General features: G+C 68.1%; 101 protein-coding genes, 2 tRNA genes and 1 pseudogene (1 of these 104 only partly in view). 62 read left to right on the top strand and 42 right to left on the bottom strand.

Annotation, left to right across the window (positions count from 1 at the left end; genetic code table 11):
- The 6 genes from H5J31_RS01685 to H5J31_RS01660 form a co-directional block, all read left to right on the top strand.
- On the top strand, positions 1-228 hold the 3' end of the coding sequence (locus H5J31_RS01685; RefSeq protein WP_181770606.1) for an HSP18 transcriptional regulator. Its footprint begins 411 nt before the window's first position; only the last 228 of its 639 coding nucleotides appear in the window; its start codon lies off the left edge, out of view; it ends in the stop codon at positions 226-228.
- 9 nt (positions 229-237) lie between these two features.
- Positions 238-1161: a 1-phosphofructokinase family hexose kinase gene (locus H5J31_RS01680; protein ID WP_207897272.1), complete on the top strand. Its 924-nt coding sequence runs from the start codon at positions 238-240 to the stop codon at positions 1159-1161.
- The gene (gene surE, locus H5J31_RS01675; protein ID WP_181770605.1) at positions 1161-1901 is read left to right on the top strand and encodes a 5'/3'-nucleotidase SurE; all 741 of its coding nucleotides are present in this window, start codon (positions 1161-1163) and stop codon (positions 1899-1901) included. The genes H5J31_RS01680 and surE overlap by 1 nt, the downstream gene beginning before the upstream one ends.
- Positions 1902-1995: 94 nt before the next feature.
- Complete coding sequence (locus H5J31_RS01670; RefSeq protein ID WP_181770604.1) at positions 1996-2322, top strand: PadR family transcriptional regulator; 327 nt, start codon at positions 1996-1998, stop codon at positions 2320-2322.
- Positions 2319-2675, top strand: a complete 357-nt coding sequence (locus H5J31_RS01665; protein WP_181770603.1) for a DUF1048 domain-containing protein — start codon at positions 2319-2321, stop codon at positions 2673-2675. Before H5J31_RS01670 ends, H5J31_RS01665 begins: the two co-directional genes overlap by 4 nt.
- A 1-nt stretch (position 2676) precedes the next feature.
- On the top strand, positions 2677-3003 hold the full coding sequence (locus H5J31_RS01660) for a DUF1048 domain-containing protein (protein WP_181770602.1): 327 nt from the start codon (positions 2677-2679) through the stop codon (positions 3001-3003).
- A 23-nt stretch (positions 3004-3026) separates the two neighbouring features.
- Here H5J31_RS01660 and rho read toward each other — a convergent pair whose 3' ends face one another.
- The 5 genes from rho to H5J31_RS01635 all read right to left on the bottom strand — a co-directional run bounded on the left by rho (position 3027) and on the right by H5J31_RS01635 (position 11290).
- Positions 3027-4094, bottom strand: a complete 1068-nt coding sequence (gene rho / locus H5J31_RS01655) for a transcription termination factor Rho (RefSeq protein WP_328701342.1) — start codon at positions 4092-4094, stop codon at positions 3027-3029.
- 178 nt (positions 4095-4272) lie between these two features.
- Positions 4273-8193, bottom strand: a complete 3921-nt coding sequence (locus tag H5J31_RS01650) for an NACHT domain-containing protein (protein ID WP_181770600.1) — start codon at positions 8191-8193, stop codon at positions 4273-4275.
- Positions 8194-8340: 147 nt separating this feature from the next.
- Complete coding sequence (locus H5J31_RS01645; RefSeq protein WP_236004497.1) at positions 8341-9279, bottom strand: hypothetical protein; 939 nt, start codon at positions 9277-9279, stop codon at positions 8341-8343.
- 135 nt (positions 9280-9414) lie between these two features.
- Positions 9415-10812, bottom strand: coding sequence for an amino acid permease (locus H5J31_RS01640; RefSeq protein WP_181770599.1), 1398 nt, complete (start codon positions 10810-10812; stop codon positions 9415-9417).
- Positions 10813-10993: 181 nt separating this feature from the next.
- Positions 10994-11290 carry a putative quinol monooxygenase gene (locus tag H5J31_RS01635; RefSeq protein WP_181770598.1) on the bottom strand — a complete coding sequence of 99 codons (297 nt, stop codon included), beginning with the start codon at positions 11288-11290 and terminating at the stop codon, positions 10994-10996.
- Positions 11291-11422: 132 nt separating this feature from the next.
- Here H5J31_RS01635 and H5J31_RS40375 point away from each other — a divergent pair, with 132 nt between their 5' ends.
- The 4 genes from H5J31_RS40375 (at position 11423) to H5J31_RS01615 (ending at position 14664) form a co-directional block, all read left to right on the top strand.
- A complete protein-coding gene (locus H5J31_RS40375) occupies positions 11423-12667 on the top strand; it encodes a helix-turn-helix domain-containing protein (RefSeq protein WP_181770597.1) in 1245 nt (414 codons plus the stop codon).
- Positions 12668-12842: 175 nt separating this feature from the next.
- Positions 12843-13628 (top strand): endonuclease I family protein, encoded by a 786-nt coding sequence (locus H5J31_RS01625; RefSeq protein ID WP_181770596.1) that lies wholly within the window; start codon positions 12843-12845, stop codon positions 13626-13628.
- Positions 13629-13718: 90 nt separating this feature from the next.
- Positions 13719-14354, top strand: coding sequence for a gamma subclass chorismate mutase AroQ (gene aroQ, locus H5J31_RS39705; protein WP_181770595.1), 636 nt, complete (start codon positions 13719-13721; stop codon positions 14352-14354).
- Positions 14355-14373: 19 nt separating this feature from the next.
- On the top strand, positions 14374-14664 hold the full coding sequence (locus H5J31_RS01615) for a fumarylacetoacetate hydrolase family protein (protein ID WP_236004495.1): 291 nt from the start codon (positions 14374-14376) through the stop codon (positions 14662-14664).
- A 5-nt stretch (positions 14665-14669) separates the two neighbouring features.
- On the opposite strand, the gene H5J31_RS01610 is transcribed toward H5J31_RS01615, so the two are convergent.
- Both H5J31_RS01610 and H5J31_RS01605 read right to left on the bottom strand, forming a co-directional pair.
- Positions 14670-15122, bottom strand: coding sequence for a hypothetical protein (locus H5J31_RS01610; protein WP_207897270.1), 453 nt, complete (start codon positions 15120-15122; stop codon positions 14670-14672).
- A 61-nt stretch (positions 15123-15183) separates the two neighbouring features.
- Positions 15184-15525 (bottom strand): hypothetical protein, encoded by a 342-nt coding sequence (locus tag H5J31_RS01605; RefSeq protein WP_181770594.1) that lies wholly within the window; start codon positions 15523-15525, stop codon positions 15184-15186.
- Positions 15526-16362: 837 nt separating this feature from the next.
- Here H5J31_RS01605 and H5J31_RS01600 point away from each other — a divergent pair.
- On the top strand, positions 16363-18342 hold the full coding sequence (locus H5J31_RS01600; protein WP_181770593.1) for an APC family permease: 1980 nt from the start codon (positions 16363-16365) through the stop codon (positions 18340-18342).
- 97 nt (positions 18343-18439) lie between these two features.
- On the opposite strand, the gene H5J31_RS01595 is transcribed toward H5J31_RS01600, so the two are convergent.
- Positions 18440-20689, bottom strand: a complete 2250-nt coding sequence (locus H5J31_RS01595) for a PQQ-dependent sugar dehydrogenase (protein WP_181770710.1) — start codon at positions 20687-20689, stop codon at positions 18440-18442.
- Positions 20690-21008: 319 nt separating this feature from the next.
- Here H5J31_RS01595 and H5J31_RS01590 point away from each other — a divergent pair, with 319 nt between their 5' ends.
- Complete coding sequence (locus H5J31_RS01590) at positions 21009-21443, top strand: VOC family protein (protein ID WP_181770592.1); 435 nt, start codon at positions 21009-21011, stop codon at positions 21441-21443.
- 27 nt (positions 21444-21470) lie between these two features.
- On the opposite strand, the gene H5J31_RS01585 is transcribed toward H5J31_RS01590, so the two are convergent.
- The gene (locus tag H5J31_RS01585; protein ID WP_236004490.1) at positions 21471-21863 is read right to left on the bottom strand and encodes a hypothetical protein; all 393 of its coding nucleotides are present in this window, start codon (positions 21861-21863) and stop codon (positions 21471-21473) included.
- Positions 21864-21937: 74 nt separating this feature from the next.
- Complete coding sequence (locus H5J31_RS01580; protein ID WP_181770591.1) at positions 21938-22903, bottom strand: aldo/keto reductase; 966 nt, start codon at positions 22901-22903, stop codon at positions 21938-21940.
- 395 nt (positions 22904-23298) lie between these two features.
- Between H5J31_RS01580 and H5J31_RS01575 the strand changes: the two genes are divergently transcribed.
- The 3 genes from H5J31_RS01575 to H5J31_RS01565 are packed head-to-tail and all read left to right on the top strand — an operon-like array spanning position 23299 to position 29992.
- Positions 23299-24567: an aspartate kinase gene (locus H5J31_RS01575; protein WP_181770590.1), complete on the top strand. Its 1269-nt coding sequence runs from the start codon at positions 23299-23301 to the stop codon at positions 24565-24567.
- Positions 24564-28628 (top strand): Pls/PosA family non-ribosomal peptide synthetase, encoded by a 4065-nt coding sequence (locus tag H5J31_RS01570; RefSeq protein WP_181770589.1) that lies wholly within the window; start codon positions 24564-24566, stop codon positions 28626-28628. Before H5J31_RS01575 ends, H5J31_RS01570 begins: the two co-directional genes overlap by 4 nt.
- Complete coding sequence (locus tag H5J31_RS01565; protein WP_181770588.1) at positions 28625-29992, top strand: diaminobutyrate--2-oxoglutarate transaminase family protein; 1368 nt, start codon at positions 28625-28627, stop codon at positions 29990-29992. The genes H5J31_RS01570 and H5J31_RS01565 overlap by 4 nt, the downstream gene beginning before the upstream one ends.
- A gap of 38 nt (positions 29993-30030) precedes the next feature.
- Here the strand turns inward: H5J31_RS01565 and H5J31_RS01560 are convergent, their stop codons facing one another.
- A complete protein-coding gene (locus H5J31_RS01560; protein ID WP_181770587.1) occupies positions 30031-31359 on the bottom strand; it encodes a class II 3-deoxy-7-phosphoheptulonate synthase in 1329 nt (442 codons plus the stop codon).
- A gap of 141 nt (positions 31360-31500) precedes the next feature.
- Here H5J31_RS01560 and H5J31_RS40370 point away from each other — a divergent pair, with 141 nt between their 5' ends.
- Both H5J31_RS40370 and H5J31_RS01550 read left to right on the top strand, forming a co-directional pair.
- Positions 31501-32949 carry an anthranilate synthase component I family protein gene (locus H5J31_RS40370; protein ID WP_207897268.1) on the top strand — a complete coding sequence of 483 codons (1449 nt, stop codon included), beginning with the start codon at positions 31501-31503 and terminating at the stop codon, positions 32947-32949.
- Positions 32946-33560, top strand: coding sequence for an anthranilate synthase component II (locus H5J31_RS01550; RefSeq protein ID WP_181770586.1), 615 nt, complete (start codon positions 32946-32948; stop codon positions 33558-33560). The genes H5J31_RS40370 and H5J31_RS01550 overlap by 4 nt, the downstream gene beginning before the upstream one ends.
- Here the strand turns inward: H5J31_RS01550 and H5J31_RS01545 are convergent.
- A complete protein-coding gene (locus tag H5J31_RS01545; RefSeq protein ID WP_181770585.1) occupies positions 33508-34893 on the bottom strand; it encodes an aminotransferase-like domain-containing protein in 1386 nt (461 codons plus the stop codon). The two genes, H5J31_RS01550 and H5J31_RS01545, sit on opposite strands and share 53 nt — an antisense overlap.
- Before the next feature lie 107 nt (positions 34894-35000).
- Here H5J31_RS01545 and trpD point away from each other — a divergent pair, with 107 nt between their 5' ends.
- Positions 35001-36068, top strand: coding sequence for an anthranilate phosphoribosyltransferase (gene trpD, locus H5J31_RS01540; RefSeq protein WP_181770584.1), 1068 nt, complete (start codon positions 35001-35003; stop codon positions 36066-36068).
- Between the two features lie 7 nt (positions 36069-36075).
- On the opposite strand, the gene trpC is transcribed toward trpD, so the two are convergent.
- From trpC to H5J31_RS01515, 5 genes are all read right to left on the bottom strand, one after another.
- Complete coding sequence (gene trpC / locus H5J31_RS01535) at positions 36076-36885, bottom strand: indole-3-glycerol phosphate synthase TrpC (protein WP_181770583.1); 810 nt, start codon at positions 36883-36885, stop codon at positions 36076-36078.
- Positions 36886-36909: 24 nt separating this feature from the next.
- Positions 36910-38088 (bottom strand): cytochrome P450, encoded by a 1179-nt coding sequence (locus H5J31_RS40365; RefSeq protein WP_181770582.1) that lies wholly within the window; start codon positions 38086-38088, stop codon positions 36910-36912.
- A gap of 48 nt (positions 38089-38136) precedes the next feature.
- Positions 38137-39096 carry a cucumopine synthase-related protein gene (locus H5J31_RS01525; protein WP_181770581.1) on the bottom strand — a complete coding sequence of 320 codons (960 nt, stop codon included), beginning with the start codon at positions 39094-39096 and terminating at the stop codon, positions 38137-38139.
- 52 nt (positions 39097-39148) lie between these two features.
- On the bottom strand, positions 39149-40261 hold the full coding sequence (locus tag H5J31_RS01520; protein ID WP_181770580.1) for an NAD(P)/FAD-dependent oxidoreductase: 1113 nt from the start codon (positions 40259-40261) through the stop codon (positions 39149-39151).
- Positions 40262-40752: 491 nt separating this feature from the next.
- Complete coding sequence (locus tag H5J31_RS01515) at positions 40753-41589, bottom strand: helix-turn-helix domain-containing protein (protein WP_181770579.1); 837 nt, start codon at positions 41587-41589, stop codon at positions 40753-40755.
- A gap of 146 nt (positions 41590-41735) precedes the next feature.
- Here H5J31_RS01515 and H5J31_RS01510 point away from each other — a divergent pair, with 146 nt between their 5' ends.
- The 4 genes from H5J31_RS01510 to H5J31_RS01495 all read left to right on the top strand — a co-directional run bounded on the left by H5J31_RS01510 (position 41736) and on the right by H5J31_RS01495 (position 49504).
- Entirely contained in the window at positions 41736-42971 is a 1236-nt protein-coding gene (locus tag H5J31_RS01510) for an MFS transporter (RefSeq protein ID WP_181770578.1), read from the top strand.
- 366 nt (positions 42972-43337) lie between these two features.
- Complete coding sequence (locus H5J31_RS01505; RefSeq protein WP_181770577.1) at positions 43338-46925, top strand: CARDB domain-containing protein; 3588 nt, start codon at positions 43338-43340, stop codon at positions 46923-46925.
- A 100-nt stretch (positions 46926-47025) separates the two neighbouring features.
- On the top strand, positions 47026-48447 hold the full coding sequence (locus H5J31_RS01500) for an AMP-binding protein (protein ID WP_181770576.1): 1422 nt from the start codon (positions 47026-47028) through the stop codon (positions 48445-48447).
- Positions 48448-48457: 10 nt separating this feature from the next.
- Positions 48458-49504: a DUF2891 domain-containing protein gene (locus tag H5J31_RS01495; protein WP_236004486.1), complete on the top strand. Its 1047-nt coding sequence runs from the start codon at positions 48458-48460 to the stop codon at positions 49502-49504.
- Here H5J31_RS01495 and H5J31_RS01490 read toward each other — a convergent pair.
- A complete protein-coding gene (locus H5J31_RS01490; RefSeq protein WP_181770575.1) occupies positions 49497-49916 on the bottom strand; it encodes a pyridoxamine 5'-phosphate oxidase family protein in 420 nt (139 codons plus the stop codon). The two genes, H5J31_RS01495 and H5J31_RS01490, sit on opposite strands and share 8 nt — an antisense overlap.
- A 62-nt stretch (positions 49917-49978) precedes the next feature.
- Here H5J31_RS01490 and H5J31_RS01485 point away from each other — a divergent pair, with 62 nt between their 5' ends.
- Complete coding sequence (locus H5J31_RS01485) at positions 49979-50716, top strand: M50 family metallopeptidase (RefSeq protein WP_328701341.1); 738 nt, start codon at positions 49979-49981, stop codon at positions 50714-50716.
- Positions 50717-50727: 11 nt separating this feature from the next.
- On the opposite strand, the gene H5J31_RS01480 is transcribed toward H5J31_RS01485, so the two are convergent.
- Entirely contained in the window at positions 50728-51588 is an 861-nt protein-coding gene (locus H5J31_RS01480; protein ID WP_181770574.1) for a LysR family transcriptional regulator, read from the bottom strand.
- Between the two features lie 94 nt (positions 51589-51682).
- On the opposite strand from H5J31_RS01480, the gene H5J31_RS01475 reads away from it, so the two are divergent.
- Positions 51683-52225: a cysteine dioxygenase family protein gene (locus H5J31_RS01475; RefSeq protein WP_181770573.1), complete on the top strand. Its 543-nt coding sequence runs from the start codon at positions 51683-51685 to the stop codon at positions 52223-52225.
- Positions 52226-52251: 26 nt separating this feature from the next.
- Here H5J31_RS01475 and H5J31_RS40360 read toward each other — a convergent pair whose 3' ends face one another.
- Both H5J31_RS40360 and H5J31_RS01465 read right to left on the bottom strand, forming a co-directional pair.
- Positions 52252-54399 (bottom strand): RICIN domain-containing protein, encoded by a 2148-nt coding sequence (locus H5J31_RS40360; RefSeq protein WP_328701340.1) that lies wholly within the window; start codon positions 54397-54399, stop codon positions 52252-52254.
- Between the two features lie 742 nt (positions 54400-55141).
- Positions 55142-55810 carry a DNA alkylation repair protein gene (locus H5J31_RS01465; protein ID WP_328701339.1) on the bottom strand — a complete coding sequence of 223 codons (669 nt, stop codon included), beginning with the start codon at positions 55808-55810 and terminating at the stop codon, positions 55142-55144.
- Between the two features lie 125 nt (positions 55811-55935).
- On the opposite strand from H5J31_RS01465, the gene H5J31_RS01460 reads away from it, so the two are divergent.
- The 4 genes from H5J31_RS01460 to H5J31_RS01445 all read left to right on the top strand — a co-directional run bounded on the left by H5J31_RS01460 (position 55936) and on the right by H5J31_RS01445 (position 59570).
- Positions 55936-56772 carry a DUF4097 family beta strand repeat-containing protein gene (locus H5J31_RS01460; RefSeq protein ID WP_181770572.1) on the top strand — a complete coding sequence of 279 codons (837 nt, stop codon included), beginning with the start codon at positions 55936-55938 and terminating at the stop codon, positions 56770-56772.
- A gap of 380 nt (positions 56773-57152) precedes the next feature.
- Positions 57153-57226, top strand: a tRNA-Leu gene (locus H5J31_RS01455).
- A 28-nt stretch (positions 57227-57254) separates the two neighbouring features.
- A tRNA-Leu gene (locus H5J31_RS01450) sits at positions 57255-57327 on the top strand.
- Positions 57328-57392: 65 nt separating this feature from the next.
- Entirely contained in the window at positions 57393-59570 is a 2178-nt protein-coding gene (locus H5J31_RS01445) for a TerD family protein (protein ID WP_181770571.1), read from the top strand.
- Positions 59571-59689: 119 nt separating this feature from the next.
- Here H5J31_RS01445 and H5J31_RS01440 read toward each other — a convergent pair whose 3' ends face one another.
- On the bottom strand, positions 59690-60355 hold the full coding sequence (locus H5J31_RS01440) for a GntR family transcriptional regulator (RefSeq protein ID WP_181770570.1): 666 nt from the start codon (positions 60353-60355) through the stop codon (positions 59690-59692).
- A 97-nt stretch (positions 60356-60452) separates the two neighbouring features.
- On the opposite strand from H5J31_RS01440, the gene H5J31_RS01435 reads away from it, so the two are divergent.
- From H5J31_RS01435 to H5J31_RS01410, 6 genes are all read left to right on the top strand, one after another.
- Positions 60453-61217 carry a sulfite exporter TauE/SafE family protein gene (locus H5J31_RS01435; RefSeq protein WP_181770569.1) on the top strand — a complete coding sequence of 255 codons (765 nt, stop codon included), beginning with the start codon at positions 60453-60455 and terminating at the stop codon, positions 61215-61217.
- Positions 61207-62544, top strand: coding sequence for an amidohydrolase family protein (locus H5J31_RS01430; RefSeq protein WP_181770568.1), 1338 nt, complete (start codon positions 61207-61209; stop codon positions 62542-62544). Before H5J31_RS01435 ends, H5J31_RS01430 begins: the two co-directional genes overlap by 11 nt.
- A gap of 39 nt (positions 62545-62583) precedes the next feature.
- Positions 62584-63825 carry an MFS transporter gene (locus tag H5J31_RS01425; RefSeq protein ID WP_181770567.1) on the top strand — a complete coding sequence of 414 codons (1242 nt, stop codon included), beginning with the start codon at positions 62584-62586 and terminating at the stop codon, positions 63823-63825.
- Entirely contained in the window at positions 63822-64520 is a 699-nt protein-coding gene (locus H5J31_RS01420) for a fumarylacetoacetate hydrolase family protein (protein ID WP_181770566.1), read from the top strand. The genes H5J31_RS01425 and H5J31_RS01420 overlap by 4 nt, the downstream gene beginning before the upstream one ends.
- The gene (locus H5J31_RS01415; protein ID WP_181770565.1) at positions 64507-65388 is read left to right on the top strand and encodes a polysaccharide deacetylase family protein; all 882 of its coding nucleotides are present in this window, start codon (positions 64507-64509) and stop codon (positions 65386-65388) included. Before H5J31_RS01420 ends, H5J31_RS01415 begins: the two co-directional genes overlap by 14 nt.
- Positions 65389-65510: 122 nt before the next feature.
- On the top strand, positions 65511-66185 hold the full coding sequence (locus H5J31_RS01410) for an SAM-dependent methyltransferase (RefSeq protein WP_328701338.1): 675 nt from the start codon (positions 65511-65513) through the stop codon (positions 66183-66185).
- On the opposite strand, the gene H5J31_RS01405 is transcribed toward H5J31_RS01410, so the two are convergent.
- Complete coding sequence (locus tag H5J31_RS01405) at positions 66182-66736, bottom strand: YbhB/YbcL family Raf kinase inhibitor-like protein (RefSeq protein WP_181770703.1); 555 nt, start codon at positions 66734-66736, stop codon at positions 66182-66184. The genes H5J31_RS01410 and H5J31_RS01405 overlap by 4 nt on opposite strands.
- Positions 66737-66846: 110 nt before the next feature.
- Positions 66847-67617, bottom strand: coding sequence for an NBR1-Ig-like domain-containing protein (locus tag H5J31_RS01400; RefSeq protein WP_181770563.1), 771 nt, complete (start codon positions 67615-67617; stop codon positions 66847-66849).
- Positions 67618-67870: 253 nt separating this feature from the next.
- On the opposite strand from H5J31_RS01400, the gene H5J31_RS01395 reads away from it, so the two are divergent.
- Positions 67871-68692 (top strand): peptidoglycan-binding domain-containing protein, encoded by an 822-nt coding sequence (locus tag H5J31_RS01395; RefSeq protein ID WP_181770562.1) that lies wholly within the window; start codon positions 67871-67873, stop codon positions 68690-68692.
- A gap of 71 nt (positions 68693-68763) precedes the next feature.
- Here H5J31_RS01395 and H5J31_RS01390 read toward each other — a convergent pair whose 3' ends face one another.
- Positions 68764-69459 (bottom strand): GntR family transcriptional regulator, encoded by a 696-nt coding sequence (locus H5J31_RS01390; RefSeq protein WP_181770561.1) that lies wholly within the window; start codon positions 69457-69459, stop codon positions 68764-68766.
- 96 nt (positions 69460-69555) lie between these two features.
- Between H5J31_RS01390 and H5J31_RS01385 the strand changes: the two genes are divergently transcribed.
- A complete protein-coding gene (locus tag H5J31_RS01385; RefSeq protein ID WP_181770560.1) occupies positions 69556-70335 on the top strand; it encodes an alpha/beta fold hydrolase in 780 nt (259 codons plus the stop codon).
- A gap of 80 nt (positions 70336-70415) precedes the next feature.
- Complete coding sequence (locus H5J31_RS01380; protein ID WP_181770559.1) at positions 70416-71084, top strand: S1 family peptidase; 669 nt, start codon at positions 70416-70418, stop codon at positions 71082-71084.
- On the opposite strand, the gene H5J31_RS01375 is transcribed toward H5J31_RS01380, so the two are convergent.
- Positions 71029-71610 (bottom strand): PadR family transcriptional regulator, encoded by a 582-nt coding sequence (locus H5J31_RS01375; protein WP_181770558.1) that lies wholly within the window; start codon positions 71608-71610, stop codon positions 71029-71031. The two genes, H5J31_RS01380 and H5J31_RS01375, sit on opposite strands and share 56 nt — an antisense overlap.
- Positions 71611-71734: 124 nt before the next feature.
- On the opposite strand from H5J31_RS01375, the gene H5J31_RS01370 reads away from it, so the two are divergent.
- Positions 71735-72118 (top strand): nuclear transport factor 2 family protein, encoded by a 384-nt coding sequence (locus tag H5J31_RS01370; RefSeq protein WP_181770557.1) that lies wholly within the window; start codon positions 71735-71737, stop codon positions 72116-72118.
- 6 nt (positions 72119-72124) lie between these two features.
- Here the strand turns inward: H5J31_RS01370 and H5J31_RS01365 are convergent, their stop codons facing one another.
- Positions 72125-73009, bottom strand: coding sequence for a LysR substrate-binding domain-containing protein (locus H5J31_RS01365; protein ID WP_181770556.1), 885 nt, complete (start codon positions 73007-73009; stop codon positions 72125-72127).
- Between the two features lie 75 nt (positions 73010-73084).
- Between H5J31_RS01365 and H5J31_RS01360 the strand changes: the two genes are divergently transcribed.
- From H5J31_RS01360 to H5J31_RS01340, 5 genes are all read left to right on the top strand, one after another.
- Complete coding sequence (locus H5J31_RS01360) at positions 73085-74263, top strand: acyl-CoA dehydrogenase family protein (RefSeq protein WP_181770555.1); 1179 nt, start codon at positions 73085-73087, stop codon at positions 74261-74263.
- Positions 74260-75435, top strand: coding sequence for a CaiB/BaiF CoA transferase family protein (locus H5J31_RS01355; protein ID WP_181770554.1), 1176 nt, complete (start codon positions 74260-74262; stop codon positions 75433-75435). The genes H5J31_RS01360 and H5J31_RS01355 overlap by 4 nt, the downstream gene beginning before the upstream one ends.
- A gap of 137 nt (positions 75436-75572) precedes the next feature.
- Positions 75573-76787 (top strand): glycosyltransferase, encoded by a 1215-nt coding sequence (locus tag H5J31_RS01350; RefSeq protein WP_328701336.1) that lies wholly within the window; start codon positions 75573-75575, stop codon positions 76785-76787.
- A gap of 263 nt (positions 76788-77050) precedes the next feature.
- On the top strand, positions 77051-77419 hold the full coding sequence (locus tag H5J31_RS01345; RefSeq protein ID WP_181770552.1) for a hypothetical protein: 369 nt from the start codon (positions 77051-77053) through the stop codon (positions 77417-77419).
- Entirely contained in the window at positions 77416-77994 is a 579-nt protein-coding gene (locus tag H5J31_RS01340; protein WP_181770551.1) for a hypothetical protein, read from the top strand. The genes H5J31_RS01345 and H5J31_RS01340 overlap by 4 nt, the downstream gene beginning before the upstream one ends.
- Here the strand turns inward: H5J31_RS01340 and H5J31_RS01335 are convergent.
- Positions 77918-78862, bottom strand: coding sequence for a LysR family transcriptional regulator (locus H5J31_RS01335; RefSeq protein WP_181770550.1), 945 nt, complete (start codon positions 78860-78862; stop codon positions 77918-77920). The two genes, H5J31_RS01340 and H5J31_RS01335, sit on opposite strands and share 77 nt — an antisense overlap.
- Before the next feature lie 100 nt (positions 78863-78962).
- Between H5J31_RS01335 and H5J31_RS01330 the strand changes: the two genes are divergently transcribed.
- The gene (locus H5J31_RS01330) at positions 78963-79841 is read left to right on the top strand and encodes an NAD(P)H-binding protein (RefSeq protein ID WP_181770549.1); all 879 of its coding nucleotides are present in this window, start codon (positions 78963-78965) and stop codon (positions 79839-79841) included.
- On the opposite strand, the gene H5J31_RS01325 is transcribed toward H5J31_RS01330, so the two are convergent.
- On the bottom strand, positions 79834-80175 hold the full coding sequence (locus H5J31_RS01325; protein ID WP_181770548.1) for a hypothetical protein: 342 nt from the start codon (positions 80173-80175) through the stop codon (positions 79834-79836). The genes H5J31_RS01330 and H5J31_RS01325 overlap by 8 nt on opposite strands.
- A gap of 182 nt (positions 80176-80357) precedes the next feature.
- Here H5J31_RS01325 and H5J31_RS01320 point away from each other — a divergent pair, with 182 nt between their 5' ends.
- From H5J31_RS01320 to H5J31_RS01310, 3 genes are all read left to right on the top strand, one after another.
- Positions 80358-81197: an LLM class F420-dependent oxidoreductase gene (locus H5J31_RS01320; RefSeq protein ID WP_181770547.1), complete on the top strand. Its 840-nt coding sequence runs from the start codon at positions 80358-80360 to the stop codon at positions 81195-81197.
- Between the two features lie 156 nt (positions 81198-81353).
- The gene (locus H5J31_RS01315; protein ID WP_181770546.1) at positions 81354-82982 is read left to right on the top strand and encodes a GMC family oxidoreductase; all 1629 of its coding nucleotides are present in this window, start codon (positions 81354-81356) and stop codon (positions 82980-82982) included.
- A gap of 13 nt (positions 82983-82995) precedes the next feature.
- On the top strand, positions 82996-84570 hold the full coding sequence (locus tag H5J31_RS01310; RefSeq protein ID WP_181770545.1) for a succinic semialdehyde dehydrogenase: 1575 nt from the start codon (positions 82996-82998) through the stop codon (positions 84568-84570).
- A 13-nt stretch (positions 84571-84583) separates the two neighbouring features.
- Here H5J31_RS01310 and H5J31_RS01305 read toward each other — a convergent pair whose 3' ends face one another.
- The 3 genes from H5J31_RS01305 to H5J31_RS01295 are packed head-to-tail and all read right to left on the bottom strand — an operon-like array spanning position 84584 to position 88096.
- Complete coding sequence (locus tag H5J31_RS01305) at positions 84584-86122, bottom strand: AMP-binding protein (protein WP_181770544.1); 1539 nt, start codon at positions 86120-86122, stop codon at positions 84584-84586.
- A 16-nt stretch (positions 86123-86138) separates the two neighbouring features.
- Positions 86139-87266, bottom strand: a complete 1128-nt coding sequence (locus tag H5J31_RS01300) for a DUF5938 domain-containing protein (protein ID WP_181770543.1) — start codon at positions 87264-87266, stop codon at positions 86139-86141.
- 26 nt (positions 87267-87292) lie between these two features.
- Complete coding sequence (locus H5J31_RS01295) at positions 87293-88096, bottom strand: SDR family NAD(P)-dependent oxidoreductase (protein ID WP_181770542.1); 804 nt, start codon at positions 88094-88096, stop codon at positions 87293-87295.
- 165 nt (positions 88097-88261) lie between these two features.
- On the opposite strand from H5J31_RS01295, the gene H5J31_RS01290 reads away from it, so the two are divergent.
- Positions 88262-88876 carry a TetR/AcrR family transcriptional regulator gene (locus H5J31_RS01290; RefSeq protein WP_181770541.1) on the top strand — a complete coding sequence of 205 codons (615 nt, stop codon included), beginning with the start codon at positions 88262-88264 and terminating at the stop codon, positions 88874-88876.
- Here H5J31_RS01290 and H5J31_RS01285 read toward each other — a convergent pair.
- Positions 88873-89472, bottom strand: a complete 600-nt coding sequence (locus tag H5J31_RS01285) for a hypothetical protein (protein ID WP_181770540.1) — start codon at positions 89470-89472, stop codon at positions 88873-88875. The two genes, H5J31_RS01290 and H5J31_RS01285, sit on opposite strands and share 4 nt — an antisense overlap.
- A 520-nt stretch (positions 89473-89992) precedes the next feature.
- Between H5J31_RS01285 and H5J31_RS39575 the strand changes: the two are divergent.
- Positions 89993-90190, top strand: a pseudogene (locus H5J31_RS39575) (HNH endonuclease signature motif containing protein); the annotation flags it as partial.
- 260 nt (positions 90191-90450) lie between these two features.
- Here the strand turns inward: H5J31_RS39575 and H5J31_RS01275 are convergent.
- Positions 90451-91413, bottom strand: a complete 963-nt coding sequence (locus H5J31_RS01275) for a YncE family protein (RefSeq protein WP_181770538.1) — start codon at positions 91411-91413, stop codon at positions 90451-90453.
- 207 nt (positions 91414-91620) lie between these two features.
- On the opposite strand from H5J31_RS01275, the gene H5J31_RS01270 reads away from it, so the two are divergent.
- Together H5J31_RS01270 and H5J31_RS01265 are read left to right on the top strand one after the other, a co-directional pair.
- Positions 91621-92922, top strand: a complete 1302-nt coding sequence (locus H5J31_RS01270) for a choice-of-anchor B family protein (RefSeq protein WP_181770537.1) — start codon at positions 91621-91623, stop codon at positions 92920-92922.
- 24 nt (positions 92923-92946) lie between these two features.
- Positions 92947-93825 (top strand): hypothetical protein, encoded by an 879-nt coding sequence (locus H5J31_RS01265; protein ID WP_181770536.1) that lies wholly within the window; start codon positions 92947-92949, stop codon positions 93823-93825.
- A gap of 3 nt (positions 93826-93828) precedes the next feature.
- Here the strand turns inward: H5J31_RS01265 and H5J31_RS01260 are convergent, their stop codons facing one another.
- The gene (locus H5J31_RS01260; RefSeq protein ID WP_328701334.1) at positions 93829-96513 is read right to left on the bottom strand and encodes a beta-N-acetylglucosaminidase domain-containing protein; all 2685 of its coding nucleotides are present in this window, start codon (positions 96511-96513) and stop codon (positions 93829-93831) included.
- A 159-nt stretch (positions 96514-96672) separates the two neighbouring features.
- Between H5J31_RS01260 and H5J31_RS01255 the strand changes: the two genes are divergently transcribed.
- The 4 genes from H5J31_RS01255 to H5J31_RS01240 all read left to right on the top strand — a co-directional run bounded on the left by H5J31_RS01255 (position 96673) and on the right by H5J31_RS01240 (position 99811).
- The gene (locus H5J31_RS01255) at positions 96673-97284 is read left to right on the top strand and encodes a SecDF P1 head subdomain-containing protein (protein ID WP_181770534.1); all 612 of its coding nucleotides are present in this window, start codon (positions 96673-96675) and stop codon (positions 97282-97284) included.
- A 47-nt stretch (positions 97285-97331) separates the two neighbouring features.
- Entirely contained in the window at positions 97332-98390 is a 1059-nt protein-coding gene (locus tag H5J31_RS01250) for an LLM class flavin-dependent oxidoreductase (protein ID WP_181770533.1), read from the top strand.
- A gap of 10 nt (positions 98391-98400) precedes the next feature.
- A complete protein-coding gene (locus tag H5J31_RS01245; protein ID WP_181770532.1) occupies positions 98401-99291 on the top strand; it encodes an AraC family transcriptional regulator in 891 nt (296 codons plus the stop codon).
- Between the two features lie 73 nt (positions 99292-99364).
- Positions 99365-99811, top strand: coding sequence for an SRPBCC family protein (locus H5J31_RS01240; RefSeq protein WP_181770702.1), 447 nt, complete (start codon positions 99365-99367; stop codon positions 99809-99811).
- On the opposite strand, the gene H5J31_RS01235 is transcribed toward H5J31_RS01240, so the two are convergent.
- Complete coding sequence (locus H5J31_RS01235) at positions 99808-100758, bottom strand: M64 family metallopeptidase (protein WP_181770531.1); 951 nt, start codon at positions 100756-100758, stop codon at positions 99808-99810. The genes H5J31_RS01240 and H5J31_RS01235 overlap by 4 nt on opposite strands.
- A 93-nt stretch (positions 100759-100851) precedes the next feature.
- On the opposite strand from H5J31_RS01235, the gene H5J31_RS01230 reads away from it, so the two are divergent.
- The 3 genes from H5J31_RS01230 (at position 100852) to H5J31_RS01220 (ending at position 102903) form a co-directional block, all read left to right on the top strand.
- Positions 100852-101826 (top strand): LysR family transcriptional regulator, encoded by a 975-nt coding sequence (locus H5J31_RS01230; RefSeq protein WP_181770530.1) that lies wholly within the window; start codon positions 100852-100854, stop codon positions 101824-101826.
- Between the two features lie 74 nt (positions 101827-101900).
- Positions 101901-102653, top strand: coding sequence for a S1 family peptidase (locus H5J31_RS01225; RefSeq protein WP_181770529.1), 753 nt, complete (start codon positions 101901-101903; stop codon positions 102651-102653).
- Positions 102654-102708: 55 nt separating this feature from the next.
- Complete coding sequence (locus H5J31_RS01220) at positions 102709-102903, top strand: hypothetical protein (RefSeq protein ID WP_181770528.1); 195 nt, start codon at positions 102709-102711, stop codon at positions 102901-102903.
- Positions 102904-102914: 11 nt separating this feature from the next.
- Here the strand turns inward: H5J31_RS01220 and H5J31_RS40145 are convergent, their stop codons facing one another.
- The 5 genes from H5J31_RS40145 to H5J31_RS01200 all read right to left on the bottom strand — a co-directional run bounded on the left by H5J31_RS40145 (position 102915) and on the right by H5J31_RS01200 (position 106807).
- On the bottom strand, positions 102915-103046 hold the full coding sequence (locus tag H5J31_RS40145) for a hypothetical protein (RefSeq protein WP_268879142.1): 132 nt from the start codon (positions 103044-103046) through the stop codon (positions 102915-102917).
- 142 nt (positions 103047-103188) lie between these two features.
- Positions 103189-103833 carry an FG-GAP repeat domain-containing protein gene (locus tag H5J31_RS01215; protein WP_181770527.1) on the bottom strand — a complete coding sequence of 215 codons (645 nt, stop codon included), beginning with the start codon at positions 103831-103833 and terminating at the stop codon, positions 103189-103191.
- 129 nt (positions 103834-103962) lie between these two features.
- Positions 103963-104952, bottom strand: coding sequence for a helix-turn-helix transcriptional regulator (locus H5J31_RS01210; RefSeq protein ID WP_181770526.1), 990 nt, complete (start codon positions 104950-104952; stop codon positions 103963-103965).
- Positions 104953-104957: 5 nt separating this feature from the next.
- Positions 104958-105611: a S1 family peptidase gene (locus H5J31_RS01205; protein WP_181770525.1), complete on the bottom strand. Its 654-nt coding sequence runs from the start codon at positions 105609-105611 to the stop codon at positions 104958-104960.
- A gap of 242 nt (positions 105612-105853) precedes the next feature.
- Positions 105854-106807: an AraC family transcriptional regulator gene (locus H5J31_RS01200; RefSeq protein WP_181770524.1), complete on the bottom strand. Its 954-nt coding sequence runs from the start codon at positions 106805-106807 to the stop codon at positions 105854-105856.
- Positions 106808-106894: 87 nt separating this feature from the next.
- Here H5J31_RS01200 and H5J31_RS01195 point away from each other — a divergent pair, with 87 nt between their 5' ends.
- The 4 genes from H5J31_RS01195 to H5J31_RS01180 all read left to right on the top strand — a co-directional run bounded on the left by H5J31_RS01195 (position 106895) and on the right by H5J31_RS01180 (position 113276).
- Positions 106895-107317, top strand: a complete 423-nt coding sequence (locus tag H5J31_RS01195; protein ID WP_181770523.1) for a nitroreductase family deazaflavin-dependent oxidoreductase — start codon at positions 106895-106897, stop codon at positions 107315-107317.
- Positions 107318-107510: 193 nt separating this feature from the next.
- A complete protein-coding gene (locus H5J31_RS01190; protein WP_236004481.1) occupies positions 107511-111209 on the top strand; it encodes a CARDB domain-containing protein in 3699 nt (1232 codons plus the stop codon).
- Between the two features lie 88 nt (positions 111210-111297).
- On the top strand, positions 111298-112239 hold the full coding sequence (locus H5J31_RS01185) for an alpha/beta hydrolase family protein (protein ID WP_181770522.1): 942 nt from the start codon (positions 111298-111300) through the stop codon (positions 112237-112239).
- An 83-nt stretch (positions 112240-112322) separates the two neighbouring features.
- The gene (locus H5J31_RS01180; protein ID WP_181770521.1) at positions 112323-113276 is read left to right on the top strand and encodes an ArsR/SmtB family transcription factor; all 954 of its coding nucleotides are present in this window, start codon (positions 112323-112325) and stop codon (positions 113274-113276) included.
- A gap of 493 nt (positions 113277-113769) precedes the next feature.
- Here H5J31_RS01180 and H5J31_RS01175 read toward each other — a convergent pair.
- Positions 113770-115023: HNH endonuclease signature motif containing protein (locus H5J31_RS01175; protein WP_181770520.1), on the bottom strand; the 1254-nt coding region annotated here is incomplete at its 5' end.

The following is a 115023-nucleotide window of genomic DNA, read 5'->3' as shown; positions in this document are numbered from 1 at the left end:
GAGGCGCGAGAGAGTGCCGACAGGCTCAGCGCGGCACTCGGTGAGAACGACGTGACCGGCCTCTTGGCGCCGCTCGCCGACCTGCGGGACCGTCTCCCGAGCGAGCACAACGGTTTCGTCGAACGACTCGACGAGATCGGCGAGATCGGCGACCAGGTGCGGCGGGACGCCGTCGACAACCGCCGCGAGCGCAACGCGGGTCCGGGTGAAAACGGACAAAGTGGGTAACCGTCCGGCATGACTGATGGTCGAGTGGCGGTGTTCGCGCCGTCTCCGCAGTTGACGGTGACGGTGGAAGAGATCGATGGAGTGCCCGACGTCCACGTGCACGCGGGCGGGCAGGGGGTGTGGCAGTCGCGGATGATCGACGCCCTCGGCGGGCGGGCGCTGGTGTGCTGCGCGCTGGGCGGGGAGACCGGACGGGTGCTGCGGCATTTGATCGGTGTCGACGTCGAAGTCAGGGAAGTCGCCGCGCGCAACGGCGCCTACGTGCACGACCGACGGGACGGGCGCCGCGACGAGGTCGTGCGGATGCCCGCGGACGCGTTGTCGCGGCACGAACTGGACGATCTCTACGAGCTGACCTTGGTCCAGGGGCTGCGCGCGGACGTCGCGATCCTCAGCGGCCCGGACGAGGACGACGTCCCGGTTCCCCATTCGGTGTACGAGCGGCTCGCCCGTGACCTCGGCGCCCACGGCACCGAGGTGGTGGTGGATCTGTCGGGGGAACGGCTGGCCCGAGCGCTCGAAGGCGGTCCGGCGGTGATCAAGGTCAGCCACGAGGAGATGGTCGCCGACGGCCTCGCCGAGTCGGATTCGTTGCCCGACCTCGCGGCGGGATGCCGCGAGCTGGCGTCGGGCGGCGCCCGCGCGGTCGTCGTGTCCCGGGCGGCCGAGGCGACGCTCGCCCTCATCGAGGGAAAGCTGGTCCTGGTGGAGTCTCCCGACCTGACACCGGTGGACACCCGCGGTGGTGGCGACTCCATGACAGCGGGTCTCGCGGTCGGTCTGGCGCAAGGCAGGTCGCTGGAAGAGTCGCTGAAGCTGGGGGCCGCCGCGGGAGCGGTCAACGTGACCCGGCACGGCCTCGGCTCGGGAAGTGACGGCGCGGTGCGGGAACTCGCCGGGCGAGTGCGTCTGCGCCCGTGGGAGGCCGCCTGATGCGTGCGCTGATCACCAATGACGACGGCATCGGCTCGCCGGGTCTGGCCGCGCTCGCGGTCGGCGCCGTGGAACACGGCTGGACCGTGGTGATCGCCGCGCCGGCCGAGGAAGCCAGTGGTACGAGCGCGGGACTGTCCGGCGCCGGCGAGGAGGGCAAGGTCGCGGTCGAGCGGCGGGAGCTGTCCGATGTCCCCGATGTACCGGCCTACGCCGTCGCCGCGCATCCCGGTCTGATCGCGTTGGCGGCCGCGCAGGGCGCGTTCGGCGAACCGCCGGATGTCGTGCTGTCCGGGGTGAACCGCGGGGCGAACGTCGGGCGCGCGGTCCTGCACTCGGGCACCGTCGGCGCGGCGCTGACCGCGTCGATCAACGGCGCGCGGGCTCTCGCGGTCTCGCTCGACGTGGGGCTGGAACCCGGTCCGGAGCCGCATTGGGGCACCGCCGTCAGCGTTGCCGCGACGCTGTTCGACCGGCTCGTGGAACTGCCGGAGGGGACTGTCCTGAACCTCAATGTTCCCGACCGTGCGGAGGCGGGGCCGCCGAAGCGCGCGGCGCTGGCCGAGTTCGGTGCGGTGCGCAGCCACATCCGGAACGACGAGAGCACCGCGTTCGTCCTCACCACCGTGACCGTGGAAGGCGAACTGCCGCCAGGCAGTGACGCCCGTCTGCTGGCCGACGGGCACCCGACGGTGACAGCGCTGCGTTCGATCACCGAAGATCCCGATCCGGCCCTCTGACCGGAACCCGCCACCGGTCCGGCGCTGGACCGCGACCACTACCTAGTGATACGTTGTACTAGTACTCGGTACTACCGAGTACTGGGAGGTCGCGGTGGATGATCTGACGGAGATGCTGAAGGGCACGCTCGAAGGCTGCGTGCTGGAAATCATCGGTGGCGAAGAGGCCTATGGGTATGCCATCACTCGGCGCCTGAACGAACTCGGTTTCGGTGACGTCGTCGAGGGAACGGTTTACACCATCTTGCTGCGGCTGGAGAAGAACGGGGTCGTCCAGGTGACGAAACGGCCGTCCGGGCAAGGACCGCCGCGCAAGTTCTATTCACTCAACGACGCGGGGCGCGACGAACTCGCGAAATTCTGGGTGAAATGGGAGTACGTCACTTCGCGGATCGAAAAGCTCAAGGAGGGCGGGAAATGAACTTCTGGGAGACCGTCACGGGTAGTGACCTCACCAGGGAATCGAAGGCCTTCGAAACCCGGGCCGAGGCCTTGCCCGCGGACTACCGGGCGGCGTGGGAAGAGATCAAGGGACATCTCTCCCCCCACTCGGACTTCACCGGTCGAAACCTGATGCCGATCCTCGACGGTGCGCTGGGGTTGCTCGAAGAAACGGCGTTCGACGGGCAAAGCGTGCACGAGGTGCTGGGTGACGACATCGAGGGATTCTGCGCGGCACTGGCAGGCGGGGAGCGGGGCCGGGGCCATCGCGACCGCTGGCGCCGCCAAGTGAACCGGAACGTCGCCAGGAAACTGAACAAGCTGGGAGGCTGACGTGGGCGTCCAAGACATCATCGAAGGCAAGAAGCAGTGGCGGGCGCATGTGGCGCGGGTCAAGGCGCTCCCGCCGGATTACCGGATCGTCTACAAGGAGATCCAGAAGTACCTCTTCAAGGTGGGGCCGGTCGACCTCGTCGACGGGCCGCTGCTCCCGGGGATCGTCGACTTCTTCGAAGAGGGTGTCCTTGCGGGCAAAGGGGTTCTGGAACTCATCGGCGACGACGTCGCCGGCTTCTGCGACGACCTGATCGGGGACTCTCGCACCTACGCGGACCTCTATCAGGAGTCCATCGCCAAGAAGGCCGGCAAGGCCGGGAAGTGATCTCGGCGGGGTCGCCCGGCGGCTCAGGGCTGCTGGGGACGGGTGAGCTGGGTCAGGAAGTCGTGATTGGTCTCGGTTTTCCGGAGGCCGTCGAGCAGGGTTTCGGTGGCGTTGTCCCGGCCGTCCAGGGCTCGGCGCAGGGCACTGGTGGCGGCGATCTCGGCGGCGGGGATCAGCAGGTCCTCTCGGCGGGTGCCGGACTGCTTGAGGTCGACGGCCGGCCAGACCCGTTTGGTCGCCAGGCGGCGGTCCAGTCGTAGTTCGGCGTTGCCGGTTCCCTTGTATTCCTCGAAGATCACCGTGTCGCCGGTGGAGCCGGTGTCGATGAGCGCGGTGGCGAAGATGGTCAGCGAGCCGCCGTTCTCGATATTGCGGGCGGCGCCGAGGAACCGTTTCGGCGGAGTGAGTGCGGTGGAATCGACGCCACCGGACAGAATGCGGCCGGACGCCGGCGCGGCCAGGTTGTAGGCCCGGCCGAGCCGGGTCAGGGAATCCAGCAATACCACCACGTCCCGGCCCTGCTCGACCAGACGCTTGGCCCGTTCGATGGCGAGTTCGGCGAGCGAGGTGTGTTCGGTGGGAGGGTGGTCGAAGGTGGCGGCGATCACCTCGCCGGGCACCGAACGGGACAGGTCGGTGACCTCCTCGGGGCGTTCGCCGACCAGCACCAGCATCAGATGGCATTCCGGGTGGTTCTTGCTGATGCCGTGCGCGATCGCTTGCAGCACAGAGGTTTTACCGGCCTTGGGGGGCGCCACGATGAGCGCGCGCTGTCCCTTGCCGACCGGCATCACCAGGTCGACCACCCGGGTGGTGAGTGCGTGCGACTCGGTTTCCAGCCGCAGTCTTTCGTTGGGGTAGAGCGGAACCAGGTCGGCGAAGTCGGGACGGCGCCGCAGGGGGAGAGGGTCGCGGCCGTTGGCGGCGGTCACCTCGCCGTTGTCGTCGAGGCAGAGCAGGTCTCCGCGCCGGAGACCGAGGTCGCGGACCGTTTTCTGGGTGATGGGTACGTCGTCGGGGCCCGGCAGGTAGCCGTCCGCCCGGACGTGGGCGCGGTTGCGCACGATGTCGAGTATTCCGTTGATGGTCATGGGAAAGTTCTTTCTGGGTTGGGAGAACGGCGAAGACACGCCGGAAGAGACCTTCGTGATGAGAAGGGATTCGAGAGACGCTCTCGCGGGAGGCGTTGCCTGCATCCGCTAGAGGAACACCTTGACGGTAGCCCAGCCGGGCGTCATCGCGCAACTCTGTCGCTTCGGACCTGGTCGCCTACTCGCTCAGCGCCTGGGTCTCGAAGGCACGCCAGTCGTCGACGTACGCCGCGGCGGCCACCGGGTCGGCGGCCAGCCAGACCCGGGCGTGGGCCAGGTAGTGGAGTTCGACGCCGTCGGTGTCCCGGAGCGCCGCGATCACCGCGTCGGCGTTGTCGTCGAACGCGCGCAGGATCGCCGCGGCGTAGGCGAGGTAGCAGCGAAACTGCGCGTACACGAGGTTGAGGTCGTCCGGAACGTCGGAGGCCCAGCGCAACAGCGGGTAGGAGAGGAGATCCGAACTGGTCAAGGTGAGCCGTCGTGCGTTGAGAATGTGCTGCCGCAGCCGGATCGCCGGGCCGTCGAACCGTTCGGCCAGCCGCACCGACAGTCCGTCGGTCACCGCGTCGAGATCGGCTTTCACCAGGCCACGTGACAGGGCGTCGAGAGTGACTTCCCCGCTCGCGGCGTTGATGTCGTACAACTCCCGGACGGTGCGGTTCAGATCACGGGGCAGCCCGCCGGACATGGCGTGACACAACCAGACGAAGGGCTCGGGAGGCGAGGAGACCCGTTGCACGAGCAGGCGCCGGGTCTCGCTCAAAGCGAACCGGCCCACCGTGACGACGGAGTCGAACGCGGAATCGAACGCGGTACGGACCGCGAGCGACCTGCGGGAGAAGCTCGCCAGGGCGTCGTCGGACACGGCCACCAAGAAGAAACAGCCTTCGACACCGAAGATCGCCTTGATGTCGTTGAGGAAGCGCTCCGCCTCCGCGGCCGAGGCGATCTTGTCCAGCTCGTCCACGCAGACGACGACCCGTCCTCGGGCGGTCAGCTGGGACAGGAACCCGCGGAACTCCTCGACCAGTTCGGGGAACGTCTTGATCTGGGCGGCCTGGGCCAGGGCGTGAGAGCCACCGAATTCGGCCACCGCTGGCGGTTTGACCGTGGCGCTCCGGGTGACCGTGGTGGTCGCCACGAACCGCAGACCTGCCAGCCGTTTCCGGGCTTCGAAGACGAGGGCGTCCTCGGGATGTCCGTGCGCGAGCGAGGTCGTGACCCAGACGACGACGAGCGGGATCAGCGTGACCATCAGACCCGCCGTCATCGCGACCATCCGCCAGTTCGGCGGCACCCACTGCGCGGCGGTCACCAGCCGTGCCCATTGCCAGGTGACCGCGGTGCCGATCGCGCCCACCGCGGAAAGGAGGAACCAAGGCCATCGCCGGTGAGGCCGCCGGGGTTCCGGCACGTCGCCGATGACTTGGGAGCACACCATCGTGTAGAGGTGGACGAGGAAGTCGCGCGATCCGTAGTTCGTCGGCGCGGGGACCACCAGCGTGAGGTCACCGGGTTCCGAACCGAAGCCGAGTTCGCCGAACATCTTGAGGACGGTGCTCTTGCCCGCGCCGCGGGGACCGCTGATCCCGACCGCGCCACGGGTCATGAACGTCATCATCCGGGTGAGGCGCCCGCTGGTGGCGGTGGGGACGTATTCGGCGACGTCGGAAACGTCACCCAGCCGTCGGACGTCCGCCCACGGGAGCGACCTGTCATACGAACGCTTTCGCACTTCGTCGAGGCGTACGGCGACCAAGGGGCGTACGCCGCGATCCAGGAGCGCATCGAGCCAAGCGCGGCACGAGGTTTCGGCCTTCGCGCGAGCCTCGGCCGTGCGCGAGGTGGGGTTCTTCGACGGCCAGTCGGCCGGTGTGTCCGACCGTAGCCGCGTGGTGAGCGAACGCATCGACGCGGTCAGGCCCCAAGCCAGCCAGCAGATCACGGAGGCCGTCGCGGCGAGCCAGACTTTGAACTCTCCCAGCGATTGTTCGGGGTCGAGGACGGCGACGAACGCGACGGCGAGCGCCAGGACGCTCCCGGCCACGGCCCCACCGCTGATCGCGCGGAGCGCGTAGTCGGACGATCGACGTAAAGCCTGTTTCAGGAGAGCGAAGAGCACGACCGCGACCAGGACCACTCCGGCGGCACTTTGCCAGGTCAGCCCGAGATGATCGAGGGCGAAGGCGGTGGGCGCGAAGATCAGGGTGAGGGAACCGAAGAAGGGGAGCACTTCGGCCGTGGATTGGATCCAGACCGCGGTCTCGACCGGGACCTTGAGCAGGGACTCGGCATAGCGGGCCTTCGCCGTCGCGTACTGCTGCCGGGCCGCGGCGGTCGACGCGACGATCGCGGTCACGTTCCGCTCGATGTCCCCGGCCACTTCGTCGACGAAATCGCGGACCTTTTCGAGGTTGACCGCGCCGGCGACATCGGCCGTTTCACACGCTTCTTCGGCGAGCTGATGGCGTGCCGCGAGGACGAATTCGCGCGCGTCCAAGGCGGAAGTGAGGTAGACGCGTTCGAGCCGGATGTCCGTGAGGTGCTTTCGGACGCCTCCGTTGCGAAAGACGAACAGGCCGCCTTCCCTGCCGATGAGATCGGGGACCTCGGACAGCGGGCCGACCGCGTCGACCGTGCCACTCGGGCCGCGGTCGAACACCAGCAACGCGAGCTTGTACCGGACATACGCGGAGTTCGTCGTCATCACCGCGGCGGCGAGCACGAGCAATGGCGGGAAGTCGGTCTTGTTCCACTCGGAGTCGTTGATCAGCGCCAGCCACGCGAACAGCCCGGCGACCGAGCCCGCCACCACCGGGAACAGGACCGCTACCCGGTCCTGCGCCAGCACCCGCGTCGGGGTGCCGAGGCGGGTTTCGTCGTCGCGGGTGACGAGCAAGGTCTTCTGCGCGCCGATGGCACCCGCGAGAAGCCCTACGATCCCGGCGCTGAGTAGCGTCGGCCAGCTCCGGCCGGTGAGGAACGCCGCCACCCCGGCGACCAGCCCGGCGCCGGTGCCACCCACGAGCCAGGCCGTCGTCGCGCCGCGCCACCGGGAAAACGACACCGCGACCGGCAGCAGGGGGCGGGTGAGCGAGGCCAGGGCGATCGCGACGGCGACGGTGACCGCCGCGGCCATCCCGGACACCGCCCACAACGGGAGCGTGACGTCCCACCGCTTGTCGATCGCCATCGCGGTGGCGACGGCGGTGATGAGCCCGAGGACACCCGCCAACGCGGTCGTCACGAGCAGGAACCGCGGACGGGAGACCTTGTCCGCCAGCCGCCACCACGCCAGAGGACCCGCGTCCGCGGTCTTCGCGAAGTGCGCTACGCGACGGAGCCTGATCAGCTCTTCAGACGGAAGCTCGGCGATGAGGTGCCGTTCGATGGCCCACGGATGCGGGAAGGCCGCCCGGTCCATCAGCACGGTCGGGTCGGCACCCTCCTTGGCGTAGACGGCGTCGAACAGGTGAAGGCCCAGCGGGGTGGCCAATACCGTGGCCAGGGGCCCGCTCGGATCGGTGCGGACGACGTCCGCCAGCGCTGGCCACTCGGCGAGGCGATCAGCGAGTGACGGCGGGCGCAGTTCGACGATCTCGATTCCGTGCACGAAGTCCGCGGTACGGCTGGTCAGCAGCACCGGGAAGGGGAGCGCCCGAACGCCTTCGAGGAAATCCTCACGGAGACCTGAAGCGAGCTCGTCCACGCCTTCGACGAGTGGGTGGATCAGACCGGCCTCCAGCAGCCGTGCCGCCTGCGTGACGGTGTGTTCGCTTTCGAGATGGCGCGAGATCCACGCTTCGAGCGGCTGCCCGTCCTCCCAGGTTTCGATCGGGATCCACACCGGAACGGGATCGCCGGGCTCACGGGCCTTCAGCGCCGCCTGCTGGAACTCGGTGACCAGCCGGGACTTGCCGGCTCCCCACGGTGCGACGACGACGATGCTTTCTTTGCCGCGAGCGAGAAAATGATCGAGCGGTGGGCTGAACCCGGACGCGGTGTGGGACCGCTTGACGACGGCCTTGGCGGCCAGGTCGTCCACGATCGTGGCCAGCTCGGTGGCGTCGTCAGGGGGTGCTACCGCCCCACTCGTCATGCGAACGAACTCCCGTGTCCGGCCGGTTGTGCTGGTCCGACGAAGGAGTCGCCGTCACGGCCGAAACGTGTCACCCGGGCTGGCTCTGCGACCTTTTCGTGATCTGACGGCCGGCCGCCCGGGAAGCCCCGGGCGGCCGGACCGGCGTCAGAGGGTGCAGTTCCTGGCCGAGCCGGTGTTCACCTTGGCCCCGGTGAACTCCTCGATTATCGCGATGTTTTCCGGGGCGTAGTTCTTGGCCACGATCGCGGCCACGTCGGCGCTGCCGAGTTTGGCGGCATAGGGCGCGGACTGATCCAGCCAATACGCGGTGCGGAGAAACTCGACGAGTACCAGCTCGCGCAGTTCTGGCTGGTTCTTGATCTTGGTCCAGTAGTCGGGATAACGGGCCTTGGCCACCCGCAGGTAGAGCTGCAGATAGCGGAGGTTGGTGGCGGCGATGTCCCGGGAATTACTGGCGCCCACGCCCTGGATGTACTCGGCGACGACCGTGGCCGCCGGCAAACCCATGAGTCCGGCGTTGAGTTCGGCGACGACTCCCTGGAGTCGATAGGCCCCTTGCTGCGAGTCCCGCAGGTAGATGTCGTCCATGCTGGAAGTAAGGTCGTCGGTGATCAGCGGCAGTATTTCGCGGCGGGGGAATCCGCCGTGCAAGGGTACCTTCATCGCCTTGCGGGAGGCGTTGATCCAGGCGGAGTAGTAGACGTCCCAAGAGGTTCTCGAAGGATCGAGATCCCACATGTGCGTCTCTTCGTGGATCGCCACCATCAGGGACTCGGCGAGCGCGTTGAAGCTGGTCTTGGTCACGAACTGGCTGAAGTACTTGTCCTTCGCCTGTGCGATCGCGAGACCTTCGCCGCTGGGCCACCGTCGCTTGTAGACGGCCTGGATGGTCTGCAGCCACTTCGAAGACTGGAAAGTGGCTTTGATGTCACTTACATCGGCTTTCGGCTGTACGGGTTCTTCGTAGCAGAAGGGGGCGCGTACGCCCGCGTCGGAAGTGGTTTGGGCGGTAGCGACGGGAAATGGGGTGAGGGACAGTACGAGGCATGCGGTCAGCACGGAAATGCGATATTCACGGCGCATACGAACCTCGGTTCACGGTAGGGACCTCCGTGGGTAATGACGGCAGTGTCTCCTACTTCTCGCCGTTAATTCAATGATCTCGCTCCGACTGCGGCTGGATAGGCTAGGAATTATGGCGGCGAATGGGGTAGGCCCCTAAGTGCACGCCAGCCGGGACCTGCGCATGCCGTAGCCGAAGTAGATCAGGAGACCCAGCGCCATCCAGCCGCCGAAGACCACCCAGGTGGTGCCATCGAGGCTGAGCATCATGTAGCCGCAGCACAGCACCCCGAGGATCGGCGTGACAGGGGAGAAGGGCACCCGGAACGTGCGCGGCGCGTCCGGCTCCCGGCGTCGCAGCAGCAGGACGGCGACGTTCACCAGACCGAACGCGAAGAGCGTGCCGATGCTGGTGGCGTCGGCCAGTTTGCCGAGGGGGATGAACGCGGCCAGTGTCGCGACGAAACCGGAGACCACCAGGGTGTTGATCCGCGGCGTGCCGCTCTTCGGGTCCACTTTGGACAGCGCGGCCGGGACCAGGCCGTCGCGGGACATCGAGTACAGGATGCGCGTCTGTCCGTAGAGGACGGTCAGGACGACACTGGAGATCGCCACGATCGCGCCGACGGCGAGCAGTGCGGCCCACAGCGGATTGCTCGACACGGCACTGAGGACGTGCGAGAGCGCGGCTTCCTGGCCGTCGAACCGCTGCCACGGCAGGGCGCCGACCGCGGCCACGGCGACCAGGCAGTACAGCACGGTGACGATGGCGAGCGAGAGCAGGATCGCCCGCGGCAGGTCACGCTGCGGGTTCTTCGCCTCCTCGCCCGCCGTCGACGCCGCGTCGAACCCGATGTAGGAGAAGAACAGTTTCGCGCCGCCGGCGCTCAGCCCGGCCAGGCCGAGTGGCAGGAACGGGGTGAAGTTCGCCGCGCGCACTGCGGTGAACGCGATCGCGCAGAACAGCACCAGGGTGCCGATCTTGATCACGACCATGATCGCGTTGGCCCGCGCGCTCTCCTTCGCCCCGGACAGCAGCAGGACCATGGCGAGCAGGACGACGACGATGGCCGGGACGTTGACGATCCCGCCCGAGCCCGGTGGCTGGCTCAGCGCGTCCGGGATGGCGACCCCGAAGGTCAGCCGCAGCAGCTCGTTGACGTACTGACCCCACCCGACGGCCACCGAGGCCACCGAGACGCCGTACTCGAGTACCAGGCACCAGCCGCAGACCCAGGCGACCAGCTCGCCGAGTGTCGCGTACGTATAGGAATAGGATGAACCGGACAGCGGGATCATGCCGGCGAGTTCGGCGTAAGACAGCGCGGAGAACAGCGCGGTGATACCGGCGAGCACGAAGGACAGCACGACCGCGGGGCCCGCCACGGGCACCGCTTCACCGAGGACGACGAAGATCCCGCTGCCCAGCGTCGCGCCGATGCTGAGCATGGTCAGCTGCCCGAGTCCGAGTGAACGCTTCAACGTGCCATGATCACTTTCGGCGATCAGGTCGGCGACCGGTTTCCGCCGCACCGTCGCGGCTCGCAGAGTCATGCCGACGACCGTATCTGCCGCCTTGAACGCACTGAACAGGAGATCGTTGCGTCGTTAGCTGAGTTACAGTCGATTCGTTCCGTGACCTGGTCGATTCATGAAGAATCGTTCACTCTCACCACGCCGTCGGCTGGCCACGAAAGTGCCGGGGCACCGACGTCGACACCCCGGCACGGTGGGGTCACAGCTCGACGAGCAGCTCGTGGTCGATCTCGACGAACTCGACGATCGTTTCAGCGAACCGGCCGGCGATCAGCTCCTGGTAGACGGCCGAACCGGTGTGCGCGTCATAGGCGTCCTGGTCGGCGAAGTGCTCGACGAACAGCAGGTAGTCCGGTTTGGCCGGATCGCGGTAGACGCGGAAGGACAGCGTGCCGTCCTCGACTCCTGGGCCCCGCGGGGCGAACTCGGCCACGAGGGCCTCGGCCTCGGCCTGCTTGCCGTCCTTCAGGTGGATGGGGAAAACCTTGGTGAGCAACGGAAACTCCTTGTGTCGTCGGAACGAGGAGAAGCCTCTCGCTCACGGGCCGCCGGGTCCGGCCGGATCCGGACATCCGCCGATGTCCGGATCCGGCCGGTGGCCTCGCCGGCGGACGCGTATACCTGAGCCGTGACCACGTATTCGGCCGTTCTCACGACCGGCATCTACTGCCGGCCGGGATGTGGAGCGAAGCCGTTGCCGCGCAACAACGTCACCTTCGAGCACGCGGCGGCGGCCGAGGCGGCCGGGTTCCGCGCGTGCCTGCGCTGCCGTCCGTACCGGGTGGCCGGACCGGTCGGCTCGGACGCGCCCGAGCTGGTCTGCCGGGCGGTCCAGCTGATCATCGGCGGAGCACTGGACCACGACGGCACCGAAGAGGCACTCGCCGCCCGCGTCGGCTTGTCCGCCCGGCACCTCCGACGACTGTTCCTGAAACATCTGGGTGCCAGTCCGGACCAGCTCGCGCGGTCGCGGCGCGCGCATTTCGCCCGCCGTCTGCTCGACGACACCGACCTGACCGTGCTGGACGTCGCGTTCGCTTCGGGTTTCGGGAGCCTGCGGCAGTTCAACCGGGCCATTCGGGAGGTGTTCCGTGCCTCGCCGACCGACCTGCGTGACCGTCGGCGCCGCGCCGACCGGCTGGTCGCCGACGGGGGTCTCGCGTTGCGGCTGCCTTTCCTGCCGGGTTACGACTGGCCCGCGACGCTGGGACTCTTGAGTTCTTGGGCGGTGCCGGGGGTCGAGTCCGTCGAGGGGGAGACCTATCGGCGGACGATCACCGTCAAGGACGCGCCCGGGCTCCTGGAGATCTCGCCGGGTGGGGCGGACCATCTGTTGCTGCGTGCGCATCTGCCCTACTGGGAAGACCTCATCCACGTGGTGGACCGCGCTTCGCGGATCGTGGGCCTCGACACCGATCACTCGGCCGGGGTCGAGGTGCTGAGCGATGATCCCGTCCTCGGGCCCCTGGTCCGGTCCCGGCCTGGGCTGGCCGTGCCGGGCGCCTGGAGCGGGTACGAGGTCGCCACACAGGTGGTGCTGGGTTCCGGGCTGGCGGACTTCGTGGCTTCCCGCGGTTCGGCGGTACCCGGTCTGCCGGGTGGGTTGACGCATACCTTTCCCTTGCCGTCAGGGGAGTTCGCCGTACTCGAACCGGGAATCGGCGTGGCCGCGGTGGCGGCGCTGCCTGGGCTGGACGTCGAACAGGCGCACCGTGTCGCCTTCCGGCTCGGTTGCCGTGAGGCCTTTCCGACCGGCGAGCCCGCCCTGGCCGGGGCCCTGGCCGAGCTGGGCGTCTCGCCCGCGACCCGGTGGCATCCGTGGTCGGCGCTGGCCGCGGCACAGCTCATGGCCGCGTCGGGACGCACTCGGTAGCCGTCCACTTACTGTCCATAGTGGACTGCGGCTCGCCGCCGGTTCGCGGCGGAGGTGAGGGGTGACGCCGTCGAGCAAGTGGCCTATTGACAAGCATGACAGTATTTTTCCAACTGCACGGCTAGTGCGTTGGCTGCGGGATGAGGGTCGACGTCTCTGGGGAGAGGAACCGACCATGCTCGCAGCTCGCCGGACATCGTTGGTGGTTGCGCTCGGCGCGGCCGCCGGTCTCGCCTGCACCGTACCTGTCGCGGCCGCGGCGCCGGTCGCCTCGGCCGACGACTACTACCAGGACGCGCTGGGCAAGACCGGTGCGGAGCTCAAGACCGCGCTGCACGGGATCATCAGCACCAACACCAAGTTGTCGTACGAGCAGGTTTGGGACGGGATCAAGGCCACCGATGAGGATCCCGCGAACTCGGCGAACGTGATCCTGCTCTACAGCGGTCGTTCGCAGTCGAAGAGCACGAACGGCGGCGAGCCCGACAACTGGAACCGTGAGCATGTCTGGGCCAAGTCGCACGGCGACTTCGGCACCGCGATCGGGCCGGGCACCGACCTGCATCATCTGCGGGCCGAAGACGTATCGGTGAACAGCACGCGGGGGAACAAGGACTTCGACGCCGGCGGCTCCCCGGTCGACGAGGCGCCCGGAAGCCTGACCGACGACGATTCGTTCGAGCCGCGGGACGCGGTCAAGGGCGACGTGGCCCGCATGATCCTCTACATGTCCGTCCGGTACGACGGCAGCGAGGGCTACCCGGACCTCGAACCGAACGACGCCGTCGACAACGGTTCGAAGCCCAACATCGGGCGTCTCTCGGTCTTGTTGTCCTGGAACACCCAGGACCCGCCCGATGCCGCCGAGCAGCGTCGTAACCAGGTCATCTACGACCAGTTCCAGCACAACCGCAATCCGTTCATCGACCACCCTGAATGGGCTGCCTCCATTTACGGTTAGCCCGTCCCGATCAGTGGGCATGCCGAAGTTTACGTAGTCGCGGAATTGTTCGGATAACACCGGGAAGGTGCAGGGCATAGGGTTCAGGCCATGACCTCGAAGTCGATCGATCCTCTCGGTGCCTGCCGAGCCGGGATCGTGTGCCTCTCGGTCGTCCTGGCCACGATCGGATCCGCTCCGGTCGCGCAGGCGACAGCCCCGGCTGCGGCTCCTGAAGCGGCCGTTCAGCCGGGCAACGTACTGCGGTTCGACGCCCTGACCGATTCGCTGATCGCGCGTCTGCTCCTGGGCGATCTGGTCGCCGCGTCGAAGTTCGGCACCGGGCGGCCCATCGACGACCCGCAACGGGAACGGGAACTCCTGGCCACCGTCCGGAGTGAGGCCACGGTGCTCGGCATCGACGCCGACGCGGCGGTCGCGGTGTTCACCGATCAGATCTCCGCCAGCAAGATCGTGCAGCGCGGCCTGTTCGCGCGCTGGACGGAGCATCCCGACGAGGCTCCCACCGCTCGCCCGGACCTCGGTCAGATCCGGGCCGAGCTCGACAAGCTCACCCACGCCATTCTCGCCGAACTGAAAACGACCGAGACCCTGCGCCATGGCGATTCGCGTTGCCGTCCTGAACTCTTCCTCGCCAAAGCCGTGGGTGCCATCGAACACCGTCTCGACGCGCTTCACCGGCAGGCCTTGCGCACCGCTGTCGCCACGGTCTGCCTGCCCGAATAGGGGTCAGGACTCTCTGAAGATGACCGCGTCCGTCAACGATGTCCTCTACAGTGAAGGGAATTGGGCCGATCAGTTCTGGTCGTTCGCCAACCTCGTCGCCTACGCCTCGCGCGGGACGACGGTGCGGACCGGCGACGTCATCGGGTCCGGCACGGTGGGGACCGGCTGCGTCCTGGAACTGTCGCAAGTCCACGGAGAACAGGAATTCCCGTGGCTGCGGGCCGGTGACCGGGTCTCCCTGGAGATCGAGGGCCTCGGCGAGATCCGCACTTCGATCGTGGAAGGCGACCCGGTGCACCCACTCGCGTGAGTGCGCTAGCGCGGCGAGGTCGACAACGTGGGCGTCGGAGGTATCGAGCCGCGGTCGAGGGAGAAGACGGTGAGGAAGTAGTTCGCCTGAACACAGTTGACGTTCTCCCCGCCGGTGAGCCTCGCGGTCAGCGTGCCGCCCTCGACGGACAGGGCGGCGCCGTCCTCGGCGCAGCCGGGCACGGCGAAGGCGAAGCCCCGTCGATCGGCGGGCGGGGTGAACGACAGCGCTCCACGAACCTCGTCCAGGTTGGTGAGCTTGGCACGTTCCAGGGCGCTTCGGAACGCTTGGGCTTCGGCTGTCCCCAGTTCCACGGGTCGCAGCTCCGCCAACCGGTTGGTCAGGCCGCCGAGCCCCACGAACGCCTCCAGCTTCACCGGCCCCTTGCCGGCGCCCGGGCCCCCTCCGGCTCCACACCCCGCCACCACCAGCACAAAGAACGCCGCTATCCATCTCATGCGCCGAGGACGTAACCGGCCACGACTCCGGTTGCGCGACTTCAGTCTCGAAGCGATATCGCTATGAGCCTTTACCGGCCTGCATCCGGACATAAGCGAGGTAGAGGCCGGTGACGATCACAGCGCCGAGGCTGAGGAGAATGCCGAGGCACAGCAGCCAGATCGTCCAGCCGTGGCCGGAAAGCTGCTCGGCGGCCATCGTCTGGTAGTTCCTCGCCGGGATGTCGATTCCGTCGCCGATGGTCCAGCACACGTCGCCTGCTCGCATCTCCTTGTCGCCGCAGACGACCGGTCCCTCGCGGGCCGCCTCCGGGGCGGCCTCGGACACCAGCATCAGTCCGATCACGAACACGATCCCGCCGAGCGCGATCGCGAGGTAGCCGATCAGGCCTTTGTCCGTCATGTGCGCGACTTCCTCGGTACTCGACGATTCCTGAGGTCGGTCAGTGGGTCGAATGCACGTTGTCGAGCCTTCTCGGGTTTCTGGTTCTTCGACCGCGGCATGCTCGGTTCTAGCTTGCCGACGCGGGGACCGGTCCCGGATGCCCGACCCCCGGACGAGATCGGCGACCACTGTCCGGTGATACCCACATGACCATGCGTGATCAGGATGTGTGGCTGAGGTTCAGCCGCTCAGGCGAGGAAACCCCTGCAGTCCTGGCAATGTCACCCATTGCGGTGATCCTCGCTAATTCACCATTCGTGGCGACCGCCTCACCGGTTCGGGTAATGGCCGCCGCCCACTTGTCGTAGCGGCCTCCGGTTTCCCATGAAGATCGTCTTCGTTGCTGCTACCCACAGTGGCAGCGCTCGAAAAACGAGGCCCCGCCGCAAAACACGAAAGACTTGCATGTTTATCGTGGGAAGATTCATGACTTCCCGACCGGCCGGGAAAGCGCTTTTTGACAGCGCGCCAACGTGGTGAAAATCTTCGATCGCTCCTCGCGAGAGCACAACTGAACACGAAAATCCGAACAAGGAGCCCCTCAATGCAGATGTTCACCCAGCACGTGCACCACGGTCACGACCTGATCTCCGGTCTGCTCGCGCACCTGGCGCACGTGCTCGGATGGCTGGTCTGACGCTCTAGGCAGGGTTTGACGGGGGCCGGTCTGTTGGCGCGGGTCGGCCCCTTCGTGTTTCCGCTTACGCGGTCCCCGTCGGGGGCATACCGGATCAGTCTCCCCGGATGAGGTCGGGCATGCTGTGCGCGCACAGGATTCTCGGGGAGGCGCGCGGTATGACCGAAGCAGGGGAGTTCGCTGTTCCGGAACGGGTGGACAGCCCGGACCGGCAACCGGGGCCGTCGAGCAGGGCGGGCCGGTGGCTGATGGAGCACCGGGTGCAGCCGGTCGGGCCGGAAAGCCACGAGGAGCACACCACTCCGCAGTCGTGGTGGAAGGTCATGTGCCTCACCGGAGTCGACTATTTCTCCACATTGTCCTATTTGCCCGGCATCGCGGCGCTGGCCGCGGGTGCGCTCTCGCCGCTGGCGACCTTGCTGATCGTCGCGCTCACCTTGCTCGGCATGTTGCCGATGTACCGGCGGGTGGCGAAGGAAAGCCCGCACGGCCAGGGTTCGGTCGCGATGCTGGAGAATCTGCTGCCGTTCTGGCGAGGCAAACTCTTCGTCCTGGTGCTTCTCGGTTTCGTCGCGACGTCGTGGATCATCACCATCACCCTGTCCTCGGCCGACGCCACGGTGCACGCGCTGGAGAATCCGCACGTGCCGTCGTTCCTGCACGGGCACGAGGTGCTGATCACGGTGATCCTGCTGCTGATCCTGGGCGGGGTGTTCCTGCTCGGATTCAGTGAGGCGGTCGGGGTCGCGATCCCGCTGGTGGCGATCTTCCTGATCCTGAACGCCGTGGTCGTGGTCGCCGGGATCGGCGAGGTCTTCACCGAGCCGGCCGCGCTCGACCGCTGGCTCGACGCGCTGACCTCGGGTGGGGGCGGCTTCGGCGGCGTCGTCGGCCCGGCGATCCTGGCGTTCCCGTTGCTGGTGCTCGGTTTGTCCGGATTCGAGACCGGTGTGAGCATGATGCCGCTCGTCGCGGCCAAGGGAAAGAACGACGAGCAGCGGCTGGCCGACCGGATCCGCAACACCCGCAAACTGCTCACCGTCGCCGCGCTCATCATGTCGGTCTATCTGATCGCGACCAGTTTCGTCACCACGGTCCTGATCCCGGCCGAACAGTTCAAGCCGGGCGGCGAGGCGAACGGCCGCGCACTGGCGTACCTCGCGCACGAACTTATGGGCGAATGGGTCGGGACCGCCTACGACATCAGCAGCATCCTGATCCTGTGGTTCGCCGGCGCCTCGGCGATGGCCGGACTGATCAACATCGTCCCGCGCTACCTGCCCGCCTACGGGATGGCCCCGGACTGGGCCCGCGCCGTGCGCCCGGTCGTGCTCGTCTACACCGCGATCTGCGTCCTCGTCACCATCATCTTCAACGCCGACGTCAACGCCCAAGCCGGCGCGTACGCCACCGGAATCCTCGCGATGATGGTGTCCGCGTCGGTCGCGGTGGCCATCTCCGCCGCCCGCCGTCGTCAGCGCAAGGCCGCCATCGCCTTTGCCGTCTTGACGCTGATCCTGATCTACGCGCTGGTCGAGAACGTCATCGAGAAACCCGACGGCCTCACCATTTCCGCGTTCTTCATCCTCGGGATCATCGCCGTGTCGCTGGTTTCACGGGTCACACGCACCACGGAACTGCGGGTGGAGCACATCGAATTCGACGAGCCCGCGCGCCGGTTCGTCACCGACTCGATCACCTACGACGGCGCACTGACCATCATCGCGAACCGCCGTCAAGCCGGGGACGCCGAGGAATACCGGGCGAAGGAGGCCGAACAGCGCGGGCTCAACCCGGTTCCGGGCGCCGCTGACGTCCTGTTCCTCGAGGTCGACGTCATCGACCCTTCGGGATTCAGCGACGTACTGAAGGTTCGCGGCGTCGAGATCGACGGTTTCCGTGTCCTGCGAGTGGAAAGCCCGGCCGCGCCGAACGCGATCGCCGCGATCCTGCTGGCGTTGCGCGACGCCACCGGTGTACGGCCGCAGTGCCATTTCGAATGGAGCGAGGGTAACCCGCTCGGCCACCTCTTCCGCTATCTGATCCTCGGCCGCGGCGATACCGCCCCGGTGGTTCGCGAGATCATCCGCACCAGCGAACGCGATCCCGCGCTGCGGCCCGGGATCCACGTCGGCTGACGCCGGACCTCGGCATCGTCGAGTCCAGGATCGATGAGCACGGTAACGACCGCGTCCCGGCCGCGAGACGCGACCGGGACGCGACCGGGACGCTGGGTCAGCAGGGCTGAAGCAGCCAGCAGAGCCGGTATTTCGCCTGGTACGTCGTGGAAGTACCCGGTGCGACGATGTTCTGCGTCCGCGCGCCGCCGTGCGCCCAGCCGGTGTAGGCGTACTTCAGGTTGAGTGGTGGCAGGTTCTGCGGGCTGTCCGCGCTGATCGAGTTGGTGGATCCGGCGATCACCGTCCGGGAGAACGGCGTGCGCTGCTGGGTCCCGCCGACGGTGAGCATCGCCTGACTGGGGCTGGAGGTGAAGTTCAGCGCCACCGTCTTCGGCTGGAGATCGACGGTCTTGCTGCCCGTGCGGCCGCCCGAGTCGGTCGCGGTCAGGGTCAGTTGCAGGTACGACGGGTATTCGTGGTCCGGCGCGACGAACGAGCCGGACGCGACGCCGGGGAAGTCCTGGACGTTGTGCGTATGGCAGGTCCCGTTGGCCGCGCAGTGCCGGATCGCGAGCCGCCAGGTCAGCGCCGACGGCGGGAGCTGGCCGTCCTGGGCGTCGACCGCGCGGCCGGAGAACGGCACCGTCTGGCCGACCGACCAGGTCAGGGTGCCGGTCGGACTGTCGATGACCGGTACCGGATCGAGGCCCTGCGGGGTACCGACGGTCACCCGCACCGCCGTCGTCGCACTCGCGCCGTGGGAGTCCGTCACCCGCAGGCCGGCGTCCACGGCGGCGGCCGTCGTGTAGGTCCAGGTCGGCCGGGAGGCCGACGAGTCGTCGTACGCGCCGTCGGCGTCGAGGTCCCAGGCGTAGGAGAGGGTGTCACCGGCGTCCGGGTCGGTGGAACCGGTGCCGTCGAACTGGACGGCCAGTGGCGCCGGGCCACTCGTCGGGCTCGCCGTGGCGACCGCGACCGGCGGCCGGTTGGTGCCGCCGGGACGGCTCACGCGGTGGAGTTCACCGCTGCCCAGCGCGACGTAGAACAGGTCGCCACCCGGGCCGGTGAGTACCTGCACCGGGATGTTGACGCCGGTCACGAAGGGCACCAGGCGGCTCGGGCTCGGCTGACCGGCGACGGTCTGCATGGCCCAGATGCACCCTCGGGAGGAGTCGGCGAAGAACAGCGCGCCGGCGTACTCGGCGGGGTAGTTGCTCCCGGATTCGAAGGCGATGCCGCTGATCGAGGAGCCACCGGTGGGACACGGGTCGCCCGCGACCACCTTGGCGTTGTGGTTGTAGGCGTAGTACGGCGCGGCCTGCCCGCCGGAGGTGTACAGGGACTCGCACCGGTCGAGGTTCGCGCCGTCGTAACCGGCCTGCCTGGCGTTGCCCTCGTAACAGGGCCAGCCGAAGTTCTCCGCCACTGAGTCGCCGACATCGGCGACGCGGTTGATCTCCTCCCAGGTGTCCCAGCCGACGTCGCCGGCCCACAGCTCGCCGGTACCCGGCCGGAAGCCGAACCGGAACTGGTTCCGCCCGCCGTAGGCGATCACGCGCTTGGCGTTGGCGTCGGTGCTGTTCGCGAAGGGGTTACCGGGTGCGCCTTCGCCGGTGTCGGGGTCGAGGCGCAGCAACGCACCGTTGAGCAGCACCGGCTGCCCGGCGGGACGTCGCGGTGACTGCGAACGCAGCGCGCCGCCTTCGGCCGTCGGCGGCGCGAGGTTCGTCCCGGCGGGCGAGGGCGGGTCGGCGCAGGGGTTCTCGACCTGGCCGTAGTCGGCGAAGTTGAAGCTGGCGCCGTCGCCGCCGCCCGCGTACAGGGCACCGTCCGGCCCGAAGGCGAGCGAACCGACCGAGTGGCTGGGGAACTGCTGGCACCAGCCCGTGACGAGCGGTTTCTCGCTGACGGCCGTGCCGGCCGGGCCCATGGTCAGCTGGGAGATCCGGCCGGTGACGACACAGCCCTTGGCGGTGGCGCCCGGCGGGGTCGGGCAGGCGTCACCCCACCGCGGCGCGGTGCCGCCGGGCAGCGCGTCGAAGGTATAGGAGACGTAGACGTACGGCCTGGTGGGGAAGGCGGGGTCGACGGCCAGCCCGAGCAGGCCGCGATCCCAGAAGTCCTGTGTCTGTGTGCGGAGGTCGGCGAAGACCGTCGCCGTCGTGTCGGCGAGCGAGTCGAAGACCTTGACCAGGCCGCTCTTCTCCGCGATGAACACCCGGCCGTCCGGCGCGAACGCGGTGGCGGTCGGCGAGCTGAGCCCGCCGATCGCCACCGTGTCGGTGAAACCGGTGGGAACCGCGGCTTCGGCGGGCGCCGTGGCGACGACCGCGACCGCGAGGGCGCCGACGAGCGGCCCGACCACGCCCACCGCCAGCGCTCGTCGTGATCTTCGCGGGAACAGTGATTTTCTCGAGAACAGCGGACGGCGAGAACCCATCACAACGAACTCCTCCTGCGCCGGGGGACCGGAACGAACGCGACTCCAGTCGGTATGGCGTGAGAAGACCGAAAGTTGTTACGGCTCTACGAGAAATGCGCACAAACCGCTAAAGACACGCCGCGGCACGGTCTCGCGGTGGGGACGCGATGATCGTCCCGGGACAGGTGAGCGCCTCGCGCGCCGTCCGGCCCGGACCGACCACGCCGCCGTCGCCCGAAGTCTCAAGGGATAGGGTCGAACCATGGCGTCGATCAAGAAGTTCCAGGTCACCTTCGATTGCGCGGATCCTGAGCGCGTCGCCCGTTTCTGGTGCGAGATCCTGGGATACGTCGTTCCGCAGCCTCCCGAGGGGTTCGCCACCTGGGACGATTACGAGAATTCGCTGCCGCCCGAGCGCCGGGGCGCCGGGTTCGCGTGCGGTGACCCCACAGGGGAGGGGCCGCGGCTGTACTTCCAGCGCGTTCCCGAGGGCAAGGTCGTCAAGAACCGGGTGCACCTCGACGTGCGTGTCGGCACCGGACTCGTGGGTGAAGAGCGCCTCGCGGTCCTCGAGGCCGAATGCGAGCGGCTGGTCGCGCTCGGCGCGATCCGCGATCAGGTTCTGCTCGCCGACGAAGAGAACGAGTCCTGCATCAACATGCGGGACATCGAGGGAAACGAGTTCTGCCTCGACTGACGACGTGCGGTGAGACCGCCGCGTGAGTCAGTCGATGGGGATGCTGGTGCAGGTCGCTTTGCCCTGCTCCTGGAATACGCCCGGCTTGATGCGCTCGAAGTACCGAAGACAGATCAGCCCGGAGTTGAAGGTCTTGTTGATATAGAACAAGTGGTTTCGCGCGGTGTTCGTGGGGCCGGTGCGCTTGGTGCCGTCCGGCAGGAACACTTCGAAGAAGCCCGTCGTGCCGAGGATGAGTTCGCCGCGGAGCGCGTCCACCCGGTTGATCTTGCCGTCCTTCCCGCTCGTCGAGTTGCAGTAGTACGCGTTGCAGACGACCTCGACGTCGGCCGACGCGGTGCCCGTCAAGACCCCTGCCGAGAGGGCCGTGGCTATCGACAGCACGGTGGTGACCCTTTTCGCGTTCGCTGAGATCGACATGCGTTTCCCTGCCTTCGCGCTCGGTGATCGATCCGCGAACGGTAGGCGGGACCGCTAACTTTCCGCTAAGGCGATCACAGGATCAGACCCGCGGCGCGAAGATCGGTCCAGACCCCCGCCGGCACCTCCATCGCGAACGACTCGACGTTGCGCCGTGCCTCCTCGGCGGACCGCATCCCGACCGCGATCCCGGCGACGGCCGGGTGCCGCAGTGGGAAGGCCATGGCCGCCTGGGGAAGTGTCACACCGTGCGCTTCGCAGACGTCGGCGATCTTGTTCGCCCGGGCCAGGATGTCCGGTGTCACGGCCTCGTAGTCGAAGTACGCGGTTTCGTCCGGCCGCGGTACGGCGAGCAGCCCGGAGTTGAAGATCGACGCCGCGATCACCGAGACGCCGCGTTCTTCGCAGGCGGGCAGGAACGTGTCGAGCGCGCTGTGGTCGAGCAGCGTGTAACGGCCGGATTGCATGACCACGTCGACGTCCGCTTCCTTCACCAAGGTGGTGAGCATGGCCGTGTCGTACATACCGGCACCGATCGCGCCGACGATCCCTTCCGATCGCAGTTCCGCCAGCGCCGGGTAGCCGTCGCGCAGCGCGTCGTCGAAGAATTCCTCGGCGTCGTGCAGGTACAGGACGTCGATCCGGTCCAAGCCCATCCGCTCCAGCGAATCCTCGACACCGCGCCGGATTCCGTCGCGCGTGAAGTCTCGTACCCGGCGATGTGTCGCGGGCACGTGGAAACCGGCCGGGTCCAGGTTCCCGTCGGCGTCCTGCGGCACCAGCAGCCGGCCGACCTTCGTCGACAGGGTGAACGAATCACGCGGTCGGCCACGGAGGAACTCGCCGATCCTGCGCTCGGAATGCCCGATGCCGTAATGCGGTGACGTGTCGTAGTAACGGATCCCGCCGTCCCAGGCCGCTGCCAGCGTCGCCGCGGCCGTCTCGTCGTCCAGTGGCGCGAACAGTCCGCCGAGCGGTCCGCCGCCGAATCCCAATCGCGTCACCTCGACGTCGGTGTGTCCGAGCCGGTTCGACTTCACTATCAACCCCCATGACCGCTTTGACGGATTTCTCCCCGCCGAGGCAGGATATCGTACCTTTCCGTGCGCTGACTAATTAATTTCCGGACCCCGGCTCGGATATCCGGCCGAATTTCGAAGTCGATGCGAATACTTCATTCATTTGCCCTAATTCCATCGAAGTGGGCTGTTCATCCGCATGTCCTTGCTCGATGTCATCGTGTTATGGCCTGAAGGTGTGGGCGGTCTGCGCTTTCGTACGGATGGAGGTACCCGCGCAAAGTTTCTCGCACTACTTTCCATTTCTGTCGCACCGGCCGCCCGGCGGCCACGCCCTGGACCTGAAGAAGTGTTGTCCTGCAAGCACTTCCGTGGCGAGTGCAACTCTGACTCATGATAGCGATCTATTAAGGAAAATGGTGAATTCTTCCCAGGATCTCGATGTCGGGTTGGCTCCATCCTTACGGTCGGTACGAAGCGGGGGACTGGTCATACGAAAATACGGTGGGTCGTCGCTGGCCACACCGGGAATGGTGAGCGACGTGGCCACCGAAGTGGCCGCGCTCACCGAAGCGGGCGATCGGGTGGTCGTGGTCGTGTCCGCCATGGGGGACACCACGGACAAGCTGATCGCTTTGGCCGCGGAATTCGCCGAGCCGCCGCTTCCCCGGGAGCTCGATCAGCTGATGGCGACCGGCGAACAGGCCGCCGCCGCGGTACTCGCCCTGGCGCTGGCCGAGCGCGGGGTCGGAGCGGTCTCGCTCTCGGGTGACCAGGCGGGAATCGAGGTGAGCGGCGAACCGGGAGCGGGGACGATCGTGCGGGTCGATCCCGACCGGATCCTGGCGAGATTGCGTGACGTCCAGGTCGTCGTGGTCGCCGGATTCCAGGGACGCGACGCGAACGGCGAACTGGTGACACTGGGCCGTGGCGGGTCCGACACCACCGCCGTGGCGCTCGCGGCCGCGCTCGGCGGTTCCGAATGCGAGATCCTCACCGACGTCCACGGTGTCCGCACTGCCGATCCCCGGATCGTGCCGGACACCCGTCCGGTCCGCACGATCTCCTACGACGCCATGGTCGAGCTCGCCGGCCTCGGTGCCCGCGTCCTGCATCCCCGGTCCGTCGAGCTGGCCCGCCGTCATGGGATCGCCGTCCACGTGAAGCACTCCTCGATCGCGGGGCCTTCCACCGTGGTCACGGCGAAGGAACCGCCGATGGAGGGCGCTCCCCGGGTCATCGGCATCGCCCACGAACGCGACGTGCGGCTGGTGCGGGTCCAGGTTTCCGCCTCCGGCCCGGACCACTACGCCCGAGTACTCACGAGCCTCGCCGCCCACGGGGTGAAACCGGACAACCTGAGCTGGCCCGATCCCGGCGAACTGCGGTTCACCGTGCGGGGTTCGGAGCCGCTCGGCGTACCGATCGCCGCGCTCGCGATGGATCTGGGAGCCCGCTCCACGGTCCTCGACGAACTCGGCTCGGTTTCCGTGATCGGCACGGCGCTGCTCGATCCACCCGGCTGTCTGCCCGAACTGCTGCGGATCATCGCCGATCAGCGCGTCACCGTGCCGGCGATGACGACCTCGCAGTCGAGGCTCACCGCCGTCATTCCCGCCGACGCCGTCGACACGACCGTCCGCGCGCTGCACGACTCCTTCGGCCTGTCGGAGGACCGGACATGAGCCCGTACGGACAGCCCGCCGGTTCGTTCACCACCGACGGGCTGGTCTTGACGTGCGAGGGCCACGAACAGCGGATCCGATGGCGTGCCGGCGAGCGGCTGGAGCAGTTGTACGAGGGACTTTGCGACCGGTTGAGCGCAGACGGCCTCGGTGATCGCCTCGCGGTGGACGCGGCGGGCACGAAACTCACCTTCGCCGGTCTGGACGAGCGGGCCAATCGCCTGGCCCGCCGTCTGCGGGCGCACGGCGTGCTGCCCGGCGACAGGGTCGGGCTGCTGTTCGACGAGCCGGTGCATCCCTACGTCGCGATGCTCGCGGCGCTCAAGATCAACGCCGCGTATGTGCCGCTGGACACGGGTTTCCCGGACGATCGGCTGGGCTACATCGTCCAGGACGCCGGAGTCCGGCTGGTGGTGTCGACCTCCGGCCTGCGTGACCGGTTCGAGCCCGGCAGCGTCGATCTGCTCTGCCTCGACGAGGACGAAGACCGGATCGCCGCCCTGCCGGGCGCACGCCTCAGCGAGGCCGAGAAGGGCGTTCCGGCCGACGAACTCTGCTACATCGTCTACACGTCCGGCTCGACCGGGCGCCCCAAAGGCGTGACGATCGACCATGCCGCGATCTGCAACTTCGTCCGCGTCGCCGCCGACGTCTACGGCATCCTGGACACCGATCGGGTCTACCAGGGCATGACGATCGCGTTCGACTTCTCGGTCGAGGAGATCTGGGTGCCGCTGCTGTCCGGCGCGACGCTCGTGCCGAAACCCGGCGGTACCAGCCTGGTGGGTCACGAACTCCTCGAATTCCTGCGGGACAACGAGGTCACCGCGTTGTGCTGCGTCCCGACCCTGCTGGCCAGCCTCGACGAGGACCTGCCGCGGCTGCGGTTCCTCCTGGTCTCCGGCGAGGCCTGCCCCGAAGACCTCGTCCGCCGGTGGTTCCGTCCGGAACGGCGGTTCCTCAACGTCTACGGCCCGACCGAGGCCACGGTCACCGCGACGTGGGCGGTGCTGAAACCGGACCGGCCGGTGACCATCGGCGTGCCCTTGCCCACCTACTCGGTCGTCATCCTCGATCCGGACGAGCCGCGGGCCCTGGCGGCGGGCGAACCGGGGGAGATCGGTATCGCCGGGGTCGGGCTCGCCGGTGGGTACCTGAACCGGCCGGACCTGACCGAACGCGCGTTCATCCCGGACTTCCTCGACATCGGATACAACCCGTCCCGCCGTATCTACCGCACCGGCGACCTGGGCCGGATCACACCGGAAGGAGAGATCGAATACCACGGCCGCGCCGACACGCAGGTGAAGATCCGCGGCTACCGCGTCGAGCTCACGGAGATCGAATCGGTCCTGCTGCGGATCCCCGGAATCGCCCAGGCGGTGGTCGACATCCACCATCCGGAGCCGGGCAGGACCGAACTGGTCGCCTACTACAGCCTGCGGCGCGACAGCGCGGACATCGACGCCGGAGAACTGCGTCGACGCCTGGGGGAGCTGCTGCCGGGGTACATGGTGCCCGCCTATCTCGAACGGCTCGGCCACATCCCCCTGACACCGGCGGGCAAGGCCGACCGCAAGAACCTCCCGGTACCGAGCAATCCGCGGGCGGCGAGCCACACCGACTACGTGGCACCGGCCACCGAGACCGAACATCGGCTGGCGGAAGCGCTGGGGCGTGTGCTCGGAGTCGAGCGGATCTCGGCGACGGGCAACTTCTTCGACGACTACGGCGCCGACTCGTTGCTGCTGGCCAAGTTCTGCGCCGCTGTCCGGGAGCGCGGAGACCTGGCGCCGCTGTCGGCGAAGGACGTGTACCTCAATCCCACGGTCCGCGGTCTCGCCGAGTCGCTTCCGCCCATGACCCCGGGCACGGTCGCGCGGGCCGAGGAGCCCTACCGTGCCGGCACCGGCTCCTATGTCCTCTGTGGCCTGTTCCAGTTCCTGGCCTTCCTCGCCTATGCCGCCGGTTCGGGCTGGATCCTGGACACGGGGTTCGCCTGGATCGCCGAGGCCACCGGGTTCGTCGACGGCTATCTGCGCGCGGCAGGGCTCGGCCTCGTCGTCTTCGTCGTCCTTTCCGTGCTGCCGATCTTGGTGAAATGGCTGCTCGTCGGACGGTGGAAACCGGGGGAGATCCCGTTGTGGAGCCTCGGCTACCTACGCTTCTGGACAACGAAGACGCTGATCAGGTTCAGCCCGCTGATGCTGTTCACCGGAACACCGCTGTACTCCTTCTACCTGCGGTCGCTCGGCGCGGATATCGGCAAGGGCGCGGTGATCCTGTCCCGGAATCCGCCGGTCTGCACCGATCTGCTCAGCGTCGGGGCCGGGGCGGTCATCCGTAAGGACGCGTTCTTCCCGTGCTATCGGGCCAGGGCGGGCAGGATCCAGACCGGACGGGTCACCCTCGGCGACAACGCGTTCGTCGGTGAGATGACCGTGCTCGACATCGGCACCACCCTCGGCGAGGACGCGCAACTCGGCCACTCGTCCTGCCTGAACTCCGGGCAGTCCGTGCCCGGCGGCGAATCCTGGCACGGATCGCCGGCCCGTGCCTCCACAGTGGACTACCGCGCGCTGGGAACGGTCACACGGAGCAGGCTCAGGCCGTTCGCCTTCTGCGTGTCCAGCCTTCTGCTCCTGCTGCTGGTGACACTTCCCGCGACCCTCGGAGGCGCGGACGTGCTCACCGAACGCTGGTTCACGGCATCGGCGGACTTCACGAACTGGGCCTTCTATCGCGACCAGATCGTCAATTCGGCGCTGCTGTACTTCGGGGCTTTGCTTCTCGGGCTCGCAGTCGTCCTCACGATCCCCCGCCTGCTCAACCGGTTCCTCCGGCCGGACCGGGTCTATCCGCTCTACGGCAGGCATTTCGCGATCCAGCGGACGATCGCGCGCCTGACCAACCTGCGCGCGTACACCTACCTGTTCGGCGACAGCAGCTACATCGTGCACTACCTGCGCGGACTGGGGTACGACCTGTCGAAGGTCCAGCAGACCGGATCCAACTTCGGCGTCGAGGTCAAGCACGAGACGCCGTTCCTCAGCACGGTGGGCACCGGGACGATGGTCTCGGACGGGCTTTCGCTGCTCAACGCGGACTTCTCCGCGTCGTCCTTCCGGTTGCGCCGGGCCTCCGTCGCGCCGCAGGCGTTCTTGGGCAACGAGATCGCCTTCCCGCCGGGCGCCCGGATCGGCCGGAACTGCCTGCTGGCCACCAAGGTCCTGGTACCGCTCGACGGGCCGATCCGGGAGAACGTCGGCCTGCTCGGCTCTCCCGCGTTCGAGATCCCCCGGACCGTCCGCCGGGACACCGGGTTCGAGCATCTCGGCACGGGAGACGCGCTGCGCCGGGGGCTGAGGGCGAAGAACCGGCACAACACCCTGACCATCCTCGTCTACCTGCTGGTGCACTGGCTGCACCTGTTCGGCATCGGGCTGGTCGGGACGGCCGCCGGCGCCTTGCACGAACGGCTCGGCGCACTCGCCGTCGGCGGCGGCATCATCGCCACGCTCCTGTTCTCCGTCGCGTTCTTCGTTTCGACCGAACTCGCGGTGCAGGGTTTCCGGGCGATGCGACCGCGGTTCTGCTCGATCTACGATCCGGTCTTCTGGCGGCACGAGCGGTTCTGGAAGATGAGTCCCGCCCGCTACCTCGCGCTGTTCGACGGGACCCCGTTCAAGACCTTCCTCTGGCGTCGGCTCGGCGTCCGGATCGGGCGCCGCGTCTTCGACGACGGATGCGCCATCCCGGAGCGGTCCTTGGTGAGCATCGGCGACGACTGTGTGCTCAACCTGCACACCGTCCTGCAAGGACATTCGCTGGAAGACGGCACGTTCAAATCCGATCACATCGTCATCGGCGACGCTTGCACGATCGGCACCGGGGCGTTCGTCCACTATGGAGTGACGATGGGCGAAGGGGCGATCGTCGAAGCGGACGCGTTCCTGATGAAGGGCACCGCCGCCCCGGCACGCACCCGCTGGCAGGCCAACCCGGCGGTCGAACTCGACACGGCACCGGAGATCACCACCGCGGCAAGGAGACTGCCATGACCCACACCCCCACGGCGAAACCGGCCCTGTCGCCGCGGGTCGACGGCGACCTGCCCGGCCCCCGCTCGGCGGAGTTCCTCGAACACCAGCGACGCTGGGAATCCAACGCCCGGGTCTACCCCCGCAACCTGCCGATCGCGATCGCCGGTGGTGACGGCAGCTACCTGTGGGACGTGGACGGGAACGTCTTCATCGACTTCCTGGCCGGAGCGGGCGTGCTTTCCCTGGGCCACAACCATCCCGAAGTGGTGGACGCGGCCACCGGACAACTGCACGTGCTCACGCACGGCCTGGACTTCCCGACGCCGGCCAAACGCGAGTTCGTCGACGCCCAGCTGTCGATGCTGCCCCCGGGCCTGCGTTCGCGAATGCGGATGCACTTCTGCGGTCCGGGCGGGGCGAACGCCGTGGACGCCGCGATCAAGCTCTGCAAGACCGCGACCGGTCGCGGCGACCTGGTGTCCTTCCAGGGCGGATTCCACGGGTCGAGTCACGCCGCGATGGCGTTGACCGGGCTCGTCGCCCAGAAACGGCCGATAGCCAACGGCGTACCCGGCGTCCATTTCTTCCCGTACTCCTACTGCGCCCAGTGCCCTTTGGGACTTTCCCGGGACACCTGCGAAACCAACTGCGTGGGTCTGCTGGAGCGGTCGCTGCGCGACCCCAACGGCGGAATTCCCCTTCCCGCCGCGGTACTCCTGGAGATCGTGCAGGGTGAAGGCGGGGTGATCCCCGCGGACCACGACTTCGTCCGGCGTGTCCGCGCGCTGACCAGGGAGCTGGACATCCCGCTCGTGGTCGACGAGGTGCAGACCGGTTGTGGCCGTACCGGGACCTGGTTCGCGTTCGAGCAGTACGACATCGAGCCCGACGTGATCATCGCTTCGAAGGCGTTGAGCGGAATGGGCCTGCCGGTGGCGGTCATCTTCTACGACGAGCGACTGGACGGCTGGGCACCCGGCGCGCATACGGGCACGTTCCGCGGCAACCAGGCGGCGTTCGCGGCGGGCACCGCGGCCGTCCACGTCGTCCGGCGCGACGACGTGCTGGGCAACGTCCGGCACCGCGGGCACCAGCTCGAACGACGTCTCGGCGTCCTGCGCGATCGGCCCTGGGTCCGCGAAGTCCGCGGTCTCGGCTTGATGTGGGGGATCGAACTGGCCTGCCGCGACGGCCGTCCGGCCGGCCAGTACGCCCGCGCCGTCCAGGCGTACGCGTTGCGGCGAGGGCTGATCGTCGAACTCGGCGGTCGCGACGACAGCGTGATCCGGCTGATGCCCCCGCTCACCGTGACCGCCGAGGTGATCGACCTCGCCGGCACCATCCTGCTCGACGCGATCGAGCATTGTGGACGGACCTGGTAGGAGATCGACTTCGATCGACGCGGGAAACGACCGACCGCTCAAAGTAGCTCGGCGATGTCGAACGCGAGGTCGAGCGACTGACTGCGGTTGAGCCTGGGATCGCACGTGGACTCGTAGCGGTGATGCAGGTGGTCGACCAGGACTTCGTCGCTGCCACCGACGCACTCGGTCACGTCCTCGCCGGTGAACTCCACATGGACGCCACCGGGATGCGTGCCGAGTGCGCGGTGGACTTCGAAGAATCCGCGCACCTCGTCGACGACGTCGTCGAACAGCCGTGTCTTATGGCCGCTCGCGGCCGTGAAGGTGTTGCCATGCATCGGATCGCAGATCCAGACAGGCACTCCGTCGACGGCTTGGACGGCCTGGATCAGGGCGGGCAGCCGGTCACGGATCTGCCGCGCGCCCATCCGGGTGATGAAGGTCAGCCTGCCCGGTTCGCGGTCCGGGTCGAGGATGTCCACATAGGATTGCACTTCGGCGGGTGTCGTCGCCGGGCCGAGCTTGACTCCGACGGGATTCGCGATGCTTCTGAAATAGGCGACGTGGGCACCGTCCAACGCGCGGGTGCGTTCGCCGATCCACAACATGTGACCGCTGGTGGCATAGTCCCGTCCCGTGCCGTGATCGGAGCGGGTGAGCGTGTCCTCGTAGTCCAGCAGCAGGCCCTCGTGGCTGGCGAAGATCTCGGCTGAGCGCAGTTCTTCGGGCTGGGCACCGCAGGCGCGCATGAACCGTAACGCGCGATCGATTTCGTAGGCCACCTCCTCGTACCGGGCACCCGACGGCGAGTTCGCCACGAAGTCCCGGTTCCATCGATGCAGCTGATCGAGGCCCGCGTATCCGTTACGCGCGTACCCGTCCACGATGCCCAAGGTGGATCTCGATGCCTCGTACATCCGCCACAGCCGTGCCGGATCCGGTCGCCGCGCCGCGGCATCGAAGGGGTAGCCGTTCACCGCGTCGCCCCGGTACACCGGCAGGGTGACACCGTCGCGAGTCTCGGTGGAACTCGATCGCGGCTTCGCGTATTGCCCGGCCATCCGGCCGATCTTGACGATCGGCATCGCGGCTGCGTAGGTCAGCACGACGGCCATCTGCAGCAAAGTCTTGGTCTTGTCCTGGATCGCCCTCGGTGTCGCACCGTCGAAGGTCTCCGCGCAGTCGCCGCCCTGCAGCGCGAAGGCCCGGCCGGAGGCCACCTCCGCGAGCCGGTGCCGCAGTTCGTCGCACGCGCGCGGGGTGACCAGACCGGGCGCGGCCGACAGCCTGGTGAGCACTTCGCGCAGGGCGGCGCGATCCGGCCATTCCGGCTGGTGCGCCGCGGTCGCGTCCCGCCAAGGGGCGAGTACTTCGGAATTCGTCACGAAAGGCAGATCACCATGATTTCGCGCTTGTGCGCAATGAATTCGCCGAGTGGTCCGGTCGAGCGGAGCCGAAGTGGTCTGGGCGCCGGCGCTCCCGGCTTGGTTTTCTTTTCCAGCGGCTGAATAGGGAGGTGCGATAGCGTGAGGACGCAATTCGTGGACGTCGCCGTCGACGCGATCACCGTGCGAACCACCGCGTCCGCACTGGCGGTGCGGAACGCACTGTGCCGTCGGTTCGGCGCCGAGGACGTCTACCTACTGGAAGACCTGCATCGGGACAATCTCGACTCCCGCAGGAGTACGGGAACCGTGGTGGGGTTCGGCAGGCTGGCCGAGATCTCCGTGATCGGCGACGAGGTGACCGTGCGGGGTGACGGCCGGGTGGCGGATCTGCTCCGGGCCCTCTGCGGCCGGACCACGACGAACGTCTGGGACACGCTGCGCGAGGTCACCGGCTCGTTCCGGGTGCGGACCGAGGTGCGCGGATTCGCCTTCGGGTTTCTCACCACCGTCGGTTATGACGCCGCCGCAGTGATGGAGGAACTGCCGCCACGCCGCGGCGAACCCGACGTGCCGGACCTGACGCTCACCCTGTTCCAGCACACCATGTGGTTCGACCGCGAGGGCGCACCACCGGTCGTGCACGTGGCCACCGGGCCCGACCTCCCGGAGCCGCCGCCTGAGCACGTCCTGCGGAACATTCCCGGTGTCGATGGGCCGATGCCGGAAGCGACCGAACCGCGGGCAGTGCGCGACTCCGTCGAGAAGCGCACCTTCCTCGGCTGGGTCGAGCGCTGTCTCGAGCACATCCGCGTCGGGGACATCTACCAGATCCAGGTAGGGCACCGGATCGACGTGCACAGCGACCTGACGCCGGAAGAGGTCTACCGCCGCTTGCGGCACCGAAATCCCTCGCCCTACATGTATCTGGTCACCCAATCGGGCAAGACACTCGTCGGGGCGAGCCCGGAGGTTCTCTTCCGGGTCGACGACGACGCCAGGATCACCATGCGACCGATCGCGGGCACCACACGCCGTGACCCGGCCGGTGCGGACAACGAGCGCCGGATCAAGGAGCTGGTGGCCAGCACCAAGGAACAGGCCGAGCACGTCATGCTGGTCGACCTCTGCCGCAACGACATCGGCCGGGTCTGCCGCCCGGGCACCCTCTCGGTGGACGACCTGATGGCGGTCGAGGCCTTCTCGCACGTGTTCCATCTGGTGTCCACGGTGACCGGAACGATGGCAGGCGGACGTGACGTCTGGGACGTCCTGTGCGCCACCTTCCCCGCCGGGACGATGACCGGGGCGCCGAAGCTGCGCGCGATGGAGATCATCGACGAGATCGAGGTCGAGCGCCGCGGCGTCTACGCGGGCGCCGTCGGTCTCGTCGACCTGCGGGGCTGGGCCGAGCTGGCGTTGTGCATCCGGACGATCACGCACCACGAGCCGTCGCCGGGTGACCACCGGTACTCCACGCAGAGTTGCGCGGGTGTGGTGGCGCTGTCCGAACCGGAGCGGGAATGGGACGAGACCTTGGCCAAGATGGGGGCCACCTATTGGGCCCTCACCGGGGAGGAGCCGGCGTGAAGGTGCTCGTGGTGGACGCCTTCGACAGCTTCGTCCACATCATCGACCAATATCTGCGACAGCTCGGTGCGGACACCGTGGTCGTACGCTCCGGCACCCGCACACCGGAGGAGCTGGCGGCGACGCGACCGGACGCGGTCGTGCTGGGACCGGGCCCCGGTCATCCCGCCGATTCCGGCCACGTGGCCCTGGCCCGCCGGTTCGCGGGCGAAGTGCCGTTGCTCGGGGTGTGCCTGGGACACCAGGCCATCGCCTTGGCCTTCGGTGGTGCGGTCCGGCTCGCGGACAACCTCATGCACGGACGCACGAGTGTGATCGAGCACGACGGCCGAGGTGTGTACGCGGGTTTGCCCGAGCGGCACGAGGTCACCCGGTATCACTCGATAGTCGTCGCCGAGCCGTTGCCCGCCGATCTCGTCCGCACGGCACGGTCTCTCGACGACGGCTATGTGATGGGAATGCGGCACCGTGCACTGCCCATCGAAGGCGTGCAGTTCCATCCGGAGAGCGTCGCCACCGTCGACGGCACGAGAATGATGGCGAACTTCCTGGCCGGTGTCAGGACGCGAGCAGACCGCCGACCTCGCCCAGCACGCTCGCGAGCAACTTGACGGAGTCCGCGAGCCGCCCGCGCCGCACAGCGCCGTAACCGAGCACCACCCCGGACGAGACCGGGCGGCGGTCGAGCTGGAAGTACCGGACCGGCTGGACGAGAGCCGATCGCCGCCTGGCTTCGACGGCCAGCCGCCCGTCGTCGATTCCGGCCGGCAGCGCGACGTACGCGTGCGTGCCCGCCGGTACACCGGTCATCCGGGCACCCGGCAGGTGTTCCTCGACGGCGTCTCCCAAAGCCGAGCGTCTCGCCCGGCAGGTGCCTCGGATCTGCCGGATGTGCTGATCGAGCAGACCCGAGGAGACGAAGTGGCCGAACGCCAGCTGGGTCAGCGCGTCCGGCGCCCCCAGCCGTGCTCGGCCGAGCCGTTCGGCGACCACGCCGGGTACCACCGACCAGCCGAGCCGCAGGCCGGGACCGAGCAGGCCACGCGTCGACCCGGCGTAGACCACCCGGTGCGTCCGATGCCGTTGCAGGGCGAGCGGACCGCTGCCGGCGCCGAACCACAGGTCGCCGTCCCGGTCGTGTTCGACCACCCAGCCGTCCACCTGGTCGGCCCAGCGCAGGAGCTCCTTCCGGCGGCTCGCCGAGAGCATGACACCGGTCGGTACCTGTGAGACCGGAGTGACCAGCACCGCCCGGGCTTCGGATCGAGCGAGCGCTTCGACGTCGATGCCCTCGCGGTCCACCGGGACTCCGGTCACTCGCAGGCCCGCGCGTTCCGCGATCCCGGCCAGCCACGGCGTACCGGGGTTCTCCACGGCGATGTGGTCGACCCCGAGGTCGTGCAGGGCGTGGCACAGGCCCTCGAAGGTATGCGCGAAGTCCGCGGCGACGACGACCTCGGAAGCGCCGGTCAGTACCCCTCGCGAACGGCCGAGGTACGCGGCGAGTTCGGTACGCAGTTCCGCGACACCGAGCGGGTGCCGCCGGGGACCGGTGCCCCCGATCGAGCGAGCCATCTGCTGGTAGGCGTGCAGCCATTCACGTTCGGGGAAGAACGCCGTACTGGTCGCGTCGACCCGAAGGTCGAACCGGACGTCCGCGAGCTCGGCGGGCCGCCTTGCCCCGGCCGCGCCGAGACGAGGCAGATGTGTCGCCACTTGGGTGCCCGATCCTTGCGTGGCTCTGAGGTATCCCTCGGCGATCAGCTGTTCGTAGGCCTGGACCACGACGCCGCGCGAGACCCCGAGGTCCGCGGCGAGCGTCCGGCTCGACGGTAGCCGCACCCCTTGGTGCAACGTGCTGTCCGTGACCCGTTCACGAATCGCCGATTCGACCTGCGCGGTCAAGGACAACGGCGAATCACGGTCGATGGTGATCGGCAACATTCTTCCCCCACGACGGAAATGGTCCGCTTCAAGCGGTGTCGAATGGTCTTGGCCGGTACCTCCGCCGCCTGGAACGCTGAATACGGCACCTGAGCGGAGGAGGAACGATGGCGGGCGGGGAGACCACGATCGAGACGGATCGGAAGCGGTGGGCGGAAATTCTTTCGACGCTCACCCAGGGGCGTGACCTCGCCGCGGACGACACGGAGTGGGCACTGGGAGAGGTCATGCGCGGCGCGGCCGGCGAGGCCAGGCTGAGCGGCCTGCTGATCGGCCTGCGGTCCAAAGGGGAGACCGTGCCGGAACTCGACGGCCTGGTGCGGGCGATGGAAGCGCATGCGGTCGAGGTCGCCGTGGACGGGCCCTTGCTGGACATCGTCGGCACCGGTGGTGACCAGGCGGGCACGGTGAACATCTCCACCATGTCGGCGATCGTCGCCGCGGCGGCGGGAGCGCGGATCGTCAAGCACGGCAACAGGTCGGCGTCTTCGGAGTGTGGTTCCGCCGATCTGCTCGAAGCACTCGGCGTCGTCATCGACCTTCCGGCGGCGACGGTGCCCCGAGTGCTTTCCGAGGTGGGTATCGCGTTCTGCTTCGCCCCGGTGTTCCATCCCGCGATGCGCCATGCTTCCCCGGTACGCAGGCAACTCGGCGTACCGACGGTCTTCAATGTGCTGGGCCCGTTGACGAATCCCGCCGCGCCGGCCGCGTCCGCCATCGGTGTGGCCGAAGCCCGGATGGCGCCGATCGTCGCCGGGGTCCTGGCCCGTCGAGGACGCTCGGCCCTGGTCTTCCGCGGCGACGACGGACTCGACGAGCTGACGGTCACCACGACCTCCCAGGTGTGGACCGTGTACGACGGCACCGTTCGGCAGGAGACCTTCGACCCACGCGACCTCGGTATCCCACTGGTGTCACCGGACCGGTTGCGTGGGGGAGGGCCGGCGCGCAACGCCGAGATCACCCTGGATTTCCTCGACGGCACACCAGGGCCGGTCCGTGACGCGGTCCTCCTTTCCGCCGCCGCGGGCCTCGCCTCGGCCACACCCGGCGCCGCGCCGATCACGGAGCGGCTGGGTGTGTGTTTCGAGAAGGCCGCTCGCGCCGTCGACAGTGGTGACGCCGGGGCCTTGCTCGGCCAGTGGGTCAGGGTGACGGGCAAGCTGGCCGAATAGCCTGCGGTCATTCCACGGCCTCCCCCCGGCCCGCGGCCAGCATCGCCGCGACCGCGTCGGCGGGACGGTCGTCGGTGACGAGAGCCGAGCCGACGAGAACCGCGTCGGCACCGGCTCCGGCGTACGAGCCGACATCGGCCGGCCCCCGTACACCGGACTCCGCGACCGTGACGACGTCGGCGGGTATCCGGGCGGCCAGCCGGGGAAAAGTGTCACGATCGACCCGCAACGTCGTCAGATCCCTGGCGTTCACACCGATGATCCGGGCGCCGGCGGCCACCGCGGTCGCGACTTCCCGCTCGGTGTGCGTCTCCACCAGCACGGCCAGTCCGTACTCGGCCGCCTCCTTCAGCAGTCCGTCGAGTTGCCGCCCGCTCAACGCCGCGACGATCAGCAGCACCAGGTCGGCACCGGCGGCGGCGGCTTCGGCCAGCTGATACGGATCAATGATGAAATCCTTGCGCAGCAAAGGAACGCTGACCGAATCACGGACGGCACGCAGGTCGTCCAACGAGCCGCGGAAATGTCTCTGTTCGGTCAGCACGCTGATCGCGGCCGCCCCGCCCGCCACGTACTCGGCGGCGAGCGCCTCCGGCCGCTCGATCGCCGCCAGCCGCCCCATGGCCGGGCTGAAGCGTTTGACCTCGGCGATGAGCCGGACGCCGCGGGTGCCGCGCAATGCGGCACCCACGGCGTCGGGCGTCATCCGGGGGCCACGGGCCTCGGCGCGGCGGCGCATGGCGGCCGGGCTCACCTCGGCCATCCGGGCAGGCAGGTCCGTGCGTACTCCGGCCACGATTTCCGCCAACACGTTCACCTGGACGCCCCCTGTCCGCGCTTTCTAGGAAACGGACGCGTTCGCCGGCGACACGAGCGTGTCGAGCGAGACGACGTAGTCGATCATCTGCTCTTGAGTCCGCATCGGACGTTCAGGATCGAAGCGGATCTCTTCGAAGGTCTCGACCACTCGCTCCACTACGACACGACCGAGCGTGCGTACCAGCGGCAGCCCCAGGCAGATGTACATTCCCTGCCCGAAGGTCAGATGCGGGTTCGGCGAGCGCGTGATGTCGAACCGGTGCGCCTCCGGGAACTGTGCCTCGTCGAAGTTGGCCGCCGAGTCCCAGACCACGATGTAGCTTCCCGCTTTGATCTCGCGTCCGCCCAGTTCGGTGTCGTGCCGGGCGGTACGCCAGAGGTTGAACCACGAGAAGTCGAAGCGCAAGACCTCCTCGATCGCGCCGGGGATCAGCGAAGGATCGCTCCGCAGGGACTGGTAGAACTCCGGATTCCTGCAGAACCTGGCGAACATGTAGGACAGCAACAGTGATGTCGGCGCGTTGCCCGCCGTCACCAGGTCCAGGCACATGTGGATGATCTTCTCTTCGGGCAGCCGGTCGTCCTTCGCCCGTGCGTGCAGCAACGCGCTCATCAGATCGTCGGTCGGCTTCTGCTTACGCTGGTCGAGCTGATCGGTGAGCATGCCGACGACCTCGGCGTGATCCGGCTGGAAGATCCCGACCAGCTGACCGAACATCTGGTCCGACCATTGCCGGAAGCGGTCGGGCCCGGGGATCCGCAGCCCGAACATATGCCCGATCACGTGTTCCATGAGGGGATAGCCCAGATCGCCGAGTACCTCCAGGCGACCGGAAGCCAGTGCGGGCTTCAGCAACGCGTCGACCATCGGGGCGAAGTCGGACGCCTGGCCTTCGATGTTGCTCGGCACGAAGGAACGGGCCACGAAACTGCGCAGGAAGCGGTGCTCCTGGATGTCCGCCCGGCCGAACGAGAACGGCAGACCCATGTGGGTCTTGTTGGTCACCGAGAAGGTGTCCGGATCCTTCAGCACCCGTTGGACGTCCTCGTACCGGAACACCTCCCACAGGTTGTATTCCGCACGGTGCCGCAGTGGCTCGACCCGGTGCTGGTGCTGGAACCAGGCGATACGTTCCTCGATCGAGTCGCTCAGATCGGGGAACAACAGATCCCTGGTCGGTTTGCTGGATGTACTGGTCACTTCCTGCCTCTCCCTACAACTTCGGTGCGTGTCCGCCGGAGCCGGCGGTCAGAGGCGTTCCGCGGTGATCCAGATGAGGTCCTTCGTGCGGAAGGTGCTTTCCCAGACCGCCTGGCCGACCTTGGGCAGCCGGTCGATGTGCTCGTCGACCACCTTGCCGAGAACGGGTCCGCGCAGGGTCTCCGTCGTCGGTCCGTATTGGACGATGAGCTTGTTGCCGGTCGCCTGGCTGAAACGGAGCCTGCCGGGTGGCGCGTCGCAGATGCGCTCGGTCACCGGCGTCGGCGCGACGCTGACCAACGGCGCCCACGCGTACATGGACTCGCCGCTGACCACGGCGTGGTCCTGCAGCACGGTGAACGGCAGGCAGGCGAGGAAGTCCTCGCACAGCCGCTCGTTGAGGTCGCAGGCGAGCTCGGCGTCGACGCTCAGACCGAGCGGCTCCCAGGTGAGCCGGATGGGAATGCGCCGTGACGGCTCCTCCGCGACGCTGACCGGCGTGGGGGTGTACTCCTGCCGGAGCGCGAGCTCGCTCGAGTTGTAGCGATAGTGCTCGCCCACGTGCCAGGGGAAATAGTGGTGCGACCAAGCGGTCAGCCGGTTGACGTATTCGGTGAAGGTGGCCAGCCTGTCCACGAGCTCGCTGCGGTCCGCCACGGGGGCGTGGATCCGCTCGGCGTATTCGGCCAGCGTCGGGAAACCGCTGTAGCCGAGGTACTTGCTGTAGATCGGGTCCCACGTCCGGAAGACCGTCAACACGTTCTCGACGGGCAGGCTCTCGTCGTGGGCCATCCGGACCAGCTGATAGAGATTCATCGAATAGTCACGAACGATGCCGTTCGCGAAATCCCACGTGGTGAAGTACTGGTCATAGGATCCAGGCGCTTCATTGAGCGTTCCGGTGCGCATCTGTCGAATCTCCGACGGTTCCTCGGCCGCCAGTTTCCGGGTGAATTCCTTGAGATCGGGAAATGCGGATTCCTTGAGATCTGGGTATGCGGCGGACATGCTTCCCCCTAAGGACATATGGCAGTGATCTACTCGATGGTTTGACTGACGTTCACGCGGCTACCCGAAGGCGATCGGGTGAACAGTCGCGCAAGAGTGAAGGGACTTCGCCGGTGGTGATCTGGGTCGCCAAGGCCCGCCCGATGAGCGGAGCGAGAATGACACCGCTGTTGGCGAACGCCTCGTAATAGCCGGATACGGTGGACAACGGCCCGACGCTGGGCAGTCCATCCGCCGGGAACACCGCGGTACCGATGCGTTTCCGTTCGATCGTGAAGGCTTTCAGTGCCGGAATCGTGCGGTAGGCGCGGTCCAGCAGGTTCTCGACATTGTCGCGGCCGAGGTCGGACTCGGTCTTTCCGGTCAGAACGGCATCGACCTGTTCGGACCGCACTCGCACCCGGCCAGGTCCGGCAGGACGGGCGTGGAGTTCCGCCCCGCGCAGCACGTGCCGCAACGGATCACCGTCGCCTGCCAGGTCGAGCACGAGACTGCTGCGGTCGGCGATACCGCGGACCATGGGCGATCCGAGCGTCGCCGCCACGGCGGGGGCCTGCGGCCCGGCCGCGTTGACGACGGCGTCGACCTCGAGACGTTCCCCGTTGTCCAGCCGGAGTGCCGTCACCTGTCCGCCGCGGAGCTCGATCTCCTGGACGTCGGCGTTCGACAAGGTCAGCTCGCCGATGGATTTCGCCGCGTCCAGCACCGACGAGACCATGCGCGGCCCGTCGATCCAGCCTTCCTCGGGCAGTTGCGCGACCGGGGTCTGGGCGGGGGAGAAGGGGATGGCCGGCTCCAGCTCCCGGCCCACCTTCGCCGCGTCATGCCAGATGACGCGGTAACCCCAGGATCGGAGTCGTTCGGCTTCTTCCACGAAGGAACGCGTGCTGACGCCGCATCTGCCGTCGGCGGCGGCCCAGGCCAGGCTGCCGGTCGGATGCCACCAGGGCGCCGAATCGAACAGTCCGGCGAAATGGGCGTGTTCGATGATTCCGGCATGACTCAACTCGAAACGCCGGTACGTCGGCTGCTGATAGGCGCTCAGTCTCGCGAAGCTGACATCGGTGGTGAGCCCTCCTGGTCTGCCGCGATCCACGCAATGTACGCGCACGCCGCGTTGTGCCAGAAATAGAGAAACGCAGGACCCGATTACCCCGGAACCCACTACTCCTACAGTAATCAAATTCCCTCCTCGTTGATGGCGCACGCCATCGACCCCAGCGCAAAAGCCACCTAGGCAAAAAGACTTCCCCAGTTGAATTCCCCAGCCCCAGTTGTCCCCATGCTAACCACAGCCGTCGACATGCCGAACTAGTCCGATCGAGTGGTTATCACTATGTGGTCGACCGGTGTTCGATATTCACCATGCGACGCCGAATGGACCCGTGACGAAACGGCGATGGGCGCCGCCAGGGTCGCGAAAAGCCCCAGTGTGCACGCATGTCGAACGACCTGCGGGCTCGATGCCGGTAAAGTGGATATGCTCTTAATTCACGCGACAAGGCGACGGAAACGAATACTCGTCCCGTCGAATCAAGGATTTTTGTCAGTTCGAATAGTGGACGCGGTGGTTATTCGGCACGGCGCAATGTGATCCCCCTGAGTGATTTCATCTTCTTGTCGAAGTGGCACGCCGTTGTGCCGGACCGTCTGCTTTCACGAGATGGAACGCAGTCGCCCTCTGGACTGCCGGTGCAACTGGTCGACGGCCTGCGCCGTCTGGTCGTCCGCGGGCAGGAAGACGACGATCTGCTGATCGTCTGCGGGAAGTTCCAGGGTTTCGCGGGTCAGCCGCAGTTCGTGGCCTGACGGATGCTTGAGTCGCAGAACGCCTCGTCGCGGTACCTCGTGGCGGTTCAGCCTGCGGGTGAAGTCGGTACCCGCGAGCGGGATGAGCTCGGCGGTGAGCCATTCGAGATTCTCGACGGAGGGCGCTAGCCACAGGTCGAACGCCTGCTCGTCGGCGATGGCGTCCCAATCGGTGAAGAAGGTGTGCGCGCGTGGATCGGTGAAGACGTAGCGCGTGATGTTCGGTGTTTCGGTGTCGAGGAGTCCGGTGCCGTTGGTGATGGTCGCGTAGGCGCTCGTATAGGCGAGGACGTCGCCCAGCCTGTTCGTCACGATGGCGATTCCCTGTTCGAGCATGCGCAACGTGTCCATGACGGACGAGCGCACCTGGCGGCGCGGCGGTGCGGGCTTGAAATGGGCGGAACATTCGTCCCCGGTGATCTTCGCGAGGTAGCGCAAGTGGTTGCGTTCCGAAGCGGCGAGGCTGAGCGCGTCGGCGATCGCGTTCACGACCGCGGTGGACGGGTTACGGTCGCGCCCCTGCTCGATGCGGGCCAGGTACTCCATGCTGATGCCCGCGCGAGTGGCGAGATCCAGCCGGCGTAGTCCTGGCGACCGGCGACGGCCTCGGTCCGGCAGCCCCAGGGATTCCGGCTGGATAGCGTCTCGTTTGGCTCGGATGAAGTCACCCAACGGCGTACCCATGCCCATCAGCTTACGGTGCCATTCGCCGTGCTCGCACTACTCAGGGTAGCCCTGTGGGGGCCAGCCTAAGCGTGGCCTGGTTGTCGGCGCGAGATGGCCCGAGCATGGGCGCATGGAGAACAGTTGCACGAGGGCGGCCGGCTGACATGAGTTCCGCATTGGACGCACAGCAGCCGACGCGCCGTTCCGGCCAGGCGTTACTGCTCTGGGGTTTGCTGGTGATCGCGGCGAACCTGCGGCCGAGCCTGACCGGCGTCGGCCCGCTGCTGGATCAGGTGCAGGCCGACCTGGGGTTGGCCCCTGCGGTGGCCGGTCTGCTGAACACGTTGCCCCTGCTCGCTTTCGCGGTGATATCCCCGTTGGTTCCGCGACTTGCCGCGCGCCGCGGGCCCGAGCGGGTGCTCGCGGGCGCGCTCGTGGTGCTGACACTGGGGATCGCGATCCGGTGGATCCCGTCGGCGGCCACGCTGTTCGGGGGGACCGTGCTGATCGGTGCGGGTATCGCGGTGGGCAACGTGCTCCTGCCGAGCCTCATCAAACGCGACTTCCCCACGAAGGTGGGCTTGTTGACGAGCGCGTACGCCACGGTCATGGGCGGCGTCGCGGCGGTGGCCTCCGGGGTGGCCGTGCCGATCAGCGAGGTCGCGCCCGGCGGATGGTCGACCGCATTGGGGTGCTGGATCGTGCTCTCGCTGGTGGCGATCGTGCTGTGGTCGCCGCAGTTGCGGACCCCGCCGCCGGTCGCGGCGACGGTGCGCGGTGGACACCGGCTGCCCTGGAAATCAGGTCTGGCGTGGGCGGTCACGGCGTTCATGGGTCTGCAGTCACTGGGCTTCTACGTCGTCGTGACGTGGCTTCCCGGGGTGGTCCAGGACACCGGGATCAGCCCGGCGTCGGCGGGATGGCTGCTGTTCCTGTTCCAGGTCGTCGCGGTGCTGACCAGCTTGGCCGCACCCGCGTTGCTGCGCCGGGCGCGTGACCAGCGCGCGATGGCGACGGTGAACTCGCTGATCATGCTCGCCGGCTACGTCGGTCTGCTGGCGGCACCGGAATGGGCGGTGGTGTGGACCATCGTCCTCGGCTTCGGCGGGGGTGCCTGCCTGGTGCTCGCCTTGGCCTTCCTGGGGCTGCGCGCCCAGGACGCGGCTGGAGCGGGTGCGCTGTCGGCGATGGCGCAGTCGGTCGGGTACCTGCTGGCGGCGGTCGGACCGGTGCTGTTCGGGTTGCTGCACTCCGTCAGCTCCGGCTGGCACGCGCCGCTCATCCTGATGTGCGTCGCCGCGTTCGGCCAGGCTGTCGTCGCGATGGTGGCGGGCAAGGGCACCGTGCGCCCATCCGGTGATCACCAGACGCCCGATCAAGCCCCGGCGCCTGCTCGTTGAGGTAGCTCCGGCTCCTGAAGGCCCGGAAAGAGGCGGTCGCCACGACCGCCTCTTTTTGTTGTGCCGGAACAACTTGCCCGCCTGCCCCCGGCAGAGCCGCAGGTCGCCCAGTCGATCGTACGAATTTGGGCGTTGACTTGTCACGGCCAGTGAGCTGTAATTCTTGAACAATTCAGCGCAAGAACATGACAAGACTCGGGAAGATCCAGCTCAGCCTCGACGAAGAGGTGTCCATGACGGCTGTTCCGCGTGCGCCCCCGGGACCACGTCCTCGCGTGTCCGTTCCCAGGTTTCCGCCGCTCCCCGGCGCCACACGGGGCGCTTCAGCTCGAGCCGTCTCCCTCCTCCCCGGATCAGAGGAACCCCATGAGAACGAAGCGACTTCTGTCGCGCGCGGCGACGTACGCCGCCCTGTCCCTGCTCTTGGCCACGCCCGCCCTGGCGGCGAGTGACGCCCCGGCGGTCCCCGCCTCCGCTCCCGTCGTCCAGGCCGCGGCCGAAGCCGCCGCCGCGACCTACAGCGCCGGCAGTCAGCTGGCCGGCTACCCGGTCTCGAACGTCGGCGAAGGCGACCAGGCCACCTACTGGGAAAGCGCGAACAACCAGCTCCCGCAATGGGTCCAGGCCGATCTCGGCACGTCCACGAACGTCGCGCAACTGGTGCTGAAACTGCCCTCCACCTGGGAAGCTCGCACCCAGACCTTCGCGGTGCAGGGCAGCGCGAACGGCACGGCCTTCACCGATCTCCTACCGTCGGCCGGCTATCGGTTCGACCCGGCGACCGGCAACACGGTCACCGTGAACGTCACCGGCAGCACCCGCTTCGTCCGGTTGACCATCACGGCCAATACCGGCTGGCCCGCCGCGCAGCTGTCGGAGTTCGAGGTGCACGGCCAGGCTGGAGGGGACACACAGCCGCCGTCGGCGCCCGCGAACCTCGCCTATACCTTGCCCGCGACCGGTCAGCTCCGGCTCACGTGGTCGGCGTCGACCGACAACATCGGTGTCGCGGGCTACGACGTGTACGCCAACGGCCGGCTCCGCGGCAGCGTCGCCGGGAACGTCCTGACCTACACCGACAACCAGCCCGACAGCGCCACCGTCGCCTATTTCGTGCGCGCCCGTGACGCCGCGGGCAACCAGTCCGGGAACAGCGCCACCGTGACCCGCAACGGAACCCAGGCCGGCACGAACCTCGCGCCGGGGAAGCCGATCACGGCGTCGTCGGTCCAGCACGGCTTCGTCGCGGCCAACGCGAACGACGACTCCGTGACCACGTACTGGGAGGGCTCGGCCTATCCGGATCTGCTGACCGTCGCTCTCGGTTCCGACGCCGAACTCGACCGGGTCGTGGTGAAGCTCAATCCCGATCCGGCCTGGGGACGGCGAACGCAGACGATCGCCGTCGAGGGCCGTGACCAGGGCGCGACCGCGTTCACCACGCTGGCGCCCGCGCAGACCTACACCTTCGACCCCGCCACCGGGAACTCCGTCACCGTCCCGGTGAGCGGCCGTGCCGCCGACGTGCGGCTCAGGATCACCGCCAACTCCGGGGCCCCCGGCGGACAGGCCGCGGAGTTCCAGGTGTTCGGCGTTCCCGCGCCGAACCCCGACCTGACGATCTCGGGAGTGTCCTGGTCGCCGCCGAACCCGGTGGAGACCGACGCGATCACCGCGTCCGCTACCGTGCGCAACGCCGGGACCGCGCCTTCGAGCGCGACGGCCGTGAACCTCTACCTCGGTACGGCGAAGGCCGGCACCGCCCAGGTCGGAGCACTCGCGGCCGGGGCGTCAGCGACGGTCTCGGCGAACATCGGCACCCGGGACGCGGGCAGCTATCAGCTCACCGCGAAGGTCGACGAGGCCGGCGCCGTCATCGAACAGGACGAGACCAACAACTCCTACACCGGCTCGACGGCACTCGTCGTCAGCCCGGTGCAGAGTTCCGACCTCGTCGCGGCCACGGCGTGGTCTCCGAACAACCCGTCGGCGGGAAGCACGGTGACCTTCACCGCGACGCTGCGTAACCAGGGCACAGCCGCCACAGCGGGTGGGGCCCACGGCGTCACAGTGACGGTCGCCGACCAGAACGGCACCGTGGTCAAGACGCTCACCGGCAGCCACACCGGTGTCATCGCCCCCGGGGCCACCGCGGCGCCGGTGACCGTCGGCACCTGGGCCGCGGCGAACGGCCGGTACACCGTCAAGACGGTCGTCGCGAACGACGCGAACGAGCTTCCGGTCAAGCAGGGCAACAACACGAGCACGCAGTCGCTGTTCGTCGGCCGCGGCGCCAATATGCCTTACGACATGTACGAAGCCGAAGACGGCGTCGTCGCGGGTGGCGCGTCGGTGGTCGGACCGAACCGCACCATCGGCGACCTCGCGGGCGAGGCGTCGGGCCGCAAGGCCGTCACGTTGAACTCGACCGGCGCCTCGGTGGAGTTCACCACCCGCGCGGCGACCAACACGCTCGTCACCCGGTTCTCGATGCCGGACGCCGCGGGCGGTGGCGGGCAGAACTCGACGCTGAACGTCTACGTCGACGGCACGTTCCTCAAAGCGATCGACCTGACTTCGCGGTACGCGTGGCTCTATGGTCCCGAAGCTTCACCGGGGAACTCGCCGGGCGCGGGGCCGCGGCACGTCTACGACGAAGCCAGCATGATGCTCGGCACGACAGTGCCCGCCGGGCACAAGATCAAGCTGCAGAAGGACGGGGCCAACAACTCGAACTACGCGATCGACTTCGTGAACTTCGAGCAGGTCACCGCGAACGCGAACCCCGACCCGGCGCACTACGCTGTCCCGGCCGGGTTCACCCAGCAGGACGTGCAGGCCGCGCTGGACAAGGTCCGCCAGGACGCGAACCTCACCGGCGTCTACCTGCCACCGGGGCAGTATCCGATGACCGGGAAGGTCACCACGTACGGCAAGCCCGTCACGGTGATCGGTGCCGGGCCGTGGTTCACGAAGTTCACCGCGCCGTCGGGCCAGGAGAACACCGACATCGGGTTCGACGTGCAGGCCGGCGCGAGTGGTTCGACGTTCAGCGGGTTCGCCGTGTTCGGGAACTACACCTCCCGCATCGACGGCCCCGGCAAGGTCTTCAACCTCACGAACGTCTCGAACATGACCATCGACGACATCTGGGTGGAACACCAGATGTGCCTGCTGTGGGCGACCAATGTGGACAACACCACGGTGAAGAACTCCCGCATCCGTGACATGTTCGCGGACGGCGTCAACTTCACCAACGGCAGCACCGGCAACCGGGTCACCAACAACGAGGCGCGGTCCACCGGTGACGACAGCTTCGCGCTGTTCGCCGCCACGGACCTCAACGCGGGCAACCAGTACGACAACGTGTTCGAGAACCTGACCGTGCTGCTCCCGTGGCGCGCGGCGGGACTGGCGGTGTACGGCGGGTACAGCAACACCTTCCGGAACCTCTACATCGCGGACACGCTGACGTATTCGGGGATCACGATCAGTTCGCTGGACTTCGGCTATCCGTTCCTCGGCTTCGGGCCGCAGCCGACGAACTTCCAGAACATCTCGATCGTCCGGGCGGGTGGCCATTTCTGGGGCCGGCAGACGTTCCCGGCGATCTGGATGTTCTCCGCGTCCAAGGAGTTCCGCGGTATCCGGGTGTCCGATGTGGACATCGAGAGCCCGACGTACAGCGGCATCATGTTCCAGACCAAGTACACCGGCGGCCGGCCGGACAACCCGGTCCAGGACACGGTGCTGACGAACGTGTCGATCACCGGTGCGCAGCGCAGCGGTGACGAATTCGACGCCAAGTCCGGAATCGGCGTCTGGGTCAACGAACTGCCGGAACCGGGCCAGGGCCCGGCCGTCGGCTCGGCGACCTTCACCGGGCTGACGTTGAGCGGCAACGCCGAGGACATCCGCAACACGACGTCCACGTTCACCATCGACCGCAACTGAGGGACGGGGTCGTGAGTGGTAAGTGGCGTTGGAACGCGACTTACCACTCACGACGCCCAGAGCGATCGCCCGCCTCTGACGCTGGGTTAGGGTCCGGGCTGTGGAGAGTCTGTTCCTGACCCGGGTGCTGGGTGTACTGCGTTCCGCCGGTGACGAGGCGCTGTTCGTGCGGGATGGCCGAGTGACCGGCTATGGGGAGGCGCTCGACCTGGTGTTCCGGCTGTACGCGGGGCTGCCCGAGGGCGGGGTCGTCGCCATCGACGCGGGGAACCGGCCGGAGACCGTTCTCCTGCAGATCGCCGCACAGCTCCGGGGCGCGACGGTTCTGCTCGTCGCCGCTTCGGCGAGCCTGCCGGACCGGCTCGCGGCGGTCTCGGCGGCCGGGGTCACGACGCTGGTGACCGATCAGGTGACGGGGTGGCCCGCCGGCGACACGCGAGTGGTCGCGCTCGACGAGCTGGTAGCCCACGAAAGTACCGAGCCGTCCACGCTGCCGGGGTCGGTCACCGTCGTCTTTCCCACCGGCGGAACCACCGGGGCGCCGAAACTCATCCGGCACAGTGGGATCTACGACGGGATGGCGCATATCTTCGCGCCGGATCCGGCCGGGCCGGGTCGCACGCTGCTGATCGCGCCGATGACGCATATGACCGGGAACGCCACCGTGCTGGGGGCGATCCTGCGACGGGAAAGTGTGGTGCTGCAGAAGGGTTTCGACGCGGGCGCCGTACTGGAAGCGATCGCCGGGCACCGGGTCACGTCGTTGTCGCTCACGCCCGCGCGGCTGGCGGCGGTGCTCGATCATCCGGCCATGGCGTCGACCGACGTCAGCAGTGTTCGGCAGCTTTCACTGGGCGCCGCGCCGCTTCCGCCGCGACGGCTGGCTCAAGCACTCGACGTATTCGGGCCGGTGGTCGGGCAGGGCTACGGGCTCACCGAGGCGCCGATGATCGCGAGTATCTCGGCGGCGGAACTCGACGGGCGGCCGGAGCGGCTCGAATCCGTGGGCCGGATCGTGCCGGGTATGGAGGCGCGGATCGACGACGGCGAGGTCCTGGTGCGCGGACTGTCCATGATGGACGGTTATCACGGCGCGCCGCCGATCGGGGACGGCTGGCTGCGGACCGGTGATCTCGGGCGGTTCGACGACGAAGGGTATCTGTACCTGCTGGACCGCGCGAACGACGTCATCATCACCGGCGAGCACGGCACGAAGGTGTTCTCGACCGTGGTCGAAAACGCGCTCACGCGGCATCCGCTGGTTCGGGCGGTGGCCGTGTTCGGCGTCCCGGGTGAAGGCGGCGAGGGGGAACGGGTGCACGCCGTGGTCGTGCCGGTTTCTTCAGGCGCGCTGTCGGCGGACGAGGTTCGGGCACACGCCAGAGACTTCTTCGGACGTGAGCATTTCGTACCGTCCGATGTGGACTTCGCCGACGCGTTGCCGCTGACCGCGATCGGCAAGGTCGACAAGCGGGCGCTACGCGCGCCATTCTGGACGGGACACGATCGTCACATCGCTTGACCGAGGGGACATGCCGATGACCGGGTGGGACGCTGAACGAAGCCGGTTACTGACGGCCAGTGCCGGAGATCTGGCCGGGATCGCGCTGGAGAACGTCGTACGCGAGTACCCGCACCACGAGAGTCACTGGCATGTCGAGGGAAAGTCCGTCGCCACCCCGCGGCGACTGCACCCGTGTTTCTACGGAAGTTTCGACTGGCATTCCTGTGTGGAGATGTTCTGGGTGCTGATGCGCCTGCTGCGCCGGCACAGCGCTCTCGTGCCGGCCGCGGAGATCCGCGAGGTCCTCGACGAGCATCTGACGGTCGAGGCTTTGGCCGCCGAGGTCGCCTATTTCGCTCCTCGGGAGTACCGGGCCACCCAACGGCCCTACGGCTGGTCGGCGCTGCTGGAACTCGCCGTCGAGACCGCCACCTGGGACGATCCGGACGCCGTGCGCTGGTCCTCGGCCTTGCGGGAGTTGAGCGAGGTCTTCGTGACCCGCTATCTCGACTGGCTGCCGCAAGCCACCTATCCGATCCGGTACGGGATACACGAGAACGGCGCGTTCGGGCTGTCCCGCGCGCTGCCCTACGCCGATCATCTCGCCGATCGCGGTGAACCGCGGTTGCGGCAGGTCATCACCGAGACCGCCTGGCGGTGGTTCGGAGCCGACCAGGACTATCCCGGCTCCTGGGAGCCCTCCGGCGCCGATTTCCTGTCACCGGCCCTGGCCGAAGCCGAACTCATGACCCGTCTGCTGCCCGCGACCGAATTCGCCGAGTGGCTGCGCCGGTTCCTGCCCGATCTCGCCGATCGCCGGCCCGCGACCCTGTTCACGCCGGCGGTCGTCACCGATCCCACCGACGGGCAGATCGCCCACCTGCACGGACTCAACCTGCATCGCGCCTGGTGCTGGCACCGGCTCGCGCAAGCCCTCCCGGCCGGCGACGACCGGATCCCCGCCATGCTCGACACCGCCCGCGTCCATGGTCAGGCCTCGCTGCCGCAGGTCGTCGGCAGCTCGTACATGGTCGAGCACTTTCTCGCGTATTACGCACTCCTTCTGCTCAGCTGAACCGGATCTCGCGTATTTCCGGTGTCTCGCCGCGGAAGTCGCCGTACCGCGCCCAGTGAAGGGTGACGCGGAGCACGACGACCCCGCCGCCGCGGACCGATTCCGTGAATTCCGGGAACGTCGTGAGATAAGCGGCCGCGCATCGCTCGAGTTCGTCGTCCGTCGGGAAATCCGCGATGCCTTCGGCCTGCAGTGTCGTGCCGTCGGTTCCGCCGATGACGACCGCGACACGGCCATCGCGGCGTAGATTCGCGACCTTGCGGGAGTCCGGCTTCGCGTCGAACACGAGCTCCCCGCGATCGGTCACGGCGAGGGTGAGGTAGGCGGCTTGGGGTGCGCCGTCGGGGCCGAGTGTCGACACGACTCCCGCTCGCACGCCGCGTACGTACCCGATCATCTCGCTGTGGTCCATCGCGCCAGATTATTGGGCTGAACGGTTGAAGTGTCGCCGAGGTCCGCGTGGCGTGTGGTTCGGTGAATCCCGTGGGAGAGGGCGGGTTCAGCGAGGTGATCACCGCGAAGGCGCCCGCGCCGGGCTGGTGGCTGGTGGCGGGGACCGGGCTGTTCGCGGTGCTCGTGACCGGCTCGTCGTTCGTGCTGGTGGCCACCGGACGGCGGCGGGCGCTGATCACGGTGAACGTCGTGGGCACCATGGTCCACGAGGCCGGCCACGCCCTGGTCGCGTGTCTGACCGGTGGTGGTGTGTACCGGTTCCGGATCACGAGCCCGGACTCGGGCCACGTCCTCGCCTGGCACAAGACGTGGTGGTCGTCGCTCGCGATCACCGCGGCCGGCTACTCGGCGCCACCGCTCGCCGGGCTGGGCGCCGCGGCCCTGCTGCACAAGGGACAGGCCGCGGCCGTGCTCACCCTCACCGTGGCGATGTCCCTGCTGATCTTGTGGGTCGCCCGGGACCTGCTCACCCTGGGATGCGTCGTGACGATCGGCGGTATCGCGGCGGGGGCGCTGTTCTGGGGCCCGCCGGACGTGCAGGTCCTCGTCGCCTATCTCGAAGCGTGGCTCCTCCTGTTCTCCGAGCTGGGCGGGCTGACGTACCTCGTCGTGAACCGGATGCGGGGTTGGGAGAGCGGGTCCGACGACGCCGCCAGTATGGCCGAACAGACCTCGATCCCCGGAGTGGTCTGGATCGTGGCGTGGTTCGCGCTCGTGGTGTGGAGCCTGTGGACCGCGATCCCGTTGTTGTGGCCGTAGCGGTCTCTTGATCAGATACTCGCCTGGATCGCCTGCAGGAGCGCGGCGGTGGCCGGTGGGTCGGGTGGATCGCCGTAGGTCACGGCGTAGATCTGGCGAGGATCGTCGGGGAGTTCGGTGGCGTGGATGCCGGGCATCCGGTGGGCGCGGAGGGCGAGTCCGGGCAACGTCGCGACGCCCATCCGAGCGGCGACGAGTGCCTGCGTGACGACCATGTCGTCGCTGACCAAGGAGATGCGCGGGACGAAACCGGCCCGGCGGCAGACGGTGATCAGTTCGTCCTGGCATCGGGTGCACCCGCCGATCCAGGTGGAGTCGCGGTGCTCGGCGAGGGTCTGGCCCGGCTCGTAGGTGAGCAGGTAGATCGGGTCGTCGAACAGGTGGGTCAGCCGGAATCCGTCCTCCTCGCCCGGGGTGTCGGCGTACCGGAAGATCAACGCGACGTCGATCCGGCCCGCGCGCAGCAGGCGCAGGGCTTCGACGGGATGTTCGTCGACGAGCCCGAGTTCGATCCCCGGGTGTGCTTGGGCGAGGGTGGCGGCGGCCTTGGGGACGACGGTGCTCAGGATCGATTGGAAGCCGGCCATCCGGACCCGGCCGGACCGGAGCCCGACCTGGGCGGCCAGTTCGGTCGTGGCGGCGTCGACGCGGCCGACGATCTCGGCGGCGCGGGCCGCGAGCAGTTCTCCTTCGGGAGTGAGCCGGATGCCGCGGCCGATCCGTTGGAGCAGCTTCGCGCCGGTGGCGGCCTCCAGCCTGGAGAGGTGATGGCTCACCGCCGGTTGCGTGTAATGCAGTTCTTTCGCCGCCTCGGTCACCGAGCCGTGCCGGGCGACGGCGGCCAGGACCGTGAGCTGATTCAGGTTCAGCATGCATCAAGAGTACTTATCCGTCAGCGAAAAACTTGGCATTGGACGTCATGTGATCAACCCGCCAGGCTCGGAGTGACCCGGAAAGGAGAACACGATGACCACCGCGTCCGATGTCCCGGCCGGCACCCGATCCAGACCCGGCCTCCCGGAATTGATCGAACGGATCCGCCAGTGCACCCGGCGGGAATCCGATCCCGGAACCGTCGCGAGGCTCGTCGCCGACGTCCTCACCGAGTCGCGCCCGACGGTGCGGCTTCTCACGTCGGAGGAACGGGAAGGATCCGCCGAGGGATACACCCGCCACACTCTGCACGCCGAGCCCACCTTCTCGATCTCCGCGGTGGTGTGGCGGCCAGGCCAGATCACCGAGATCCACGACCACCTCGTCTGGTGTTCGTTCGCGGTGCTGCAAGGCGCCGAGACCGAGAACATCTTCGACATCGACGGCGACAGGCTGGTCCAGACGGGCAGCAGGCAACGCCCGGCCGGTTCCGTCAGCGGTGTCGCGCCGCCCGACGACATCCACCAGGTGCACAACACCGGCGACACGGTCGCCATCACCCTGCACGTGTACGGCGCCGACCTCAGCCAGGGGACCAGTGTGCGCCGCACCTACCGGCGCCGCACCGCGCACTGACACGGTGCGGCGCCGGTAGGCCGGCCTCAGCCGATCGCCCACCGTTGCAAGGGCGAGTCGCCGGACGGCTGCTGGGTGACGAGGGCGCCGTCGGCGGTGGACGCGGTCGCGAGCCTCAGTCCACTGTGGACGGCCGTGATCGTGGCCGAACCCGGTGCGCCGTCCACTCGCCAGCGCTGGTTGGCGCCGTCGGTGCACGTCCACTGGATCACCCGGGCCCCGGCCGCGCTGGAGCCGTCGCCGACGTCCAGGCACAGCCCCGATTCGAGGCCGGTGATCCGGTAGGTGCCGTCGGTGTGGCGGGTGAAGCGCCACTTCTGGTTCAGGCCGCCGTTCTGCGTCCAGGTGGTGAGCTGGGTGCCCGCCGTGGTCGAGTGACCGGGGACGTCCAGCGCCCGGCCCGCGGTGCTGACGGTGTGCACGCCGTCCAGCGTCGCCGGACCGGTCGCGGTGAGTGTCAGCGTCTGCTCGGCGGCGGTGCGGGATCCGCCGACCTGACCGCCGGTCTTGTCGGTCCAGCCGCGGACCGGGGTGGTTTCGGCGAGCCGGTTCGCGGTCGCGGACAGGCCCAGCGCGAGGCCGCTGTAGCGGTTGATCAGGCGGTATCCGCCACTGGTTCCCTTGGCAGGGACGGCGAACCACTGTTGCCCGACGCCGGCGTCCGGCGCGGACACCGACGGGCGAGTGCCCCAAGCGCGTTTCGACGGCGACACCGGTACGCCGAGTGCCTGCCCGGTGGAGGCGTTGATGATCGTGAAGGAACCGTCGCCGTTGGAGGAGAACCTCCAGGCCGCCAGGTCGTTCGCGCTCTCCGCCGGGACGGAGGTCGTGTCAGCGGTTCCGGCGCTCTGGGTCAGTACGCGTCCTGCTCCGCTGCCGATCCGGTAGGCCCGGGCCGGGTCGGCGGGCGCGGGGGCCGGGGTGCCGGAGGTGATGGTGATGTTCGCGTATTCGCCGTCACCTCCGGCACAGGCGATGGAACAGTAGGAGCGGAAGTCCTTGCCGACGATGGTGGAGTTCGTCTTGTTCGCGCCGTCGACGAACCAGCGGTACCAGGAGCCGGACTTGTAGGCGCCGGTATCGCCGATCAGGCGCCATTTCTGGGTGGCGAGATCGTCGGTGACGTAGAACTTCTGCGACTGCGTCCCGGAAACGACCTCCGGCTCGCCGATGTAGACACCGAGGTGGGCGTCGTAGGCGATGTTCATGACGAACAGGTCCGACTTCCGCGGCAACTGGCCGGCCGCGACCTGCTGGTCGACATTGCCGGTGTTGGCGGGGTCGTAGTCGTCGGCCGGTTTCGTGTAGCCGCCCGGGTTTTCGGCGCTGACCGGGACCATGTTGCTTTCCTTGCCGCCCACTCCGGGCTGGGACCAGCCGCCGTCGTACCACTTCGACCAGGTGCCACCGGCGAGCTTGCCCGACATCGGCGCCCTGGCCACATGCGCGAGGCCGCCGGCGCTGCCGCCCGCGCCTTCCTTGGGCACGATCCGCGAGCCGTAGTAGACGTAGAAATAGCCCGAGGCCGGATCGGCGAACAGGCGGGGATCGCCGTCGCCGTAGTCGAACGTCTGGTTCGGGAACGCGGCGGTGTCTCCGCGTTTCGTGCTGTACGGCGAAGTGATCGCGTGCCCCTTGATGGACCAGGTGCGCCCCTGGTCGGTGGACACGGCCCAGTCGATCGAGTCGTAGTGGGAGAACGACGGTTTACCGAACGGCTCGGGGGTGAACTCGTTGTGCACCAAGCCGTACCAGTCACCGGTGTCCGGATCCACCCAGGTGCCCACGAGATCGCAGAAGTTCTTCTGCGAGTACCCGGATCCGGCCGGTGGCGGGGTGGCCTCCTTGCCGGTGGGGCTGGTGTTGCAGCGCCAGGTCGTGTCGTTGTTGCGGTCGCGGGGCTCCGCCGGATTGACGGCGTCGCTCAACGCGGCTGACCTTTTCGCGGAGTCGAAGTCGTTGCCGGAGAAGAACTCCCACTCCCGGACCTGGTCCGCGCCGTAGAGCGCGGCGGATTGCTGGAAGTAGAAGGTCCCGTCCTTGTCGATGAACGCCCCCGCCGGGGTGTCGGTGGGATGCGCGTACGGCGCGGTGGCGCCGACCGAGATCGAGTAGGTGGCCTCGGCCGCCGCGACGGTGGCCGGCGCCGCGAGTGAGGCCACGACGGCGGTCACGGCGGCGAGGATGGAGGAGTTGCGTGAGCGTGGCACGGCTGATCCGCCCCTTTGCGTGGTCGAACCGGGGAAGCTACGGCTGGAGCTCTCAGCTCCGCGCACCACTATCTGCGAGAAGATGCTCGAAAGTCAACAAGTCTGAACAACTACGAACACTTTACCTGCGGTAACCTACTTTCGTAGGGGTGAGTGCCCGGTTTGTCCAGTTCTGGGAAGGGGTTGCAGAAGTCCGGCAACCCTTGACTGTCCATAAAGGACGATCTCTAGTGGGAAAAATGTCCTTTTCATGCCTAAATATGTAGTTCATGTCGGGGGTCGTGAGTGATAAGTGTCGTTCTAACCCTCCTTATCACTCACGACCCTCTTCCGGAACGGTGCAAACATCTCAAAACGGTCATTGGTGTCGAGAGGAACGTCCTTTGTGGACGCTAGAGGGCGTCGAGGCTCACTGGCGGGGCCGCCGCACCGCCGATCCCTGCATGCCACATTCGACTTACCTCTCAATGCTTTCTTATCGCTAGCGCCCCCGGTCGAGAACCGTGAATTTCGACATGAATCAGGCGTCCCGCCACTGGAGATCTGTCCTTTATGGACAGTAAAGGAGGGCTGGGCTCCACCGCTCAGCCAGGCGGTCTGGGCCGGACCCGCGCCGCCAAGACCGCCCCGCCACGAGGTCGGCGAAGCGCCCCTCAGGAGAACCTGACTTGCGACCCCCGTGCAGGGGGTGTCGATGTTCGAGGTGTCAGGGCTGCCGTCGCCGTACCAGCTCGGTGATCCAGATCGGCGCGAACGGGGACGTGCAATTCGGGGGAGTCGGGTAGTCCTTGAGGACTTCCAGGCGCTCACCGATGTCGATCGCCCTGTCACGGTGCTCGGTGTGCTCGATCCCGATCTGGGCCAGGCAGTGGTTCATCGCCCACTGCAGGCGGTCGGGGGCGCCCTTCATCTCCGCTTCGATGACGTCGAGCAGTGCCGTGAGGTCGAGGCCTTCGGGCTTCTTCGCCACGCGTTCGGTGGTCAACGCCCAGCCGGCGCTCGCGACCACCGGATCCGGATCGGCGGACCAGGCGACGCGGAGTTCTTCGGCGTGCGGGCTCTTCTTCACCACGTAGTTCACGAGCCAGTCGTGGACCTTCGGGGAACCGGACTGGCGCACCATGGTGTCCAGCTCGTCGAGTCCGAACGCCTTCGGACGGCAGCACAGGATGGCGAGCAGCTTCGCCGCGGTGTCCCCGGTCTCCCAGAGCCCGAGCGCGAGCTCCTGCTGGGTCTTCAGCCGCTTCGCGAGCGCGCGCAACTTGCCCAGGTTCACCCCGTGGTCGTCACCGTGACTCTCGTTCACGGCGCGTATGCGCGGGTCTTCGAGCGTGGCGAGTTCGGCCATCACTTCGGCCACCGTCGTCTCGGTCACTTCGACCTCCTGTCCGGGACGTACGTCCAGCGTACGGAGCGGTGTCCGCGCCGTGTCAGGCCCGTGTCAGTCCGGTCGGTGATCGTGATCCCGACAGCCAGGACAGGTACGACAAGGAGACCGCCATGACCGTATTCGCGACGCCGGGGCCTATCACCGTCACGCTGACCACCGCGGGGGCCAGGGTCCGGATCGCCGCGAGCGAGCGGCCGGACACGGTGGTGCGCGTCGAGGCGATCGACGGCGAAAGCAAGGCGGACGTGAAGGTGGCCGAGGGCGTCAAGGTCGCCTTCTCCGACGGCGAACTGGCGATCAAGACGACCAAGTCGGGCGGTAAGCACGGCTCTGTCGCCATCACGATCGATCTGCCCGTCGGGTCCAGGCTGGTCCTGAACACGGCGTGGACGGACGTGCACGCCTACGGCCGGCTCGGCGACTGTGGGCTCGACGTGGCGTCGGGACAGATCCAGCTCGACCGTCTCGCGACGCTGCGGGGGAACCTCGCGACGGGCCGGATCGCGATCGGGCACATCGCCGGGAGCGTCGACATCGAGGGCGGTTCCGCCGGCGTGTGGATCGGCGAGGTCGACGGCGCGGTCCGATACCAGGGCTCGACCGGGAAGGTCTGGATCGGCCGAGCCCGCTCCGCCGTCGACCTCGCCGGGGCGAGCGGCAGCTTCGACATCGACCACGTGGAGAGTGGCGTGGTCGCGAAGGCGGGGAACTGCCCGATCCGGGTCGGTCGCCTGTCGAACGGCCGAGCGGAACTGGTGAACGCCGCCGGGGGCATCGAGGTCGGCATCAGCGCGGGCGCCGCGGCTTGGGTGGACGCGGAAAGCACGAAGGGGATCGTTCGCAGTTCTCTCTCGGCGGAGGACATCGCGAGCGAGTCCGACAGCCGGGTCAAGGTCTACGCGCGTACGAGACTCGACGACATCGTCATCCGTCACACCGCCGCATGAAGGCTTTCGGTGACGATTTCTTTTAATGCGATTGACGCCGTTCTCCGGCGTGGGCAAGGATAAGCATATACCGAACAATCAGGGGAGCGGTCATGACGAATGCGGGGAAGCGCGGGACGCGGTGCCGGTATCCGGCCACGGCGACCCTCGGCCCGCGCTCGTCGTATGGCCTGCTCGAACTGCTTTCCTCGAAGAGCCAAGCTCTTCTGGGCAGGTTGGGCTCCCCATCGTGAGGTGACACACCTCGCGCGAGGGAGCCGCCCATCGGGAAACCGATCAGGGCGGCTTTCTTCATTTCGTGCACCCCGGATTCATCAATGCCGCCCTGGTGAAAGGGCTGCGCAGTTCCTTGACATCTTCACAGCGGAGCAGACATTCAAGCGGTTCTAGCCCAACTGGCAGAGGCACCTGGTCGAGAACCAGGACAGTCGGGGTTCGACTCCCCGGAACCGCACGTGTTTCACCGGCGCCGCGGCGCCGACGCCCTCGTAGCCCAACGGAAGAGGCAACGCGCTCAGAACGCGTCCAGTCCAGGTTCGAATCCTGGTGGGGGCACCGGTGCGAGATCTGTTCGTCCTGCTCCGCTGTGCGGATGCCCCTTCGACCACCAGAATGTGATCATGCACGCGAAGACGATCATCCAGAAGACGCTGCGGGTCCCGCGCCGCAGCGCGCCCGCCGGTGACGGTGCGGCCGTCGCCCGGCAGATGGACGCCGTCCTCGCCACCGCCGGATTCAAGGCGGAGAGCCGGCTCCTGGAGCATGTGTCCGGACTGGAACCGGGCACCGCGATGGACCTGGCCACCGACGTCATCGAGGCCGTCCGCGCGCTGGTCGGCGACCACGTCGAGCACAACGCGTACTTCCTGCGTTTCCCGCAGGGGGTGCCGGACACCGTCGAGTTCTGGGTGCGCTGCCTACGCGAAGCCGTTGTCGTCCACTACGGCGGCGGCCACAAGCCGTCCAAGGCCGAACTGCGTGCGATGCTCGGCACCGGGCTGGTCGACCTGCTCACGCTGCCGTGGTACGGCCGCTACCAGCACACCTACGCCGAACTGCTCGCCGCGCACGACGAGCTGATCGCCTCGGTCAAGGACCGGCTCACCATCGTGCGGCTGGGCGGCTCGCTGCAGGAGGAGACCCACGACCTGTACCGCGCGCTGGCCGGATCGACCACGCCTTCGGGCGAGGCCGACCTCCAGCTGCTCGCCGAACTCGCAGCCGAATGCCTCGACGTCGATCTCGACGAGGTGCCGGTGCGAGAGAACCGCGCCGTGCTCAACGCCGCGCGACTCGCGGCCGGGCGGCCGTTGCTCGCCGTCGACACGGTTCTCGACGTGCTGCGGACCGCGTGCCAGGCCAGTGGCGGCGACGTGACACTGGCCGAGCCGACCCGGTTCCGGAACTTCACGCGACGCGAGCGGCGTGCCCTGATCACCGCGCTGGACGCGGTCGTGGCGGGCAACGCCGGCAAGCTCGGTGACGTCAACCGGTTCGCCCGGCGGTTCAAGCGCCTCGGCGAAGGTCTGCATCCGCACGAATACCCGGGATTCCCGAACGCGGGCGAGGTTTTCGCGGTCGCGCGCGGCGAACGGAAGGTGCGAACGTTGGCGGCGCGGGCGGAATCGGCCTTCGCCGAGAACGACGTCGTCGGCGCGGCGCGCGTCCTCACGGCCGCGCCCGGAATGCTGATGCGGTCGCTGGACCGCCTGCTGCGTGAAACCGGAACCGCCGACGACGCCCGTGAGGTCATCGAGGCGATGGGGGAGATCCTGGGTTCGGTGTCCGGCCGCGTGCTGTGCTCGGTGCGCGAGCACCTGGCGAACCGCGTCGATCCCGACAGCGCGCGCGTGTTCACCACCCGCTCCCGTCGTGCCTGGGTCACGCCGGACACACGACCGCCCTTGCCGGACGACGTCGTCGCGCGAGCGAACGCGTTGATCGACGCCGAACTGGCTTCCCGGTTGCCCGCCTACGAACACCTGGTGGTCGACCCGGCCGTGCTGGCCATGGCTTTGCCGCTGTCAGGCAAGGCGGGGGAGGCGGGGTTCGCCGTGCTCCCGCGCGGGTCGCGAAGCCGGGTGGACGGCGAACTGCTGAGGTTCTTCACCTACTGGCGGCAGACGCGCGAGAGCACCGACTTCGACCTGTCCGCACTACTGCTGGACGACGAGTTCCGCTACGTCGGGCAGGTGTCGTGGACGAACTACCGAGGTGGAGGCGCGGTGTACTCCGGCGACATCACCGACGCGGCGGACGGCGCGACCGAGTTCGTCGACCTCCGGCTGGACCAGGTCGAGGCCACGTATGTGGTGCCGCAGGTCAACGTCTACTCCGGGGAGGGTTTCGACGACGTCGCCGAGTCGATGTTCGGCTGGATGACCCGTGACGGCCTCCAGGCCGGTGCGCCTTTCGAGGCCCGCACCGTCCGGAGCCGTTCGGACATGCGCGGAAAGGGCCGTGTCGCCCTGCCGGTCATGTTCGGCCGGGGCGAGGACGGCACGTGGACGGCGACCTGGACGCATCTGTACCTGTCCGGGAGGCCGGCTTTCAACCAGGTCGAGGGCAACCGCGTGTCGACCGGGCTGCTGGCCCGCGGCGTGCTGGAGCGCGAGTATCTCACCCTCGGATATCTGGTGGACCTCTTGCGCGGCAACGGAACCACGATCACCCTGTGGGAGCCGGGCCTGCGGGTGGACGGGCCGGTGACGTTCCTCGGCCCGGAGCTGCCGTCGAACCTGCCGGAAGAGTCCACAGTGGTCGGTCCGGGGCGGTTAAATCAGTTGATCCCCCGGTGACCGCGCCCGTAGGCTGTACCTGCGAGGCAATGAGAGAGCTTCCTTCTACCACTGTCACTGGAATCTAGTTCTCTCCCTCTCCTCGCGCCGACCACACGCCGCCCACCGCGTTCAGTCCTCTAAACGCGGTGGGCGGCGCGGTAGGTCCGCATCGCGGCGCGGACGTGTTCCTCCGCGGCCGTGCGGGCGGCGTCTTCGTCGCCCGCGACGATGGCCTTGCAGATGTCCTGGTGTTGGCTGAGCACGGTTTTCGCCCAGTGGCCGTCGGACAGGTTGGACACGGTCGAGACCGCGATCCGGTCCCAGACCCGATGCAGCGCGTCTCCGAGGAACGGGTTCCGCGATATGTCGCCGAAAGCCCGGTGGAAGCCCATGTTCGCTCGCGCGCATCGTTTCGCGTCACCGTCGTCGACGGCTCGCTCGACCTCGTCGGCGGCTTCTTGGAGAGCGCGGAGCACAGCGGGCGCGACGAGCCCGGCTGCCTGCGTGCGCGCCGCGTGCGCCGCCGCTAGTCCCTCCAGTGTCGCGCGCAGTTCGTAGATCTGTTCGATTTCCTCGCTGCTCAGCGCGGCCACAGCGACGCCGCGCGCAGCGGGGACGACCAGGCCATCGGTTTGAAGCCGCCCGAGTGCCTCCCGCACGGGGGTCCGGCTCACTCCCAGTTCCTGCGCGAGAGCGGCCTCGGTAAGGCGCTCGCCGGGAGCCAGGTCTCCGTTGGCGAAGCGACCGCGCAGGGCGGTGTACACCTCGTCAGCGCTGCTCGACGCTCCGTCACGTGTTCTCACGATGCCAGCATACAGTGCATGCAAAACCTTCGAGAGCACTGTTGACATGCATTGCATGCAATGCATACTGATGCGGTCGCGAAGGAGGTGAGGACGGGTGCACACGTCTTGGGAATGGGTCGTGCTGGCCGTGGTCGGACTGCTCGCCGGTGCGGTGAACGCGGTGGCCGGCGGCGGTTCGATGATCTCGTTTCCCGCGCTGCTGGCGATGGGGATCCCGCCCGTCACCGCGAACGTCACCAACTCGGTCGCCGCCGTCCCCGGCTACCTCGGTGGTTCGATCGGGTACCGGCGTGAGCTCGCCGGTCAAGGGCCGAGGATCGGCCGGCTCACCCTCGTGAGCGTCGCCGGCGCGGCCGGGGGAGCGGTGACCCTGCTGGCGGTGAGTACGGCGGTTTTCCAAGCCGCGGCACCGTTGTTGCTGCTGACAGCTGCTGTACTGCTCGCGGCTCAACCGTGGATCGCCGCCTGGACGGCTCGACGCCGCACCGGAGCGCCCGGCCGGGCCGGGATGCTTTCGGCGCAGTTCGTGGTGGCGTTCTACGGAGGGTTCTTCGTCGCGGGGCTGGGCATCGTCATGCTCGCCGTGCTCGGGCTCGTCCTCGACGACTCCACGCAGCGGCTCAACGCCCTCAAAGGCGTGCTGTCCCTGATCGTCGGCGCGGTCTCGGCCGTCGCCTTCGCGGTGTTCACCTCTGTGTCGTGGGGTCCGGTCGCGGTACTGGCCGCGACCGGACTGGCCGGCGGCCGGCTCGGTGTCCTGGCGGCTCGGCGGGTTTCGCCGGTCGCGCTTCGCTGGACGGTCGCCGCCTGGGGCGCGGCCGTCGCCATCGCCTTGGAGGTGAGCAGGCATGTCGCCTGAATCCGATCTGCCCGCACGGACGGACCTGACGATCACCGGGCTGACCGTGGTGACGATGGATCCGCATCTGGGAGACCTCGCGGAGGCCACGGTGACCGTGCGCTCCGGCGAGATCGCCGCCGTCACTCCCGGCAGCTCGGACGACCCGGACGCCGTCGACGGCCGCGGGCTCGTCGCACTGCCCGGCTTCGTGGACACGCACTGGCATCTGTGGAACAGCCTCCTGCGCGGGACGGTCGGCGACGCGCCCGGCCGTGACTACTTCTCGGTGAAACGGGGACTCGGCCCCCATCACGAGGTCGAGGACTTCTACTGGGCGGCACGGTTCGCGCTCGCCGAAGCGGTGACGGCGGGTATCACGACCGTGCACAACTGGGACCACAACGTCCGCACCGGCGAGGACGCCGACGTGAACGTCCGCGCGCAGCTCGACGCCGGTGTTCGCGGCCGGTTCTCCTATGGCCCACGCGATTCCACGCCGTCGGACGAGCCGATGGACCTCGGCGAACTCCGCCGGTTCGTCGACCGCTGGCCTCCCGGACGTCTCGACGGGCTCCTCGATTTCGGCGTGGCGCTGCGGGGGCCACATCGGACACCGGCGGCGGTCTACCGTCCGGAGTGGACGACCGCGCGGGAGCTGGGCCTGCCGATCACCATGCACTGCGATCGGTGTCTTCGCGAGGAAGGGTGCCGTTCCTGCGGCCTCACCCGGCTCGCCGACGAAGGCCTGCTGGGCCCGGACATGCAGGTCGTGCACGCCGTGCACGCGTCGTCCGAGGACATCGCCGCCCTGGCCGCCACCGGGACGAGCGTGTCGCTCAGTCCCATCACCGAACTGCGCACGATGGGGTTCCCACTGGTCAGCGAACTGATGGAGGCGGGCGTGCCGGTCTCGCTGTCGACGGACACGCTCGCGATGCCGACGGCTCCCGACGTCCTCACCACGCTGCGGGCCGTCGAAGCGGTCGAGCTGGCCCGGCGGGGGTCCACAGTGGCCACTCCGCGCCGGCTGCTCGAGATGGCGACGCTCGACGGCGCGCGCGATCTCGGTCTGGCGGACGTGACCGGTTCGATCACGCCAGGGAAGCGAGCCGACCTGTTGTTCCTCGACGCGTCCGCCGCGAACCTACGGCCCGTGGGCGACCTGGCCGAGGCGCTGGTCAGGCAGGGTCGCGCCACGGACATCGTCACGGTCATGGTCGACGGCCGTGTCCTGCTCGAACGCGGCCGGCTCGTCCAGCCGTCCGCGCGGGCCGCTGTCGACGAAGCCGACGCACGACGAGACGCCCTCGTCGCCCGGGCCCGTGCCGCGGGCGCCTGGGAGTGATCCCGACCCCCGATTCAACGACGAAGAGGCGGTGCACAGATGACCACCAACACTGCACGAACAGGACCCACCAGAGGCACTGTCGCGTCCGGACCCGCGATCGCCATGTTCGGTCTGCTCCTGCTCGCCTACTCGGTGAACGCGATGGACCGCATGGTCTTTCCGGTGCTGTTACCCGAGATCAGGGCGGAGTACGGCTTCGGCCTCGGAGAATCCGGGCTGCAGGCCACGATGTTCGCGCTGGGCATGGGCCTCACCGGTATTCCCGCCGGGATCGCGCTCGCCCGCTTCGGCCGCAAGGTCCTGATCGTGGTGGGCACGATCGTCTTCTCCGTGGCGACGATCATGACCGTCGCCAGCGCCGGATTCGCCGACATGCTCGTCTGGCGGGTGTTGTCCGGTGTCGGTGAGGCCTTGCAGCTGGCCGCGATCATCACCGTGGCGGCGGGGGCGTTCCCCCGGCACCGCGGCCTGGCGATCGGGGCGGTGAACATGGCCTTCGCGACGGGATCGGTGGTGGGTCCACTGGTCGCGGCCGCGCTCCTGACCGAGCCGGGCGCTTGGCGGGTGCCGATGATCGCCTTCGGCGTACTCGGCCTGGTCGTCGCCGTGGCGGTCGTCCTGCTCATCCCGCGCCGGTTCAGCGAGGCCACGAGTGAACGGGCGCAGACACATCACGTCGGCGGCGCACCGTCCATCCTGGCCCGGAACCCGATGCTGCTGGCGGTCATCACCGTCCTTTTCGGACTCGCGGACTTCGCCTACATCGGCCTGTACGCGACCTATGTCCGGGAAGAACTCGGTTTCACCGCGGGGCAGGCGGGTCTCGCCGTCGGTCTGTCCGGGCTCGCCGCGTTCGCCTCCCCGCTCGGCGGTTACCTCACCGACCGGCTCGATCCCCGCGTCTGCCTGGGCCTGGTCAACGTCTTGACGGCGCTCGCCGCCGTCGCGCTGTTCACCGGCCCGCCCAGTCCGGCCTGGCACGCGACCTTCTCGTTCCTGTTCGGACTGTTCGCCAGCAGTGGCGGGTATGTCGTCCTCGCCGGCCTGCTCGTCAAATCGGTCCGCCCGCAGATCGCCGGGCACGCGTCCGGACTCTTCATCACCTGTGTCTACGTCGCCGCCGGGGTCGCCGGATACGTGTTCAGCCGGTTCGTCGACGCGCTGGGCTGGACCGGCGGCGGCCTGGTCCAGATCGCCGGTCTTTCGCTGATCGGCGCCCTGCTGGCGGTCTTCCTGCGCCCGATCCTGTTCAGCACGCCCGAAAGAGGGACCCGATGACGTTCCTGTTCACTCCGTCCACAGTGTCCATTCCCGTCGTCGGCACGGACGAGCGATTCCCCGTTCGCCGGGTCTACTGCGTGGGACGCAACTACGTCGACCACGTCCGCGAGATGAAGGAAGGCGACGAACGCGACGACCCGTTCTTCTTCCAGAAACCGGCGGACGCGGTCGTCGGCGACGGCGCCCGGATCCCTTATCCGCCCCGTACCGGGGATTTCCAGTTCGAAGGCGAGCTCGTCGTCGCCATCGCGGCCGAAGGTACCGACGTCCCCGTCGCCCGCGCGCAGGAGCTGATCCTCGGCTACGCGGCGGGGATCGACCTGACCCGCCGCGATCGCCAACGCGACTGCCGGGAACGGCAGATCTCCTGGGAGGCGGGGAAATCCTTCGACGCGTCCGCGCCGTGCGGCCCGATCACGAAGGGAGCGGACCTCGGCGCGGCCGAGCTGCGGCTCTCGGTCAACGGCCAAGTCCGCCAACGCACCCGGATCGACCTGATGATCTGGAACGTCGCCGAGATCATCTCCCAGCTGTCCGCCGACTACCGGCTCATGCCCGGCGATCTCGTCTACACCGGGACCCCGGCCGGTGTCGGCGCGATCGGCCCCGGCGACGTCGTCCGCGTCGACATCGACGGCCTGAAGCCCTTGTCCGTCACCATCACCGAAAGCGGGAGCCATGAAACCGACTGAACGCATCGACTACGACCCCATCCACGGTCGTCCGGCGCTGAGCCTGCCCGGCGGGGCCCGGGTCGCCGTATGGCTGATCGTCAACGTGGAGGAGTGGTCCGAAACCGAGCCGATGCCCCGGACCGTACTCACCCCGCCGGCGGGCGGGGTCCCGACACCCGACATCCCGAACTGGGCCTGGCACGAGTACGGCAACCGCGTCGGGTTCTGGCGGATGCTCCGCGTCATCGACCGGCACGAAATTCCCGCGGTGCTGGCCATCAACGGTTCGGCGATCACCGCGTACCCGCGGATCACGGAGGCCGCGATCGACCGCGACTGGGAGTTCGTCGGGCACGGCTTCACCCAGAAGAACATGCAGAAGGTCGCGGACGAACGCCTCGACATCCAGCGCACCCGCGACGCGATCACGAAGGCCACCGGCGGCAGGCCGCGCGGCTGGCTCGGCCCAGGGCTGACCGAAACCTGGGAAACGCCCGACCTGCTCGTCGAAGAGGGTTATGAGTACGTCTGCGACTGGGTGCTCGACGACCAGCCGACCCGGCTGCGCACCCGCACGAGTCCGATCGTGAACGTGCCCTACACGCAGGAATGCAACGACGTCGCGATGATGCTGATCCAGCACCACAGCGCGGACGAATACCGGCGGCGGGCCGTCGACCAGTTCGACCAGATCCTTTCCGACGCGCGCGCGGACGACTCGGCGCGGGTGATGGCGCTGGTCGTACATCCCTACATCATGGGCGCGCCGCATCGGCTGAAGTACCTCGACGAGGCGCTGGAGCACATTCGCGGACACGACGAGGCGATGTTCTGCACGGGCTCACAGATCCTGGACTGGTACGAGTCCACCCAGGAGGCGGGCTGAGGCCGGAAATCCAGCGGCGTCGAGGTCGATCGGTGTGTTAGACAGCGCGCGTGGATCGACACGAACTCAGTGCGTTGGCGCACGCGGACCATCCCATCGCCTCTCCGGTCAGCGAAGGGACGGTGGGAAGACTTCTCGAGCGTGCCGTCCGGCGGCCGGACGCTCACCTGCTCGACCTCGGGTGTGGTTCGGGTACCTGGTTGTTGCGGGCGTTGGAAGCCCATCCCGGCGCCACGGCCGAAGGTGTCGACATCTCGGACGCGGGCTTCGGCCGTACCCGTGCGGCGGCCGCGGATCTCGGTATCGCGGATCGGCTGGAACTGAGCCGCCAGGACGTCACCGAGTTCCGATCGGGCCGGAAGGCGGACGTGGTGCTCAGCGTCGGTTCCGCCTACGCCTTCGGCGAAGTGCTGCCGGCACTGGACGCCGCCCGGCGGCATCTCGCCGACGACGGCGTGGTCCTCTTCGGCGACTGCTTCTGGGAGGCCGAGCCTTCCGCGGCCCTCCGCGCGGAACTGGAAGACGGACCGCAGAAGTACGCGGATCTCGCCACCACGATCGCCGCGATCACCGACCACGGGTGGACGCCGGTGTACGGGCACGTCAGCACGCTGGAGGAATGGGACGAGTACGAGTGGTGCTGGACCGGATCGCTGGCCCGATGGGCACTCGACAACCCTGACCACCCGGACCACGAACAAGCGCTGAGGGCCTCGAACGCCCACCGCGAGGGCTGGCTCAACGGCTATCGCGGTGTTCTCGGTTTCGTCGTGCTGCTCTTGCGGCGTACGGACTAGGACTCGCCGCTGATCCGCGCCGAGCCGACCGAGGCCGCGGTGATCGCCCTCGCCGCGGTCTGGGTCGACGAGCTGGAATTCAGGCCGGTCAACGAAGTCCGGTTCAGCGCGTGGACGACGAACTCGTAGGTGTTCACCGTGGAGGGCGAGCAGGGGCCTTGGTAGCCATAGAGGCTCGCGCTTCCCCGGTAGTAGATCTGCCTGGCGCCGGCGGGGACCGAGGGCCGGTAGACGTGGTCGACGTTCTGGGGGAGCGACGCCGTGGCCACCGGGATGTCGTAGATGACCCAGTGGATGAGGTTGGCGTTGTCGAGATCGCGCATGACGATCGCGTAGCTCTTGGCGGCGGCGGGAGCGCCGGACCAGGCCAGGGGAGGGGACTCGTTCTTCTTGGCCGGGTCCTGACCGCCGCCGCTGGTGCACTCGTGGACCTTGGGGATGACGCCGCCGTCGACGAAGGCGTTGCTGGACAAGGCGAACGCGTTCCGGTCCGGGGACGCCGCGGCGGGTGCGGCACCGGCGGCCGACGTGATGAGCAGGGCGCAGAACACGATGCTGGTGCTTCTCACTGGAGGCTCCCGAGGCTCTTTGTGCGCTGACCCCAGCGTAGGCAGCACGGATTGCCTTGACAGCGCACTTTCCCGGCCGAACGTGGTGTATTTCAGTGGCGCACGAGCACGGAGAAGTAGATCGGCTGGCGCGAAGGCAGCAGTTCCCGGTCCTGTGCGTCGACCATCTTCCAGAAGACCTTGCAATCGGCCGGGGCGGTCGGCGCGTTCACGGTCACCGTCACCTGCACATGCTGCTGCGGGGCGGTGTCGTTGACCGGGATCCGTTCCGGGGTGCGGCAGGCGCCGGGTGCGACGGGGACATCGGTGCGGCGGAGATACCGGCCCCGCCACTCGACCGTGCCGGTGTTCTTGATCTCCCATACCTTGACGAACTGCGAACCCGGTTTGACCAGGGTTTCGTCGGGGATGGTCACGTCGGCGACGAACTTGCTCGAGTCGCCCGGATGCGGGCCGGCGCTCTGCGCTTCCTGTTCACCCGGCACCAGGATGACGACGACGGCCGCGATCGCGGCGACGAGGACGAGGACCGACGGTACGAGCACCCGCTTGGACCGCCACCACGGCACGGACGGCGCGGTCTCCGGTTCGCGGTCGGCGGAGAGCACGAGCTGCAAGCCCTGCCATCGGGCGTGCCACTCCTCTTCGTCGCCGTCGCAGGCGCGGACGAACTCGCGGACCGTCTCCCACGGCTGCAGTCGTCGGCCGGTGACGGTGAGGTGCAGGGTCGCGTGGGACACCGCGCCGGACTTCGCGGCCATCTTCCGGAAAGACGGTTCCCCGGCACGCGTCCGTAGCTTCCGCAGCTCGGACATGAACGCGTCCAGCTCCGGTGCCCGTTCTCCCGCTTGCAGTTTCGGCACGCTCCCCCTCGCGGTCGTGTCAGATCGGACACGATTTTCGTCACTCTGCGCGGCTGGGTAAGTATATCGCCAACCACGCCGAGATCGCCGCGCTGACCAGCGGATCAGTGGCGTCCGCCTGGCTGTCAAACGCTGTCAACCTGGGCTTTTTGACGTCACACGATCAGTTCAAGGGGTTCCGGACGGACCCTCGCCGGGGCCACTGTCGGAAGCAAGCCGCTCACAGGGAGCAGCATCGAGAGAAGGAGCAGTCATGCGCAAGGTGGCAACCGCCGCGATGTTCACCGCTCTGACCGGAGCCGCGCTCATGGGAACGACGGCCGGACAGACCGCGGTGGCCGCACCCACGGTGAACATGGAAGCCGTCGTCAAGGCGGCGATGTGGGATCCGTACAAGGCCGACCAGTCGATCACGCCGGGCTCCGGCCCGAGCGTCAAGGTGGTCGAAGAAGCGCTGGCGGCGAAGAACATGCTCGACAAGAAGCAGGTCGACGGCCACTTCGGTACCTCGACGGTGGCCGCGTACCAGAAGTTCCAGAAGTCGCTGGGGCACAGCGGCCTGGCCGCCAGCGGTCTGCCCGGCAAGGGTTCGCTGACCGAACTGGGCAAGGGCCGCTACACGGTGACCGCGCCGATCAGCGTCGGCTCGAAGACCACGGTGGACGGGAAGACGCTGAACAAGCGCACCGCCGAGATGATCACCGCCGCGGAGAAGAAGGCCGGGGTCAAGTTCACCGTCACCCAGGGTTCGTACAACGCCGGCGGTGTCGGCGCCTCGGGTGGCACGCACGACGGCGGTGGCGCCGTCGACATCTCGGTGAACAACATCAAGAACAAGGACGCGGCGGTGAAGGCCCTGCGTGAGGTCGGGTTCGCCGCGTGGCACCGTACGCCGAGCCAGGGCGACTGGGTGGAGCACATCCACGGGATCGCGATCAGCGACACCGACATGTCGCCGCAGGCCCAGGCGCAGGCCGGTGACTACTTCAAGGGTCTCAACGGCCTGGCGAGCCACGCCAAGGACGACGGCCCGAAGGTCAAGAAGGTGACCTTCGAGGAGTTCAAGCGCGGATGACCGTGCGACGTCACGGGGGCGGGCGGCTACGGCCGTCCGCCCCCGTTCGTCCTGCCCGCGCCTGGTTCCGCTCAGTGGCCGAGCAGGCGCACGCTCTCCTCGGCGCGCCGCAACGCGCTCAGCAACGCCGCCCGTCCCGCCTGGTCGATGTCCTCCGCGAGCGCTTCGATCGCGACTTCGCCGCCCTCCTGGAGCTTCCCGACCAGTTCGCGATGAACCGCCGCCAGGCGCGCGGCGTCGAAATCCGGCCGGACGAACGTGAGCAGCAGCCGGACCTCGTCCTCGCAGCATCGGTAGCTGTCGAGCAGGTGTTCGTTGCCCGCCGCCGCGACGATCGCCCGGTGGATCGCGCTGTGCGCCGCCGTCAGCTCGCGCCAGGGCGGTGTCGGCGATCGCTCGGCCAGCGCTTCGAGCCGTTCCACCTCGGCCAAGACGGGGCTGAGATCGGTGCCCGCGGCCAAGGCCATCCGCAGCGCACCGAGTTCGAGCACCTTGCGGTAGTCGAAGACCTCGTCGATGCGCTGCTTGCTCAAAGGGGCGACGATGGCGCCCCGGTTTCGTTCGTGGACGACCAAACCGCGTTCGACGAGCAGCCGCAGCCCCGACCGGATCGTGTGCCTGCCGACGTCGAAGCGTTCGGCCAGGTCGTCCTCGCGGAAACGGGTGCCGACCGGATGCGCCCCGTCCAGCAATTCGGCGCGCAGAGCCTCGGCGACCCGCTCGGGCGCGGTCCGAGCGCCGACCGGGTCGGCGGATGTCGTGCTCATGGGCCGATACGATACACCGGCAAAGTGTGACACGATATGTCGAGGATTGTTGTACAATCTGCGGCGAAGTCGGGTTGTCGAAGTCGGAGGAGTGTCATGCGGATCGACGGAGTCCAGGTATACGGCGACTCCGGACAGCCTGTGCTGCTGCTGCCCGGCGGCGCCGAGGCCTGTGACGGCTTCTTCCCCGGATTGCCCGAGGGGCTCGTCGCCGATCCCGGCTGCCGCGTCATCGTGCACGACCGCCCCGGAACCGGGGCTTCCACCGCGAACGGGTCCCTCGCCGAGGCCGCGTCCCGACTGAACTCGCTGATCGACGACCTGGGCTGCGGCCCGGTGGTCGTCGTCGGGCAGAGTCTCGGGGGAGCGGTGGCCCTGCTGCTGGCCCGCGATCACCCGGAGAACGTCGCTGGCGTCGTACTGCTCGACCCGACCCCGATCAACGATCCCCGCGTCTGCGCCCGGCTCGAAGGGATCATGCGCAAGCTCACTCCCTTGGTGTCGATCCCGTTGGTGCACAAGGCGTTGTCCACCGTCATGCAGGTCTCCGTCAAGCGGACCATGCGGGGGCTGCGACCGGACTGCGCGGCCGCGCTGGCCCGGACAGCCGAGGCCGACTTCCCGCAACTCGCCCGGGCGGTCCGCGGGATCACGGAACTTTCCGCCGGCTTCCGCGAAGCCGATCTGCCGCGGATCCCGTCCGTGCTGGTCACGGCCGACCGTAAACCCGGCGCCACGATCAGGCAGGCGCACACACGCCTCGCCGACGCGCTCGGCGCGTCCCTCGTGCGCTGGCCGGGAGCGACCCACACCGTGCACCTCGACCACCCCGACGAAACCCTTGCCGTGGTACGGGAACTCGTGCGCGCGATGTAACGGGATGCGCGATTCGGCCGCTGGGCAGCGGTACCCGGCCTGGTTACGATCGAGGCACTTGTCTGGTCATCGGAGGTCCCATGAGACTGCCCCGATTCGGCGTCCTGCTCGGTTTCTTCCTGGCCTTCTGTCTCGCCGTGCCGCCCGCCGCCCAAGCGGCTCCGGCTCCGCTCGGCGGGGGCAGTCCGTTGCAGACCGCGACGTCGTCCAGATGCACCGCCGGGTTCGCCGCGGTGTCGGGCAGTGTCGGCTACTTGATCGCGGGCAGTTCCTGCGGCAGGCCCGGTGAGACCGTCCGCAGCGCGGGCCGCGTGGTCGGCGTGGTCTCAGCGGCGCCGATGCCGCCGAACGGCGCGATCGTCATCCGGGTGACCAACACCGTCGACTGGCGCCTGACCGGGTCGATTCCGCCGACCGACAGCCGGGTGACGATCACCGGATCGACCGAGGCCCCGGTCGGCGCCTCGGTGTGCAAATACGGCGCCACCACCGGCTGGCGATGCGGGACCATCCAAGGGAAGAACCAGACGATCACTTTCCCTGAAGGCACCCTGACCGGTCTCACCCGCACGAACGTCTGCGCGGAGCCGGGTGACAACGGTGGGCCGTTCGTCAGCGGTACGCAGGCTCAAGGCGTTCTGGTCGGTGGCAGCGGGAACTGCGCCAGCGGCGGAACGTCCTACTTCCTGCCGGTCAACCGGGTCCTGTCGATGTACGGGCTGACGATCCTCGCTGGTCGAGAACGGTGAGAACCTGTTCGCACCAGCGGATGTTCTCCTGCTCGAAGGAGATCCCGCGGGCAAGGGTCAGGTAGGGGCCCACGCGGGGCGCGGTGGCGAGGAAGTCCGCCTCGGAGGACTCGCCGAGCAGGCGTTCCCGCAGCCGCTCGAATTGCTTGAGTTTCGTTTCGGCGACGGCCATCCTGTCCGCGATGGCACTCCGGACCGCGTCCGCGTCGCCTGCCTCGATCGCCTGCACCTGCACCAGGAGCTCGTCGCGGATCGCGGTCGGTTTCGGTGCCTTCGTGGTGAACTCGGCGAGCTCCGCCGCGCCGTCGTCGGTCAGGGAGAAGAGTCGTTTGGTGGGGCGGCGCCGCTGTTCCACGACCCGTGCCGTCACCAGGCCCTGCGACTCCATTCTGTCGAGCTCGCGGTAGAGCTGCTGCGGTGTCGTGGTCCAGAAGTTGGCGACGGACGCGTTGAAGCTCTTCGCCAGGTCATAGCCCGACGCCTCGTCTTCCAGAAGCATCGCGAGGATCGCGTTCCGCAGCGCCATGGGGCGATGGTAGTGGCAAGGTGTACTGGTCGCAAAGTTGATTATGCACTTTGGTGGACAGGTCGGTGGTGATCACTTACGCTCGGCTGCGCCTACTCAACTAAGTGACTATGAGGAGATCGCCATGCTGACGTTCCGGCAGGCCGTCGAGGCGAAGGACGCCGCCGCGCTCGAGACTCTGCTCGCCGACGACGTGGTCTTCACCAGCCCGGTGGCGTTCAAGCCGTATCAGGGCAAGGCGATCACGGGGGCGATCCTGCGCGGCGTGCTGCGGGTGTTCGAGGACTTCCGCTACGTCCGTGAGATCGCCGACGGCGCGAATCACGTGTACGAGTTCGAGGCGTCGGTCGACGGGCTGCGGATCAACGGCGTCGACATCCTGACCTTCGACGACGACGGCAAGATCGCCGACTTCAAGGTGATGGTCCGCCCGCTGCGGGCGGCGGAGGCACTCGCGGCGCGGATGGGCGCGCAGTTCGAAGCCATCAAGGCCGACGCGGTGAAGTGACCACGCCTAATCCAGGGTGAGTAGTTCGTCCAGTACCGCTTTGAGGGCAGGGCTCCTGTCGTCCTGTCGCCAGGCGGCGCGGAGGTCGACGTCGTGCGGAGTGGTGTCGAGGGGGACGAACACGACGTGCGGGTCGTTGACGTTGCCCGCCACCGAAGCGAGCGTCAGATGGCAGCCGACCTGTGCGCTCACCAGCGCGAGCGCGGTCTGCGTGTCCGGCGCGATCTGGACGACGTCCGCGACGAAACCGGCGTCGTGCGCCAGGCGCCGGAGGCGATCCGGCAGTACCGCGCCTTCGTGTGGTGGCAAGGACACGAAGGCGTCGCCGGCCAGCTGGTCGAAGTCGAGCCGCCGGGCACCGGCCAGGGGATGGGTGCCCGGGACGGCGACCACGAGCGAGTCCGGCATGACGACCCGCGCGGCCACGTCGGCGGGGATGACGTCCCACCTCCCGAGCGCGATGTCCGTTTCGCCTCGGGTGAGTTTCTTCATCGCCGGCTGGGCGAAGTTCTGACTCGACAGTTCCAGCCGGATCCCCGTGTGCCGTGACCGCACCACGCGGGCGAGCCGGGCGACGAGGCCGTGGGTGGACACTCCGGCGAACGCGATCCGGACCAGTCCGACCTCGCCGTCGCCCGCCGAGCGCACCGCGGCATCAGCGCGGCGTAAGGCTTCGAGGACGTCTTTCGCCGGGTCGACGAGCGCCTGGCCACCGGCCGTGAGGTTGACCGACCGGGTGTTGCGATCGAACAGCCGGATCCCGAGCTCCCGTTCCAGTTGCTTGATCGTGCGACTCAACGGAGGCTGGGCGATGTGCAGCCGTTCCGCGGCCCGGCCGAAGTGCAATTCTTCGGCGACCGCGAGAAACGAGCGGAGCTGCTGGACGTCCATAATTGCTTGAAAGGTATCACAGGGCGACCGATTAGGTATTGGACTGATCTTAATCGATGGCCGATAGTGAAGGGTATGTACACCGGCAACCCTGACGTCCCCGACGACGTCTTCGCGGATGTTCTCGGCCAGATCAACGATTTCGTGCGCACTCGTGTCCTGCCCCGCGAGCTCGAGATCATGAACACGGACGCGATCCCGGCGGATCTGCGGACGCAGGCCGCGGAGATGGGGCTGTTCGGGTACGCGATCCCACAGGAGTGGGGCGGGCTCGGCCTCGATCTGGTCCAGGACGTCGAAGTCGCGATGGCGCTGGGCTACACGTCGTTGTCGTTGCGGTCGATGTTCGGCACGAACAACGGCATCGCCGGCCAGGTTCTGGTCGGCTTCGGCACCGGGGAGCAACAAGCCCGGTGGCTGCCCGGTATCGCCTCGGGTGAGGTCGTCGCGTCCTTCGCGCTCACCGAGCCCGGCGCCGGCTCGAATCCGGCAGGCTTGCGGACCACCGCGAAGCCCGACGGTGACGGCTGGATCATCGACGGCGGCAAGCAGTTCATCACCAACGCCACCGAAGCAGGCCTGTTCGTGGTGTTCGCCCGCACCAAACCCGCGTCGGAAGACGGCACCGGCATCGCGGTCTTCCTCGTCCCCGCCGAAACACCCGGCATTCAGGTCGGTGCCAAGGACGCCAAGATGGGCCAGGAGGGTTCCCGCACCGCCGACGTCACCTTCTCGCAAGTCCGCGTCGGCCCCGAAGCGCTGGTCGGCGGCGACGGCGAGGTCGGGTACAAGGCGGCGATGACGTCGTTGGCGCGCGGCCGGGTCCATCTGGCCGGGCTGGCGGTCGGAGCGGCGCAGCGGGCGCTCGACGAATCCGTTTCCCACGCCGCGACCGCGACCCAGGGCGGCACACCGATCGGGGATTTCCAGTTGGTGCAGGCGATGATCGCCGACCAGCAGACCGGCGTGCTCGCCGGACGCGCGCTCGCCCGCGAGGCGGCCCGGCTGTACGTCACCGGCGAGGACCGCCGGATCGCGCCATCGGCCGCGAAGCTGTTCTGTACCGAGATGGCGGGCAAGACCGCGGACTTGGCCGTACAGGTCCACGGCGGCAGCGGCTACCTGCGCGAGGTCCCGGTCGAGAGGATCTACCGCGACGTCCGTTTGATGCGGCTTTATGAAGGCACCAGCGAGATCCAGCGGCTCATCATCGGCGGCGGCCTCGTGCGGGCCGAGAAGAAAAAGGCACTGTGACGCGGCCGCTCGACGGGGTCACCGTCGTCGCCGTCGAGCAGGCGGTCGCCGCGCCACTGGCTACCCGCACCCTCGCCGACCTCGGCGCGCGAGTGATCAAAGTGGAGCGTGTCGACGGCGGGGATTTCGCGCGCGGTTACGACCACGCGGTCCACGGCACCGGCGCGCATTTCGTGTGGCTCAACCGGGGCAAGGAGTCGATCGCCGTCGATCTGAAGACCGCCGAAGGCCGTGACGTCGTCCGTCGTCTGGTGGTGAAGGCCGATGTCTTCGTGCAGAACCTCGCGCCGGGCGCCGCGGAACGCCTCGGTCTCGGCGACCTCCGTGAGGAGCATCCCGAGCTGGTCGAGGTGAATCTGTCCGGGTTCGGTGCGGGCGGTCCGATGGAACAGCGCAAGGCCTACGACATGCTGATCCAGGCCGAGGCCGGGCTGATCGCGATCACCGGGACGCCGGAGACCGCGGTGAAGACAGGGATCCCGACCGCCGACATCGCGTCCGGAATGTACTGCTCCCAAGCCGTTCTGGCCGCGTTGCTGCGCCGCTGGCGCACCGGGGAAGGCGCGACCATCGAGGTTTCGATGCTCGAAGCCACCGTCGAATGGATGGGTTACGCGCTCTACACGCAGATGTACGCCGGAACGCAGCCCGCTCGGATGGGCCTGAGCCACAGCTCGATCGCCCCGTACGACGCGTTTCCCACGAGTGACGGCCAGATGCTGATCGGCGTCCAGAACGACACCGGCTGGCGCACCCTCGTCACCGAAGTCCTCGACGCCCCCGAACTCGCCGACGATCCTCGCTTCGTCACCAACGTCGAGCGTGTCGCGAACCGCGCCGAGTGCGACGCCGCCGTCGCCGCCCGGACGTCGCGCTGGTCCAATGCCGAACTCGACGCACGGCTGGCCGCCGCCGGGGTTCCCGCCGCACAGCTCAAGGAAGTCGGCCAGGTCGTCGATCATCCGCAACTGCGCGCTCGCGACCGCTGGCGCGAGGTCGGGACCGAATTCGCGCGGGTTGACGCCCTCCTGCCACCGGTCACGTTCGCCGACGTCGAGGCCCGCATGGGCGACGTTCCCGCGCTGGGGCAGCACACCCGCGCCCTGCTCGTCGAGTCCGGTGTGGACGCCGACGACCTCATCGGTCGCGGTATCGCCACGGAGAAGAAGTGATTTCGGCGAAAGAGGAAATCGGCCACTCTCCGCCCCCTTCAATTTATAGCGCACCCCCGGGCTTGCGGCAAGGCCCGGGTCATCCCGCAGAATTGCCCGGCCAGAAGTCGCAATGCGGGGAAATGGGGAATCGGAAAGTGCGCTTTTTGCTGACGACGTGGGGATCGCGCGGGGACGTCGAACCGCTGGTGGCGCTAGCGGTGGCGGTGCGGGAACTCGGTGCGGAAGCGGTGGTGTGCGGGCCGCCGGACGAGGATTTCGCGGTGCTGCTGGAGCGGGCCGGGGTGCCGTTCGTGCCGATGGGCGAGTCGGTGCGCTCGGTGGTCTCCGGGCCGAAACCGCCGACGGCCAAGGACGCGTTCCGGCTCGCGCCGGCGCTGGTCGCCATGCGGTTCGAAACGCTCGGCAAGACGGCCGAGGACTGCGACGCGCTCTTGGCGACCGGTCTGCTGCCGGCCGGTGCGCGGGACGTGGCCGAGAAACGGGGAATTCCGTACGTGTACGCGTGCTTCCACACTTTCGGGATGCCGTCGCGGCATTTCGTGCCGGGACTGCGGCCGGGTACGCCTTCGCCGGAAGGGGAGACCGACAACCGGGTGCTGTGGAAGCAGGACGCCCAGCGGGTCGACGACCTGTACGGCCCGGCGCTCAACAGTCATCGGGAGGCGATCGGCCTGCCGCCGGTGGACAACGTCCGCGACCATGTCTTCACCGACAGCCCGTGGCTGGCGGCGGACGCGACGCTGTGCCCGTCGGAGGGGATGACGGACCTCGACCTCGTGCAGACCGGGGCGTGGATCCTGCCCGACGACCGTCCACTTCCGGAGGAGCTGGAGGCGTTCCTGGGCGCCGGTGAGCCACCGGTATACGTGGGCTTCGGCAGCATGGCCGCCTACGCGCCGAAGGACATCGCGCGAAACGCCATCGAGGCGGTTCGTGCTCATGGGCGCCGGGTCCTCCTCGCCAAGGGCTGGGCGGGCCTGGCCGCGATCGACGACGCCGAAGACTGCTTCGTCGTCGGCGAGGTCAACCAGCAGGCCCTGTTCCGCCGGGTGGCCGCCGTCGTGCACCACGGCGGCGCGGGCACCACCACGACGGCGAGCGGGGCGGGCGCGCCCCAGGTCGTCGTCCCCCGGATCGCGGATCAGCCGTACTGGGCCGCCCGGGTGGCCGAACTGGGCATCGGCGTGGCGCATCAGGACCCGAACCCGACGGCCGAGTCGCTGTCGGCCGCTCTCGCGACCGTCCTGACGCCCGAAACCCGCGAGCGAGCCGGAGAGGTGGCGGGCATGATCCGGACCGATGGGGCGTCGGTGGCCGCGAAACTGCTCGTCGAACTGGTCGGACGGTAGCGCCAGGCCGGGTCGCCGCCGCCGCGGCGACCCGGCTCGGTCAGTAGGTGAGGCCGAAGTCGCGGCAGACACCCACCATGCCTGAGGGGTAACCCGGTTGATCGTGCGTGTCGCCCAGCCCGTGGCGTAGATCGTCGGCACGAAAACGATCTCGACAACGGCGCTGTCGAGCGGCGGGTGGAATTCGGCAGCCGAAGGCGACGTCCATGCCGGAGAGCGGGTGCATTCCACGATCTTCGCGTGTCACGGCCGGGACCGGTCCCGTGTCACTTTTCGGAGAAATCGTCGTTTCCGGCGAAACGGGACGGCCGGCCCGGCGACCTCAGGGCATGAACGCGATTCAACGTGGTGACGAAGCGAAGACCACCGTCGAGAAGGTGGGCTGGACGCCGGCCGCGGTGGGTGGTCTGGCGACGAGCCTTCTCGGAGCCGTGATGTTCTTGGTCGCCGTTCTCGTGGAGGCGAATTCGCCGAACACTTTCGGCGGCACGGAATATCTCGCGACCCTGATCAGCGGCATTCTCGCCATGACGGTGGGCTCGACGGCGAGCGCGGTGAGCAACAACGTGGAATTACGCAGGGCGCAGGAGGAGCTCCGCGCCCTGAAAAAAGAGATCGCGAGGACTCGGTGAGTACCAGGTTCTCCAGGCTCGTACGCGGCAAGGGGCTTTGGCTGTCGGCGCTCTTCGTCGTCGGGTTCGTCGGCGTCGACTTTGTGCTCTGGTGGCTCAGCGGCCGGGTCGCCCCCGCGGATCGCGCCGCGTTCATCGGCGCCGCCAGCGCCTGGGGCGTGGCGAGTGTCGGCCTCGGCGCCGGATTGCTGTCGGCCAACCGGGCCGGGCACCACGCGCAGATCACCGCCCTGCAGAACGAACGCCGGGCCGTGTACGCCAGGCTGGTCTTGATATGCGAACGCTTCGACGGCTGCCGTGAGTCCTATGAGGACGCCGAGGCCCACCTCGCGCAGAATCCGGACGACCCTGCCGATGCCCGTGCCAAGATCGGCGTCTTCAAAGAGCTTTTCGCGGAGTTCCGCAGTGCCAGTGCGACAGCGTCGCTGGTCGCGTCATCGAAGGTGGACACCGAGCTCAAGAGACTCTTGGCCGTATTCCAGAATCCGGAGGACGAGCCTATGAAGCCTGCCCGTGCCGCGTTCCTCGAAGCGGTGAGAGAGGAACTGCTGCTCGCCCGGAAGCCAGGGCTGTGACCGTCGGTGACGCCACCTCGACGGCCGCGCGGACGAAGGCGGCGACGGCGGAGGAGCGGGAATCCCGCGGCCAAGACACGGTCAACGTCGAGGGCTCGAGGTCGTCGACGGGCAGGTAAGTGATGCTCGGCAGCCGGTAGCGATCCGCCGTCGACACGGGCAGGAAGCAGACCACCGTGCCCAATTCGACGAGCTTCAGGATCTGCGTCAGGTCCGTGACGGGACCGTGCAGCGGTGCCCGAGGGGAAGGGCCGAGCGAGTACCCGTCTTCGGCCGGGGCGCCGTCGGGGAGGCTCCTGCCCGCCAGATCCGCCAGCACCAGTCGCGAGCGGGCCGCCAGCGGATCGTTCGCCGCCAGCGCCACCAGCCGGGGTTCGGTCAGCAACGGCTCGAAGTCCAGGCCGCGTTCGTCGAAGGGGGTGGGGGACAGCGCCACGTCGGCGCGGCCGTCGCGCAGTTGCCGTGATTGCTCACCGCGGCCACCGAGGACCAGTTCGATCGGCAGCGCGCCGTCTTCGGCTTCGTAGGTCTCGACGATCTTCGGCAGCAGACCGGCGTCGAGATCGGCCTTCAGCGCCACTCGCAGCCGAGGGTCGGGACGGCCCGCCTGCCGGGCTCGCCGGTCCGCCGCGCTGACCGCTTCGAGCGCGCTTCGGGCGTCCCGCAGCAACACCGCGCCGGCTTCGGTGAGTGAGACCTGACGCGTCGTGCGTTCGAGCAGCCGGACGCCCAGCTGGTGTTCGAGCTCCCGGATCGCCCTGGACAACGGCGGCTGCGCCATCGAAAGCCGTTGGGCCGCGCGTCCGAAGTGGAGTTCCTCCGCGACAGCCACGAAGTACCGGAGTTGCCGCGTCTCGAGCTCACTCATATCGCCAGGGTATCAATGGCGCCCGATCCGGTCCTTCAGCTCGGAGGCTGTCGCGGATTGACTCGGTGACGTCGAAATCCTCTCTACGCATGGAGCTTTCATGATCGTCGTCACCACACCGACCGGACAGATCGGCAGCCAGGTCCTCGGCAGGCTCATCGAGGGTGGCGAGCCGGTCCGCGTGATCGCCCGAGATCCCGCCCGGCTCGCCGACCACGTCCGTGAGCGCGTCGAGGTCGTCAAGGGCTCGCACGGCGACCGCGACGTCGTCGACCAGGCCTTCGACGGCGCCGACGCCGTGTTCTGGCTCGCGGCCGCGGACCCCCGCGCCGAGAGCTTGGAAGCCGCCTTCGTGGACTTCACCCGGCCGGCCTGTGAAGCCTTCGAGAACCGGGGTGTCGAGCGGGTGGTCGGCATCTCGGCCCTCGGCCGCGGCACCGCGGAGAACGCCGGACACGTGTCGGCGTCGCTGGCCATGGACGAGCTGATCGGTGCGTCCGGCGTGAACTACCGGGCACTGGTGATGCCCTCGTTCATGGACAACCTGCTGTGGCAGGCCAAGTCGATCGTCGACGACGGGGTCTTCTTCGGGCCGCTGTCGGGTGACCTCAAGGCGCCGACCTGCGCCAACCGCGACATCGCCGCGGCCGCCGCCCGGCTGCTGCTCGACTCGTCGTGGGGCGGCGTGGCCGACGTCCCGGTGCTCGGCCCGGAGGATCTGTCCCAGCATGATCTGGCGGAGATCATGTCCGACGTGCTCGGGCGGCCCGTCCGCTACCAGCGGATCCCCATGGAGGCCGTTCGCGAGCAGCAACTCGCGATCGGGCGGTCCGAGGCGGTGGCCCAGGGCATGGTCGACATGATGGCCGCCAAGGAGGCCGGGCTCGACAACGTTCAGCCGCGGACGCCCGAGGCCACCACGCCGACGACTTTTCGTCAGTGGTGCGAGGACGTGCTCAAGCCGGCCGTGGCTAGCTGAAGATCACCGAGCGCAGCGCGAGCCTGTCGGACCCGCGGCCGCCGAAGGGGCGCAGGGAGAAGTAGTCCCCGTCGCAGTCGTTGCCCCGGAACACCACCGCACGCGAATCGGTGTCGTTGCGCGGCCGGAAGGCGTCGACGTCCCAGTCGGCGATCTCGGGAATCTCGATGCATTCCCCACTCGGCGGATCGATCAGGGCACCGATTTGGATTTCCCCGTCCGCGTCGAAATAGCGGTAGGTGAATTCGCCTTCCGAGGCGGAGGCCGTGCCGGGAAGGGTCAGGAACAGGGCGGCGGCACTGGTGAGGGAGAGCACGACGGTGCGAAGGCGCATGATGGTGTTTTCCTTTCGGTGCAACGGTCTTTCGACGGTAGGGCGATGATCGAGATCGCCGATAGGTCTCGGCGACAGGTCGACCCGCTGGTGCCGTCGGCGGACCTGATCGTGTGGTGGCCGTGCACGTGCGGTGATTTCGGCGTCCCGCCTGGAGGAACTCCAGGTTTACGATCGTGATCATGCGATTCGCCATCAAGACCTCGCCCCAGGACACCGTTTGGGCCGACATGCTCGCGGTCTGGCAGGCCGCCGACGAGATCGAGCTCTTCGAATCCGGCTGGACCTTCGATCACTTCTATCCCATTTTCTCGGATTCGACCGGTCCGTGCCTGGAAGGGTGGGTCACGCTCACCGCCCTCGCCCAGGCCACGAAGCGACTGCGGCTGGGCACGCTGGTCAGCGGGATCCATTACCGTCACCCGGCGCTGCTCGCGAACATGGCCGCGACGCTCGACATCGTTTCCGGCGGACGGCTGGAAATCGGGATCGGCGCGGGCTGGAACGAAGAGGAGTCCGGCGCGTACGGCATGGAACTCGGTTCGATCAAGGACCGCAGCGACCGGTTCGAGGAGGGCTGCGAGGTCCTCGTCGGACTGCTGACCCAGGAGACCACCACGTTCCAGGGGCAGCACTACCAGCTGACCGAGGCGCGTTGCGAGCCGAAAGGCGTGCAGAAGCCGCATCCGCCGATCTGCATCGGTGGCAGCGGCGAGAAGCGGACCTTGCGCACGACCGCGAAGTACGCCCAGCACTGGAACTTCGTGGGCGGCACACCCGAGGAGTTCGCCCACAAGCGTGACGTGCTGCATCGCCATTGCGCGGACATCGGCCGGGACCCGAGCGAGATCACCTTGTCCGCGCACGTCCGGCTCGGGGCGGACAACGACTACGCCAAGGTCGCCGCGGACGCCGAAGCCCTCGGTGAGGTGGGCCTCGACCTGGCGATCGTCTACCTGCCGCCGCCGCATACGCCTGCCGTGCTGGAGCCGCTGGCGAAGGCGCTCGAACCGCTGCGCTGACGTCGGGCACCGGACGACCGGGGCGGCCTCTCCGCGAGGAGGGGCCGCCCCGGTCGCGTCCGAGGGCGCCATTGCGGAACCGGGTGGTTCCGCTATACGGTGACCAGAACTAGAACAGGTTACAGTTCTGGGTGGCGGGCGGACCGAGGAGCGGAAATGGCGAAAAGGGCGCCGCGCGGCGACGAGGCCGACTACGTGGTCGTCGGATCGGGCAGTTCGGGGGCCGCGATCGCAGGCAGGCTGGCCGAGTCGGGTGCCAGCGTGATCATGCTCGAAGCGGGCAAGAGTGACGAGAAGATGCTCGTCAAGAAGCCGGGGCTGGTCGGCCCGATGCACGCGGTGCCCCAGCTCAAGAAGCCCTTCGACTGGGGCTACTACTCGGTGCCGCAGAAACACGTTCTCGATCGCCGGATGCCGGTGCCGCGCGGCAAGGTGGTCGGCGGCTCCAGTTCCATCAACGGCATGGTCTACGTCCGCGGCAACCGCGCCAACTTCGACTCGTGGGCCGCCGAGGGCAACAAGGGCTGGGACGCCGACAGCGTCAACGCCGCCTACAAGCGGATGGAGGACTTCGAGGACGGCGAGAACGCGTTCCGGGGCGCGGGCGGGCCGATCCGGGTCACCCGCAACAAGATCCCCCAGGAGGGGACGCTGCAGTTCCTCGAAGCGACCTCCGACGCGATCGGCTGCGAGGTCCTCGACGACTACAACGCCGAGTCGCAAGAGGGCGTCAGCCGGATGCAGCAGAACGCCGCCGACGGCCTCCGCTACAGCGCCTCACGCGGTTACGTCCACCATCTCGCGCCCCGAACGCTGGAGGTGCAGTCCGGAGTACTGGCGAAGAAGGTCGTGATCGAGAACGGCCGCGCCGTCGGGGTCGAGGTCGTCGACGCGGACGGGACCCTGCGCACCCTGCGCGCAGGCAAGGAGGTCATCCTCTCGGCCGGATTCGTCGGCTCCGCTCAGCTGCTCATGCTGTCCGGCATCGGCCACGCCGAGCACCTGAGGGAGCACGGCATCGACGTGCTCGCGGACCTGCCGGTCGGCGACAACCTCCACGACCACATGTTCCACGCGCTGACCTTCACCGCGTCGTCGAGCAAGAACAAGGGCACACCGCCGTACTTCGCGCGCGGCCTCGTCAGGGAACTCCTCAAGCCCGGGACCACGTTCCTGGCGAACTCGGTCTTCGAGGCGGTCGCGTTCCTCAAGACGTCCCAGGCCACCGACGTTCCCGACCTCCAGCTGCACCTCCTGCCGTGGGCGTACGTGACGCCCAACCAGGACGCGCCGATCCGGCACGACGTCGACAAACGCCCGGCGCTCACCGTGCTGACCACGCTGATCTACCCGAAGAGCCGTGGCACGCTCCGGCTCGCGTCGGCCGACCCCACGGCGGCGCCGCTGATCGACCCCCAGTACCTGTCCGACCCGGCCGACCTCGAAGTACTCGGCGAGGGGTCGGAGATGGCGCGCGAGATCTTCGCGTCGAAGGCGTTCCGGGGTTCGATCAAACAGGAGCTCCACCCCGGCAAGGGACTGCGGGGCCAGGAACTGCGTGACGCGATCCTGAATCGCGCGACGTCGGTCTACCACGGCGTCGGCACCTGCCGGATGGGTGTCGACGAGCTCGCGGTCGTCGGTCCCGATCTCAAGGTCCGCGGCATCGACGGACTCCGGGTCTGCGACGCCTCGATCATGCCGTCGATCACCGGCGGCAACACCAACGCGCCCGCCATCATGATCGGCGAGATGGGCGCGCAGCTCGTCCTCTCGGACAACTGACGGAAAGAGGGCCATGACCGTCACCCCGCTCGCGCTCACCCGCCCGGCGTCGACGACCGACGCGTTCCTGCGACGGCTCGTCGAGAGAGTGCCGGGTTCGTCCGGCGAGGCATGGAAACTCACCGAGGTCTACACCGGGGATCTGCTCGTCGAGCTGCCGCAGTCGACGCCGTCCGACATCGAGCAGGCGTTCGCGACCGCGCGCGCCGCGCAGGAGAAGTGGGCCGCGACGCCGCTCAAGCAGCGGCTGGAGGTGTTCAAGCGGGCGCACGCGCTCTTCATCGGTAACGCGTCGACCGTCACCGATCTCATCCAGGTCGAGAGCGGCAAGAACCGGCGGATGGCGATCGAGGAGACCTGCGACCCGTCGATGGTGATGAGCCATTACCTGAAGCGGGCCGCCAAACTGCTGGCGCCGGCCAAACGCGGCGGTCCGGTGCCGTTCCTGACGACGTCGACCGAGATCCGGCAGCCCAAGGGTGTCGTCGGCATCATCGCGCCGTGGAACTTTCCCTTCGCCACCGGGATTTCCGACGCCATCCCGGCGCTGATGGCCGGCAACGCGGTCGTGCTGAAGCCGGACAACAAAACGGCGCTGTCGCCGCTCTACGGCGTCCAGCTGCTGGAAGAGGCCGGCCTGCCGAAGGGCTTGTTCCAGGTGGTGTGCGGTGAGGGCCCGGACGTCGGCCCCACGCTGATCGATCACGCCGACTACGTCATGTTCACCGGCTCCACGGCCACCGGCCGGGTGATCGGCGAACGGGCGGGCAAGAACCTCATCGGCTGCTGCCTCGAACTCGGCGGCAAGAACCCGATGATCGTGCTGGAGGACGCCGACCTGGCCGAGGCCGCGCAGGGCGCGATCTTCGGCGCCTTCGGCAACACCGGCCAGATCTGCATGCACATCGAGCGGATCTACCTGCCGGAATCCCGCTACGACGAGTTCAAGAAGGCGTACGTGGCCAAGGCCGGGGCGCTCGACGTCCGCGCCGCCTACGACTTCGGCCCCGAGATGGGATCGCTCGTCTCCGTCGACCACATGCGCCGCGTCAAGTCGCATGTGGACGACGCCGTCGAGAAGGGCGCCACCGTCCTTTGTGGAGGCAAACCCCGGCCCGATCTCGGTCCGGCCTTCTTCGAGCCGACGATCCTCGAAGGCGTCACCAAGGACATGCTCTGCGGCGTCACCGAAACCTTCGGACCCGTTGTCGCACTGCACAAGTACCGCACCGTCGACGAAGCCGTGGCGCTCGCCAACGACACCGACTACGGCCTCAACGCCTCGGTCTGGGGCACCGACATCGCCGCCGCCCGGGCCGTGGCCGCGCGTATCGAGTCGGGCAACGTCAACATCAACGACATCCTCGCCACCGCCTACGCCTCGAAGGGAACGCCGTCCGGCGGGGTCAAGAGCTCCGGGGTCGGCGCCCGTCACGGTGACCAGGGGCTGCTCAAGTACACCGACGTCAAGAACATGGCGGTGCTCAAGAAGCAGGTCATGGGCCCCCGGCCCGGTCAGGCCTACGAAAAGTACGTCGAAGGCATGCTTTCCGGGTTGAAGATGATGCGGCGCTTCCGGATCCGCTAGAACTCGCCCAGCGCTAGGCGCCGTCGTCCAGCAACTGTTTCCGGATCTCGGTCTTGAGCACCTTGCCGATCTTGGAGCGGGGCAGATCCGGCCAGATCAGGACCTGTTTCGGGGTCTTGACGCTGCCCAGCCGTTCCTTGACCGTCGCGCGGAGTTCGTCGGCCGGGGCGGTTTCGCCGGTGTGGAGCTGGACGACGGCGGTGATCTGCTCACCCCATTTCTCGTGCGGCAGGCCGATCACGGCGCAGTCCTGCACCGCGGGGTGGGCCATGAGGGCTTGCTCGACTTCGGCCGAATAGACGTTGAAGCCGCCCGTGATGATCATGTCCTTGGCGCGGTCGACGATGAAGAGGTAGCCGTCCTTGTCGAGGAAACCGATGTCCCCGGTGTGGTGCCAGCCGTGCGCGCCCGCTTCCGCCGTCGCGGCGGGATTCTTGTAGTAGCCGAGCATCACCAGCGAGCCGCGGACGACGATCTCGCCGCGTTCGCCGAGCGGGAGCAACTCGCCCGACTCGGACATGATCGCGACCTGCGTGAGCGGTGTGGGCCTGCCGGCGGACGTGAACCGCTCGTGGGCAAGGGTTCCGTCGGCGTGGACGTGATCGGCGGGGGAGAGGGTGGAGATCATCATGGGGGCTTCGCTCTGGCCGAACAGCTGCCCGAAGACCGGGCCGATCCGGGTGATCGCCTCGGCGAGCTTGGTGGCCGACATCGGTGCCGCGCCGTACCAGAGGCATTGCAGCGACGAGAGATCACTGTCCGCCAGCGCCGGATTGTCGAGCATCAGGTAGATCAGCGTCGGCGGCAGGAAGGTGTGCGTGATCCGGCGGCGTTCCACCAGCGCGAGGAATTCGCCGAGATCCGGCGACGGCATGATCACGATCTCGCCGCCGAGGGTCAGCACCGGGAAGCACAGCACACCCGCCGCGTGCGTGAGCGGTGCCAGCGCCAGGTACCGCGGCCGCCCGGTGAACGGGTAGCTCATCAGCGTGAGCGCGGACATCGTCTCGACGTTGGTACCGCTGAGCATCACCGCCTTGGGGTGACCGGTGGTCCCGCCGGTGCCGACGAGCATGACCATGTCGTCCGGCGGCGTCGCCTCCCACGGCTCGGTGCCGGCGCCGTCGAGCCAGTCGGAGAACGGGACGGCGCCGGGCATCGAGCCGTCGAGACAGACCACAGTGGTCAGCTTCGGCAACCGGGGAAGGATCTTGGAGACGAGCGGTGCGAACGACTCCTGCACCAGCAGGCAGGTGCAGTCGAACAGGTCGAGCAGTTCGCTGTTCTCGGCCGCTTCGTTGCGAGGGTTGACCGGGCACCACACCGCGCCGGCCCGGCTGATGCCGAAGACACAGCCGAACGACACGGGGTCGTTGCCGGACAGGATCGCCACCTTGTCACCGGGGCCGATGCCGGACCTGTCCAGTGCCCGCCCCACCCGCCACGAGAGTTCCCGGACGTCGCCGTAGCTCAGGGATTTCCCGCCCATGGTGAGGCACGGTGCCGCCGGATCGAGGGAAGCGCCCTTGTCGAGATAGTCGGTCAATCGCACGCGCTCGTCCTTCCGGTCAGCTGTGGACGGTCAGGACCGGATTCGAAACCAGCCCGAAGCCACGCAGGACGCCCAGCAGCTCGCGGTGGCCGAAGGCCTGGCAGGCGGAGGCGAACCCGGCGCGTTTCGGCGGCTGCTGCAGGAGCGAATAGGCGGCGTAGGCCTGCATCAGCCCGGTCTGCTTGTAGTTGCAGGTGCCGTGGATGACGCAATGCGCGCGGCCGAGCGGGCCGGAGGCGTGCACCGAATCCAGCGAGGTGTTGAGCCGCTGGTTCTCCCGCGGCGGCATCTCGTCGCGCACCGCGGCGGCCTGTTCCGCCAGGACGCGGAGTTTTTCCTCCAGCGGCAGGTCTTTCACCTGTTCCAGCACGGCCGCGACGATCTGCGGCACCCCCTGCATGAGCGCGCGGTCGAAGACGCCGCCGACGGCCTTCACGTTGGCCACTCGGGCGTCGTTCTTGAACCAGACCGGATGCGACGTGCCGCCCCACGGCAGGGCCAGGCCGGTTTCGTGGTGGCCGGGAACGGAGACGTCCTGCAGGCCGCCGTCCGCCGGCCAGGGCTGATACTCGTTCTGTTCGAGGTAGTAGGCGGCCGACAAGGCGGCGTTGACGAGGATGGTCTTCGTGGAAGCGACGGTGGGATAACCCTTCCAGAACACCAGGATGTCCAAAGTGTCCAGTCCAGGGGTTTCGAGGCACAGGTTCGCCGCGATCTCGCCGGTGGTGTACATCTGCGCGATACCGGGGGAGAGCAGCAGGCCCTTCTCCGCCATCTGCGCGCCGTAGCGTTCTTCGGAGGAGATCAGCCAGTCCTGTTCCCCGGTGGTGTCGAGGTAATGGGTTCCGGTGCGCAGACAGGCTTCGACGACCTCATGGCCGTATTCGCTGAACGGGCCGACGGTGTTGCACACGACCTTGGCGTCACGGAACAGTTCGGTGAGCGCTTCGACGTCGTGCGAGACCTCGACGACCTCGTGGTCGACGGTGTCCAGGCCGGGAACGCCGTCGATCGCCTCCTGGAGGCGGGCCTTGTCGCGGCCGGCGGCGATGAACGGGACGTTGTACTCGCGCAGGTATTCGCAGATCAGCCGTCCGGTGTAGCCGGAGGCGCCGTAGACCACGACGGGCTTGGGGGTGCTCATGGGAAAGTCCTTTCGGTCGGTGCCGGTCACATGCCCATGCCGCCGTCGACCGGGAGCCCGGCCCCGGTGATGAAGCGAGCCGCGTCGGAGGCGAGGAAGACCACGGCGTCCGCCATGTCCGAGACCTCGCCCAGCCGCCCGGCCGGTGTCTGCGCGATGACCGCGCCGATGGCCTCCTCGACGCTGGGGAACAGGCCGACCTCGACCACGTCCTGCGCGAGCTGGTTACCCATCTGAGTAGGCACGAGACCGGGGTAGACGCAGTTGACCCGCACGCCGTAGCCGAGTTTTCCGGCCTCCATCGCGGCGACCCTGGTCAGGCGATCGACCGCGGACTTCGTCGCGGAGTAGCCGGCGATACCGGGGAAGGCGATGGTCGCGGCGACCGAGGCGATGTTGACCACGGCGCCACCGGCCCCGGCCGGACCGCCGGGGCGCATCGCGCGGAAGGCGTGCTTCACGCCGAGCGCGGTACCCAGCACGTTGACCTCGAGCATCTTGCGCACGTCTGCGGGGTCGAGATCGGCGACGAGCCCGGTGATCTCGACGCCGGCGTTGTTCACCACGATGTCCAGCCCGCCGAGTTCGTCGATCACCGCGGCGACCGCCTGCTCCCAGCTCTGCTCGTCGGTGACGTCGAGCCGGACGAAGCTCGCGGTGGCGCCTTTCTGCTTGATCTCGTCGGCGGTGGCGCGCCCGAGATCCTCCTGCACGTCGCCGATGACCACCGAAGCGCCTGCCAGGGCGAGCGCCTCGGCCATTCCGGCCCCCAGACCCTGCGCTCCACCCGTGACCAGGGCTTTCCGGCCCGAAAGGTCGTACGAACCCATGGACTTCTCCTCCTTGAGACGGTCCGCGGTTGCGGTGTGCGTCACATCCTGGGCCAGTTTTGGACAGTCGTCAAGATTTTCTTGGACAGTCGTCAAGATTTCGGCGACGCTAGACTGTGGGACCCCGCGGCAGGCGCGGGCTCCCGAACCGGACAGGAACCCGTGGTGACCGAGACGAGCGAGCGGATCGCACGCCGGAGCGTGGACAAGTTCGCCCAGCGGCGTGCCGAATTGGCGGAGTCCACGCTGCAGGCGCTGTCCGAGCTGGGGTACGCCAGGACGAGCCTGCGGGAGATCGCGCAGAAGTCGAACTTCTCGCACGGGGTGCTGCACTACTACTTCACCGACAAGGTGGAGCTGCTGACCTACGCGGTCCGAAAGTTCGAAGAAGTGTGCGTGACGCGCTACGACGAAGCCGTCGCGGCGGCGCAGTCGGCCGACGAACTCAAGCAGGGCTTCGGAGCGGCGATGGCGGGCACTTTGAAGGCCGACGCCGTCATGCACCGGCTGTGGTACGACCTGCGGAACCAGAGCCTGTTCGAATCGGCGTTCCGCGCGGATGTCCTCGACATCGACGAGCAGCGGCAGGCCATGATCTGGCGCGTCGTGGAACGCTATGCCGAGCTCGTAGGCGAGTCACCGCTTGTGACACGGCAACTCGCCTACGCGGCTTTCGATGGTTTGTTCCAGCAAGCGCTGCTTCATCACCTCGCCGGCTGGGAGGCCGTTGACGATGGCCTCGCCGAGGATGCCGCAGCACTGCTCGGGCGGCTGGTCTAGTCGGTGGAGCTGATCGCCGCGCCGTCGTAGAGGAGGGTGTCGGCGCTGTCGTAGACCCGGACCTTGACCTTCGCCATTTCCGTTCGCGAGTCCGTCATCAATCTGTCGAACTCGGCGCGGCCCTCTTCGGAGGTGGCCTCGGTGGCTTCCAGCCTTTCCTTCGCGTTGCGGAGGCTGACCATGTCCACCTCGATCGCCCCGGCGAAGGTGTGGTCCACGACGTCGGCCTCGACGACCGTCCCGTCGTCGCCGACCAGTTCCAGCCTGGCCGCTTCAGGAGCGAGGGCTCCCATCAGCCAAGTGGGCTTGCCGTTGTAGGAGGGCATCCACTGCCAGACGGAGTACGGGCGGTGCGTGAAATCCCTCTTGTGGCCGTTGCGTTCCTCGTTGAGCCACACGCCGCGACCCTCCTGGAGAACGCAGATGCCGTCGGCGCCGAAGTCGTTGTAGGCCAGGAGCGCTCCGTGCTCGGCCGTGGCCCCGAGCCGGGCTCCGGGATGCCAGCCGTCCTGGCGGGGAGGGTTGGAGTCTCGTCCGGATTTGCCTTCGACGGTCGCGGCCAGGGCGGTCGCGAGCTGTTCGGTCGGTGAAGTCACTGCTGGGTGTCTCTCCTCGTTGTCGTAGGGCTTGGGATCGTCGGGGCTCTCGGTGTCCTTGGCCCGAGACGATCATGGTTCCACCATTACATCGGTGGGGCCGGGTCGTATCGGGGAGATTCCCTGAGTTTCGGTGAGCGGTATCGGGGTCGACCTTGGCGGCTTGGTCGCATTTAGTCCTCTAAATGCGGGTTTTCGGGTGGGCTGCGTTCGGTTCGCGGCGATGGCGATATCACCCTTCAGTGGTATCCGCACAAATTCGCGACTACGTAAAATTGCGAACACATGTTCGACAGTTTTCGGGTATTCTTGAGATGTGTCCGAGACCGAGGTTCCCGTTCTTCCCGAGCTGCCGCAGGAGTTGTGGCGTGCCGGGAAGCTGGAGCTTGCCCATGGGACGCAACACTTTCTGCAAGTGATGCGGGTCGCCGCGGCCGGGTTGGGGCGGTTCTCGGCGGAGATCGAGTCTCGGGGCGCCAAGGATTTGTACGGCTATGGGACTACGGAGGCGTGGTTCGCTATTCGTCACTGGGCAGACGGCGGACGGACCGACCTGCGGAACCTCGTGTTGCTCTGCGGCTTCCATCACCGGTTGATTCATCACGGTGAGTGGGAAGTCCGGATGGCTGCTGACGGGTTGCCGGAGTTCATCCCACCCCAGTATCGGGATCCACTACGACAACCCAGGCGCAACACCCTCCACCGCGCCGCCGTCTGACCCGAAGAGCCCGCCAGCCACCGGCGACGGGCCCTTCGGCATGCCCCCGACGGGTCTGCTGCCTGAAACGGCACAGGGGCAGAAGTCGCCATGGGAAACCTCGTCGATGCCGGATCGAACCCGGCGACTGTGTGGATTTCGGGTCATCTGACGACCCAAAATCCACACAGTCCCGCGTCACCGGTCCGATCAGGACCTCAGGGGAGCGGCGCGACCGGGCCCGAAAGCCTCCTTCACCTCGCGCTGGCCCCGCTCACCTATCAGCCACGCAGGTCGACGTAAGCGACCGCCGCTTGACCGGCGAGCACCACATAGGCGTGCGAACCGTCCGCGGTGACGGCGATGCCGTACGGGTACGCGCCCGCGGGCAGCTTGCGCCGCAACGTGTTCGTGCTCGTGTCGAACTCCGCGAGGGTGCCCTGAGTCGTGTCGCTCGCCCTGCTGCCCGCGTAGACGCGGCTGCCGTCGGGGCTGATCGCGATCAGGTGACCGTTCTCGAGGCCCGGGATGTGGGCGACGACCTGGCGCGCGGTCAGGTCGACGACGACCAGTACGGAGCGGCCGTTCTGGTACGCGCGCGAGCCGTCGAGGGAGAGGGCGATGTCCCCGGAAGCACCGGTCTTCACGGAGTCGACGACGGTGTTGGTGGCGGTGTCGATCGCGGTGAGCTCACCGGATTCCGTCGCCGCCCAGACCTTCGTGCCGTCCGGCGTGACGGCCAGCGCATTGGGGCTGGTTTCCAGCTGGACCCGGGCGACCTCGGCGTTCGTGCCGGTGTCGAAGACGCGGATGGCGTCCCGCGCGGACGTGTAGAGCCGGCTGCCGTCCCGCGAGACGGCGAGCGACTGCGGATAGTCGCCTGCGAGGAGGGTGGCGGTCCGGGTCTCGGAGGCGGTGTCGATCACCGAGGCGGTGTGCGTGTACGCGTTCGCGGTGTAGGCCTTGGTGCCGTCAGGGGTGAACGCGACCTCGAAGGGGCCCCGGTCGACCTTGATGGTGTTGGTGACCTTGTTCGTGGCGGTGTCGACGACCGTCACGGTTTCGTCGGCCGGGCTGGTGACGTAGGCCTTCTTGCCGTCGGGGCTGATCGCGACGGCTTCCGGGTACCTGCCGACCGGTACGAGCACGGTCGGGTCCGCCGCGAACGCGACGCCCGTGGACGCGCTGAGCAGGACGGTGGTGACGCCGATGAGCGCGGCACGCCGCGTCAAGGTGCGGGACATGATGGATGAACTCCTAACTGTGGCGCGACGAAGCCGCGCCACCCCCAGTGGACGCGCTGAATGTAGCGGACCGCCGCAAAACGGTTAAAAGGGCCGGACGTTCGGAGGGTCACCGCGGGCGGTCGGGGCACTTATCGTCGAAGACCGGACGAAAACCCCTGCTCCCGGTCGTTTCGGCGGTCCGGGCACTCCGGTGAGGAGCGCCAGATGAAGATCGTGCGCATGATGGGGCTGGCCGTGCTGACCGCCTCCGCGCTGGTGCTGTCGATGACGGCGGCGTCCGCGCACGACCCCGAGACGGCGGAGGGGCAAGCGGCAGCCAAGACCTTCATGGCGGATCACGTTCCCGCTGAGCGGCACGCCGTCACCGGCACCGCGGCGGGCGTGCCCTGCGTCAACGGCAAAGCCGACATCTACCCGTGCAAGAACGTGGACCTGCTCAGCGTGCTGCCGCTGTCCGGGCTCGGCGGCGGCAACGGCAACGACATCTGGGGCTGGACGGATCCGTCGTCCGGTAAGGAGTACGCCATCGTCGGGCGGACCAACGGCACCGCGTTCGTCGATCTGAGCACGCCGACGTCACCGAAGTTCCTGGGCAACCTGCCGTCCAACGGCGGCAGCAGTTCGTGGCGGGACATGAAGGTGTACAAGAACCACGCGTTCATCGTGGCCGACTTCATCACCGGGCACGGCATGCAGGTGTTCGACCTGACCCGTCTGCGGACGGTCACCACGCCGCAGACCTTCACGGCCGACGCGCTGTACAAGGAATTCGGGCCCGCGCACAACATCGCGATCAACGAGGAGACCGGTTTCGCCTACGCGATCGGCTCCAACACGTGCAGTGGCGGCCCGCATATCGTCGATATCCGGAACCCGAAATCCCCGGTGAAGGCCGGTTGCGTTTCCCAGGACGGCTACACCCACGACACGCAGTGCGTCGTCTATCGCGGACCGGACGCCGCCTACCGGGGCAAGGAAATCTGCTTCAACGCCAACGAAGACACGCTCACCATCGTCGACGTGACCGACAAGGCCAGGCCGGTGCAGATCTCGCGCAAGGGTTACTCGGGCGCGCAGTACTCGCATCAGGGCTGGCTGACCGACGACCAGCGGTACTTCCTGCTCGACGACGAACTCGACGAGTCGCGTGGCACAGACAAGCGCACCAAGACCTACATCTGGGACCTGGCCAAGCTTTCCGCTCCCGTGCACACCGGCGTCTTCAGTTCGCCCGCCACCGCGATCGACCACAACCAGTACATCAAGGGCAAGTACTCGTACCAGGCGAACTACCAGGCGGGCCTGCGCATCCTGGACGTCAGCGGGGTCACGTCGGCGAAACTGTCCGAAGTGGGGTACTTCGACATCTACCCGTCGGGCAACGCCGCGAACTTCAACGGCGCGTGGAGCAACTACCCGTACTTCTCCAGCGGCATCGTCATCGTCAACGGGATCGAGCAGGGTCTGGTCGTGGTGAAGCCGAACCTCGCCGCCGCCGGGAACTGACGGACCGGGCGGGCTGGAGCGGACGTGCGTAGACCCCGGATCACCGACTGGCTGTTCTTCGGGCTGGCCCTCGCGATCGGTGTGGCGGCGGTGCTCGTGGCGCTCCGGCCGACACCCGGCCCGAACCATTCGGCGCATCAGCCGATGGTGTCGGCGGATCTGGTCCCCGCCGCGCACAGCGACGGCCTGTCCGAGGCGGAGAGCGGCTACCGGTTCGAGCGGGTGGTGACGCCCGAGGTCCGGGGTCCGGAAGTGCCGGTGGCCTTCCGGATCCTCGGTCCCGACGGGCGGCCGGTCACTCGTTTCCTGGACAACCAGACCAAGCAGATGCACTTCTTCGCCGTCCGCGACGACATGAACGTCTTCCAGCACGTGCATCCGACACTGGACGGCGACACGTGGCACACCCGGCTGGCGCTGACCGACGGCGGCGCCTATCGGATGTTCGCCGAGTTCGTCCCGGTCGACACCAAGGATCCGCGGCATCCCGTGGTGCTCGGTGTCCCGTTCACCGTGCCCGGTGACACCACTTTCGTGCCGGTACCCGCTCCCTCGGGGGAGACCGTGACGGCCACGGGATACACGGTCGCTCGGGCGGAGGCGACGGCGCGGATCCCGGTGATGCGCGCCCAGGTCCTGCGTTTCTTCCTTCGCGGTCCCGACGGCGTACCGCTCACGGCGGTCGACCCGCATCTGGGCGCCAACGGCCATATGACCGGGTTCCACAGCATGTTGCTGTCGGCCACCCATCTGCATCCGATGCAACCGGTCGGCGTCCGCCTGGTCGACGGCGAGCTGACCTTCCACTCGATGTTCTCCGAACGCGGCGAATACCGGCTGTTCCTGGAGTTCTCACATGGCGGGCGAGTGCACACGGCGGCCATCACCGTCGCGGTGGACTGAGCTTCAGCGCGCGAAGACGGGGATCACCTCCGCGATCTTCGGCGCCGCACCGCCCGGTGTCCAAAGGAGACGGACGCGGTCGGTCGTGACGCCCCCGGCGGGAAGTTCCGCGTAGCCGCCTTCGAGTCGGCCGATCGAGTGCCATTCGCCTGCCGCGTCCGCGACCTGGACGTCCGCGCTCGCACCGGGTGCCGCCGCCAGGACGACGACCCTGCCGAGAGGCTTCGCCGTGGCGGCGGTGACGACGAGCGCGTCGCCGGCCACCGGTGCCGACGCGGCCGTGTACACCGAATCGGCGTTGTTGTCGGCGGCCGCGGCGAGGTTCGTCCCCGCCGGGGTTCCGGTCACGGTGTATTTCGGGGTGTCCGGTGTGGACACGGTGAATTCCCGGACCACGATCCAGAAGGGCTGGGTCCCGACCACGCGGATGCGCACGAATCGGGCTTGTGCCTCGGCGGGGAGGTCTGCCGAGAGCACGGGTTCCGTGACCGTCTTCACCGCCGTCCAGGTCGTGCCGTCGGCGGAGTATTCGAGGACGCCGTCGCGGATGTAGTCGTCCGGGCTGGTCGGCTTGCCCATCGTGATGTCCACATGGGACACCGTGCGCGCGGTGCCGAGGTCGACACCGATGGCGTCGCCCGGGCTCGGGTACCAACTGCTCCAGTAGAAGGTCTCGGGGTCGCCGTCGACCATCCGTTCGGGAACGTTGTCGGTGTGGGTGCCCAGCGACGTCGTCGGCTGCGGCCGGATCCCGGGCAGGCCGAACCCGTGGTCGGCCATGGCCAGCGCGGTGTTCAGGAACGGGACGCAGACGGCGGTGCAGGTGCTCGGGTTACGCGGTCCGCGCGCGGTGTCGACGCGGATCGCCTGCGCCTTCTTGAGCGCGGCGACGACTTCCCCGCGTTCCGCCCACGCCTTCGCGCCGTCGCCGTCGAGTTGTGCCAGGAGCATCTTCACCGCGTGCCTGCCGGCGTGGCCGTAGAGGCCGACCTGGTCGAGCCAGGGTCCGACCTCGGCCAGGAACTTCGGGTTGGACGCCATTCCACGCCGGAGGTCGTCGGGATTCGCCGCCATCTCGGCGAGATAGCGGTCCAGCTTCGCCGCGGCGTCCCAGGGATTCTTCTTCTCCAACGCTGCCCAGAACGCGCTGATCAGGGGGCGGAGCACCGGCGAATCGAGGTCCGGCTTCCCGGTTTCCAGGCGGGCGAGCAGACTCGAATAGTTGTTCTCCGCGAACACCTTCAACGCCGGAGCAGCGGGACCGGCGAGATCGGCGATCGCCGCGAGCCACGACTTGTCCGGGTCGTACTTGTCCGGATTCCACAGGAAGTCGCCCGAGGTGAACTCGGCGATCTTCGACGCCTCGGCCTGCACCATCGGGTTCGCGGTGATCCCGGTCAGGAATTTCGCGACCCCGGGCTCGCGGCCGATGTACGGGCCGAGCAGCAGCCGTTCGGTGATGTAGTCGTTGACCGGGTAGTTGTCCCAGATCAGGATGTCGTGCCCGAAAACCTCTTTCGCCTGCCGTGCCTGCTTCTCGGTGATCTGCCCGGCGATCACGCCGACGCCGGTCCACTCCACGATCACGGCCTTGTCGAGCTGGGTGCGCAGCGCCGTCTTGTAGGGCGAGTCGGCGAGGTCGTAGTACTCGGTCGGGACCATCTGCAACCGCTCGACGCCGGGATGTGTGGCCATGAAGTCCTGCTGCACCCGGTTGAGCAGGAACGACTGCGCAGCTCCTGCCGCCGCGCCACCGGTGCCGAACTTCGCGCCGTCGGCGTCGCAGTTCCAGCGGGTGTAGGAGATGTCGTCGAGCGGGATCCCGAACGATCGCACCCCGATGTCCCACAGCGACTGGAACTTCGTCACCAGCGCGGCCTTGTCGGCGTCCGAGGAATAGCAGACCGAGAGGCCGGGGGAGAGCGCGTAGGTGAATTCGATGTGGTTCGCGGTGGCGCGGGCGACCAGTTGGGAGAGCAGGGCGAGCTGCTCGGGCGGGTACTGGTCGCGCCAGCGGGCCCGCAGGTACGGGTCGTCCTTGGGGGAGTAGACGTACATGTTCTGCTTGGTGCGGCCGTAGAAGTCCAGCTGCGCCAAGCGATCGGCGTGCGACCAGGGCGCCCCGTAGAAACCTTCGATGACTCCGCGCAACGGCGCCGCCGGCCAGTCGCGCACGCTGAATCCGGCGCTCTTGCCGGACGCGAAGAACTGCCGCAACGAGTGAGCGGCGTAGAAGGTCCCCGCGGTGTCGACACCGGACAGGGCGATCACGCCGCGATCGGCGGCGAGGACGTAGCCCCCGTGAGGCAGGCCTTCCGGGCCCTTCAGGTTCAACGCGGCGAGCGCGAGAGCGGTCGCCCTGCTTTCGGTGGGGCCGCCGACGAAGACGACGAGACCGCCGTTCGCGCGTTCCCGGGCCGACTCCAGGTCACTGACCTTGACGATGGTGCTCGCTCCTGCCGCGCGGAGCACCTGATCCACGACCGAGAGCGCGGACGGGTCGGTGTCCCGGCCGACGATCTCGACGACCGTGCGCGGGACGGTCACCACTCCCGGTCTGGTCGTCACCTGCTGGGGTGTCGGCCACACCTTCGCCAGCGGCGCGGCAGAAGCGGCGGCGCTCGCCGGGACGGGGACGGCTACCGCGACCGTGGCCGCGAGCACCATCACCGGAAAGAGTCGGATCACCCATCGGAAGGACATCGACTGGCCCCCAAATCGTCGATCGACGACGTTCTGTGAGCCAGTAAACACCCAATGCGATGACGGGCCTAGATCGTTACGGGTGACATTCGGTCGTGATGGCCGTGGACGCCGAACAGGTCCTCGCACGGCAGAATGACCTCCGTGCGAATCCTCCTCGTGGTGGTTGCCCTTGTCCTTGTCGGTATCACCGGATGTCAGGCCGAGGTTTCCGGCCAGGCCGATGCCGACGCCGACGGCTTCGTCGTCAAAGACCCCTCGCGGCTGCGGTTCCGGCCGGTCCTGACCGAACTGCCGCCCGGGCCGGCGACCGCCACGGCGGGGAATCGGCAGAGCGCGGACCCCGCCGAGCAGCAGGCCGCCGCGGCGGCGCTGGACTGCGCGCAGGGGCCGGATCCCTTGGACGGCCGTGACGATCCGGCGCTCCCGTTGGTCAGCTGTGACCGCGTGAATGGCACGAAGTACGTGCTCGGTCCGGCCTTCCTGACCGGCGCCGACCTCGCCAAGGCGACCGCCCAACTCGATCAGACGTCGGGGCGCTCCATCATCAACCTCAGCTTCACGGACGCGGGTTCCCGGACGTGGGCCGACTGGACCGCGGCGAACATCGGCAAGCAGGTCGCGATGGTGCTGAAGAGCCGGGTCCTGACCGCGCCGATGGTCCAGTCGGCGATCGTCGGCGGGGAAACCCAGATCAGCGGGCAGTTCACCCTGCCGGAGGCGCGGCAACTGGCGCGCGACATCGCCGGAATATGATCGACGAGAGCGACGTTTGAGCGTTCAACTACTTGAGGGAGTTGGACATGGGTTACGAGATCCTGGGCACGCGGCAGGAGCCGACTTTCGGCCTGGACACCTTCGGAGACGTGGAGAACGGTGCTGACGGCCAGCCGGTGAGCCAGGCCGAGGCGATCCGTCAGGTCGCGGCCGAGGGTGTGCTGGCCGACCAGGTCGGCGTCGACTACTTCGGGGTCGGCGAGCACCACCGTGCGGAGATGGCGGTGTCCTCGCCGGACGTCGTGCTGGCCGCGATCGCGGGCCGGACCGAACGGATCCGGCTGGGCACGGCGGTCACGGTCCTCAGCTCGGACGATCCGGTGCGGGTGTACGAGCGGTTCGCGACGCTGGACGCCCTCTCCCAAGGCCGTGCGGAGGTCACGCTCGGCCGGGGCTCGTTCACCGAGTCGTTCCCGTTGTTCGGCTACTCGCTGGACGACTACGAGGAACTCTTCGCCGAGAAGCTCGACCTGTTCACGCATCTGCAGAAGGAGAAACCGGTCACCTGGACCGGGACCGTCCGTCCCGCGCTGGACGGCGCGCAAGCCTTCCCGGTCACCGAATCGGGCCGTCTGCCCGCCTGGGTCGGCGTCGGTGGCACCCCGCAGTCCGTCGTCCGGGCGGCCGCGTACGGGCTGCCCCTGGTGATGGCGGTGATCGGCGGCTCGCCCGAGCGGTTCACGCCGCTGGCCGACCTGTACCGGCGCGCCTTGAAGGAGGCGGGACACGGCGAACTGCCGATCTCCATGCACAGCCCGGGCCACGTCGCCGCGACCGACGAACTCGCGGTGGCGCAGCACTTCCCGCATCACCAGGCCGCCTTCGCCAAGATCGGCGCCGAGCGTGGCTGGGGTCCGATGTCCCGTGCCGACTACGACGCCATGGCGGGACCGCGCGGAGCGCTGTTCGTCGGCTCGCCGGAGACCGTCGCCCAGAAGATCGCTTGGGCGGTAACGACTCTCGGGTTGTCGCGCTTCCAGCTCAAGTACGGTGCCGGCGCCCTTCCGCACGAACAGCGGATGGAGTCGATCCGGCTGTACGGCGAGGAGGTCATCCCGCGGGTGAAGGAACTCCTCTCGCGCTAGCCTCGATCTCGTGGTGTTCGACTCCGAGCGGTTCGACCTTCAGCCCTACTCCGGTTTCGACATGGCCCGGTTCGTGCGGCGGACCTCGTGCAGCTGGTCGGATTCCGGCTGGGAATCGTTGCTGGTCCAGCGTTTCGAGCATGTCCCGGTCGTCGACGAGATGGCCTTGCCCGCGACGGCGGATCTGCATCTGATCCTCCCGGTGGCGGGGTGGGCGGTGATGGAGACGCGCGGTGAGGGCCGGTGGAACCGTCATCAGTGGGTCCCGGGGCGACTCGAGATGGCGGTCCCCGGCAGGCCTTGGCTCCGCCGATATCGCGGGGACGGGGCGATGCGCAGCCTGCAGGTGCACATTCCGGGCACCACGGTCGACGCGATCGCCGCTCGGTTGGGCGGTCGCGAGGTGGACTACGAGGCGATGGCGGACTCGGTGGCCGGGGGAGACCCACTGATCGAGGAGATGGTCCGCGCGGTCGGGCTAGCGGAGGAGGAAGACGATCTTTACGCCGAATCCGCGGCCGCCTTCCTGACCGTGCACCTGCTCACGCGCCACGCGCTGAAGCCGTCCCCGCCGAGGCCGTCACGGGAGGACGTCCGAGTCCGGGAGGCGGTCGCGCTGATGCGCGAGCGGCTGGCGGAGCCGTTGGGGCTGGCCGACATCGCCGGCGCGGTGCATCTGAGCGTCTTCCATTTCCTCCGGGTCTTCAAGGAAAAGACCGGGGAGACGCCGCATCGCTTTCTCGCGCGGCTCCGGATCGAGGAGGCGCGACGGCTGTTGCGCGACACCGACCTGCCGATCGCCCAGATCGCGCCGCGCTGCGGATTCTCCACTCCCGGCGCGTTGTCGGCCGCGTTCCTGCGGCATACCGGATCGCGCCCCTCGGAGTACCGCAATTCCTGATCGGCAGCCGGCAATCTCACGTATGGGCGTCCCGGCGATCCGCTCCTACGTTTCAAGCGTGAAGAGCTCAGGAATGCAGTCTTACGACGTCATCGCCGAGACGGCGGCGCCACCGGCCGCGGTCTGGGCGTTACTGCTCGACGCCCGCCGCTGGCCCGTCTGGTCGCGGGTGGACGCGCTGGAAACCGCCGCCTCGCAGGGACTTTCCGCCGACGGCCGCGACACCGTCGGAGCGACCCGCGCTTTCCGTACCGGCAAGGTCGTCACCAAGGAGCGGATCACCGCGCTCGAACCCGAACGCCGCTTCGCCTACGAAGGCGTGGAGAACCCCTCGATGGCCGACTACACGGCCGCGATCGAACTCCGGGAGACGCCCGGCGGAGGGACGTCGATCCGCTGGCATGGGACGTACCGGGCCCGCCGCGGGATGGGCTGGTTCTTCCAGTGGTACCTCCGCCGCTTCATGCGGGATATGGCGACCGGGCTCGCCGACCATGCCGGCAAGCCCGGTACCACTTAGCCTTCGCGGTTGAAGGCGGCGATCATCGCTTCGGTGCTCGGCGGGTTGAAGGGCTGCCCCAGGGTGCGCATGAGGGAGTTCACGCTGGGGCGGTACATCCCGGTCTTGCAGTAGCGGGAACCCTCGAAGGCGCCGACGGTACCGCCGTCGGGAGAGGGTTTGCCGAGCCAGGCGTGCCATTTGGCCTTGCGCTCCCGCATCTGCGCGGCGGTGAGGGCGGACGCGTTGGGCTCGCGGGGTTCGCGGGTGTCGCAGGTGCCGTAGTCGTATTCGTCGGCCAGGCCGCCGATCGAGTGGCCGAGTTCGTGCGCGACGATCTGGCTGGCCTGGGCGTTGCCGCCGGACGAGGTCGCGACCCCGCCGCCCGCGCCGCCGTACTTGGTGGTGTTCGCCAGTGCGATGACCTGGTCGACGTCGGATACGGCAGCGGCGTACTGCTTCGCCTTGGTTTCGTTGACGCACAAGAGCCGTTCGATGCCGCCGCACCAGAAGTACGCGCCCAGCGCGGTGTTGCGGCGCACCCCCTGGGTCGGGTCGTTGGTGACGCCGGATTCGGCGGAGACGACGTCGACCTGCCAGAGGTTGAACTGCTTGCGGTAGCTCTTGTACGGCTCGATCGCGAACAGTGCCGCGATGCTGGAGCGGACATGCTGCGAATACGTGCTCATTTGAGTGGACGTGTAGCCGTCACCGACGAAGACGAGATCGAAGGTGCTTTCGCTGGGGCCGTTGGTCTCGATGGGGGTCACCTTGGCGGCGTTCGCGATGCGCTGCGGCGCCGCGCTTCTGTCCGACGAGGGCCGGTTCACGTTGACTCGGCTGATGGTTCCACCGGGTTCGAAGGCCTCCATCGACGTCGTGAACCCGGGAGCGGCCGAAGCCGTCGCGGGAACGAAACCTGCCAAGAGGATCCCGGTGAATGCGAACAGGAGACCTGCGCGTCGCATGTGTACTCCTTGAACGGGGGGAGGGGAGTACGCGAAACGATCCCGACTTTCGACGGCTTCCGGCAGATCCCAAGTGGCCATAAGGTCCGAGTGATGGACGTCGAGTTACGTCATCTGCGCGTGGTGTGCGCCGTCGCCGACGCGGGCAGCATCACCCGTGCGGCGACCGGGATCGGCAGCACCCAGCCGGCGCTGACCGCTTCACTGCAGCGGATCGAGCGCGCGTTCGGCGGAACCCTGTTCCTCCGCAGCCGTGACGGCGTCGTTCCCACGGCGTTCGGCGAGTGCGTGCTCTCCCGGGCGCGGGACGTTCTCGCCGCGGCGGACACGATGCACCGCGACGCGGCGCGATGGCTGGCCGACGGTTCGGCGCGTCCGGTCGCACTGGGCGGGATCGGCGGCTCGATGGTGGTCGAACTGGCCGATCGGCTCGGTGGTCCGGACCGGGCTCACGCGGTGTCGGTGACGACGGAATTCTCGCCGCGACGGTTGTTGGATCTCGTGGCGGGCGGGCAACTCGACGCCGCCGTGGTGGCCGACTATCCCGGTTACGTCCTGCGCGCGACGACGGGTGTGGCGATGCGGCCGCTGGCGGTGCAGCCGGTGTTCGTGGCGCTCGCCGCCGATCATCCGGCCGCCGCCGGCACCGAGATCGACCTCGGCGATCTCGCGGGCGAGCGCTGGGTACTCGGGCCCTCCGACGGCGCCGGCTGGCCGGAGTGTTTCGAGGAGGCTTGTGCGCGGGTGGGATTCCGGCCCCAGGTCGCCCACCGCAGTACCGAACTCCGTCCGCTGCAACGCCTGATCGCCGCCGGGCGGGCGATTTCCCCTTGCCAGGTCACCTTTCCCGCGACGGCCGGGATCGCGATCCGGCCGCTCGCCGGGGACCCCTTGTGGATGCGGTACCTCGTCGCCTGGCGCGCCGACGGCGCGTTCGGGAGGAGCACCGACGTCCTGCTCGACGCGGCCGAAGCCGCTTACCGGGCCGACACCGACGGCAGTCAGGCCTACCGTCACTGGCTCGCCCGTCGCGGCGAACGCGCCGGCGCGGAGCGTGCCATCGGGTGACACCTGGTCGGGGAATTCCCCTTGTCGGGCGGGGGTCCTAGCCTCGGATCACCTCATCGACGAAGGGTAAGAAATTGCGTCTGCGCGCCCTGCTGGCCGCTGCTGTCCTGACCATCACCACCGCTCCGGCCGCGCTCGCGGCGCCGGACGTGGCCCACGGCTCCGACGTCCCACCAGGGCAGTTCGGGTTCGTCGCGAAGATCGCGATGACGAAGATCCCCCGTCCGGACGGTTCGACCTACAGCAGTTACTGCACGGGGGCGCTGGTCGCGCCAAGCTGGGTCATCACCACCGGGCACTGCTTCCACGACGCGCACCGCAAGCGCGTCTCGGGCAAGATGCCCTATCCGACGACGGTGACGCTGGGGCTGGTCGACGAGGCGACCGAATCGGGTGTGGCCCGCAAGGCGACCGAAGTGCTGCAGGCGAAGGAAAACGACGTCGCCCTCCTCAAGCTGGACACCCCGGTGACCACGGTGCCGCCGATGAAGGTGAATCGCGTGGTCCCGAAGGTCGGCCAGCAGCTGACACTGGCGGGGTGGGGCAGCCTGACCGGCACGAACCCGGCTCCGGCGACTCGGATGCAGCAAGGCACCGTCCATGTGGCGACGGTGGCTCCGACCACGGCGGGCGTCCGCGGCGCGTCACCGCAGATCACGACCAGTGCGTGCACGTTCGATTCCGGCGCGCCGTACTTCGTGCCCGAAGACAAGGGCGGGAGCCTGGTCTCCATCGAAGCGACCGGTCCGGGATGCCCGCACGCCGGGATCGAGACGACCTCCCGTGCCGACGTCATCGCGGACTGGATCGCCACCCATACGGCCTAACGACGGGTTTCGCGCGGTGGCCGGTCGGGTAGCCGGATGATCAGGAGGTAGTCCGATGACGAGTACCCGAATGACCGCCCCGCCGGCGCCGCCGAACCCCATGCCGCCCGATCCGGGCGTGCCCGAACCCGGCATTCCCGAGCCGGTTCCGGACCCGGGAATCCCCGAGCCGGTCCCGGATCCGGGGCGGCTGCCCGATCCCGACGGACCGCCGGATCCCGCGCCGGGGACGGTTCCGCCCGGGGCCTGAGCCGGAACGGGTCAGAGGGTGAACGCGAGCCAGAGCGCGAGCCAGGCGCACGCGGCGACCGCGACGACGACCGCGCAGACACGGAGTCCCGCGGTGGCGATCCGGAGCGTCGCGGTGCCGTTGTGCTGTCGGTGATTGCCCATGATTCCGCCCTCCTTTCAAGATCACCTTCCGCTGTCCGGGCGATCGGCGCAGCGGGGGCGGCCTGTCCGGGTGACCCCATCCGAGTGAGAGTGACGGCGAAACGGGCCCGGCCGAAGATCGGCCGGGCCCGTTTTCCGCGCGTCAGGCGTCGCAGGTCGCCGGGTCCACGACGAGCAGCGGGTCGTTCGCCGGCCGGCTGGTGATCGGGATGGTCTTCTCCACGCTCAGGGCGCCGTCGCGCAAGGTGTAGACGGTGCGGCTGCCGGAGTACGTCAACTGCTCGGCCGGTGCGCCGACGTTGTCGGCCTCGGAGGCGACGGTCTCGAAGGTGCGGCCGCCGCCGACGGCGGTGCAGCCGTAGCCGAGGTGGGCGGCGACGCCACCACCTTCGGCGACCGAGTAGGGCTTGTCGTCCGCGCCGACGACCTGGCTCAGGTTGCGGCCGTCGAAGTGCAGCGCGGTGAAGAACGTGGTGTTGGCCCCCACCGACTGGGTGACGATCAGTTCCGCCCGCCCGTCACCGTTCAGGTCGGCCACCCGCGGGGCCTGGATCCCGGCCTGGGTGTCGGCGGGAACGTGGATCGAGGTGAAGGTCCCGTTCACGGTCGCCGAGATCACCTGGTCGTCCCCGGCCTGCTGGACGTTGACCGTCTCGATCTCGCCGTCGCCGTCCAGGTCCGCGACCGTGGTGACCGGGGCGGCCAGGGCGGGGACGATGGTGGCGAGGCTCAGCGCGGCGGTGATGCCGGTGACGGCCGCGGTACGGACGATGCCTGTGCGGTTCATGATCTCTCCCTCCAACTCCCTCGGTGAACTTTTCACCGAAAGTGTTCTCATGGGGAAAGACGGCCACCTGGTGGCGCGGGTGCAGTGAGAGTGTGATGTGCCACACGCACGCAACCCGCGCCGCCGGGTTCAGAGCCACTCGTTGTGGGCGGCGAACACCCCCAGCTGGAACCGGCTGGAGACACCGGCGCGGTCCATCAGGGTTTCGAGGTAGCGGAACAGGGTCCGCCTGCTGACCCCGAGTTCGGCGGCGATCTCGTCGTCCTTGCGCCCGGCGGCGAGCAGGATCAGCAGCTCCCGCTCGATCGGCCGGATCGGCTGCCCGGACGTCCGTCCGTGCTGATCGAGCGGGAGCGCCGCCGCCCACGACGTCTCGAACAGGCCCTCCAGCGCGGAAAACAGGCTGCAGGGTCGCACGATGACGATCGACTGGTTGCGGTCGGCCTCCCGGATGGTCAGCGCGATGGTGGCCGCCCGGTCGTCGAAGAGGGTCAGTTTCACCGGGAGTTCGGGCAACAGGCGTGCCTGCTCGCCGGCCCGCAGGCATGGCAGGATGTTCCCGGTGAAATACCCGGGATCGCCGAGCGACGCTCCACTGTAGACACATCGGTAGCCGATCCCGCGCCGAAGCTGGTCCTCCTCCAGGAGATTCCGGTGCCCGCCGGTGAAGTACGGCGGGGAATCGAGACGGCGCACCTGATGTCGCACCATGGTGGCGAGATGCTGCAGCCGGGGGACGATGGCTTCGCCGGTGACCACTTCCAGGAGATCCTGTGCGTGCGGCATCCCCGAATGCGCGCGCCGGAAGGTCCGGTACGCGGTCTGGACGGCGATCCGCGCGTCGTGCAGTTCGGCCTGCCGCCGCGTGGACAGCGCGGACAGGGCCTCGCTGGGATTCGCGGGAAGGTACTCGGTGCCGTCCTTTCCGGACGACACCGCGAGCCCGGCGTCGGCGAGTTCCTTCAGTGCCAGATGGACGGTCTCGGCGTCGCCGTGCCGCCTGAGGAGTTCGTCGGCGGTCACCGGCGCGCCTTCGAGCATCCGGCGGTAGATCCCGGCGGCGACCTCACCGAGGCCGAGCCGGATCAGTTGCGCGCCGAGACCGTCCGAGGGAGTCACCGGGGCTAGACGCCCGAGGTGTCGCGGATCCAGGTGCGGTTCGACGCGATGCTGGTATGCGTCGAGCTGTCCACCTTGTTGCCGGCGATGTGCACGCCGACCTGCTTGCCGCCGACGAACACCGGTCCGCCCGAGTCGCCGCCGTTGGTCAGGCCGTTGCCCCGGCTCGCCTTGATCAGTCCACTCCCGACACTGGTCACGGTCATCCGGGCGACCTTGAGATAGCGCTGCAGATCGCCGTCTTCGTTGTAACCCCAGCCGTACACGTATTCGGTGTCACCGGAGGCGACGGTGGTGCCGAGGGAGGCGTAAGTCGTGCTGACCGAACGGTCGAGCCGCAGGAGCGCGATGTCGGCGCCGCTGGACGGCGTGTAGATGTCGCTGACCACCGCGTAGGTACCGGATCGGTGGTCGACGTCGCCCACTCGGACGGAGTAGTCGGCGCCGGGCTCGTCGATGCAGTGCTGGGCGGTGAGTACCCAGCGGGCGCTGATGATCGAGCCGGAGCACCACTGCTCACCGTTCTGCTCGATCATGGCGGCCCACGGGCCGGACTGGGCGTATTCGCCGTCGATGATGGGTGCCGCGCCGGCGGCGGGGGCGACCGCCATGAGCCCTGCCGCGCAGAGCAGGGCGGTGAGGAGACCTCGGATGCGCATGGATGCCTTCCACTGCAAAGGAAACTACGGGGAGAACGCGAGATCGACGGGTACCCGTTCGTGCCCGTCGCGCGATCGCCGGGGGTCGCCCTGGCTTGATCCGCTGACGGTTTTCCCATGCTAGGCAGGCGGATATGGCACTAGATAGCGACTAAAGACGGGAGAACCCCATTTCGGGCGGCGTGGAACCCGGCCGCCCGGCACATCAGTGCCGATGGCACAGATGTGTCAGAACGACTTGTCTACAGTGGATTCCCGGACTTCTCCGCCGCCGGCGCCGAGCGGGCCGACCCGCGGTACTGCCCGGGGGCCTGACGCCGTGCGCGCCGGAAAGCCCGGCTGAACGCGTACACCGAGGTGTAGCCGACCGAGCGTGCGATGGTGTCCACCGTGTCGTCGGTGTCGCGGAGCCGGACGGCGGCCAGATCCATCCGCCACCGGGTGAGGTAGTCGCCGGGTGTCCGGCCGGTGGTCTCCCGGAACCGGCGGGTCAGCGTGCTGCGGGAGGTCGCCGACTCCGCCGCGAGCAGATCGGTCGTCCACGGCTTCGCCGGAGCCTCGTGGAGTTTGGCCAACGCCACGCTGACCAGGGGATCGCCGAGGACGCCGAGCCAGGTTCCCTGCGCCTCGGCGGGCTTCTCGGTCAGCCAGACGCGGAGCAACTGGACGAGAAGGATGTCGACGAGCCGGTTGAGGACGAACGCGGTGGCGATCTGCGGATGGGCCAGCTCCCGGGACAGCAGCCGGACCGTGTCGTCCAGGCAGCCGCCGCCGTGGTTCGCCCGGATGTGCACGAGTTCCGGCAGCGTGGTGAGGACCTGGGTGGACACCGCCGGGTCGTAGTCGTAGGTGGCGCCGAGGACGTGGGTCTGCACCTCTCCCGAGCCGAGGCGCAGTACGCCGCCGCAGGCCCGGGCGTCCTCCGCCGCGGTGCACTGGTGGGGGAGTATCGCCGCGTCAGGCTCACTGCGCAGGGTGTGCCCCGAGCCGTTCGGCAGCAGGACGACGTCGCCCGGCATGAGCTGTCGCGCCGGGTGACCGGCCAGGTCCAGCCAGGCGGTGCCGGAGGTGACGGCGTAGAACGCCGCGCCCGCGATGCCGTGCCAGCGGATACCCCACGGGCCGGACGCCTCGATCCGGGCGCCGGCGGTTCCCCGGACACCGCCGACGGCGAGCGTTTCGGCCAACAGGTCCATGTCGGCCAGGATAGTGCTACAGACGGATATGTTCATGGCGCTTTCTGGTATCGATCAATCCAAGCGATGCTCCATACGATCGAGGTCATGGCAGACACGATCGACTTCGACGAGATGAACCGCTCCGTGATCACCGAGTTCCGGGCGAACGGCGGGGCCGTCGGCGGCATGTTCGAGGGCTATCCGCTGGTACTGGTGCATCACGTCGGCGCGAAATCCGGCACCGAACGGATCGCGCCGCTCGTCCCCTTCCAGGAGGACGACCGGCTCTACATCTTCGCCAGCAAGGGCGGGTCCGACGAGAACCCGGCGTGGTACCACAACCTGGTGGCGAATCCGGAGACGAAGGTCGAATTCGGTACCGAGACCTACCCGGTGGTCGCGCGGGTCCTCGACGGCGCCGAACGCGACGAGATCTACGACAAGCAGTCCGCGGTCCAGCCGCAGTTCGCCGAATACCAGCGCAAGACCAGCCGGGTCATCCCGGTGATCGAGCTTCGCCGGGTCTGACACCCGGATTCGACGAAAGAGGGCCGCCCGAAAAGTCGGGCCGGCCCTCTTTTTTGTGTTGGGATGACGCAATCTTGCGCAAGAAGTCGTAAATTTGCGAAAGCGTGTCTACTTATTGCATTACGTGTCTCGGTTGTTGCATGCTCGTACGGCTCTGGCTCCCTCCCCGCTGTCTCAAAGAAGAGAAGACGCCATGACACGTATGCGCCTGTCCCGGCTCATAGCCGGTTTCCTAGCGGCTGGGCTTTCCGTCGCCGGTCTCTCCCTCGCCTCCGCGGCGAGTGGTCCACCTCCGGACCTCGCCGCCGCTTCCTCCGGACCGGCGGCGCTCGCGGAAGTGCCGTTGACCCGCACGGTGTCGGCGAGCAGTTCGCTGCCCGGCTATCCCGTCGCGAACGCGGTCGACGGGAATCAGGACAGCTATTGGGAGTCCGCGAACAACGCGTTCCCGCAGTGGATCCAGGCCGACCTCGGCTCGGCGAAATCCCTCTCACGGATCGTGCTGAAACTGCCCTCCGCCTGGGAATCCCGCACCCAGACGCTGACCGTGCGCGGCAGTACCGACGGGACGGCGTTCACCGACTTCGGCGCGCCGGCCGGTTACGCGTTCACTCCCGGCGCCAACACCGTGACGATCCCGGTGACCGCGTCGGCCCGGTACGTGCGGCTGCAGATCACCGCGAACACGCGGTGGCCCGCGGCGCAGCTTTCGGAATTCGAGTTGTACGGCCCGGACACCGGCGACACCCAGGCACCGAGCGCGCCCGCGAACCTCGCGCTGACCGAGCCCGCCCCCGGCCAGGTGCGGCTGGCGTGGTCGGCGTCGACCGACAATGTCGGCGTCACCGGTTACACCGTCTACCGCGACGGCACACCGGTCACCACGATCACCGGCACCACGTTCACCGAGACCAGGCCGGTGGGGACCCGGATCGAATACTTCGTGCGGGCGAAGGACGCGGCGGGCAACGTGTCCGCCGACAGCGACCACGTCGTGCGCTCCGGGACCACGGCGGGCGCGAATCTCGCCGCGGGCAAGCCGATCGAGGCGACGTCGACGGTCCATTCCTTCGTCGCCACGAACGCCAACGACAACAACACCGCCACCTACTGGGAGTCCGCCGCGGGCTACCCGAACTCGCTGACGGTCAAGCTCGGCGCGAACGCCGACGTCGACTCGATCGTCGTGAAGCTCGACCCGGACACCGCCTGGGGCGCGCGGACACAGAACTTCGAGGTCCTCGGCCGGGAACAGGGCGCCACCGCGTTCACCTCGCTCTCGGCGCGAGCGGACCACCGGTTCGATCCCGCCACCAACCAGAACACGGTCACCATCCCGGTCAGCGGAGTCGCCTCGGACGTCCGTCTGCAGTTCTCCGCCAACTCCGGGGCCCCGGGCGGCCAGGTCGCCGAATTCCAGGTCCTCGGCACCCCGGCGCCGAACCCGGATCTCGTCGTCACCGGCATTTCCTGGACTCCGGAGAACCCGACCGAGACCAGTCAGCTCGCGGTTTCGGCGACGGTGAAGAACAACGGGACGGCCAACGCGGCCGCGACGACCGCGAGCGTCAGCGTCGGTGGCACCGTCGTCGGGGACGCGGCGGTCGGCGCACTCACCGCCGGCGCGTCCACGACGGTGACCGTGAGCGCCGGTACACGGCCTCAGGGCACGTACAGCGTGAGCGCGACCGTCGACCCCGCCGGCAAGGTGGCCGAGCAGGACGACACCAACAACACCTTCACCTCGCCGACGTCGCTCGTGATCGCGCAGTCGCCGGGGCCGGATCTCGAGGTCACCGGCATCACCTCCAATCCTTCGAATCCGGCGGTCGGCGCGGCGGTCTCGTTCACCGTCGCGGTGCACAACCGCGGCACGAGCGGCGCGGGCGCTTCGGTGACGCGGCTGACCGTCGGCGGCGCGACACTGACCGGTGCCACCGGCGCGATCGCGGCCGGTGCCACGGCGAACGTCGCGATCTCGGGCACCTGGACCGCGGCCAACGGCGGGGCGACCCTCGCCGCGACGGCCGACTCGACCAACCTCGTCACCGAGACCAACGAGTCCAACAACGGGCTTTCGCGGGCGATCGTGGTGGGCCGCGGCGCGGCGGTGCCGTACGTCGGTTACGAGGCGGAAGCCGCGCAGTACCAAGGACAACTCCTGGAAGCCGACCCGCTGCGGACCTTCGGGCACACGAACTTCGCGACCGAGTCCTCGGGCCGCAAGTCGGTGCGACTGGCGAGCCAGGGCCAGTACGTGGAGTTCACCTCGACGAACCAGGCGAACTCGATCGTGGTGCGCAACTCCATCCCCGACGCCCCGGGTGGCGGCGGTCAGGACGCGACGATCAGCCTGTACGTCAACGGGACCTTCGCGCAGAAGCTGACGCTGTCGTCGAAGCACAGCTGGCTCTACGGCAGCACGGACGATCCCGAAGGCCTGACGAACACCCCGCAGGCCAACGCACGGAGGCTGTTCGACGAATCGCACGCGCTGCTGGCGCAGTCGTACCCGCCGGGCACGAAGTTCAAGCTGCAGCGGGACAGCGGCGACACCGCGGCGTTCTACATCGTCGACACGATCGACCTGGAGCAGGTCGCGCCCGCGTCGGAGAAGCCGGCGAACTGCACGTCGATCACGGAGTACGGCGCGGTGCCGAACGACGGGAACGACGACTCGACGGCGATCCAGCGCGCGGTCACCGACGACCAGAACGGCGTGATCGCCTGCGTGTGGATCCCGGCGGGGCAGTGGCGGCAGGAGAAGAAGATCCTGACCGACGACCCGAACGTGCCCAACGGCGGCGGCCAGTACAACCAGATCGGCATCTCCAACGTGACGATCCGCGGTGCCGGCATGTGGCACTCGCAGCTGTACTCGTTGACCGAACCGCAGAACGCGGGCGGCATCAACCACCCGCACGAGGGCAACTTCGGGTTCGACATCGACAAGAACACGCAGATCTCGGACATCGCCATCTTCGGTTCCGGCCGGATCCGCGGTGGGGACGGCAACGCCGAGGGCGGTGTCGGTCTCAACGGCCGGTTCGGCACCGGTACGAAGATCTCGAACGTGTGGATCGAGCACGCGAACGTCGGCGCCTGGGTCGGCCGGGACTACAGCAACATCCCGTCGCTCTGGGGGCCGGCCGACGGCCTGGAGTTCAGCGGAATGCGGATCCGGAACACCTACGCCGACGGCATCAACTTCACCAACGGTTCCCGGAATTCGCGGGTGTTCAACTCGTCGTTCCGCACCACCGGTGACGACGCTCTCGCGGTGTGGGCGAACCAGTATGTGAAGGACACGTCGCAGGACGTCGCGCACGACAACGTGTTCGCCAACAACACGATCCAGCTTCCCTGGCGTGCCAACGGGATCGCGATCTACGGCGGGTACGGCAACAAGATCGAGAACAACATCGTCTCCGACACGATGAACTACCCGGGCATCATGCTGGCGACGGATCACGATCCGCTGCCGTTCTCCGGGCAGACCCTCATCGCGAACAACGCGCTGTACCGCTGCGGCGGGGTGTTCTGGAACGAGGACCAGGAGTTCGGCGCGATCACGTTCTTCGCGCAGGGCAAGGACATCACCGGTGTCACGCTGCGCGACACGGAGATCCACGACTCGACCTACGACGGCATCCAGTTCAAGACCGGCGGCGGCACCATGAACGTGGCCGTCACGAACGTCAAGATCGACAAGTCGAACAACGGCGCCGGCATCCTCGCGATGAGCGGCGCCCGTGGCACCGCGACGTTGTCGAACGTGACGATCACGAACTCGGGGACGGGCGACATCGTCACCCAGCCGGGTTCGCAGTTCGTGATCACCGGCGGGCAGGTCCCGGCGGTGGTGTCGACGGGTCGGCGCGGCACGAGGTAACACGGTCGTTTGACAAAGCGGAACACTGCTCCGTATGTTTTGTGGAGCAGTGTTCCGCTTAGTCGATGATCCCGAAGGAAGACCCATCATGAGTATTTCGACCACCGCTCCCACACCTGTGCTCTCGGTCGGCCCGGTGGTGCTGCCGACGCCGGATCGCGCGGTCGACCTGCAGGTCCGGGTCTCCGCGCCGGTGACCGGGAGCGAGCTGCCGATCATCCTGCTGTCGCACGGCCAGGGGTATTCGAACCATCTCTCGTCGATGAACGGCTATGCCCCGCTCGTGAACTTCTGGGCGGCGAACGGCTTCGTCGTCATCCAGCCCACACACCTGAGTTCGAGGACGCTGGACCTCGATTCCGGCGACCCCGAAGCGCCGCTCTACTACCGGTCGCGCGCCGAAGACATGACCCGCGTCCTCGACCGCCTCGACGAGATCGAGGCCGCCGTCCCGCGGCTCGGCGGACGGCTGGACCGGACCAAGGTCGCCGTCGCCGGGCATTCGATGGGCGGGCACACCGCGAGTCTCCTGCTGGGCGCGCGGTACACCGATCCGCACGACGGAACGGAAGTGGACCTGGCCGAACCCCGTATCTCCGCCGGTGTGCTGCTCGCGGCGCCCGGCCGGGGCGGCGACGCCGTCACCGGGTTCGTGGCCGAGAACTACCCCGTCTTCCTGACCACGGACTTCTCCAAGATGACGACGCCGGCGCTCGTGGTGGCGGGGGACAAGGACGCCTCCACCCACCTCACGGTTCGCGGTCCCGACTGGCACACGGATCCGTACTCCCTCTCCCCGGGGCGAAAGACCTTGCTCACCCTGTTCGACGCGGAGCACGGTCTCGGCGGGATCTCCGGCTACGACGTCGCCGAGACCACCGACGAGAACCTCGAGCGGGTGGCGGCGGTGCAGCGGCTCACCTGGGCCTACCTGCGCAGCGAGCTGTACGCGGGGGACACCGCCTGGCAGGAGGCGTGCGACGCGCTGACGGCCGGTCCCGGTCCGCTCGGCCGGGTCGAGTCCAAATAGGACCTGACCAGGGGCGCTCGGCCGGTGCCAGCGTTGTGGCAGAGGCGACCTCTACGATCTGGCCCCCTATGACTGGGGGTCATATGCTGCGAATTCGTTTTTCCGATGCCGATCTGGTCCGGATCCGCGTCCTGGCGGAGCCGAATCCGTTGTGGGAGATGCTGCTGAGCCTGCATCGCCTCCAAGAACCGAGCCGGGATCGCTGGTGCCGGGTCGTTCCCGAGCGGTCGCGGTGGGCGATCGTGATGCTGCATCAGCTGGCCAGGCACCGGGGCTACTCGCCCGATTTCCTCACGCCCGAAGCCGAGGTGCCCGACCTGGAGACGGGGCTCGATATCGTCCTGAGCACCTCGAGGCAGGTGCTCAGGGCCGACCTCGCCCGGCTCGGCGCCGAACAGCCGGTGACGGGGTGGGTGCGTGACCTGGCCGACGGCGATCCGGCCGCGCTGCGCCTGCTGGGTGAGGCACTGACGACCTATCACGAGGTGGCGATCGGGCCTTTCTGGTCCACGATCCGGCGGCTGACCCGAGCCGACCACGAACGGCGCGCCGCCCTCGCGATGGAGCAGGGCCTGGAGGCGGTCCTCGGGGCATTGCACACCTCCGCGCGTTGGAACCCACCGGTTCTCGAGATCGCGTATCCCGTCGATCAGGAGGTCGTCCTCGGTGGCCGCGGGCTGACGCTGGTGCCGTCGTACTTCTGTCATCCGGGACCGATCATGCTGCTGCGGGAAACCGAGCGGCCGTTCCTCGTGTACCCGATCGACGCCGCGGCGACCGATTCGGACCTGGTCCGAGCGGGAGGCCGGAACCGGGGACTGGCGTCACTGCTGGGACGGACACGGGCCGAGATCCTGCACCTGCTCGGCTCCGACCGTCCCCTCAACACCACCGAACTGGCGAAGGCGGCGGGAATCTCCTTGGCCGGGGCCAGCCAGCACGCGGCCATCCTCCGCGAAGCCGGTCTCGTGGTGACGGAACGTCGAGGCGGGTCGGTGCTGCACCGCGCCTCACGGAAGGGAGTGGCGCTCCTCTGAGGCTTTTCGGGAGAGGTCTTCTGTTGCCGGTCACGACGTCACCGGCGAAGCTGAGCGCAGTCCGTCCTCGAAGCCGGACAGTGGTTTCAGCTGGCCCTGCGCCGACCATGGTCCCGCGACCTTCTACAGATCGGCCCTTGAGGACCTCTTTGTAGGAGGTCGTGGTCGCGGGCGGATCCACCCCCTCCCGGATCTGCCCGCGATCGCCTTGTCTTTCCGTCACCTGCCCCTGGTTTTCGGGACTTCGCGCGTCCCGATTCCTTCATGGACAACCCTGGACCACGTCACGGTCCGGCGAAGGGAGCCTTCAGCTTCTGACGATGCCGGGCAGGGCTCCACACGGTCCCGTCCACCGGGCCGATCGGCCATTCACGTCGACCAGTTCCTGGTGCGTCCGCCGCGCAAGGTGTAGCGCGCACTGACCGAACCGGACCTGCACGGCCAGCGGGCATGCCGAAGGGCCCGTCGCCGGATCGGTGGCGGGCTCTTCGGGTCAGGCTGCGGCGCGGTGGAGGGTGTTGCGCCGGGGATGTCGTAACGGGTCCCGGTACTGGGGTGGGATGAACTCCGGCAACCCGTCGGCCGCCATCCGCACTTCCCACTCACCGTGATGAATCAACCGGTGATGGAAGCCGCAGAGCAAGACGAGGTTCCGGAGGTCGGTCCGTCCGCCGTCTGCCCAGTGATGGATATGGTGTGCGTGACAGTTCTTCGGCCTGCGATGGCAGCCGGGGAACGCGCAGCCCCCGTCGCGGATGTTCAACGCCCGTCGCTGGCCCGGAGTCACGAACCGTCGGAGCCGCCCCACATCAAGCGGTTCTCCGGCAGCGTTCAGCACGACGGGGAGCATGAGACAGTCGCAGGCGGCCATCCGCGCTTCGCGGGCGGTCATCTCCCCGACGAAATCCAGGCAGGCTTTCCCGATCCCGGTCTTCAACTCGTCGAGACCGACGGTCACGTGGATCAGGGTCCGGTACCCGCTGGTGCCCGGCTGATCCGGGCACGCGATCGCCAGATCCAGCAGGTCGGCCCAGGCGTCACCCTGGCGTTCTGCCTTGGTGCGGAAGTCGGCTTCGCCGAACTCGTCGACAGGGCGAGGCTTCGCATAAGCCTCAAGCGCGGCCGCGGTCCGGGCACCCAACTCATCGTCAAGAAGGCCTTTGATCTTCCAGAACCCGTCCTTGCGGCGTTCCACGGTCAGTTCACGGCGCGGTTCGGCGGGTTCGGGATCCTTCGGCTCTGCACCGTCGGGATCCAGCAAGCCCAGCAGGGTGCTCCCCAGTTCCGAAACTTCACTGGGGCCCGCATCCCGAGCCAGGTCGACAAGAGTCTTCTCCGTACGCTCCCGAGCTTCGACAGACACCTCGGCCGGGATCTCCTTCAAGATCCCCAGGACCTGCTTGATCCGCTCCTGCCCGATCACACCCTCCGCCGCCGCCACAGCCGTCGCGGGAGCGAACGCCGGAACCTCACGACCATCCAACGCACGTGTGGGATTCAGATCGATGGCCTGATTCACATACGGACGCGCCTCAGCCTGAGACAAACCAGCGACATCGGCGAACCACGCCAACGTCGTCCCATACCCATACAAATCCTTACAGCCCCGAGACTCGATCTCCGCCAGATACCGGCCCAGACCAGCAGAGGCGACCCGCATCACCTGCAGGAACTGCGTCACGCCGTGGGCAAGCTCAAGCTTGCCTGCGCGCCACAGCTCCTGCGGCAACTCGGGAAGGAACGTCGT

It is taken from the genome of Amycolatopsis pittospori, assembly GCF_013870525.1.
Lineage (GTDB): Bacteria > Actinomycetota > Actinomycetes > Mycobacteriales > Pseudonocardiaceae > Amycolatopsis > Amycolatopsis pittospori.
This window is presented reverse-complemented; position numbering and strand designations above follow the sequence as displayed.

Coding starts and splice junctions, on each gene's coding strand:
- H5J31_RS01680 (WP_207897272.1), top strand. CDS start 238: ATGACTGATGGTCGAGTGGCGGTGTTCGCGCCGTCTCCGCAGTTGACG.
- surE (WP_181770605.1), top strand. CDS start 1,161: ATGCGTGCGCTGATCACCAATGACGACGGCATCGGCTCGCCGGGTCTG.
- H5J31_RS01665 (WP_181770603.1), top strand. CDS start 2,319: ATGAACTTCTGGGAGACCGTCACGGGTAGTGACCTCACCAGGGAATCG.
- rho (WP_328701342.1), bottom strand. CDS start 4,094: ATGACCATCAACGGAATACTCGACATCGTGCGCAACCGCGCCCACGTC.
- H5J31_RS01650 (WP_181770600.1), bottom strand. CDS start 8,193: ATGACGAGTGGGGCGGTAGCACCCCCTGACGACGCCACCGAGCTGGCC.
- H5J31_RS01645 (WP_236004497.1), bottom strand. CDS start 9,279: ATGCGCCGTGAATATCGCATTTCCGTGCTGACCGCATGCCTCGTACTG.
- H5J31_RS01640 (WP_181770599.1), bottom strand. CDS start 10,812: ATGACTCTGCGAGCCGCGACGGTGCGGCGGAAACCGGTCGCCGACCTG.
- H5J31_RS01625 (WP_181770596.1), top strand. CDS start 12,843: ATGCTCGCAGCTCGCCGGACATCGTTGGTGGTTGCGCTCGGCGCGGCC.
- aroQ (WP_181770595.1), top strand. CDS start 13,719: ATGACCTCGAAGTCGATCGATCCTCTCGGTGCCTGCCGAGCCGGGATC.
- H5J31_RS01615 (WP_236004495.1), top strand. CDS start 14,374: ATGACCGCGTCCGTCAACGATGTCCTCTACAGTGAAGGGAATTGGGCC.
- H5J31_RS01610 (WP_207897270.1), bottom strand. CDS start 15,122: ATGAGATGGATAGCGGCGTTCTTTGTGCTGGTGGTGGCGGGGTGTGGA.
- H5J31_RS01605 (WP_181770594.1), bottom strand. CDS start 15,525: ATGACGGACAAAGGCCTGATCGGCTACCTCGCGATCGCGCTCGGCGGG.
- H5J31_RS01600 (WP_181770593.1), top strand. CDS start 16,363: ATGACCGAAGCAGGGGAGTTCGCTGTTCCGGAACGGGTGGACAGCCCG.
- H5J31_RS01590 (WP_181770592.1), top strand. CDS start 21,009: ATGGCGTCGATCAAGAAGTTCCAGGTCACCTTCGATTGCGCGGATCCT.
- H5J31_RS01585 (WP_236004490.1), bottom strand. CDS start 21,863: ATGTCGATCTCAGCGAACGCGAAAAGGGTCACCACCGTGCTGTCGATA.
- H5J31_RS01575 (WP_181770590.1), top strand. CDS start 23,299: ATGGTGAATTCTTCCCAGGATCTCGATGTCGGGTTGGCTCCATCCTTA.
- H5J31_RS01570 (WP_181770589.1), top strand. CDS start 24,564: ATGAGCCCGTACGGACAGCCCGCCGGTTCGTTCACCACCGACGGGCTG.
- H5J31_RS01565 (WP_181770588.1), top strand. CDS start 28,625: ATGACCCACACCCCCACGGCGAAACCGGCCCTGTCGCCGCGGGTCGAC.
- H5J31_RS01545 (WP_181770585.1), bottom strand. CDS start 34,893: ATGTTGCCGATCACCATCGACCGTGATTCGCCGTTGTCCTTGACCGCG.
- trpD (WP_181770584.1), top strand. CDS start 35,001: ATGGCGGGCGGGGAGACCACGATCGAGACGGATCGGAAGCGGTGGGCG.
- H5J31_RS01525 (WP_181770581.1), bottom strand. CDS start 39,096: ATGTCCGCCGCATACCCAGATCTCAAGGAATCCGCATTTCCCGATCTC.
- H5J31_RS01515 (WP_181770579.1), bottom strand. CDS start 41,589: ATGGGTACGCCGTTGGGTGACTTCATCCGAGCCAAACGAGACGCTATC.
- H5J31_RS01510 (WP_181770578.1), top strand. CDS start 41,736: ATGAGTTCCGCATTGGACGCACAGCAGCCGACGCGCCGTTCCGGCCAG.
- H5J31_RS01505 (WP_181770577.1), top strand. CDS start 43,338: ATGAGAACGAAGCGACTTCTGTCGCGCGCGGCGACGTACGCCGCCCTG.
- H5J31_RS01495 (WP_236004486.1), top strand. CDS start 48,458: ATGCCGATGACCGGGTGGGACGCTGAACGAAGCCGGTTACTGACGGCC.
- H5J31_RS01490 (WP_181770575.1), bottom strand. CDS start 49,916: ATGGACCACAGCGAGATGATCGGGTACGTACGCGGCGTGCGAGCGGGA.
- H5J31_RS01480 (WP_181770574.1), bottom strand. CDS start 51,588: ATGCTGAACCTGAATCAGCTCACGGTCCTGGCCGCCGTCGCCCGGCAC.
- H5J31_RS01475 (WP_181770573.1), top strand. CDS start 51,683: ATGACCACCGCGTCCGATGTCCCGGCCGGCACCCGATCCAGACCCGGC.
- H5J31_RS01460 (WP_181770572.1), top strand. CDS start 55,936: ATGACCGTATTCGCGACGCCGGGGCCTATCACCGTCACGCTGACCACC.
- H5J31_RS01445 (WP_181770571.1), top strand. CDS start 57,393: ATGCACGCGAAGACGATCATCCAGAAGACGCTGCGGGTCCCGCGCCGC.
- H5J31_RS01430 (WP_181770568.1), top strand. CDS start 61,207: ATGTCGCCTGAATCCGATCTGCCCGCACGGACGGACCTGACGATCACC.
- H5J31_RS01425 (WP_181770567.1), top strand. CDS start 62,584: ATGACCACCAACACTGCACGAACAGGACCCACCAGAGGCACTGTCGCG.
- H5J31_RS01420 (WP_181770566.1), top strand. CDS start 63,822: ATGACGTTCCTGTTCACTCCGTCCACAGTGTCCATTCCCGTCGTCGGC.
- H5J31_RS01415 (WP_181770565.1), top strand. CDS start 64,507: ATGAAACCGACTGAACGCATCGACTACGACCCCATCCACGGTCGTCCG.
- H5J31_RS01395 (WP_181770562.1), top strand. CDS start 67,871: ATGCGCAAGGTGGCAACCGCCGCGATGTTCACCGCTCTGACCGGAGCC.
- H5J31_RS01390 (WP_181770561.1), bottom strand. CDS start 69,459: ATGAGCACGACATCCGCCGACCCGGTCGGCGCTCGGACCGCGCCCGAG.
- H5J31_RS01385 (WP_181770560.1), top strand. CDS start 69,556: ATGCGGATCGACGGAGTCCAGGTATACGGCGACTCCGGACAGCCTGTG.
- H5J31_RS01380 (WP_181770559.1), top strand. CDS start 70,416: ATGAGACTGCCCCGATTCGGCGTCCTGCTCGGTTTCTTCCTGGCCTTC.
- H5J31_RS01375 (WP_181770558.1), bottom strand. CDS start 71,610: ATGGCGCTGCGGAACGCGATCCTCGCGATGCTTCTGGAAGACGAGGCG.
- H5J31_RS01370 (WP_181770557.1), top strand. CDS start 71,735: ATGCTGACGTTCCGGCAGGCCGTCGAGGCGAAGGACGCCGCCGCGCTC.
- H5J31_RS01365 (WP_181770556.1), bottom strand. CDS start 73,009: ATGGACGTCCAGCAGCTCCGCTCGTTTCTCGCGGTCGCCGAAGAATTG.
- H5J31_RS01360 (WP_181770555.1), top strand. CDS start 73,085: ATGTACACCGGCAACCCTGACGTCCCCGACGACGTCTTCGCGGATGTT.
- H5J31_RS01335 (WP_181770550.1), bottom strand. CDS start 78,862: ATGAGTGAGCTCGAGACGCGGCAACTCCGGTACTTCGTGGCTGTCGCG.
- H5J31_RS01330 (WP_181770549.1), top strand. CDS start 78,963: ATGATCGTCGTCACCACACCGACCGGACAGATCGGCAGCCAGGTCCTC.
- H5J31_RS01325 (WP_181770548.1), bottom strand. CDS start 80,175: ATGCGCCTTCGCACCGTCGTGCTCTCCCTCACCAGTGCCGCCGCCCTG.
- H5J31_RS01320 (WP_181770547.1), top strand. CDS start 80,358: ATGCGATTCGCCATCAAGACCTCGCCCCAGGACACCGTTTGGGCCGAC.
- H5J31_RS01315 (WP_181770546.1), top strand. CDS start 81,354: ATGGCGAAAAGGGCGCCGCGCGGCGACGAGGCCGACTACGTGGTCGTC.
- H5J31_RS01310 (WP_181770545.1), top strand. CDS start 82,996: ATGACCGTCACCCCGCTCGCGCTCACCCGCCCGGCGTCGACGACCGAC.
- H5J31_RS01300 (WP_181770543.1), bottom strand. CDS start 87,266: ATGAGCACCCCCAAGCCCGTCGTGGTCTACGGCGCCTCCGGCTACACC.
- H5J31_RS01295 (WP_181770542.1), bottom strand. CDS start 88,096: ATGGGTTCGTACGACCTTTCGGGCCGGAAAGCCCTGGTCACGGGTGGA.
- H5J31_RS01275 (WP_181770538.1), bottom strand. CDS start 91,413: ATGTCCCGCACCTTGACGCGGCGTGCCGCGCTCATCGGCGTCACCACC.
- H5J31_RS01270 (WP_181770537.1), top strand. CDS start 91,621: ATGAAGATCGTGCGCATGATGGGGCTGGCCGTGCTGACCGCCTCCGCG.
- H5J31_RS01250 (WP_181770533.1), top strand. CDS start 97,332: ATGGGTTACGAGATCCTGGGCACGCGGCAGGAGCCGACTTTCGGCCTG.
- H5J31_RS01240 (WP_181770702.1), top strand. CDS start 99,365: ATGCAGTCTTACGACGTCATCGCCGAGACGGCGGCGCCACCGGCCGCG.
- H5J31_RS01235 (WP_181770531.1), bottom strand. CDS start 100,758: ATGCGACGCGCAGGTCTCCTGTTCGCATTCACCGGGATCCTCTTGGCA.
- H5J31_RS01230 (WP_181770530.1), top strand. CDS start 100,852: ATGGACGTCGAGTTACGTCATCTGCGCGTGGTGTGCGCCGTCGCCGAC.
- H5J31_RS01220 (WP_181770528.1), top strand. CDS start 102,709: ATGACGAGTACCCGAATGACCGCCCCGCCGGCGCCGCCGAACCCCATG.
- H5J31_RS40145 (WP_268879142.1), bottom strand. CDS start 103,046: ATGGGCAATCACCGACAGCACAACGGCACCGCGACGCTCCGGATCGCC.
- H5J31_RS01215 (WP_181770527.1), bottom strand. CDS start 103,833: ATGAACCGCACAGGCATCGTCCGTACCGCGGCCGTCACCGGCATCACC.
- H5J31_RS01205 (WP_181770525.1), bottom strand. CDS start 105,611: ATGCGCATCCGAGGTCTCCTCACCGCCCTGCTCTGCGCGGCAGGGCTC.
- H5J31_RS01200 (WP_181770524.1), bottom strand. CDS start 106,807: ATGGACCTGTTGGCCGAAACGCTCGCCGTCGGCGGTGTCCGGGGAACC.
- H5J31_RS01195 (WP_181770523.1), top strand. CDS start 106,895: ATGGCAGACACGATCGACTTCGACGAGATGAACCGCTCCGTGATCACC.
- H5J31_RS01190 (WP_236004481.1), top strand. CDS start 107,511: ATGACACGTATGCGCCTGTCCCGGCTCATAGCCGGTTTCCTAGCGGCT.
- H5J31_RS01185 (WP_181770522.1), top strand. CDS start 111,298: ATGAGTATTTCGACCACCGCTCCCACACCTGTGCTCTCGGTCGGCCCG.
- H5J31_RS01180 (WP_181770521.1), top strand. CDS start 112,323: ATGCTGCGAATTCGTTTTTCCGATGCCGATCTGGTCCGGATCCGCGTC.